The organism is Primorskyibacter sp. S187A, assembly GCF_049800955.1.
Taxonomy (GTDB): domain Bacteria; phylum Pseudomonadota; class Alphaproteobacteria; order Rhodobacterales; family Rhodobacteraceae; genus JAKVBH01.
Genome location: NZ_JBNAGA010000001.1, coordinates 331,920 through 445,319, shown reverse-complemented (window position 1 = coordinate 445,319; position 113,400 = coordinate 331,920). Strand labels below are relative to the sequence as shown.

The 113,400-nt window shown below is 60.7% G+C and carries 104 protein-coding genes and 2 tRNA genes (2 of these 106 running past the window's edge); 61 read left to right on the top strand and 45 right to left on the bottom strand.

Annotated elements, in window-relative coordinates; translation table 11 throughout:
- The 4 genes from ACP15S_RS02295 to gcvA form a co-directional block, all read left to right on the top strand.
- A protein-coding gene (locus ACP15S_RS02295; protein ID WP_425037958.1) for an EAL domain-containing protein crosses the window boundary here: on the top strand, positions 1-670 show its 3' portion. It extends 146 nt beyond the left edge of the window; 670 of the gene's 816 nt are visible here — the last part of the coding sequence; its start codon lies beyond the left edge, outside the window; the stop codon is at positions 668-670.
- A gap of 219 nt (positions 671-889) precedes the next feature.
- The gene (locus ACP15S_RS02290) at positions 890-2,065 is read left to right on the top strand and encodes an acetyl-CoA C-acetyltransferase (protein WP_425037957.1); all 1,176 of its coding nucleotides are present in this window, start codon (positions 890-892) and stop codon (positions 2,063-2,065) included.
- 67 nt (positions 2,066-2,132) lie between these two features.
- Complete coding sequence (gene phbB / locus ACP15S_RS02285; protein ID WP_425037956.1) at positions 2,133-2,855, top strand: acetoacetyl-CoA reductase; 723 nt, start codon at positions 2,133-2,135, stop codon at positions 2,853-2,855.
- Between the two features lie 321 nt (positions 2,856-3,176).
- On the top strand, positions 3,177-4,109 hold the full coding sequence (gcvA, locus tag ACP15S_RS02280) for a transcriptional regulator GcvA (RefSeq protein ID WP_425037955.1): 933 nt from the start codon (positions 3,177-3,179) through the stop codon (positions 4,107-4,109).
- 3 nt (positions 4,110-4,112) lie between these two features.
- Here gcvA and ACP15S_RS02275 read toward each other — a convergent pair whose 3' ends face one another.
- The 3 genes from ACP15S_RS02275 to ACP15S_RS02265 all read right to left on the bottom strand — a co-directional run bounded on the left by ACP15S_RS02275 (position 4,113) and on the right by ACP15S_RS02265 (position 5,330).
- Positions 4,113-4,277 carry a YdcH family protein gene (locus ACP15S_RS02275; protein ID WP_425037954.1) on the bottom strand — a complete coding sequence of 55 codons (165 nt, stop codon included), beginning with the start codon at positions 4,275-4,277 and terminating at the stop codon, positions 4,113-4,115.
- Positions 4,278-4,372: 95 nt separating this feature from the next.
- Positions 4,373-5,122 (bottom strand): tRNA1(Val) (adenine(37)-N6)-methyltransferase, encoded by a 750-nt coding sequence (locus tag ACP15S_RS02270; protein ID WP_425037953.1) that lies wholly within the window; start codon positions 5,120-5,122, stop codon positions 4,373-4,375.
- Positions 5,115-5,330, bottom strand: a complete 216-nt coding sequence (locus ACP15S_RS02265) for a DUF2007 domain-containing protein (RefSeq protein WP_425037952.1) — start codon at positions 5,328-5,330, stop codon at positions 5,115-5,117. Before ACP15S_RS02265 ends, ACP15S_RS02270 begins: the two co-directional genes overlap by 8 nt.
- 52 nt (positions 5,331-5,382) lie before the next feature.
- On the opposite strand from ACP15S_RS02265, the gene ACP15S_RS02260 reads away from it, so the two are divergent.
- Entirely contained in the window at positions 5,383-6,381 is a 999-nt protein-coding gene (locus tag ACP15S_RS02260; protein ID WP_425037951.1) for a polyprenyl synthetase family protein, read from the top strand.
- Positions 6,382-6,392: 11 nt separating this feature from the next.
- On the opposite strand, the gene ACP15S_RS02255 is transcribed toward ACP15S_RS02260, so the two are convergent.
- The 3 genes from ACP15S_RS02255 to ACP15S_RS02245 form a co-directional block, all read right to left on the bottom strand.
- Positions 6,393-7,199, bottom strand: coding sequence for a 4-(cytidine 5'-diphospho)-2-C-methyl-D-erythritol kinase (locus tag ACP15S_RS02255; protein WP_425039637.1), 807 nt, complete (start codon positions 7,197-7,199; stop codon positions 6,393-6,395).
- Positions 7,199-8,911, bottom strand: a complete 1,713-nt coding sequence (locus tag ACP15S_RS02250) for a tetratricopeptide repeat protein (protein WP_425039636.1) — start codon at positions 8,909-8,911, stop codon at positions 7,199-7,201. Before ACP15S_RS02250 ends, ACP15S_RS02255 begins: the two co-directional genes overlap by 1 nt.
- A gap of 160 nt (positions 8,912-9,071) precedes the next feature.
- Positions 9,072-10,721: an electron transfer flavoprotein-ubiquinone oxidoreductase gene (locus ACP15S_RS02245; protein ID WP_425037950.1), complete on the bottom strand. Its 1,650-nt coding sequence runs from the start codon at positions 10,719-10,721 to the stop codon at positions 9,072-9,074.
- A 297-nt stretch (positions 10,722-11,018) separates the two neighbouring features.
- Here ACP15S_RS02245 and ACP15S_RS02240 point away from each other — a divergent pair, with 297 nt between their 5' ends.
- Positions 11,019-11,879, top strand: a complete 861-nt coding sequence (locus ACP15S_RS02240; protein WP_425037949.1) for a glycosyltransferase — start codon at positions 11,019-11,021, stop codon at positions 11,877-11,879.
- A 6-nt stretch (positions 11,880-11,885) separates the two neighbouring features.
- On the opposite strand, the gene ACP15S_RS02235 is transcribed toward ACP15S_RS02240, so the two are convergent.
- The 4 genes from ACP15S_RS02235 to ACP15S_RS02220 all read right to left on the bottom strand — a co-directional run bounded on the left by ACP15S_RS02235 (position 11,886) and on the right by ACP15S_RS02220 (position 16,073).
- Positions 11,886-12,656: an SDR family NAD(P)-dependent oxidoreductase gene (locus tag ACP15S_RS02235; RefSeq protein WP_425037948.1), complete on the bottom strand. Its 771-nt coding sequence runs from the start codon at positions 12,654-12,656 to the stop codon at positions 11,886-11,888.
- Position 12,657: 1 nt separating this feature from the next.
- Positions 12,658-13,689 carry a zinc-dependent alcohol dehydrogenase gene (locus ACP15S_RS02230; protein WP_425037947.1) on the bottom strand — a complete coding sequence of 344 codons (1,032 nt, stop codon included), beginning with the start codon at positions 13,687-13,689 and terminating at the stop codon, positions 12,658-12,660.
- 11 nt (positions 13,690-13,700) lie between these two features.
- Positions 13,701-14,789, bottom strand: coding sequence for a mandelate racemase/muconate lactonizing enzyme family protein (locus ACP15S_RS02225; protein WP_425037946.1), 1,089 nt, complete (start codon positions 14,787-14,789; stop codon positions 13,701-13,703).
- Between the two features lie 69 nt (positions 14,790-14,858).
- Positions 14,859-16,073 (bottom strand): MFS transporter, encoded by a 1,215-nt coding sequence (locus ACP15S_RS02220; protein ID WP_425037945.1) that lies wholly within the window; start codon positions 16,071-16,073, stop codon positions 14,859-14,861.
- 124 nt (positions 16,074-16,197) lie between these two features.
- Here ACP15S_RS02220 and ACP15S_RS02215 point away from each other — a divergent pair, with 124 nt between their 5' ends.
- Positions 16,198-16,611: a thiol-disulfide oxidoreductase DCC family protein gene (locus ACP15S_RS02215; protein ID WP_425037944.1), complete on the top strand. Its 414-nt coding sequence runs from the start codon at positions 16,198-16,200 to the stop codon at positions 16,609-16,611.
- A 78-nt stretch (positions 16,612-16,689) separates the two neighbouring features.
- Here the strand turns inward: ACP15S_RS02215 and ACP15S_RS02210 are convergent.
- Positions 16,690-16,779: transfer RNA gene (locus ACP15S_RS02210), tRNA-Ser, on the bottom strand.
- A 237-nt stretch (positions 16,780-17,016) separates the two neighbouring features.
- The gene (gene ychF, locus ACP15S_RS02205) at positions 17,017-18,114 is read right to left on the bottom strand and encodes a redox-regulated ATPase YchF (RefSeq protein ID WP_425037943.1); all 1,098 of its coding nucleotides are present in this window, start codon (positions 18,112-18,114) and stop codon (positions 17,017-17,019) included.
- A gap of 158 nt (positions 18,115-18,272) precedes the next feature.
- Between ychF and trpA the strand changes: the two genes are divergently transcribed.
- Entirely contained in the window at positions 18,273-19,064 is a 792-nt protein-coding gene (gene trpA, locus ACP15S_RS02200) for a tryptophan synthase subunit alpha (RefSeq protein WP_425037942.1), read from the top strand.
- On the opposite strand, the gene ACP15S_RS02195 is transcribed toward trpA, so the two are convergent.
- Both ACP15S_RS02195 and ACP15S_RS02190 read right to left on the bottom strand, forming a co-directional pair.
- Positions 19,052-20,389 carry an ATP-binding protein gene (locus ACP15S_RS02195; protein ID WP_425037941.1) on the bottom strand — a complete coding sequence of 446 codons (1,338 nt, stop codon included), beginning with the start codon at positions 20,387-20,389 and terminating at the stop codon, positions 19,052-19,054. The genes trpA and ACP15S_RS02195 overlap by 13 nt on opposite strands.
- Before the next feature lie 18 nt (positions 20,390-20,407).
- Positions 20,408-20,947 carry a heme NO-binding domain-containing protein gene (locus ACP15S_RS02190; RefSeq protein ID WP_425037940.1) on the bottom strand — a complete coding sequence of 180 codons (540 nt, stop codon included), beginning with the start codon at positions 20,945-20,947 and terminating at the stop codon, positions 20,408-20,410.
- Positions 20,948-21,106: 159 nt separating this feature from the next.
- On the opposite strand from ACP15S_RS02190, the gene ACP15S_RS02185 reads away from it, so the two are divergent.
- Positions 21,107-22,276, top strand: a complete 1,170-nt coding sequence (locus ACP15S_RS02185) for an alpha-hydroxy acid oxidase (protein ID WP_425037939.1) — start codon at positions 21,107-21,109, stop codon at positions 22,274-22,276.
- Between the two features lie 8 nt (positions 22,277-22,284).
- Here the strand turns inward: ACP15S_RS02185 and ACP15S_RS02180 are convergent, their stop codons facing one another.
- Together ACP15S_RS02180 and ACP15S_RS02175 are read right to left on the bottom strand one after the other, a co-directional pair.
- Complete coding sequence (locus ACP15S_RS02180; protein ID WP_425037938.1) at positions 22,285-22,881, bottom strand: GNAT family N-acetyltransferase; 597 nt, start codon at positions 22,879-22,881, stop codon at positions 22,285-22,287.
- Positions 22,874-24,031 carry an MFS transporter gene (locus tag ACP15S_RS02175; protein ID WP_425037937.1) on the bottom strand — a complete coding sequence of 386 codons (1,158 nt, stop codon included), beginning with the start codon at positions 24,029-24,031 and terminating at the stop codon, positions 22,874-22,876. Before ACP15S_RS02175 ends, ACP15S_RS02180 begins: the two co-directional genes overlap by 8 nt.
- 182 nt (positions 24,032-24,213) lie before the next feature.
- Here ACP15S_RS02175 and ACP15S_RS02170 point away from each other — a divergent pair, with 182 nt between their 5' ends.
- The 5 genes from ACP15S_RS02170 to ACP15S_RS02150 all read left to right on the top strand — a co-directional run bounded on the left by ACP15S_RS02170 (position 24,214) and on the right by ACP15S_RS02150 (position 28,371).
- The gene (locus ACP15S_RS02170; protein ID WP_425037936.1) at positions 24,214-24,861 is read left to right on the top strand and encodes a 50S ribosomal protein L25/general stress protein Ctc; all 648 of its coding nucleotides are present in this window, start codon (positions 24,214-24,216) and stop codon (positions 24,859-24,861) included.
- Between the two features lie 145 nt (positions 24,862-25,006).
- Positions 25,007-25,714, top strand: a complete 708-nt coding sequence (gene pth / locus ACP15S_RS02165; RefSeq protein WP_425037935.1) for an aminoacyl-tRNA hydrolase — start codon at positions 25,007-25,009, stop codon at positions 25,712-25,714.
- Complete coding sequence (locus ACP15S_RS02160) at positions 25,711-26,748, top strand: DUF2332 domain-containing protein (protein ID WP_425037934.1); 1,038 nt, start codon at positions 25,711-25,713, stop codon at positions 26,746-26,748. The genes pth and ACP15S_RS02160 overlap by 4 nt, the downstream gene beginning before the upstream one ends.
- Before the next feature lie 68 nt (positions 26,749-26,816).
- The gene (locus ACP15S_RS02155) at positions 26,817-27,992 is read left to right on the top strand and encodes a serine hydrolase domain-containing protein (RefSeq protein WP_425037933.1); all 1,176 of its coding nucleotides are present in this window, start codon (positions 26,817-26,819) and stop codon (positions 27,990-27,992) included.
- A 10-nt stretch (positions 27,993-28,002) separates the two neighbouring features.
- Entirely contained in the window at positions 28,003-28,371 is a 369-nt protein-coding gene (locus tag ACP15S_RS02150; RefSeq protein WP_425037932.1) for a DUF2237 family protein, read from the top strand.
- Between the two features lie 3 nt (positions 28,372-28,374).
- On the opposite strand, the gene ACP15S_RS02145 is transcribed toward ACP15S_RS02150, so the two are convergent.
- From ACP15S_RS02145 to ACP15S_RS02125, 5 genes are all read right to left on the bottom strand, one after another.
- Positions 28,375-29,220, bottom strand: a complete 846-nt coding sequence (locus tag ACP15S_RS02145; RefSeq protein ID WP_425037931.1) for a LysR family transcriptional regulator — start codon at positions 29,218-29,220, stop codon at positions 28,375-28,377.
- A 526-nt stretch (positions 29,221-29,746) separates the two neighbouring features.
- A complete protein-coding gene (locus tag ACP15S_RS02140; RefSeq protein WP_425037930.1) occupies positions 29,747-31,639 on the bottom strand; it encodes an acyl-CoA synthetase in 1,893 nt (630 codons plus the stop codon).
- A 173-nt stretch (positions 31,640-31,812) separates the two neighbouring features.
- The gene (gene lysM, locus ACP15S_RS02135) at positions 31,813-32,238 is read right to left on the bottom strand and encodes a peptidoglycan-binding protein LysM (protein WP_425037929.1); all 426 of its coding nucleotides are present in this window, start codon (positions 32,236-32,238) and stop codon (positions 31,813-31,815) included.
- A 65-nt stretch (positions 32,239-32,303) separates the two neighbouring features.
- Entirely contained in the window at positions 32,304-34,118 is a 1,815-nt protein-coding gene (locus ACP15S_RS02130; RefSeq protein WP_425037928.1) for an ABC transporter transmembrane domain-containing protein, read from the bottom strand.
- 223 nt (positions 34,119-34,341) lie between these two features.
- Positions 34,342-34,415 (bottom strand) — tRNA-Gly (locus tag ACP15S_RS02125).
- A 198-nt stretch (positions 34,416-34,613) separates the two neighbouring features.
- Here ACP15S_RS02125 and ACP15S_RS02120 point away from each other — a divergent pair.
- From ACP15S_RS02120 to ACP15S_RS02090, 7 genes are all read left to right on the top strand, one after another.
- Positions 34,614-35,189 carry a hypothetical protein gene (locus ACP15S_RS02120; RefSeq protein WP_425037927.1) on the top strand — a complete coding sequence of 192 codons (576 nt, stop codon included), beginning with the start codon at positions 34,614-34,616 and terminating at the stop codon, positions 35,187-35,189.
- Complete coding sequence (locus ACP15S_RS02115; protein WP_425037926.1) at positions 35,189-35,857, top strand: ABC transporter ATP-binding protein; 669 nt, start codon at positions 35,189-35,191, stop codon at positions 35,855-35,857. Before ACP15S_RS02120 ends, ACP15S_RS02115 begins: the two co-directional genes overlap by 1 nt.
- The gene (locus ACP15S_RS02110; RefSeq protein ID WP_425037925.1) at positions 35,854-37,023 is read left to right on the top strand and encodes an ABC transporter permease; all 1,170 of its coding nucleotides are present in this window, start codon (positions 35,854-35,856) and stop codon (positions 37,021-37,023) included. Before ACP15S_RS02115 ends, ACP15S_RS02110 begins: the two co-directional genes overlap by 4 nt.
- Positions 37,024-37,042: 19 nt before the next feature.
- Positions 37,043-37,813 (top strand): DUF4198 domain-containing protein, encoded by a 771-nt coding sequence (locus ACP15S_RS02105; protein WP_425037924.1) that lies wholly within the window; start codon positions 37,043-37,045, stop codon positions 37,811-37,813.
- Between the two features lie 14 nt (positions 37,814-37,827).
- On the top strand, positions 37,828-38,145 hold the full coding sequence (locus tag ACP15S_RS02100; RefSeq protein WP_425037923.1) for a hypothetical protein: 318 nt from the start codon (positions 37,828-37,830) through the stop codon (positions 38,143-38,145).
- A 2-nt stretch (positions 38,146-38,147) separates the two neighbouring features.
- Positions 38,148-39,050, top strand: a complete 903-nt coding sequence (locus tag ACP15S_RS02095) for a metal ABC transporter substrate-binding protein (protein WP_425037922.1) — start codon at positions 38,148-38,150, stop codon at positions 39,048-39,050.
- Between the two features lie 245 nt (positions 39,051-39,295).
- Entirely contained in the window at positions 39,296-40,309 is a 1,014-nt protein-coding gene (locus tag ACP15S_RS02090) for an extracellular solute-binding protein (protein ID WP_425037921.1), read from the top strand.
- 35 nt (positions 40,310-40,344) lie between these two features.
- Here ACP15S_RS02090 and ACP15S_RS02085 read toward each other — a convergent pair whose 3' ends face one another.
- Positions 40,345-41,991 carry an ABC transporter permease gene (locus ACP15S_RS02085; RefSeq protein ID WP_425037920.1) on the bottom strand — a complete coding sequence of 549 codons (1,647 nt, stop codon included), beginning with the start codon at positions 41,989-41,991 and terminating at the stop codon, positions 40,345-40,347.
- A gap of 185 nt (positions 41,992-42,176) precedes the next feature.
- On the opposite strand from ACP15S_RS02085, the gene ACP15S_RS02080 reads away from it, so the two are divergent.
- Positions 42,177-42,329: a hypothetical protein gene (locus ACP15S_RS02080; RefSeq protein ID WP_425037919.1), complete on the top strand. Its 153-nt coding sequence runs from the start codon at positions 42,177-42,179 to the stop codon at positions 42,327-42,329.
- Positions 42,326-42,499: a hemin uptake protein HemP gene (hemP, locus tag ACP15S_RS02075; RefSeq protein ID WP_425037918.1), complete on the top strand. Its 174-nt coding sequence runs from the start codon at positions 42,326-42,328 to the stop codon at positions 42,497-42,499. Before ACP15S_RS02080 ends, hemP begins: the two co-directional genes overlap by 4 nt.
- Positions 42,500-42,676: 177 nt before the next feature.
- Here the strand turns inward: hemP and ACP15S_RS02070 are convergent, their stop codons facing one another.
- The 3 genes from ACP15S_RS02070 to ACP15S_RS02060 form a co-directional block, all read right to left on the bottom strand.
- Entirely contained in the window at positions 42,677-43,147 is a 471-nt protein-coding gene (locus ACP15S_RS02070) for a Dps family protein (RefSeq protein ID WP_425037917.1), read from the bottom strand.
- A 111-nt stretch (positions 43,148-43,258) separates the two neighbouring features.
- Positions 43,259-43,678 (bottom strand): hypothetical protein, encoded by a 420-nt coding sequence (locus tag ACP15S_RS02065; protein ID WP_425037916.1) that lies wholly within the window; start codon positions 43,676-43,678, stop codon positions 43,259-43,261.
- A gap of 382 nt (positions 43,679-44,060) precedes the next feature.
- Positions 44,061-46,019 (bottom strand): bifunctional 2',3'-cyclic-nucleotide 2'-phosphodiesterase/3'-nucleotidase, encoded by a 1,959-nt coding sequence (locus tag ACP15S_RS02060; RefSeq protein ID WP_425037915.1) that lies wholly within the window; start codon positions 46,017-46,019, stop codon positions 44,061-44,063.
- Positions 46,020-46,364: 345 nt separating this feature from the next.
- On the opposite strand from ACP15S_RS02060, the gene ACP15S_RS02055 reads away from it, so the two are divergent.
- Positions 46,365-47,150, top strand: a complete 786-nt coding sequence (locus ACP15S_RS02055; protein WP_425037914.1) for an HAD-IIA family hydrolase — start codon at positions 46,365-46,367, stop codon at positions 47,148-47,150.
- A 46-nt stretch (positions 47,151-47,196) separates the two neighbouring features.
- On the opposite strand, the gene ACP15S_RS02050 is transcribed toward ACP15S_RS02055, so the two are convergent.
- The 3 genes from ACP15S_RS02050 to ACP15S_RS02040 form a co-directional block, all read right to left on the bottom strand.
- A complete protein-coding gene (locus ACP15S_RS02050) occupies positions 47,197-49,905 on the bottom strand; it encodes a Hint domain-containing protein (RefSeq protein ID WP_425037913.1) in 2,709 nt (902 codons plus the stop codon).
- Between the two features lie 227 nt (positions 49,906-50,132).
- The gene (locus tag ACP15S_RS02045; RefSeq protein ID WP_425037912.1) at positions 50,133-50,795 is read right to left on the bottom strand and encodes an SOS response-associated peptidase; all 663 of its coding nucleotides are present in this window, start codon (positions 50,793-50,795) and stop codon (positions 50,133-50,135) included.
- On the bottom strand, positions 50,795-51,931 hold the full coding sequence (locus ACP15S_RS02040) for an MFS transporter (protein ID WP_425037911.1): 1,137 nt from the start codon (positions 51,929-51,931) through the stop codon (positions 50,795-50,797). Before ACP15S_RS02040 ends, ACP15S_RS02045 begins: the two co-directional genes overlap by 1 nt.
- 45 nt (positions 51,932-51,976) lie before the next feature.
- Between ACP15S_RS02040 and ACP15S_RS02035 the strand changes: the two genes are divergently transcribed.
- A complete protein-coding gene (locus ACP15S_RS02035; protein WP_425037910.1) occupies positions 51,977-52,315 on the top strand; it encodes a DUF952 domain-containing protein in 339 nt (112 codons plus the stop codon).
- The gene (locus ACP15S_RS02030) at positions 52,312-53,370 is read left to right on the top strand and encodes a quinone-dependent dihydroorotate dehydrogenase (protein ID WP_425037909.1); all 1,059 of its coding nucleotides are present in this window, start codon (positions 52,312-52,314) and stop codon (positions 53,368-53,370) included. The genes ACP15S_RS02035 and ACP15S_RS02030 overlap by 4 nt, the downstream gene beginning before the upstream one ends.
- A 101-nt stretch (positions 53,371-53,471) precedes the next feature.
- On the opposite strand, the gene ACP15S_RS02025 is transcribed toward ACP15S_RS02030, so the two are convergent.
- Positions 53,472-55,001 carry a D-alanyl-D-alanine carboxypeptidase family protein gene (locus ACP15S_RS02025; RefSeq protein ID WP_425037908.1) on the bottom strand — a complete coding sequence of 510 codons (1,530 nt, stop codon included), beginning with the start codon at positions 54,999-55,001 and terminating at the stop codon, positions 53,472-53,474.
- Positions 55,002-55,201: 200 nt separating this feature from the next.
- Positions 55,202-55,897, bottom strand: a complete 696-nt coding sequence (locus ACP15S_RS02020; protein ID WP_425037907.1) for an HAD family hydrolase — start codon at positions 55,895-55,897, stop codon at positions 55,202-55,204.
- A gap of 140 nt (positions 55,898-56,037) precedes the next feature.
- Between ACP15S_RS02020 and clpS the strand changes: the two genes are divergently transcribed.
- The 12 genes from clpS (at position 56,038) to tmpB (ending at position 69,060) form a co-directional block, all read left to right on the top strand.
- Positions 56,038-56,352: an ATP-dependent Clp protease adapter ClpS gene (gene clpS / locus ACP15S_RS02015; RefSeq protein ID WP_425039635.1), complete on the top strand. Its 315-nt coding sequence runs from the start codon at positions 56,038-56,040 to the stop codon at positions 56,350-56,352.
- An 11-nt stretch (positions 56,353-56,363) separates the two neighbouring features.
- Entirely contained in the window at positions 56,364-57,311 is a 948-nt protein-coding gene (locus ACP15S_RS02010) for a class I SAM-dependent methyltransferase (protein ID WP_425037906.1), read from the top strand.
- Positions 57,312-57,362: 51 nt separating this feature from the next.
- Entirely contained in the window at positions 57,363-58,163 is an 801-nt protein-coding gene (locus ACP15S_RS02005) for an SDR family NAD(P)-dependent oxidoreductase (RefSeq protein ID WP_425037905.1), read from the top strand.
- Positions 58,164-58,224: 61 nt separating this feature from the next.
- Complete coding sequence (gene hemF, locus ACP15S_RS02000; protein WP_425037904.1) at positions 58,225-59,118, top strand: oxygen-dependent coproporphyrinogen oxidase; 894 nt, start codon at positions 58,225-58,227, stop codon at positions 59,116-59,118.
- A gap of 379 nt (positions 59,119-59,497) precedes the next feature.
- Positions 59,498-60,652 (top strand): LacI family DNA-binding transcriptional regulator, encoded by a 1,155-nt coding sequence (locus ACP15S_RS01995; RefSeq protein WP_425037903.1) that lies wholly within the window; start codon positions 59,498-59,500, stop codon positions 60,650-60,652.
- A complete protein-coding gene (locus ACP15S_RS01990; protein ID WP_425037902.1) occupies positions 60,649-62,001 on the top strand; it encodes an ABC transporter substrate-binding protein in 1,353 nt (450 codons plus the stop codon). Before ACP15S_RS01995 ends, ACP15S_RS01990 begins: the two co-directional genes overlap by 4 nt.
- Positions 62,002-62,064: 63 nt before the next feature.
- Positions 62,065-63,306, top strand: a complete 1,242-nt coding sequence (locus tag ACP15S_RS01985; protein ID WP_425037901.1) for a carbohydrate ABC transporter permease — start codon at positions 62,065-62,067, stop codon at positions 63,304-63,306.
- Positions 63,303-64,511, top strand: coding sequence for a carbohydrate ABC transporter permease (locus tag ACP15S_RS01980; RefSeq protein ID WP_425037900.1), 1,209 nt, complete (start codon positions 63,303-63,305; stop codon positions 64,509-64,511). The genes ACP15S_RS01985 and ACP15S_RS01980 overlap by 4 nt, the downstream gene beginning before the upstream one ends.
- Before the next feature lie 5 nt (positions 64,512-64,516).
- Positions 64,517-65,770 carry an MGH1-like glycoside hydrolase domain-containing protein gene (locus ACP15S_RS01975; RefSeq protein WP_425037899.1) on the top strand — a complete coding sequence of 418 codons (1,254 nt, stop codon included), beginning with the start codon at positions 64,517-64,519 and terminating at the stop codon, positions 65,768-65,770.
- Positions 65,770-66,819 carry an ABC transporter ATP-binding protein gene (locus tag ACP15S_RS01970; protein WP_425037898.1) on the top strand — a complete coding sequence of 350 codons (1,050 nt, stop codon included), beginning with the start codon at positions 65,770-65,772 and terminating at the stop codon, positions 66,817-66,819. Before ACP15S_RS01975 ends, ACP15S_RS01970 begins: the two co-directional genes overlap by 1 nt.
- A 490-nt stretch (positions 66,820-67,309) precedes the next feature.
- Positions 67,310-68,455 (top strand): 2-trimethylaminoethylphosphonate dioxygenase, encoded by a 1,146-nt coding sequence (tmpA, locus tag ACP15S_RS01965; RefSeq protein WP_425037897.1) that lies wholly within the window; start codon positions 67,310-67,312, stop codon positions 68,453-68,455.
- Entirely contained in the window at positions 68,452-69,060 is a 609-nt protein-coding gene (gene tmpB / locus ACP15S_RS01960) for a (R)-1-hydroxy-2-trimethylaminoethylphosphonate oxygenase (RefSeq protein WP_425037896.1), read from the top strand. The genes tmpA and tmpB overlap by 4 nt, the downstream gene beginning before the upstream one ends.
- 3 nt (positions 69,061-69,063) lie before the next feature.
- Here the strand turns inward: tmpB and ACP15S_RS01955 are convergent, their stop codons facing one another.
- Both ACP15S_RS01955 and ACP15S_RS01950 read right to left on the bottom strand, forming a co-directional pair.
- Positions 69,064-69,606, bottom strand: coding sequence for a pseudouridine synthase (locus ACP15S_RS01955; protein WP_425037895.1), 543 nt, complete (start codon positions 69,604-69,606; stop codon positions 69,064-69,066).
- Complete coding sequence (locus ACP15S_RS01950) at positions 69,603-70,055, bottom strand: nucleoside deaminase (protein ID WP_425037894.1); 453 nt, start codon at positions 70,053-70,055, stop codon at positions 69,603-69,605. The genes ACP15S_RS01955 and ACP15S_RS01950 overlap by 4 nt, the downstream gene beginning before the upstream one ends.
- Before the next feature lie 106 nt (positions 70,056-70,161).
- Here ACP15S_RS01950 and ACP15S_RS01945 point away from each other — a divergent pair, with 106 nt between their 5' ends.
- The 11 genes from ACP15S_RS01945 to ACP15S_RS01895 all read left to right on the top strand — a co-directional run bounded on the left by ACP15S_RS01945 (position 70,162) and on the right by ACP15S_RS01895 (position 80,109).
- Positions 70,162-70,935, top strand: coding sequence for a pseudouridine synthase (locus tag ACP15S_RS01945; RefSeq protein WP_425037893.1), 774 nt, complete (start codon positions 70,162-70,164; stop codon positions 70,933-70,935).
- 145 nt (positions 70,936-71,080) lie between these two features.
- Positions 71,081-71,278, top strand: a complete 198-nt coding sequence (locus tag ACP15S_RS01940) for a hypothetical protein (protein ID WP_425037892.1) — start codon at positions 71,081-71,083, stop codon at positions 71,276-71,278.
- Positions 71,278-72,171: a 5-bromo-4-chloroindolyl phosphate hydrolysis family protein gene (locus ACP15S_RS01935; protein WP_425037891.1), complete on the top strand. Its 894-nt coding sequence runs from the start codon at positions 71,278-71,280 to the stop codon at positions 72,169-72,171. Before ACP15S_RS01940 ends, ACP15S_RS01935 begins: the two co-directional genes overlap by 1 nt.
- A gap of 21 nt (positions 72,172-72,192) precedes the next feature.
- Positions 72,193-73,386, top strand: coding sequence for a toxic anion resistance protein (locus tag ACP15S_RS01930; protein ID WP_425037890.1), 1,194 nt, complete (start codon positions 72,193-72,195; stop codon positions 73,384-73,386).
- Positions 73,387-74,364: a DUF2927 domain-containing protein gene (locus ACP15S_RS01925; RefSeq protein ID WP_425037889.1), complete on the top strand. Its 978-nt coding sequence runs from the start codon at positions 73,387-73,389 to the stop codon at positions 74,362-74,364.
- A gap of 68 nt (positions 74,365-74,432) precedes the next feature.
- On the top strand, positions 74,433-75,539 hold the full coding sequence (locus ACP15S_RS01920; protein ID WP_425037888.1) for an SPFH domain-containing protein: 1,107 nt from the start codon (positions 74,433-74,435) through the stop codon (positions 75,537-75,539).
- A gap of 133 nt (positions 75,540-75,672) precedes the next feature.
- Positions 75,673-76,779 (top strand): primosomal protein N' (replication factor Y) - superfamily II helicase, encoded by a 1,107-nt coding sequence (locus tag ACP15S_RS01915; RefSeq protein ID WP_425037887.1) that lies wholly within the window; start codon positions 75,673-75,675, stop codon positions 76,777-76,779.
- A 271-nt stretch (positions 76,780-77,050) separates the two neighbouring features.
- A complete protein-coding gene (locus ACP15S_RS01910) occupies positions 77,051-77,953 on the top strand; it encodes a carbohydrate kinase family protein (protein WP_425039634.1) in 903 nt (300 codons plus the stop codon).
- Complete coding sequence (gene dtd / locus ACP15S_RS01905; RefSeq protein ID WP_425037886.1) at positions 77,953-78,399, top strand: D-aminoacyl-tRNA deacylase; 447 nt, start codon at positions 77,953-77,955, stop codon at positions 78,397-78,399. Before ACP15S_RS01910 ends, dtd begins: the two co-directional genes overlap by 1 nt.
- Positions 78,400-78,512: 113 nt before the next feature.
- Entirely contained in the window at positions 78,513-79,079 is a 567-nt protein-coding gene (locus ACP15S_RS01900) for a hemerythrin domain-containing protein (RefSeq protein WP_425037885.1), read from the top strand.
- A gap of 10 nt (positions 79,080-79,089) precedes the next feature.
- Positions 79,090-80,109, top strand: a complete 1,020-nt coding sequence (locus ACP15S_RS01895) for a glutathione S-transferase C-terminal domain-containing protein (RefSeq protein WP_425037884.1) — start codon at positions 79,090-79,092, stop codon at positions 80,107-80,109.
- A gap of 3 nt (positions 80,110-80,112) precedes the next feature.
- Here the strand turns inward: ACP15S_RS01895 and ACP15S_RS01890 are convergent, their stop codons facing one another.
- From ACP15S_RS01890 to ACP15S_RS01875, 4 genes are all read right to left on the bottom strand, one after another.
- Complete coding sequence (locus tag ACP15S_RS01890) at positions 80,113-81,300, bottom strand: HlyD family type I secretion periplasmic adaptor subunit (protein ID WP_425037883.1); 1,188 nt, start codon at positions 81,298-81,300, stop codon at positions 80,113-80,115.
- On the bottom strand, positions 81,297-83,471 hold the full coding sequence (locus tag ACP15S_RS01885; protein WP_425039633.1) for an ATP-binding cassette domain-containing protein: 2,175 nt from the start codon (positions 83,469-83,471) through the stop codon (positions 81,297-81,299). Before ACP15S_RS01885 ends, ACP15S_RS01890 begins: the two co-directional genes overlap by 4 nt.
- A 47-nt stretch (positions 83,472-83,518) precedes the next feature.
- Positions 83,519-84,880 (bottom strand): TolC family protein, encoded by a 1,362-nt coding sequence (locus tag ACP15S_RS01880; RefSeq protein ID WP_425037882.1) that lies wholly within the window; start codon positions 84,878-84,880, stop codon positions 83,519-83,521.
- An 81-nt stretch (positions 84,881-84,961) separates the two neighbouring features.
- Positions 84,962-88,147, bottom strand: a complete 3,186-nt coding sequence (locus ACP15S_RS01875; protein ID WP_425037881.1) for an Ig-like domain-containing protein — start codon at positions 88,145-88,147, stop codon at positions 84,962-84,964.
- Positions 88,148-88,451: 304 nt separating this feature from the next.
- Between ACP15S_RS01875 and ACP15S_RS01870 the strand changes: the two genes are divergently transcribed.
- The 4 genes from ACP15S_RS01870 to ACP15S_RS01855 are packed head-to-tail and all read left to right on the top strand — an operon-like array spanning position 88,452 to position 94,910.
- Entirely contained in the window at positions 88,452-89,903 is a 1,452-nt protein-coding gene (locus ACP15S_RS01870) for a hypothetical protein (protein ID WP_425037880.1), read from the top strand.
- 4 nt (positions 89,904-89,907) lie between these two features.
- Positions 89,908-91,743 carry a CHAT domain-containing protein gene (locus tag ACP15S_RS01865; protein WP_425037879.1) on the top strand — a complete coding sequence of 612 codons (1,836 nt, stop codon included), beginning with the start codon at positions 89,908-89,910 and terminating at the stop codon, positions 91,741-91,743.
- Positions 91,740-92,105: a hypothetical protein gene (locus ACP15S_RS01860; RefSeq protein WP_425037878.1), complete on the top strand. Its 366-nt coding sequence runs from the start codon at positions 91,740-91,742 to the stop codon at positions 92,103-92,105. The genes ACP15S_RS01865 and ACP15S_RS01860 overlap by 4 nt, the downstream gene beginning before the upstream one ends.
- A gap of 45 nt (positions 92,106-92,150) precedes the next feature.
- Positions 92,151-94,910 (top strand): AMP-binding protein, encoded by a 2,760-nt coding sequence (locus tag ACP15S_RS01855; RefSeq protein WP_425037877.1) that lies wholly within the window; start codon positions 92,151-92,153, stop codon positions 94,908-94,910.
- On the opposite strand, the gene ACP15S_RS01850 is transcribed toward ACP15S_RS01855, so the two are convergent.
- Both ACP15S_RS01850 and ACP15S_RS01845 read right to left on the bottom strand, forming a co-directional pair.
- The gene (locus tag ACP15S_RS01850; RefSeq protein ID WP_425037876.1) at positions 94,907-96,145 is read right to left on the bottom strand and encodes a cytochrome P450; all 1,239 of its coding nucleotides are present in this window, start codon (positions 96,143-96,145) and stop codon (positions 94,907-94,909) included. The genes ACP15S_RS01855 and ACP15S_RS01850 overlap by 4 nt on opposite strands.
- The gene (locus ACP15S_RS01845; RefSeq protein WP_425037875.1) at positions 96,102-97,217 is read right to left on the bottom strand and encodes a hypothetical protein; all 1,116 of its coding nucleotides are present in this window, start codon (positions 97,215-97,217) and stop codon (positions 96,102-96,104) included. Before ACP15S_RS01845 ends, ACP15S_RS01850 begins: the two co-directional genes overlap by 44 nt.
- Positions 97,218-97,425: 208 nt before the next feature.
- Here ACP15S_RS01845 and ACP15S_RS01840 point away from each other — a divergent pair, with 208 nt between their 5' ends.
- A complete protein-coding gene (locus ACP15S_RS01840; RefSeq protein WP_425037874.1) occupies positions 97,426-99,000 on the top strand; it encodes an ABC transporter substrate-binding protein in 1,575 nt (524 codons plus the stop codon).
- Positions 99,001-99,078: 78 nt separating this feature from the next.
- On the opposite strand, the gene ACP15S_RS01835 is transcribed toward ACP15S_RS01840, so the two are convergent.
- The 3 genes from ACP15S_RS01835 to ACP15S_RS01825 all read right to left on the bottom strand — a co-directional run bounded on the left by ACP15S_RS01835 (position 99,079) and on the right by ACP15S_RS01825 (position 102,347).
- The gene (locus ACP15S_RS01835) at positions 99,079-100,593 is read right to left on the bottom strand and encodes a tripartite tricarboxylate transporter permease (protein ID WP_425037873.1); all 1,515 of its coding nucleotides are present in this window, start codon (positions 100,591-100,593) and stop codon (positions 99,079-99,081) included.
- A 1-nt stretch (position 100,594) separates the two neighbouring features.
- Positions 100,595-101,083, bottom strand: coding sequence for a tripartite tricarboxylate transporter TctB family protein (locus ACP15S_RS01830; protein ID WP_425037872.1), 489 nt, complete (start codon positions 101,081-101,083; stop codon positions 100,595-100,597).
- Positions 101,084-101,363: 280 nt separating this feature from the next.
- A complete protein-coding gene (locus tag ACP15S_RS01825; protein WP_425037871.1) occupies positions 101,364-102,347 on the bottom strand; it encodes a tripartite tricarboxylate transporter substrate binding protein in 984 nt (327 codons plus the stop codon).
- A 107-nt stretch (positions 102,348-102,454) separates the two neighbouring features.
- On the opposite strand from ACP15S_RS01825, the gene ACP15S_RS01820 reads away from it, so the two are divergent.
- From ACP15S_RS01820 to ACP15S_RS01810, 3 genes are read left to right on the top strand one after another with little or no spacing between them, the layout of a single operon-like run.
- Positions 102,455-103,120: a response regulator transcription factor gene (locus tag ACP15S_RS01820; protein WP_425037870.1), complete on the top strand. Its 666-nt coding sequence runs from the start codon at positions 102,455-102,457 to the stop codon at positions 103,118-103,120.
- Positions 103,110-104,495: a sensor histidine kinase gene (locus ACP15S_RS01815; RefSeq protein ID WP_425039632.1), complete on the top strand. Its 1,386-nt coding sequence runs from the start codon at positions 103,110-103,112 to the stop codon at positions 104,493-104,495. Before ACP15S_RS01820 ends, ACP15S_RS01815 begins: the two co-directional genes overlap by 11 nt.
- Complete coding sequence (locus ACP15S_RS01810; protein WP_425037869.1) at positions 104,474-105,517, top strand: ABC transporter substrate-binding protein; 1,044 nt, start codon at positions 104,474-104,476, stop codon at positions 105,515-105,517. The genes ACP15S_RS01815 and ACP15S_RS01810 overlap by 22 nt, the downstream gene beginning before the upstream one ends.
- A gap of 6 nt (positions 105,518-105,523) precedes the next feature.
- Here ACP15S_RS01810 and ACP15S_RS01805 read toward each other — a convergent pair whose 3' ends face one another.
- The 4 genes from ACP15S_RS01805 to ACP15S_RS01790 form a co-directional block, all read right to left on the bottom strand.
- Positions 105,524-107,302: an SLC13 family permease gene (locus ACP15S_RS01805; protein ID WP_425039631.1), complete on the bottom strand. Its 1,779-nt coding sequence runs from the start codon at positions 107,300-107,302 to the stop codon at positions 105,524-105,526.
- Entirely contained in the window at positions 107,295-108,245 is a 951-nt protein-coding gene (locus ACP15S_RS01800) for a DMT family transporter (RefSeq protein ID WP_425037868.1), read from the bottom strand. The genes ACP15S_RS01805 and ACP15S_RS01800 overlap by 8 nt, the downstream gene beginning before the upstream one ends.
- Positions 108,242-109,060 (bottom strand): TIGR00282 family metallophosphoesterase, encoded by an 819-nt coding sequence (locus tag ACP15S_RS01795; protein WP_425037867.1) that lies wholly within the window; start codon positions 109,058-109,060, stop codon positions 108,242-108,244. The genes ACP15S_RS01800 and ACP15S_RS01795 overlap by 4 nt, the downstream gene beginning before the upstream one ends.
- Before the next feature lie 266 nt (positions 109,061-109,326).
- Positions 109,327-110,208, bottom strand: coding sequence for a LysR family transcriptional regulator (locus ACP15S_RS01790; RefSeq protein ID WP_425037866.1), 882 nt, complete (start codon positions 110,206-110,208; stop codon positions 109,327-109,329).
- Positions 110,209-110,310: 102 nt separating this feature from the next.
- On the opposite strand from ACP15S_RS01790, the gene ACP15S_RS01785 reads away from it, so the two are divergent.
- The 4 genes from ACP15S_RS01785 to ACP15S_RS01770 all read left to right on the top strand — a co-directional run.
- On the top strand, positions 110,311-111,291 hold the full coding sequence (locus ACP15S_RS01785) for an NAD(P)-dependent alcohol dehydrogenase (RefSeq protein ID WP_425037865.1): 981 nt from the start codon (positions 110,311-110,313) through the stop codon (positions 111,289-111,291).
- Between the two features lie 12 nt (positions 111,292-111,303).
- Complete coding sequence (locus ACP15S_RS01780; RefSeq protein WP_425037864.1) at positions 111,304-111,966, top strand: DUF4386 domain-containing protein; 663 nt, start codon at positions 111,304-111,306, stop codon at positions 111,964-111,966.
- Between the two features lie 41 nt (positions 111,967-112,007).
- The gene (locus ACP15S_RS01775; RefSeq protein ID WP_425037863.1) at positions 112,008-112,397 is read left to right on the top strand and encodes a YybH family protein; all 390 of its coding nucleotides are present in this window, start codon (positions 112,008-112,010) and stop codon (positions 112,395-112,397) included.
- A gap of 97 nt (positions 112,398-112,494) precedes the next feature.
- A protein-coding gene (locus ACP15S_RS01770; RefSeq protein ID WP_425037862.1) for an AraC family transcriptional regulator crosses the window boundary here: on the top strand, positions 112,495-113,400 show its 5' portion. 120 nt of this gene lie beyond the right edge of the window; the window shows 906 of its 1,026 coding nt (coding positions 1-906); it begins with the start codon at positions 112,495-112,497; the stop codon falls past the right edge of the window.

Here is a 113,400-nt window from a genome sequence, read left to right as displayed (position 1 = left end):
AGACCGTATGGCATTTTATGAGGGTTTGATCCGTGTCCTCGATGAAACCGGGCGGATTATTCCCGCAAAGGACTTCATTGATCTCGTGGAAGAGCGCGAAACGGGCCGTCTGATTGATTGCCTTGCTCTGGAGCGGGGCTTGCGCACCTTGTCCAAGGTGCCGACGCTGCGTTTGTCGATCAACATGTCGGCGAGATCTATTGGATATCGCAAGTGGATGCGCATCCTCGACCGTGGTCTTGCAGCCGATCCCACCGTGGCCGAGCGGCTGATCCTCGAGATCACGGAGAGCTCTGCTATGCTGGTTCCCGAACTGGTGGTCGATTTCATGGATGATTTGCAAGAACGCGGCATCGCCTTCGCGCTCGATGACTTTGGCGCCGGCTATACTGCCATCAGGTATTTCAAACAGTTCCAATTCGACATCTTGAAGATTGACGGCCAGTTCATTCGCAACATCCATGCCGATCCTGACAATCAGGTCCTCACCCGCGCGCTTTTGTCGATCGCTTCCCAATTCGACATGTTCACAGTGGCGGAATCCGTTGAGCAACAACAGGACGCTGACTTTCTCACACAGCTCGGCGTCGATTGTCTGCAAGGATACTACTTCGGGGCGCCTACCGTGAAGCCGCCCTGGGTCGAACAGCCAGCCCGCAAAACCGCCTGACGCGCGCAGCGACGCACCACAAGCGGGCGCGTTGCCTCGCTTTCCCATGCGCCAGGCGCATGACGGCTTTGACGCGAATCTCCCCAAGTGAGACACCGTGTCCGTTGAGCCCAGACCTTACTCTACGTTATGCCGCCTCCAGATTGGCGGGAGCAAGCCAGGGCGCGCGAGGCGCCTCTTTGGCGGTACCTTGCCGGACATGACAGTGAGGAACAGATCATGACGAACGTAGTTATTGCCTCCGCGGCCCGCACGCCTGTGGGCAGTTTTCTAGGCTCTTTTGCCAACACGCCTGCCCACGATCTCGGCGCTGCCGTGATCAACGCGCTGGTCGAGCGCGCAGGCGTCGACAAAAGCGATGTGTCTGAAACGATCCTCGGTCAGGTGTTGACTGCAGGTCAGGGCCAAAACCCTGCACGCCAGGCCCATATCAATGCCGGCCTGCCGCAAGAAGGCGCCGCATGGGGCATCAACCAGGTCTGTGGGTCCGGTCTTCGCGCCGTGGCTCTGGGCGCACAGCACATCATGCTGGGCGATGCTGACGTGGTCGTTGCAGGCGGTCAGGAAAACATGTCCCTTTCGCCCCATGTCGCGCATCTGCGCGCCGGTCAGAAAATGGGCGACATGAAATACATCGACTCCATGATCCGCGATGGCCTTTGGGACGCATTCAACGGCTACCACATGGGTCAAACCGCGGAAAACGTGGCCAACCAATGGCAAATTTCCCGCGATATGCAGGATGAATTTGCTGTTGGCTCGCAAAACAAGGCCGAAGCCGCTCAAAAAGCCGGTAAGTTCGACGACGAGATCGCGGCCTTCACAGTGAAAACCCGCAAAGGTGACATCGTCGTCGACAAGGACGAGTACATCCGCCATGGCGCGACCATGGAAGCGATGCAAAAGCTGCGCCCCGCTTTCACAAAGGAAGGCTCTGTCACAGCGGCAAACGCCTCCGGCCTCAATGATGGCGCGGCGGCTGTTCTCCTGATGAGCTCTGACAATGCCGAGAAGCGCGGCATCCAGCCGATGGCCCGCATCGCCTCCTACGCCACGGCCGGTCTCGACCCATCGATCATGGGCGTTGGCCCGATCTACGCCTCGCGCAAGGCTCTGGACAAAGCGGGCTGGTCCGTTGGCGATCTCGATCTCGTGGAAGCCAACGAAGCCTTCGCCGCACAGGCCTGTGCCGTGAACAAGGACATGGGCTGGGATCCGGAAATCGTGAACGTGAACGGCGGCGCAATTGCCATTGGTCACCCGATCGGTGCCTCCGGCGCACGCGTTCTCAACACGTTGCTGTTTGAAATGGTCCGCCGTGACGCGAAAAAAGGCCTCGCCACACTCTGCATCGGCGGCGGCATGGGCGTCGCGCTCTGCGTCGAACGCTATTGATTGATCTGCGGCGGGCCACAACAGGCCCGCCGCCACCAAAAATTCTGACAAAATGGAGGAGACAGACATGTCCCGCATCGCACTTGTAACCGGTGGCTCCCGTGGTATCGGCGCCGCCATTTCCAAGCAACTTCAGGCCGATGGCTGCACGGTTGCGGCCACATACGCTGGCAACGACGAAGCTGCCGCGAAATTCACTGAAGAGACCGGCATCAAAACCTACAAATGGAATGTCGCGGATTACGACAGCTCCAAAGCTGGCATCGCCCAGGTCGAAGCTGATCTCGGCCCGATCGACATCGTTGTGGCCAACGCCGGCATCACCCGTGATGCCCCATTCCACAAGATGACACCTGAGCAATGGCATCAAGTCATCGACACAAACCTGACCGGTGTGTTCAACACAGTGCACCCCGTCTGGCCCGGCATGCGTGAGCGCAAATTTGGCCGCGTGATTGTCATCTCCTCGATCAACGGCCAGAAGGGCCAGTTCGCGCAAGTGAACTACGCCGCCACAAAAGCCGGTGACCTGGGCATCGTAAAATCGCTGGCACAAGAAGGCGCGCGCGCAGGCATCACGGCCAACGCGATCTGCCCGGGCTATATCGCGACGGAAATGGTCATGGCGATCCCTGAAAAGGTGCGCGACAGCATCATCGCTGGCATTCCGGCGGGCCGCCTTGGCGAACCCGAGGAAATCGCCCGCTGTGTGAGCTTCCTTGCCGGTGAAGATTCCGGGTTCATCAACGGCTCGACGATTTCTGCCAACGGGGCACAGTTCTTCGTCTGAGTTGCGATATCCAAGCAAGACAAAAGGGCCAGCGACGTGCTGGCCCTTTTTTATTCCGCAAGCCCCGTGCGCATCGGGCCCTCGGAAACTGGCTTAGCGGCGCGCGCCGCCAAAGATGTAACGCAGACCCTGCAGCAGGGCTTGACCACGAAAATCATGGGCATTGCGGATGGCGTCACGGGTACGGGCGTCTGTATGAGCTTCGAACATCTTGGGGCTCCTTTCAATTGAGCATCTTTGAACTGACCTCAATATGTCCGCCGCAAACAATTCTTACAAACGAGACTTCACAGAACTTCAGTCAAGCTGTACTTAAGTGAAATGTCTGACGCCCTACCGCCGCTCACCGCCCTGCGTGCTTTCGAAGCCGCCGCACGTCACCTCTCTTTCGCCCAGGCCGCAGACGAGTTGAACGTCACGCCCGCCGCGCTGTCCTTTCAGATCAAGTCCCTGGAAGAGCATCTGGGTCAGCCCTTGTTCCACAGGCTCAATCGCGCCGTGGCGCTCACCGAATTGGGCCATAGCCTGTCTCCCGGGCTGAGCGACGGGTTTGATGCAATCCGGCAAGCCTGGCGGAGCGCACGCCGCCAACTTGACGACAAGAGCCTGACAGTCACGGCAGGCCCCGCCTTCACGGCCAAATGGCTGGCCCCGCGTCTGTTTACCTTTGCGCAGCGTTATCCCGACATCGAGCTGCGGTTCATCGCCAGCCTGCGGATCATGGATTTTGGGCGTGATGAAATTGACCTGGCCATTCGCTTTGGCGAAGGACAGGACGAAGGGCTGCACAATGAGCCGCTGTGCAGCGAATATATCACGCCAATGATGACGCCTGCCTTGGCGCAGGATTATGGGACGCTGGACGCTTTGCGCGCAGCCCCCCTGCTGCATGATGATTCCATCAGTTTTCTCAAACCGCGCAGCGATTGGCCGCGCTGGTTTGACCTCACCGGGATTGATCGTGAGGGCAGAAGCGGCGCACGCTTTTCGCAAGCCGATCACGCGATTGACGCCGCTTTGGCGGGCGGCGGCGTGGTTCTCGGACGCAGCACGCTGGCGGCAAGTGCGTTGAAAGAGGGCTGGCTCGTGGCGCCGTTTCGGGAGGCGCTCAAACCTGCGGCGTCATTTCGGATCGTGCATCAAAAAGGGGCGGAAAACCGCCCCCATATGTCCGCTTTTCTGCATTGGATCCGCAGCGAAGCGGCAGAGATGGCGACGATCACGGAACGTTTCCGTGACGCCGCCCTCAGCTAGTGCCTAACTCGACAATCGGTGAATTTCTTCCTTGAGTTTGAGCTTCTGTTTCTTGAGGTCCGCAATAAGAAGATCGTCTGTGCCGGGGGCGCGTTGCGCCTCTTCAACGGCGTCGGACAGATGTGCATGTTTCTTCTTAAGTTCCGTAAGGTGCGAACTCAGGCTCATGGCATTCCTCCTATGTTGAGACCTGAATGGAAGCACAACCGGGCGCAAAAGTCACGCTGCGCCTGCAACATGTATGCGGAGTTTTTTACTAACGCTTAAGTTGCATTCAGTGCTGCCCCTTCGCGCAAGACGGCAGAGACCTGTTCTGTATAGCTTTCTTCATCCGCCACGTGTTGCGAGCCGCGATGTAGAACAATCGGGGCCGACATGAAAAAATGCGCCCGCCCGCCTTTACGCGCCCGCAAAATGACCAGTTTTGGGGGGCGATTTTCGCGCGAGGTCAAGGGAATCACTTGGACGCTGCCGAGCCGGTCCTGACAGGCCTGCAAAAGGTTCGGCAGGCGCTCGATCCGCTGGATGAACGCGGCTTGCCCGCCCGGCTTCAGGCGTTTGGCCGCAACCTCGACCCATGCCGCGAGAGGAAGGGCTTCGCCCCGCCCTGTCTCGCGGTTCAAGATTTTTGCACCTGTGCTCTTGTCGCGCTCGAAAAAGGGCGGATTGGCGAGAACCAAATCAAAGCTCCGATTGCGCAGTTCCGCCGGAAGTGCGGCGATATCGGCGCATTCAATGCGCGCCGTCAGGCCATTTCGTGTGGCATTTTCGCGGGCGAGCTCCGCCAATCCAGGCTGCAGCTCCACGCCCGTCAGTTCCAGATCCGGCACGCGTCGCGCGAGACAATAGAGCGCCGTTCCGACCCCGCAGCCAAGGTCCAGCACGGACGCCCCGGGCTTCGGAGCACAAGCCGCCGCGAGCAACACGGGATCGAGCCCTGCGCGATAGCCGCGCGCGGGCTGCAAAAGCTGCAGCGCGCCGCCCAAAAAGGCATTGTCTGTGGTCTCACCCATCAAGCGCGATATCATGCTCCGTCATGATCGCCCGAGCCCGGAAAAGATCCCGGCGCGTCACCATCAGACGGCGCGGCAAAATACCTATGGATCCTTCCAGGACGCTCATGTTTACGTCGAACTCAAAGCACTCTATATCCTCATCGGCGAGGAGCGCGCGCGCGTAGGCGATGACGGTGATATCATTGGTGCGTAAAAGCTCTTCCATAAGGCTGACTTAAGTATCAAAGACGGGCCTGTCGAGGGCATAGAGGAAGAGAATGGGATTGGACCACGCGCAGACCAAACCACATGACCGTTTGGCGACCGAACTGTCGGAGGATTTGAACGCCGTCGGGACGCTCATCGGTGCGCGCATGGCCTCTGAGCACGCGCCCAGAATTCCCGAGGTGACGAAGCATCTGGTAGATGCGGGCGGCAAGCGCTTGCGTCCCATGCTCACGCTGGCTTGCGCGCGCATGTGTGGCTATGCGGGTGATGACCATATCAAGCTCGCCGCGACCGTGGAGTTCATCCATACAGCGACCCTACTGCATGACGACGTTGTGGACGAAAGCGCACAGCGCCGCGGGCGCCCGACGGCCAATCTGCTGTGGGACAACAAGAGCTCCGTCCTTGTGGGCGACTATCTCTTTGCCCGCGCGTTCCAGTTGATGGTCGAGACAGGCAATCTGCGCGTGCTGGACATCCTGTCCAATGCAGCGGCCACGATTGCCGAGGGTGAGGTCCTGCAACTCACGGCGGCCCAGAACCTCGCCACGACAGAAGACATCTACCGGCAGGTGGTTCGCGGAAAAACCGCGGCGCTGTTCTCCGCTGCGACCGAAGTTGGCGGCGTTATTGCCGGGCGCCCCGATGCGGAGGTGCAAGCGCTCTTTGACTACGGCGACGCCTTGGGCATTGCCTTCCAGATTGTCGACGACCTGCTCGATTACTGGGGCTCTGACGCCACCGGCAAGAACATCGGTGATGATTTCCGCGAACGCAAACTCACGCTGCCCGTGATCAAAGCCGTCGCTCTGGCCGACGCGGACGAACGCGCCTTCTGGCAGCGCACGATAGAGAAAGGCGATCAGCGCGATGGCGATCTTGAGGAGGCCCTGCGCCTGCTCAATGCCCATGGCACGCTGGAAGCCACACGCCTTGAAGCGCTCAGCTGGATCGACACGGCCCGCACAGCCTTGGCCACCCTGCCCGATCATCCGATCCGCACCATGCTAGACGATCTCGCGGATTACGTTGTGGCCCGCGTGAACTGACCGCTCAGGCCTTACCGCAACACGCTCGCCGTCACCCACCAGTTTGGATGGCGCGTCCGGAGGCGCTCTGCTGCGGCGGATGCCGCGGGGCCATCGGAATACAGGCCAAAGCAGGTTGCGCCTGAGCCTGACATGCGCGCGAGCTCTGCATCCTTGAGCGCGTCAAGACATGTCGCGATGACCGGAGCGCAGGCCATGGCCGGCGCTTGCAAATCGTTGCGCTGCGCCTTGAGCCACGCCAAATCAACACCATCGTCCGGCAGATCAGCCAGCGGCGCATTCTGCCGCGACGCAAGCGCGCGGAAGACATTGGGCGTCGGCACATCAACGCCAGGATTGACCAAAACCGCATGAAACTCAGCGCTCTTCACAGGCGCCACGATCTCACCAATGCCGGACATACGCGCAGAGCGCGACAGCAGGCAGACCGGCACGTCCGCGCCCAGTAGCGCAGCATCGCCTGTAAACCGACGCTCAAACAGCGCCTCCATCGCTCGCAAGACCGCCGCCGCATCGGCGGAGCCCCCGCCAATCCCGGCGGCATGGGGCAAGGCTTTCGTCAATCGGATCGAGACGGGCGCGCCAAACGCCTCAGCCGCGCGCCAACACAGATTGCGCGCATCCGTGGGCACGCCATCTGCAAAGGGGCCGTCAACGATCAGCTCCATGTCCTGAGCGGGACAAACTTCGAGCGTATCGTGAGCGTCCCGGGCAAAAACCACGTGAGAATCGAGCAGATGATAGCCATCTGCGCGCTTGCCCGTCACATGCAGCGCCAGATTGATCTTGGCTGGCGCCACAACCCGGATGGTCGGGATCACTCGGAATTGGCCACTTGCAATGGTGGCAGGCCATCTTCCGCCAGAACCTGATCAAGCCCAACCTCAAGTTTGCGGCGAATACGCTCGGGATCAGCCTCACCATGATCGTCACGGTCAATGAAACTCAAAGCGCGGTTCCACTGGAAACGGGCCTCAAGCTTGCGGCCCACGGCCCAGTAGACATCGCCCAGATGATCGTTGACGACCGGGTCAATCGGCATGAGTTCTGTGGCGCGCTCCATATGTGGCACGGCCTCTTCATAGCGGCCCAACCGGAACAGCACCCAGCCGAGACTGTCCACGATATACCCACTGTCGGGCCGCGCGGCGACCGCGCGTTCAATCATGTCCAGCGCTTCATCCAGCTTGATCTTTTTCTCGACGAGTGAATAGCCAAGGTAATTCAGCACCTGCGGCTGGTCGGGGTTCAGCTCCAGTGCCTTGCGGAAATCCGCTTCAGCCAGCGGCCAGTTGTCCAGCCGCTCATGGCTGATGGCCCGGGCAAAATAGACGAACCATTGTCCACGGCTCGCGGGCGTTCCATAGATCTCGATGGACCGGTCATACGCCTCGACGGCCTCCTCGAAACGCTTCTCCTGCCGCAGGATATCGCCCAGCGTTGTGTGCACCGTCGGCAAACCCTCGTGGGAGGCGGCCAGCGTACGCAAGGCCAGAATGGCGCCCTCGACATCGCCCCCCTCGCGCATCGCGGCCGCGCGCCCCATGGCCGCGGCGTGGTAGGCGGGATGATCGAGCGGGACGTGTTCATAGGCTTCCGTGGCCAGCTCGAACTCGTCGAGTTGTTCCAGCAGCCTTGCGGACAGCAGGATGGCATCGACATGATCCTCGCGTAGGAACTCCGCGACGCGCGTATAAAGCAGCGTGTAGTCATTCGCCGCTTCACCCTCGAGCGCGATGGCAATGGTATAGAACACCTCGGCCATGCCATCTCGTGGGCTTGTGATCGTCGTGAACGGAACGGTCTCCCCTGCCTCGAGCGCATCCCGCAGAGCGGCCAATCCGGGGTCGAGGCGCGTGGTGAACATATCATTGAGGAGCGCAACCGCATCGTCATTGCGATCCAGCTGGCTAAGTATCATGGCATGGGCCATCACGGCGCGGCGCGTGGCTTGCGCGGCTCCGAACTCACCTTCCAGCAGGGCAACCGCGCTTTCGAAATCACCCACGGAGGCCAGGGCCAGAGCCTTGTGGTAATCGGCGAACCCGCGCAACCCGCGCTGTTCGCCAACCGCGTCGAAGGCCGCCAACGAGGCCGTCATGTCGCCCCGGCCCAATTCGGCCCAGCCAAGCGCCAATCCATCGACCAACGGACCGACATCTTCACCCGCTTCCAAACGCTCGATCAGCAGGTCAAATTCTTCGTCCCTCGCGGCCACGGCCATGCGCGCCATGTGGGCGACCTGGCTTTCAAAACCTTTCTTGATCAGCTCATCGGCAAACAGGCCCGCGCGCTCAAAACCGCCCAGCGACATGTGCGATGCGGTCACGGCTTCCATCAAAGGCGCGCTGCTGCGGTCCTCCGCGAAGGCCAGCTCGTAATAGCGCACAGCGGAGCGAAAATCCGTGTTGAAACTGGCGTGGCGCGCAGCGAGATAAGGTCCGGACACGCCCGCGCTTGCGGGCGGTGTGGTCAGGCTGAGGATCAGGCCCAGGATCGGGGCAAAAGCGGCGACAGGGCGAAAAATCATGCGGGGCAACAAGGGTCTCCGTTGTGGTTTCCTGCACGCTAGCGACTTGGGCCTGCACGGGCAACATTTTGCTGATCACATGTTCACCAAGTCGTGACCCTTGACGTGCCCCCAACCCGCGCGCGGTCAAGAAAAAAGGGCGCCGGAGCGCCCTTTTTCCTCACATATTCGGGTAGTTCGGCCCATCGCCGCCCTGCGGTGTGACCCAGGTGATGTTCTGGCTGGGATCCTTGATATCGCAGGTTTTGCAATGCACGCAATTCTGGAAGTTGATGACGAAGCGCGCATCGCTGCCCTCGTCTTCCACCACCTCATAGACGCCTGCAGGGCAATAGCGCTGCGCGGGTTCCGCGTATTTCGGCAGGTTGATCGAAATCGGAACGGAAGCATCCTTGAGCTGCAAATGCGCAGGCTGGCTTTCCTCGTGATTTGTGGCTGAGAAGCTGACGTTGGTCAGCCGATCAAAGGACAGGGTACCGTCAGGTTTGGGATAATCAATCGGCTCAAACCTGGACGCCTCGCCCGTAGCCTCCGCGTCGCTTTTGCCATGGCCGATTGTGCCAAAGAGCGAAAAGCCGAAGGAATTGGTCCACATATCGAGGCCACCAGCCATGAGAGACGCCACAAGACCATATTTGGACCAGAGCGGCTTCACATTCCGCACCTTCTTGAGGTCCTTGCCGATCGCGCCTTCGCGCACTTCCGCCTCATAGTCTGTGAGCTCATCGCCAGCGCGATCCGCCTTGATCGCGTCAAACGCGGCTTCTGCAGCGGCCTTGCCCGAGAGCATCGCGTTGTGGTTGCCCTTGATGCGCGGGACATTGACCATGCCCACCGAGCATCCCAGAAGCGCCACACCGGGCGCGACCATCTTGGGCATAGATTGATAGCCGCCCTCAGAGATCGCCCGCGCGCCATACGCCACGCGTTTGCCGCCCTTGAGAAGCTCGGCCACCATCGGATGATGCTTGAAGCGCTGGAACTCCATATAGGGATAAAGATGCGGGTTCTCGTAGTTTAGGTGCACCACAAAGCCCACGTAGACCTGATTGTTATCAAGGTGATAGATGAACGACCCGCCGCCCGCATTGGAGCCCAGCGGCCAACCCATCGTGTGGGTTACGGAGCCTTCGCGGTGCTTCTCGGGGTCAATCTCCCAGATCTCCTTCATGCCGAGCCCGAATTTCTGCGGCTCTTTCCCGGCTTGCAGGTCGTACTTTGCAATCACTTCCTTGGCGAGCGAGCCGCGCACGCCCTCGGAGAGGAACACATACTTGCCATGCAGCTCCATGCCCGGCTCGGTATCTGGCCCGTAAGAGCCATCCGCTTCCAGCCCGAACACACCTGCCACAACGCCTTTGACCTCGCCGTTCTCGCCGTAGACGAGCTCAGAGCAGGCCATGCCGGGGAAGATCTCGACGCCAAGCTCTTCCGCCTGCTCCGCCATCCAACGGCAGACGTTCCCCATGGAGACAATGTAGTTGCCATGGTTGCTCATCAGTTTGGGCATGGGAAAATTGGGGATGCGCATGGCACCCGCCTCGCCCAGCATGAAGAAATTGTCATCCTTCACAGGAACCGTCAGCGGCGCGCCTTTTTCCTTCCAATCGGGGATCAGCGCGTCGAGCCCGCAAGGATCAAGCACCGCGCCTGAAAGGATATGCGCGCCTACTTCCGAGCCTTTTTCGAGCACGACCACATTCAGGTCGGCATCCAGTTGTTTGAGACGGATCGCAGCCGACAGGCCCGCAGGCCCCGCCCCCACGATCACAACATCATATTCCATCGCCTCGCGTTCGATCTCGCTCATCGCTGGTCCTTCCCGAATTGGCGCAACAAGGTTCGCGTCTGATTGCCGAAAGTTAGCGCGCAGGTCAATCAAGCCGCCGCGTCAAAACAGCACAAAGCGTCGCCTGAACCGGTCTGTGCTGCCTTCCCGGGCAGGCGATAGCGGTAACGCCGTTCCCCTGCGCGCGCTGATGCCAAGTGAGTCCTGCATGTCACCCTTTGCAACTAACGCGGCAGGATTGGGCGAAATCCGTTGGTGTGCTTTTTCCAGATCGATACGTTTTTGCAAAAAATGAAGTGGAGGCACCCCGACATGCACATGATCTATATGATGCGGCACTCGTTTTTTGGTCAATCCGGCTGGCGCTCCAGGGCCAGCCTGGATCCCGATCTGCTCTTTGATCCCGAGCGCCTCGATACGCGGGCCGCGTTCATGGAAACCATGTCACTGGCGTCGTTGCGCGATCAGGCGGACCGGGATTTCGATTTGGTCGTCCTGTCCTCCACGCTGATGCCCGAGCGGTACCAGACGCGACTGAAGGAATTGTGCGGAGATATGCTGGGCCAGCGCGCGCATGTGATCTTTCGCGGGCCGGACAAGGCAGGCAATTGGTTTCAGCTCTACCGGCGCAATACGTTTCGCCGCCATGACACGTCGTGCCAGATTGTTCTGGATGATGACGATGCGGTGGCGGTGAATTTCACGGGCACGTTGCGGATGGAGGCCGAAGCGTCTGTGGGGCTGCTGCGCCCGGGCTTGCCTGATTATGTGTTCCTCTCTCACCCCCGCGGTGTCTCCGCGGAATTTGATCAAGGGCATGTGCGTCTGACACATCGGCTTGTTCCGGCCACAAACCTTGGATTGGCCATGGTCACGCCCACGCGCTCACGCCGCAATCCCTACTACGTCGCCCACAAGAAAATTCTTGAACGCCGCCCGGTTCGGGTCATCTATTCGCACGAGCCCCAATATATCCGCGCAGTTCACGCCTCAAACGACAGTCGCGCGATTGTCGGGACAGATCGTGTAGATGTTGAAGACAGGGCCATGATGCTGGAGGCCTTTCCCCTCTTGCGAGACTTGCCCGTGGAATGGACACCGGGGCAAGCCGCCCCTGCGCCGCTTCCCAATACCGAGGATGTGCAGGACGCAGCCGTGCGGGAAAGGCGCGTGGCCTAGTTCGCATCAGCGCCCCATCCAGCCGCCATCAACAAGCATCACGTGACCATGCATATAGCTGGCCGCGTCTGACGCGAGGAACACGGCTGGGCCCGCGAAATCGACCGGGCGGCCCCAGCGGCCCGCCGGAATACGCTCCAATATCGCCTTGGAGCGCACAGGATCGTTGCGCAACGCTTCGGTATTATCGGTATCGATATAGCCCGGTGCAATCGCGTTCACATTCACGCCCTTGCCCGCCCACTCATTGGCAAAGGCCATTGTGAGCTGGCCGATCCCGCCTTTGGAGGCGGCATAGCCTGGCACGGTGATGCCGCCCTGAAAGGTCAAAAGCGAGGCCGTGAAGATCACCTTCCCCGATCCACGCGCCACCATCGTGGCCCCGATATCGCGCGTCAGGACAAACTGGGCGTTGAGATTGACCTCAATGACCTTGTCCCACATCTCATCAGGATGCTCGGCCGCGGGGGTGCGCAGGATCGTGCCCGCGTTGTTGATCAGAATGTCGATCTGGGGGTGCCTGGCCCGGACCTCTTCAGAGAAAGCGCGGACGGCAGCCCGGTCAGAAAAATCGCAGGCATAGCCCGTAAACTCCCGTCCCAAAGCGCGGACCTCTTGGCCCACTTCGGACCCCTCGGTCTCCAGCGTTGCGCTGACACCGATGATATCGGCCCCAGCCTCCGCCAGCGCGACAGCCATGCCGCGACCGATCCCGCGCTTGGCGCCCGTAACCAGCGCCGTTTTGCCATCAAGGCGGAATGTGTCCAGAACTGCCATATCAAACGCCCTCGCCTACACGGATCATGGATTTCATTGCATTGGGGTTTTGGGTGAGGCTCTCGAAGGCGGCCTGAATGTCGTCCAGCCCCTGAATATCTGTGATGAAGGCCTCACAATCGACGACACCTTTGGCAAGAAGCGCCATTGCACCGACGTAATCCTCCGGGCGATAGACGCGCGCGCCAATGAGCTCCAACTCGCGCCAGAAGAACTGGAACATGTCGATCTGAGGCTTGCTGGCATGGATCGCAACCATAACAATGCGCCCCCGCGTGGCCGCCGCCGCCGTCATAAGATCGACGCCGGGCTGGCTGCCGGAGACTTCAAAGACCACATCGGCCCCTTTGCCGCCTGTGCGTTCATGCATGGCCTTGGCGACATCACTGACCTTGGGGTTCATCGTCTCAAAGCCGATCTTTTGCGCGAAGGCCAAACGGTTCTCATTGATCTCGGAGATCACCACGTTGGCCCCGGCCTCCCGCGCGACCATGGCCACGAGCATCCCGATGGGCCCGCCGCCGATCACGAGGACATCCTCGCCCGGTTTGACCTGCGCCCGGTCAACGTCATGGACGGCCACGGCGAGAGGTTCGATCAAGGCCGCGTGGCTGAGATCCAGCTCCTCGGGCAGCACGTGAATGGTGTGGGCAGGAACGTTCCATTTCTGCTGAAACGCGCCATCGCTGTCGATCCCGATGAACTTCAGGTTATGGCAAATATGCTCATGGCCCGCGTTGCACGCCGGGCAATCGCCGCAATGATCCAAAGGGCGCACAACGATAGGCTGACCGGCGGCCAAGCCCGTGACCCCCTCCCCGACAGCCGCGATCCGGCCAGACATTTCATGGCCAATCGTGCGTTCAAACCCCACACGCGCATCCATATGGCCCAGATAGATATGCAGATCGGTCCCGCAAATCCCGCAATAGGCCACGTCGATCTGGACCTGGCCGGGCCCCGGCGCGTCGCAGGTTGCCGTTCCAACGGAGAATGTCTTGTCGCCGCGGTAGACGGCTGCTTGATGCGTCATTGAGATGTCCTTTACTTGGTCAGCAGATTGGCCGCTTCCAGCTTGCCCCAATCAAATGTCACGCCGATGCCGGGCACGTCGGGCGCCACGGCCAATTGATCTTCGACCACGAGCGGGCGCGTGGTGTATGTATCGATGGGAAAGGAATGCACCTCGATCCATCCCGGATTGGGCCGCGCGGACACGAGTGAGACATGCAGCTCCTGCATCCCATGCGAACAGATCGGGATGCCATGGCTCGCGGAGCGTTCGGCCACTTGCAAAAAGCCTGTGACGCCGCCGCAATTGGAGGCATCAGGCTGGATATAGGATAGCTTGGCCTGAGCGAACGCATATTCGAACTCGTGGATCGTATGGAGGTTCTCGCCCATGGCAAGCGGCATCCCCGTAGCTTCGGCAATGCGGCCAAATCCTGCGTAGTCGTCAGGGATCGTGGGCTCTTCGAACCACAGCAGGTCATAGGGCGCAAACGCGCGCGCGGCCTCGATGGCCTGTTCCACACTCAGCGAATAATTCGCATCCACCATGAAAGCCACGTCCGGCCCGATCAGATCACGCACAGCCGCCACACGCGCCACATCATCCGCGCGACCGACCTTGATCTTCACGCCGTTGAACCCACGCTCCAGATAACCCTCGACGCTGGCGAGCAGCTTGGGCAACTCAAAGCCCAGATCAATGCCGCCGCAGTAGGCCTTGCACCTGTCGGCATGGCCGCCCGCCATTTTCCACAAAGGCTGGCCCGTGCGCTTGCCGCGCAGATCCCAAAGGGCAATATCAATGGACGAGATCGCGAAAGAGGCCACGCCGCCGCGCGCCACGTAATGCACATGCCATTGCATCGCCTCGTAAAGCGCCTCGACGTCCTGCGCGTCCTGACCCAGCAGGAACGGCACCAGATCATGCTCGATCATCGCCTTGATCGCATGCCCGCCCTTGCCGCCGGTATAGCTGTACCCCGTGCCAACCGAGCCATCGTCCAGATGCACGCTTGCGGTGATCAGCTCGAAGAAATGGTGGTCTCCATGTTTGGCATCCACCAGCACCTCCGCCAGCGGGATGTGAAACAGGCGCGTGTCAACGGATGTTATCTTTGGCATGTGTCCCCCCGTGGCGGCACTTAACCGCGCGTGCACGCAGAATGCCACATGAAATTTCGGCGGCGACCCTTACTGCGCCGGGCCTGTCGCTGCTGGCTTGAGGCGAAAGATCAAGGGTAGGATCACGACGATCAGCAAGGCGCCCAGCAGGTAGGGCGCGCCGGGAACGTAGGCCCCGCCCTCATCCACAAAACTCTGAAACACCCATGTCAGACACAAAGGCGCAGCCACGGCCGCCACCGAGGAGAGCGATGCAATAACGCCATGGACCAGCCCCTGCGCGTCATCGCCGACGCGATTGGCGGCAAAGGCCGTCATCAAGGGCGGCGCCATATCCGACAATGCAGCAATCGGCAGAAGAATGGCCACCGCCAGAACAGATGTCGCAAGGCCAAAGCCCACCATGCCAATCAACGCCGCGATCGTTGCAATGATGAGCGTGCGGTAATCGCCCAGCCGCTTGGTCATTTGAGGCAAGATCCCGGCCTGCACCAGCGCAATCAGCACGCCGTAAGCCGACAATGTCAGACCAATGGTCACGCCCGTCCAGCCAAACACCTCCCGCCCCCAAAACGCCCAGAGCGTCGGATAAACCATGTTGGCAAACTCGAACACGAAGATACAGATCAGCGGGATGGCGAGGCCCGGCATGGCAAAGGCGCGCCAGATCGTTGCAAAGGGATTGAGATCGCGCCGCCCAAAGGGGCGTCTGTTCTCCTCTTTGAGTGATTCCGGCAGAACGAAAAGGCCAAACGCCACGTTGAGCGCTGCGAGCCCGGCGGCGATCCAGAAGGGCGCTGTGATATGCAGGCCGGAGGCCAATCCGCCCAAAGCCGGGCCCAGAACGAAGCCGATCCCGAAAGCTGCGCCGATCATACCGAAACTCGCCGCGCGCTCCTCCGGTTTCGCAATGTCGGAGATATAGGCGCTCGCGGTGATATAGGTGGCCCCTGCAAGCCCCGCGAGAATCCGCCCCACCAGCAAGACCCAATAGGTCTGCGCGAGAGCCATGATGACATAATCAATCGTCAGCGTCACAAGCGCTGCGATCAACACGGGCTTGCGCCCGTATGCGTCCGAAAGGCTGCCCACAACAGGCCCGACCAGGAACATCGCCGCTGCATAGGCCGACATCATGAGCCCGCCCCAGAACGCCCCTTCCGCCGTTGATCCTGCGCCCACGCGCACCATCAGGTCAGGCATGATCGGAAAGACGATCCCGACGCCAATGGCATCAATCATCAATGTGGCGAGGATAAAGAGGAAGGGGCCGGTGAGTTTCATGGCGCCACACCACACGCGAATGCAGCGCGCCGCAAGCGCTAACTTTCTATCGCGCAGCGGCGCACTCAGGCGTTGAAAATCAGCGGAGGACGGCCACATCTCTCGAGGAGGCGCGGAGGCCCCTGTGACCACAGTGATTTTTGATACCGATTGTGTGTTGTGCTCCTCATGGGTGCATTTCCTGCTGCGCCACGAGCGTGATCAGTCCATGCGGTTCGTCTCCGCGTGGTCCGATGAGGGCCAAAGCCTCGCCGCGCAGTGGGGCCTGTCCGCTGACGATCTGGACGATACATTTCTGGTCGTGGCCAACGGCCGGGCTCTCACGCGGTCAGATGCCGGTCTGGCGCTTCTCGCGCAACTGCGCGCGCCATGGCATTGGGCGCGGGCTTTGCGGATCATCCCCCGCCCCTTGCGCGACTGGATCTATGATCGCCTGGCCCGCAACCGCTACCAATGGTTCGGCCGTAAACCAGAGTGCTTTGTGCCTCCTCCCGAGGCTGCCCACCGTTTCGTCTCCGCCCCCGCGCGGCCACGCTAACGCTTTGAAGCCTGCATCTGACCGCCTGACAGATCCGTCGACATCGCTGGCGCGCGACACAGATTATTATAGAATAGGTGGCGGAGACGAAGGGATTCGAACCCTCGAGACGGTTTCCCGCCTACTCCCTTAGCAGGGGAGCGCCTTCGACCACTCGGCCACGTCTCCGCCGACGGGTCTAACAGCACAAGCCCGCAAAGAACAAGGCCAAATCATGCAGAAAATGCTTAGCTTCGATTGCGTTTGGGTTTCGCAGCCACAACGTTGAAAAAGAGCGGACAATTCGTCATTTGGCCGGACACTGGACTGACGACGTACGTCTGGCAACACGCTGCTCATGCAGGGCTGCGTGCCGGATCTGACGATAGCGTGCGCACGCAACACGCACCCTGCGGCAAGCGCCGATTACGCGTTGAAGAGGAAATGGATAACGTCGCCGTCCTTGACTTCATAGGCCTTCCCCTCCGCCCGCAACTTGCCGGCATCGCGCGCGGGCTGTTCGCCGCCCAATTCGACGTAATCGTCGTAGGCCACCGTTTCGGCACGAATGAAGCCTTTCTCGAAATCACCATGAATGACCCCGGCGGCTTGTGGCGCCAGCATGCCATTGCGAATGGTCCAGGCCCGGGCTTCTTTTGGGCCGACGGTAAAGTAGGTCATCAGCCCGAGGAGTTCGTACCCTGCACGGATCAGGCGATCCAGGCCGGGTTCAGACAAGCCCATTTCCTCCAGAAACATCTCTGCTTCATCGGGCTCCAGCTGGCTGATTTCCTCCTCAATCTGGGCGGAAATGACAACGTGGGCTGCGCCCTGCGCCTCTGCCATCTCTGCAACTTTTTGAGAGAAGGCGTTTCCTTCGCTCGCACTGCCTTCATCGACGTTGCAGACGTAGAGAATGGGCTTGGAGGTCAAAAGTTGGAGCATCTTCCAAGGCTTGGAATCTTCATCGCTGACCTCAACCAAACGCGCGGGCTTGCCATCTTCCAGCATCGCCTGTGCGGCGGCAAGCAAACGGTCTTGTGCCATGGCTTCTTTGTCATTGCCTTTGAGCTTGCGCACGAGCCCAGCGCGGCGCTTTTCGATGCTCTCGAGATCGGCGAGCATCAACTCGGTTTCGATGGTTTCAGCATCTGCGACGGGATCGACGCGCCCTTCAACATGGGTGACATCGCCATCTTCAAAGCATCGCAAAACATGGGCAATGGCATCAACTTCCCGAATATTCGCGAGGAACTGATTGCCGAGCCCCTCTCCTTTGGATGCCCCTTTCACGAGGCCCGCGATGTCCACGAATGTCATCCGGGTGGGGATGATCTGTTTCGAAGCCGCAATGTCCGCCAGAGTGTTGAGCCGCGCGTCAGGGACGGCCACATCGCCAACGTTGGGCTCGATCGTGCAAAAGGGGAAATTGGCTGCTTGCGCAGCGGCCGTTTTTGTCAGCGCATTGAACAGAGTCGATTTGCCCACGTTCGGCAAGCCGACAATACCCATCTTAAAGCCCATAGTTCGCCTCCGCAAAAAACTGCGAGTTCCCTAGTGCCGCACCGGGCCAAGTGCAAGCATCGCTTTCGGATAGCGGGCATGTCGCGGGGTGCGGGAAGGCATTGCCAATGCCGATCAAATTGGGCACATCACCCCGAGCTGAGATGGAGGAACCACTGATGAGCCGTATTGACGCAAAATTTGCGGAGTTGGCCGCGCAAAACCGCAAGGCCTTCGTGTCCTACATCATGGCGGGCGATCCTGATTTCGAGACCTCCCTGGAGCTCGTCCGCGGGCTGCCTGAGGCGGGCGTTGATGTCATCGAATTGGGTCTGCCGTTCACGGATCCCATGGCGGATGGGCCTACAATCCAGCTCGCAGGTCAGCGCGCTTTGGAAGCCGGGATGACACTGAAGCGCACCCTCGATCTGGCGCGCGCGTTTCGGGAGGAAGACGACACGACGCCGATTGTCCTGATGGGCTATTACAACCCGATCTATTCCCACGGCGTTGATCGTTTTCTGACGGACGCAAAGGCCGCTGGCATTGATGGATTGATCGTTGTCGATCTGCCTCCCGAAGAAGACGATGAATTGTGCCTGCCCGCGCAAGCCGCCGGGCTGAACTTTATACGGTTGGCAACGCCCACAACCGACGACAAGCGCCTGCCCCGGGTTTTGCAGAACACATCGGGCTTTGTGTACTACGTCTCCATCACCGGGATCACGGGCGCTGCGGCGGCGCAATCGGCCGATGTTGCACCGGAAGTTGCACGGATCAAAAGCGCGACGGATCTCCCTGTGATCGTGGGGTTTGGCATTCGCACACCTGAAAACGCACGTGACATCGCGAGCATTGCAGACGGCTGCGTCGTTGGCTCAGCTATCGTTGCGGAATTGGCCAAGGGCCAGTCCGTTGCAGAGGTTTTGGCATTTGTTGCTGGCCTGGCGGGCGGCGCTCACGAAGCGTGATCTGAAAGCAGACGCACCATTTCGGACACAAGAGCCTCCCGTTTCACCGGTTTTGGCACATGGCCCTGCACACCGGCACGGGCGTATTGCTCGACCTGATGCGCCATGACATTGGCCGTGAGAGCGATGACGGGCACGGGGGGATTGCCCTGAAGCGACAAGCCTTCGCGTATGCGATCTGCTGCTTCGAGCCCATCCATCACCGGCATGTTGATGTCCATCAGGACAATGTCTGCGGGATTTTCAAAAAACGCGTCAACAGCGGCCTGGCCGTTGTCGACCATCCTCAAGTCAACATCATACCGCTTGAGCAGCAGCGCCAGAACTTTCTGGTTTGTGCGATTATCCTCGGCGGCCAGAATGCGCCAGCGTTTTGAGGCGAAGAATTCTTCGCCCGTCTGACCAAGGTTTTTTGGCTCTGCCGATATGTCCGCAACCGGGGAGACGCGAAAGGTTGCCGTGAACTGCGCGCCACCGCTGCGGGACGGCGAAAATGTGAGGTCGCCCCCCATCCGGCGACAAATATGGTGCGAAATGGCAAGGCCCAGTCCGGTTCCGCCTTCCAGCTGTTGCGGCGTGTCGCCCAATTGTTGATAGGGTTGAAACAAATGCGCTTGTTTGTGCTCTGGTATGCCGGATCCCGTATCACTGACCTCCACGTTTAGAAGGTCAGCCTTCATTGCGACACTGATGCAAATCTCACCTTCATTCGTGAACTTCAACGCATTGGACAAGAGGTTGGACAGCACCTGCCGGATACGAGACGAATCCGCGCGGATGACTTGAGGCAGGTCCGGCGCGTAGCTTTCTGTCAGAACCAGATCACGTTTCGTGGTTTGTGCGCGAAACAACTTCACCACGTCCTCGACAAGATCTCGAATGTCAAAATCGACGGCTTCAATGCTGAGCTCTGCGACTTCGATTTTTGTGATATCGAGAACATCACTCACAATCCGCGTCAAAACGTGGCCGGCAGAAACAATCGTATCGACCATGTCACGCTGCGGATCTTCAAGCTTCGTTTCGGTCAGCGCCGATGCCATGCCCAGCACGGCATTCATCGGCGTGCGAATCTCGTGGCTGACCTTGGCCAGAAAGGCGGACTTTGCGGCATTGGCCGTCTCCGCCTTTGTTTTTTCACGCCTCAAGGCGCGCGCGGTTTGCGAGAGGGAGGCCGCCTTTTCCTGCAACGCGATGTTTGCCTCATAGAGTTCGAGACTTTTTGCTTCCAGCAATTGCTCAGCCTGCAGACGCGCTGCACGCTCACGCTCATACCGGCGCCGGGACACCTGAGCACTCGTGGTATCTGATTGTTGGAAAGTCATGCCACTATGAGAAGTCCCTCAAATCGCAATCGTGAAATGCGCCACCGTTTCCGCATCAGTTGATGCATCTGCAACCGAGACCTCGGATTTTTCATCAAAATATTCGAGACATCCGCAAATGAGACCATGGCAGAAGTGCTTGAGAGGGCGCGCCGACCGATAGGTCATTTTCAACACGGAGGGCTGCAGACGCTCCGTTTCAAACGTGGGCAACTCAACATCATCGTAGAGTTTACGCACCTCTTTGTGCACCTCGCCTTCAATCGATTCCAGCATGTCGAAAGCAGTATGTTTGCCCGCATACATGGCCGGATACGCATCTACAAAATGCGCGTGCATCCATTTGCCAAACGCAAATTGCAGGTCAGGAACAGACGTGCCTGTCTTCTTTGAAATCGCGCCGACGATGCCCATGAGCTCGGAGCAGGGATACCAACCGACCGATGTGTAAACGCCGCCATGGGGCAGATCCATCTCATCGAGAATGTCGTCCACCGCGTCTTCACCTATGACATTTTCAGCCATACGCAGAAGTTCCGTAAACACGATACCTTTCAAAACCCGCCTCCTGAACAGCGCACTCAGGAGCGCAAACTGTCATCCGCGTGTGAAAATCCCTTTAACGCACACATGCGGCGCTTCGTCCGCTATCAGGCATTGCCCCCAGCACCTCATATTGGTAAAAGAACTTAACCAATATGGCCGCGAGGAAAGAAAATGACGGTTATCACTTGCATTGACGATCTGAAACGTCTGCACAAACGGCGCGCGCCGAAAATGTTCTTCGATTACTGCGAGAGTGGCAGCTGGACAGAACAGACTTTTCGCGAAAACACATCGGATTTTGACAAGCTCCGGCTGCGCCAGCGGGTTGCCGTTGACATGACCAACCGCTCTACCACCTCACAGCTCATCGGAGAGGATGTCTCGATGCCCGTGGCCCTGGCACCCGTGGGTATCACAGGGATGCAGCATTATGATGGTGAAATTCTGGCGGCAAAAGCGGCGGAAAAGTTTGGCGTCCCCTTTACCCTGTCGACCATGTCTATCTGCTCGATTGAAGACGTTGCGGCCCATACCAAATCGCCCTTCTGGTTTCAGCTCTACACAATGAAAGACGAGGATTATCTGCGTCGGCTGATCGAGCGCGCGAAAGCGGCCAAGTGCTCTGCGCTTGTTATCACGCTTGATCTGCAAATCCTCGGTCAACGTCACAAGGATCTCAAGAACGGTCTCTCGGCACCCCCCAAGCTGACACTGGCCTCGATGATCGACCTTGCATTTCGCTGGCGTTGGGGCATGGGGATGCTGTCAACCAAACGCCGTACCTTCGGCAATATCATTGGCCATGTGGACAATATCAAAGACCCGTCTTCGCTTAGCGCCTGGACCGCGGAGCAGTTTGATCCGGCCCTCGATTGGAAAAAGGTCGAGCGGATCAAGGAGATGTGGGGCGGCAAGGTCATCCTGAAGGGCATTCTCGATGCTGAGGATGCCAAAATGGCCGCGAAAGTGGGGGCCGATGCGATCATCGTGTCCAACCATGGTGGCCGTCAGCTGGATGGCGCAATCTCATCGATCCGCGCTTTGCCCTCCATTGTGGAGGCAGTGGGCGATCAGGTGGAAATCCATCTCGATAGCGGGATCCGCTCCGGTCAGGACGTGCTCAAAGCCGTCGCAATGGGCGCGAAAGGCACGATGATCGGGCGCGCTTATATCTACGGTCTTGGTGCGATGGGCCAGCAAGGGGTCACGAAGGCGCTGGAAGTCATTCGCAACGAGCTTGATGTCTCCATGGCGCTTTGTGGCAAACGGGATATCAAGGATGTCGGGCGTGACATTCTTCTGGTGCCAGAGGATTTCGAAGGGCGCTGGCAGGCCAGCTGACGCATAGCTCAGGATGTGATCGGGATATGAGGCGCCATCTCTCGCGGCAGCAGCCCATGCAGCCGCGGGTCTGGCATGATCTCGACCTCTTGCCGGACCGGGGCAAATCCTGACCGGCGATAAAACCCGAGCGCTTGTGGGCTATCGAGCGTGCAGGTGTGCAGATGGAAGCGTGAGATATCGCGCGCAAAGGCGCGGTTGATGCCAAATGATATCAAGGCGCGCCCGGCTCCGCGCCCAATGGCTGAAGGCGCCAAACCAAAGAGCGCCAATTCACAGGCGCCCGCTTGACGAAAGTCCAACTCCAGCACGCCGACATCGCGCCCGTCGCGGCGCAAAACCCATGGCTCCACCTCAGGGTGGGTCAGCAAAGCACTGAGCTTTTCATCCGCCATCCAGAGGCGCGAATTCCAGAGCCATTGCGCCCCAATTTCCCGGAAGAGCGCACGGTACTGGGCCAAATCAGGCGCATCCATCAAAACAATTTCCAGACCTGAGGGCACCCTGACCTCCGGTGCGGGCACAGGCTGCGACGTCATCTCCAGATGCGTCACCACGGTCGCGATATGGCCCGCCGGCACGTCGAGAAAGGTCGAGTCACGCATGAGCTTGCCTCCTGTCATACCGATAGAGCGCGGGCACAAAGACCAGCAGAACGCCCGCCAGACACAATCCGATCACGCTGAAGGAGGCCGCCAGACCAAACGCTTCCGCCAAAAGGCCCATCATCGGGGGGCCAATGAAAAAGCCTGCATATCCAATGACGGAAATCCGGGCGATGGCATGGGTGCGCGCGCGCTCGGAGACCCGTGTTCCCACGTAAGCGTAGGCCATGGGCGCGATCACCGAGATCCCGCCGCCCAGCAGGGCGAAGCCCAGATAGGCCATGTTCAGGCTGCTGGCAGACGCGGCAATAAAAGCGCCGAGGGCAGACATTGCCGCAGTGACAGCAATGACACTCAAAGGGGCGAGCCTCTGGACAACGGCCTGACCGGTCATGCGGCCTATGCCCATGGTCAAACCGAGGATTGCAGGGCCAAAGGCCCCTTCCGCCGCGCCTGCCCCCAGATTGCGTTCCAGATGCAACGCCGACCAACCTTCGGTCGCCTGCTCGGACATGAATGCCACAAGGATGACAACGCCTCCCAGCCACAAAAGTGCGGATGGCGCACGCGCAGCGCCTTCATCCTCCCCATGGCTGTCGCGCATCCGATCCTGCGCCACGATGTAGCACAGCAGGCAGGACAAAACGCCCAGAAACCCGAAGATCAGAACGGGAGGCCAGCCAGCTTCCCGCGCAAACCCGGCAACCAGAGCCGCGAACGCATAGGCAAAGCTGAACATCGCATGAGCAAAGTTCATCAAGGGGCGCTTGCGCTCGGCCTCGATGGAGGACAGGCGCGCGTTCATGATCACGTCCAGCGAGCCGGAGGTCGCCGAACACAGCATCATGGCCAGCGCAAACACCCAGACGGACAAAACAATCCCCGGCAACAGAAAAGACCCCGCCAGCAAGAGCGCCAGAACCAACATGGCACGCGCGCCAAAACGGGCGTCGAACCGTGGCGCAAGCCACATGGCGGCGACAGCGCCGATAGCGGCCACGAACATGGCAAGACCAAAATCCGCATCCCCCGCCCCGATCCGGGCCTTGATCAAAGGCACTTGCCCCGCAAAGCCGCCCCAGGCAAATCCATTGACCATGAAGGCGGCCAAGGTGGCGCGAGCCGCGCGTATGTCATCGCGAGAAATCATCTCGCAGCGGTGCCAGTTTTTGCCCTGCCCCACAATAGGGGCAGACGCGCTTGCGATGAGAAAATCGAGCCGTTTGCACACACACACCTTGCAAAGGTGCGCAGGCTGGCGTATGCGCGCGGCTCGTAGCGGGGATACAGCCTTGGAGGATCCCTGCGCATCTAAACATATGGAGTTTCAAAATGGCTGGTGAGATCCCTGATCTTCACGCCCAGGAACGTACGGGGACAGGCAAGGGCGCCGCTCGTCAAGCGCGCCGCGATGGCCTCGTTCCTGGTATTGTTTTTGGTGGCGAAGCAGACCCGCTTCCGATCAACCTTCCCTTCAACGAGCTGTTCAAGCGCCTGAAAAGCGGTCGCTTCAAGTCGACGCTCTTCAACCTGAAGGTCGAAGGCCACGAGGACGTGCGCGTTATCTGCCGCGACGTGCAGCGCGATGTTGTCAAAGACTTGCCCACACACGTGGACCTCATGCGCCTGCGTCGGACATCGAAGGTCAATCTCTTCATCCCCGTCGAATTCCTCAACGAGGACATCGCACCGGGCATCAAGAAAGGCGGCGTTCTGACGGTTGTCCGCCCCGAGGTTGAGCTTGTTGTGACCGCCGGTGACATCCCCGAGAAGATCACAGTTGATCTCGACGGCCTCAATGTCGGCGACACAATCACGATCTCCAGCGTTGAGCTGCCCGCCGGCGCGACGCCGACGATTGATCGTGACTTCGTGATTGCCAATATCTCCGCGCCTTCCGGCCTGAAATCGGCTGAGAACGAAGAAGGCGACGGCGACGAGGCTGCGGCGGATGACGCGGCAGAAGCCACAGAAGAATAAGATCGCAGTTGCGATCTTGAGATAGAAGCGCCCCGGTTCTCGAGCAGGACCGGGGCGCTTTTCTTTTGAGGCGTCGCCCGCTGCGTGCCTGCCTCTTGCACCTGCCCGCACAATCCCGCATCCCTTGCACAGCAAGGAGGGCACCATGATCATCTTCGTAGGCCTCGGCAATCCCGGCGGCAAATACGCGCGCAACCGGCACAATATCGGCTTTATGGCCCTGGACCGGATCGCCCAAGATCACGGCTTTGCCCCATGGCGCGCGAAATTTCAGGGTCAGGTCAGCGAAGGGCGTTTGGGACGCCAAAAGGTCCTCTTGCTCAAACCCGAAACCTTCATGAACCGCTCCGGCCAGGCTGTGGGCGAGATGATGCGGTTCTACAAACTCAGCTCCGATGATGTGACCGTCTTTCATGACGAGCTTGATCTGGCACCGGGGAAATGCCGGGTGAAGTCTGGCGGTGGTCACGCCGGGCACAATGGGCTGCGCTCAATCCATGGCCATATCGGCGAGAGCTACCGACGCGTGCGCCTCGGCATCGGCCACCCCGGACGCAAAGAGGCCGTGCCCGGCTACGTGCTGCACGACTTTCCCCGCGCCGATGACGACTGGCTTTTGCCGCTTCTGGATGGAATTTCAGATGGGGCCGCGCATTTGGCAGAGGGCGATAACGGCAAATTCCAGAATGCCGTCGCCCTGCGCGTCGCCCCTCCGCGCAGTTCGAATACCACAGCCAAGGCAGAGGCCAAGAAACAGGCCGATGCTGCGTCCTCAACGCGCGTTGAGGACAAGACAAGTGAGGAGGCGCCCGCCCGCTCGCCCCTGCAAAAGCTGATGGACAAGTTCAAGTGAACGGGCTGCGGGAAGCCTTTGCTGAACAGGCTGGCCATTGTACCGGGCTGGAATCGCCGTTCATGGGCCGCCTGATGTCGCTCTGCGCCAAACACTGGCCGGATGCAGGCACTGTTGCTGACCGCGCCAACAATTGGCAGGGAGATATTGGCCCGAAGTCCATCTCCCTGCCCTTGCGTATTGCCGGCGGGCTGCACGCTCTGGTGCTGACCGAACAGGCCCCGGCTCTTGCCGCATGTTATCCGCCAGAGGAGGTCGCGGACGAGGCGCTTTGGCGCGCAGTCACATCGGCGCTGCAGGCGCACGCGGATTTCCTGCTCGACTGGATCGAAAGCCCTCCGCAGACTAACGAGGTCCGGCGCGCGACAGCGCTTATCCCGGTCGCTCATATGCTGGCCGCTCGGTTTGACATGCCGCTGCGCCTGTCCGAGGTTGGTGCAAGCGGCGGTTTGAACCTGAATTTCGATCAGTTTCAACTGCGCACCGGTCTGGAGTGTTTTGGGCCCGAGAGCGATGTGCGCCTCACGCCGGAATGGTCGGGACCATGCCCCAAACCCGCAAATGTGCAGGTGGCGGAGCGGCGCGGCGTTGATCTCAACCCGCTGAACCCTGCAGAACCGGACGACGCGCTGCGCCTGCTTGCCTATCTCTGGCCGGATCAGGCGGATCGTATGGCGCGCACCCGCGCAGCGATTGCCTTGCCCCCGGCTCCAGTGGACCGAGCGGATGCCATTGACTGGCTGCCCGATCGCCTCACACCGACACCCGGCCAGCTGCGCTTCGTGTATTCAACAATTGCGTGGCAGTACCTCCCGGAGGCTCGGCGCGCGGAAGGTCAGGCACTGATTGAGCGCGCGGGGCAAAGCGCCAGCGATCACAGCCCTCTCGCATGGGTTCGAATGGAGGCAGACGCCTCACAAGATGGCGCGGCGTTGACCCTGAAGCTCTGGCCGGGCGATCATGATCTGGCTCTGGCGCGTGTCGATTTTCACGGCAGATGGATCAAGTGGATCGGCCCGGTCACGCTGCCTTGATACGCTGGCCTGCAGCACGATCAAGATCGGTCCGAGCCAACAGCTACGGCACGAGAAAGGACAACATCATGCGCGGCGTTCTCAAAGGGCTCTTGCGGGTCAGCCTGCTGCTGGCGCTGGCCATGGCTGCGGTTGCGCTGTGGAAAAAGGACGACATCACCCGCCTGATGGCGGTCAATTCGCTCTTCGATGCGGATCGGATTGTGGAGAATTTCTCCCATATGGACCGGGCCTTTTTGACCAAACCGGTCCCACTGGAAGATGCGCCAATTTTTGAGCTACCCGAGGGGCCGCAAATGCCCCTGCCCGAGGGCGTGCAGGAATGGATCACGGAGCGAAGCGTGACATCGCTCGTCGTGTTGCAGGGGGGCCAGCTTGTCCATGAAAGCTATCACCTCGGCACCGGGCCTGATGACAGGCGCATTTCGTGGTCTGTGGCGAAAAGCTGGCTCTCGCTTTTGCTGGGGCAATTGCTGGCTGAAGGTGTGATCCCCTCCATCGATGTCGCTGTGAGCGACTATATCCCCGGCCACCAAAGCTCCGCCTACGACGGTGTCACGCTGCGACAGACCTTGCAGATGATGTCTGGCGTGGCGTTTGATGAAGATTACCTCGACCGCAACAGCGACATCAACCGCATGGGGCGGGCGATTGCCCTTGGGGGCACACTTGACGGCTTTGCCCAAGGGCTGACGGAGCGGCGCGCCGCACCCGGCGAAAGCTGGCAATATACCTCCATCGACACCCATGTTGTGGGCCAGGTCATTCGCTCCGCGACGGGCCGCACGATCCCGGAGCTGCTTTCGGAACGCCTCTTTCAGCCCATGGGGCTGGAGGCTGAGCCCTACTATCTCACCGATGGTGAAGGGGTGGCATTTGTCCTTGGTGGGTTGAACATGACAACGCGGGACTATGCGCGCATGGGGTTGCTGATCGCGCAAGAGGGCAAGTGGCGCGGCGAACCGTTGGTCCCGGCCGATTGGATCGCCCAGTCCATCGAAGCCTCTGCACCCACGCCGCCGGGCCAGAAGGGCTTTGGATACCACTGGTGGATCCCGCTCGGTGCCCGCCCCGGCGAGGTCGCCGCGCGCGGCATCTACGGCCAGTATGTCTGGATTGATCAAACCCGCGGTATCGTCATTGCTTCAAATGCCGCGGACAGGGCGTTTCGGGACGCAGGTATCGACGCCGCGAACATTGAGATGTTCCGCAAGATCGCTACATCACTTGAGACCAAAGACTGAAGGATGCGTCATGCAAAAGGACCCCGAGATTAATGTCATGGGAGATGCCCTCTCACCTTGTTCGACGGATCCCGTCACAGGCTTCTTTCGAGACGGTCACTGCAACACCTGCGATGCCGATCAAGGCAGCCATACCGTTTGCGCGATTATGACAGCGGAATTTCTGGCGTTTTCGAAATATGTCGGCAACGACCTGTCGACACCGCGCCCCGAGTTTCGTTTTGCCGGGCTCAAGCCGGGCGATCACTGGTGCCTTTGCGCGGGCCGGTTCTTGCAAGCCCATGAAGAGGGATGCGCGCCAAAGGTAAATCTGGCCGCGACGCACCAGCGCGCGTTGGAGATTGTGCCGCTTGATGTTCTGGAGCAACACAAGGCTTGAGCCTCAAAGCAGTTGCGCTTCCTGTCGCAGGACACCGACCAGCGGTTTCAGCTTCTGCTCATGCTTCTTCAAGGTAACCGCAAAATATCCTCGATCGCTTTGTGCCACATCGCGCCACAGAACCTTCAATCTGTTGATGCCGATGGCATCCATTGCGAGAATAAAGGGCGCCAGGGCGACGCCTTGCCCGGCCTCTGCCGCGTTCAACGCAAGGGAGGATTGCCCCAGCTCCAAGCGCGGCTGGTTGTCTCCGAAAATGCGTGACCAGCGGTTGTGATTGTCCTCCAGCAGCATCGTCCCGGATAGCTCTTGCAGATCATTGACGGGTTTCACATCCATCAATGACGGAGACGCGACCGCCACGAGGTTTTCATCGCAAAGCTTTGTGACAGACAATCTGGTGTCGTTTGGCGCTATGCCATGGTGGATCACCATGTCGGTTTCACTATCAAACAGACTGGTGTCTGCATCGGCAACATCCAGAGCGATGGTCTGGCCTTCAATGGCATTTCTCAACAATCCCAGGCGCATGAGGATCCAGCGGGAGGCCAGCGTTGAAGGCAAGGTTATGCGCAGGCCAACCGATCGCGGTGAGAAGGCTCGCGTTGCGACGTCGAGATCCCGAAACACCCGGTTGACGACCACATGGTAGCGCTGGCCAGCCTCCGTGAGCCTCAATCCGCGCGGCTCTCGTTTGAACAGCACCACGCCCAATTCGGCTTCCAGCTTACGCACCTGTTGGGCCACGGCGCCTTGCGTGACATGCAATTCGCTCGCTGCTGCGCTGAAGGAGCCGTGTCGTCCAGCCGACTCAAATGCCTTGACCGCGTTGAGATTTGGAAGCCGCATTGTTGAACCAGTAGTTTTTCTACACCCTCACTGAGAAAGCATCGTTTGGCAAGTAGTGGAGTCTGCGGCATACCGCATTTGTGCAGAAACTGGTTGCGCAGCACACTGTGTAAGCTACGGCTGGTGGGAGTAGAGGGCCACTTTAATTGTGCTTCTTTACTGAGCGAGGTCGCCGAAGCCTTTTTCTGCATGTGGCAAGAGTATCGTTCCGGTTCGCGTGTCTTGGCGGGTTTGGAGTGACAAGATTTGTGAGGAACGCTGCTCTTGCCCTATCTTTCTCCTCATGGGCCTATGAACGCTGCGGGGAAACATAATTTGATCCGGGGCTTGCCGAACACGGCAGCAAGGAGGCCCGGGTCTGAGCTTTCGGAGTGATCCCCCCGCCAGCCCTTCCCCAGAAGGCGCAAGGCAGGACCGGATCAAAGGTACGGGAGCTCTGCGACACCGATCACATCGGGGGACAGTCGCACGTCGGGCGCGGAAGGACGGGAGGCCTTCTGCGCCCGCACTGTTTTAGAGGGGCCGTTTAATTCTGATCCGCCCATTCCCAGGGACGGGTATAAGCACCCAGTGTGTGGGCAACATCCTCATCGCGCACAACGCCGTTCTTGGCGATCTGGGCCACAAGTCCGCGCTTCTTGTCATCGAGCACCGATACAACCTGCGCATTAACCCCCCGTTCTGTCAGGGCTGCATTGTAGACGCGTGTGATCGCATTCTTGCGCAGATCAGGTTTGAAGACCTTGCCGACAGCCGTCTTTGGCAACTCATCGAGGATCGTCATGTGTTTGGGCTGCGCGGCGCGTTCATGCACATGAATGCGGCAATGCTCCAAGAGCTCCTCTTCCGTGACACTCCCGCCATCCACAAGCTCCACAAAGGCACACGGCAACTCGCCCGAATGCGCATCTGGCTGGCCAATGGCGCCGGCGAAGGCCACGGCCGGATGCGTCAGCAGGGCCTCTTCGATTTCAGCAGGATCAATATTGTGGCCGCCCCTGATAATCAGGTCCTTCGCGCGGCCTGTAATCCAGAGGTATCCATCAGCATCAATGCGGCCCAGATCACCTGTCCTGAGGTATTCACCTGCATGGAAGAGATCCTTGTTCTTATCGGTCTCCGTATAGGTCTCGCCCGAGAGTACGCCAGGGTTCGAAATACAGATCTCACCGACTTCGTCGACCTCACAGCCCACCAAACCATGGGGGCTGTTCTTCAGGATCTGAACCTTTGTATGGGGAAAAGGAATCCCCACCGATCCCACTTTCTTCTCACCCTCCGGCGGGTTGCACGACACCAGACAGGTGGCCTCCGTCAACCCATATCCTTCGGTGATCTCAACGCCACAGGCCTCCTTGAAGCGCTTGAACAGCTCCATCGGCATCGGCGCAGAGCCGGAAAACGTGGCTTGTACGCTGGAGATATCGGCGTCCCCGACGGGGCGTTGCATGAGCGCCGAGACAGCAGTTGGCACGGTGATGATGAACGTCACCTTGTAGCGCTCGACAAGCTTCCAGAAATTATCGAACACGCCCTCCCCGCGATAGCCCTGCGGCGTCGGGAAGACGACATGGGCGCCCGAACTGAGCGCGGCCATCAAGATCACATGTACTGCAAACACGTGAAACAAGGGCAACGGGCACATGATGACTGATTTTTCGTCAAACAGGAGCCGCTCGCCGAGCCAGCCGTTGTAGACCATGCCGGAATATTTGTGCTGAGCGACCTTGGGCATGCCGGTTGTGCCGCCGGTGTGAAAATAGGCGGCCACGCGGTCGCCCTCGCTGTCATCGAAGCTCAGGGTCGTCGGATGACGGCTCATCTCGGCGACGAAATCCTTGACGTTCGCATGATGCCCGGTCGGATTTTTCGGCCGGATCAGCGGCACAATCCACTTTTTGGGCGGCGTGAGATAGCGCAGAAGGTCAATCTCGAGCACGGTATGAACGCCGGGCGCATGGCGCACCGCTTCGGCCACCTTTTGCGCCACATCCGTTTTTGGAAAAGCCTTGAGCGTGACGACAACCTTGGCCTTCGTCTCTCGCAAGATGGCCGCGATCTGCTCAGGCTCGAGCAGCGGATTGATCGGATTGACGATGCCCGCAATTGCCCCGCCCATCAAAGTGAACAAGGTCTCATTAGCGTTGGGCAGGATATACGCCACGACGTCCGTTTCCTGCACACCCATCGCGCGGAACATGTTCGCCGCCTGACATGTTTTGCCGTGCAACTCACGCCAGCTTAACGTCTCGGCCTTCTCTTTGGGGCCAGAAAACATCTGATACGTGACGGCCGGACGGTCCGGAAACTTTTCCGCCGTCCCGGCAAGCAAGGCATGCAGCGTTTGGGGCAAAACCCGCTCGCCCCATGGCATTTCGTTCTCGATGGCATCCCGATCGGCCATGGACGCAAAGGTCATGGGTCTATCTCCTCCCCTGTCGTGCACGATTATTCGCGCTTGATTGCGAGAGAAGATGAGGCTTCAAGGGCCATTGCGCAAGGTTTACGCAAGGAAACAGCGCGTCACGCGACGCTGCGTCGTTTGGGAACGAAGCGCAGAAAGGCCTGCGCTTCGCTCTGGATCGCGTCGGATCAGTCCTGCGGAATGCGCAGCACCTGACCGGGATAGATCTTGTCGGGATGGCTCAGCATGGGCCGATTTGCCTCGAAAATATCCTGATACCGCGTGCCTTTACCCAGTGTTTTCTCGGCAATCGCCCACAGCGTATCGCCCTTGGCAACTGTGTGAAACACAGGCTCGGTGCCGCCGCCGCTTGTCTGATCCTCGACCGCGGCCACCCCCTCGACATTGCCGACAGCGAGGATGATCTTTTCTTTGAGCTCATCATCGCCTGCAGCGCCCTCGAGCTTCACCGTGTCTCCTTCGACGATGATATCCACGCCGCTGGCATCCAGACCAAGATCCGCCAATTCCTTCTCAAGCGCTTCCTTTTCGGGCGCATCATCGCCGCCAAAAAGCTTCTTGCCGCTGTTCTTTACAAAACTCCACAGTCCCATGTTCGGACCCCCTTTGTTAACATCCCGCAGGATGAACAGAGATCGCCGCACAACAAAAGGGGGAATTATTCAGCGGCCATGCCTTCGGTGAACTGCAGGCGCGCCAATCTTGCGTAGAGACCGCCTTCTTCGACCAACGCGTCATGGCTGCCCTGGGCAACAATACGGCCCTGATCCATGACGATGATGCGGTCCGCCTTTTTGACGGTCGCGAGCCTGTGGGCCACGATCAGCATCGTCCGCCCTTCCCCGAGGTGATCGACCGCAGCCTGCACAGCGCGCTCGCTCTCCGCATCCAGCGCAGACGTCGCCTCATCCAGCAACAGAACAGGGGCATCCCGCAAAATGGCGCGGGCAATAGCGATACGCTGTTTCTGGCCACCAGAGAGCATCACACCGCGTTCGCCCAGATACGTGTCGTACCCTTCCGGCAGCGCTTCGATAAAGGCATGCGCAGCAGCGGCCTCCGCTGCCGCGACGATGTCCGCGTCACTGGCATCAGGGCGCCCAAAACGGATGTTCTCGCGCGCCGAGGCCGCGAAAATGACCGGATCCTGCGGCACGAGCGCCAGCGCGGTGCGAAAATCCATTCGCGCCATCTTCGCGATGTCGACCCCGTCTAGCAGGATGCGCCCCTTGGAGGGATCATAAAAACGCTGGATCATCTGAATGATCGTCGTCTTGCCCGCACCGGACGGACCCACGAAAGCAACCGTTTCGCCGGGCTGGATATCAAATGTGACACCGTCCAGCGCCGCAGTTTCCGGCCGGGCGGGATAGGCAAAGTGCACATCTTCAAAGCGAATGGCGCCATGTACCGGGCTCGGCAGAGCTTTGGGACGGGCCGGATCCGCGACCGTATCTTCGGCCTCAAGCAGCTCGACCAGCCGCTCGGTCGCGCCGGCAGCGCGCTGAAGCTCACCCCAGATTTCGGAGAGCGCCGCAACGGAGCCTGCGACCATGACCGCATAGATAACAAACTGGATCAGGACACCCGCCGTCATACCGCCTGCGCGGACATCGCGCGCGCCGATCCACAAGACACCGACAATCCCGGTAAACACTAGGAAAATGACAATCGCGGTCATCAGCCCACGCAAGTTGATCCGCCGTTGGGCCACACGAAGCGCGCGATGCGTTACATCGGCAAACGCTCCTTTTGACAGGGTTTCGTGAGTAAAACTCTGCACCGTCTGTACGGCGCCCAGGCTCTCAGAAGCATTGGCTGAAGAGGCTGCGATCCAGTCCTGATTTTCCCGGCTCATGACCCGCAACTTGCGGCCCAGCACCAAAATGGGCACCACCACTGCGGGAACAATCAGCAATACCAGACCCGTCAGCTTGGGCGAAGTGGCCATCATCAAGGCCATACCGCCGACAAACAGCAGAAGATTGCGCAGCGCAATAGAGATCGAGGAGCCGATGACAGAGAGCAGAAGCGTCGTGTCAGTGGTGATACGTGAAAGCACTTCACCCGTCATGATCTTCTCGTAAAAGGCAGGGCTGAGGCTGAGCACCCGATCAAAGACCGCCTTGCGGATATCAGCCACCACCTTCTCGCCCAGATGGGTCACGAGCATGTAGCGAAACGCCGTACCGACCGCCAGGGCCGCCGCGATGCCAAGGGCGGCGAGGAAATAGAGATCAAGGATGGCTCCATCCTCGACACGGAAATTATCAACCACGCGGCGGACCGCCAAAGGCAGGGTCAAGGACACGCAAGCCGTCACCACCAACGCCAGAAGAGCCGCAAAGAGCAAGGCTCTGTATGGCAGAACGAAGGGCCAAAGCGCGGAGAGCGCGCGCATGTTCTTGGATTTTTCCCGTTCGGATTTCGCGTTGGGAGGTGCCAGCGTATTGTCTTGGTGCGTGGTCGCCATGGTCACTCAATCATATGTGTCAGATGTTTGTTCCCTACTGCGGGCAGCGGGTCAAGCGGCGCTACGCCGCACCCGGGGTGGAACGGACCCCGTCCAACGCCCCCGACAGAATGGCGCAAGGCAACGACAGTTTGCAGATCGCGTCACGAGGCTGTGCCGAATGATCTCAATAATTCAAAGCCCTACGCGTCCCGCAGCTCAGTTGGTCAAAGAAATTGGAAGTTGGAGCGGGTAGCGGGAATCGAACCCGCACCTTAAGCTTGGAAGGCTCTTATGATACCATTTCACCATACCCGCTCGAGATGAGGTCGTCCTAAAACATCGCCCCACAAGGGTCAACCGTTCTCGGGGCGCAGCAGGAAAGCGCCTGCGTCCAAGTGGCGCCCAACACCGAAACAAACGTCTTTTTTGTGATCGGAGTGCGCTTGCAACTCGGGCGCAAGTCGAACAAGTTACCGGCCAATTGATCTCGTAGCTTTGAGTATGTGACAGCCGATGCGCGCCCCTTTGATTGCAGTTGTTGGTCTTGTCGCCGCTCTTGGCGCGAGCGCGGCCTTTTTGCTGCCGGATCGCGCGTCTGTTTCAGAGACGGAGGCCTTTGCTGCGCCGGGGCTGGATCCTCTGACGATCGAGGCTGCGCGAGAAGACTTCTGGCGGCTCACACCGGCGCTGCTGCTCGTGGTCTATGAGGCCTTCGGGCAGACCCAAGAAGACGCTATCTATGACACTCTGGCCAGTGTGACCCATGGCGAGGCTTTGGAATATCTGTATCTCGAACGCGTCGGGGCCATGGCGGGTGGCGGGCTAGAAGAGGCCGATCAAACCATCCACGAGATCAAATTGCTTAACACACAGGTCGCGCGCGACTCAGGATCCTTGCTGATCGACGCGTCCTGGCAGGTGATTGGAACGGTGGGGCATGCGGAGCATCTGCATGTGCGGGGCAATACCTATAGCGCTGATCTCACGGTTGCGCCGGTCGACGGGGCCTGGCGGATCACGGATTTCCAGCTTCTCGATGTCAACCGCGACATGGCGGGCGAGACTTTTCTCGCGCCGCAAACGAATTAATGGTCCGCGTCGAAAATCTCACCTTTGGCTATGGTGCGAAAGGGTTTCGGCTTCGCGTACCTGATCTGTTGCTGGAAAAGGGCGAACGGGTCGCCATCGTCGGGCCCAGCGGCAGCGGCAAAACCACGTTACTCAATCTGATCGCCGGGATTTTAACGCCAGAGGCCGGGCGCGTGAGCGTTGCGGGCACTGAGGTCTCGCAACTCTCAGACACCCAACGCCGGCGCTTTCGCGCGAGCCAGATCGGCTTTGTCTTTCAGGACTTCGCCCTGCTCGACTACCTGCCTGCGCGCCAGAACATCCTCTATCCCTACCGGATCACGCCAGCGCTCACTCTCGACGCCGCAGCGCGGGCCCGCGCAGACAAGCTGGCCGCAGCGTGCGGCATTGGCGACAAACTGGACCGACACCCCGGCGCGCTCAGCCAAGGGGAGCAACAGCGGGTCGCCATTTGCCGGGCGCTGGTCACGCAGCCCAACTTGATCCTGTCAGATGAGGCAACGGGCAATCTCGATCCCGACAGCAAGGCGCGTATTCTGGATTTGCTCTTTGAACAGGCCGAAGAGGCTGGCGCGACGGTGTTGGCGGTCACACACGACCATGAGCTCCTGCCCCGGTTCGAGCGCGTGCTCGATTTCGCGCAATTTCGCGAGGGAGCACCGTTATGAACGCGCTGACACTCGCCTTTGCCTATCTGAAGTATCACTGGGGCCGCAGCCTCGTGCTTGTCTTGGTCGCGGCGCTCATCATGTTTGTGCCGGTGGCCACGCAAACGCTCCTGTCCACAAGCGAACGCGCCCTTGTCGCGCGCGGCGAAGCGACCCCGCTCTTACTGGGCAGCCGTGGCTCACAACTCGATCTGACCATGGCCGCGCTCTATTTCTCGGAAGAGCGCCCCGATCCCATACCGATGCGCGAGGTCGAGCAGATCTGGGACAGTGGCCTTGGCATTCCCATCCCGGTGCATACGGCCTTTTCCTCAAGCGGATTCCGCATTGTCGGTACGACACTGGATTACTTCGAATTTCGCGGCTTGCGCCCCTCTGAGGGGCGCGGCCTGTCTGTGCTGGGCGATGCCATCATTGGCGCTGAGGTTGCCGCCAAACTCGGCAAAGGCGTTGGCGACAGCCTGGTCTCCTCCCCGGAAAACCTGTTTGATCTGGATGGGGTCTATCCTCTCGAGATGCCGATTGTAGGCGTATTGCCCGCCACCAATACGGCCGATGACGCCGCCATTTTCGTGGATATCAAAACCGCCTGGGTCATTCAGGGCATCGGGCATGGCCATGAAGACGTGGTAACTGCTGCTGATGTCGCCGCAGGCACTACCGCGCTCGCCAATGCGGCCGTTGTCCAATACCAGCGCATCACGCCAGAGAATATCGACAGCTTCCACTTTCACGGCAGTCAGGATGACTTCCCGGCTTCCGGTGTGATCGTTGTCCCCAACGATACCCGCTCAGCCACGATCCTAAAGGGGCGTTATCTCGACAGTGACGGGACCGCACAGCTCATCGAGCCCGCGGCGGTCATTCAGGGGTTGGTTGATCGCATCTTTCGCATCAAATCGCTGCTTGATGTCGTCACGGCGATCATTGCCATCGCCGCCTTGGCCGCCATTGGGCTGGCCATCTTCCTGAGCTACCGTCTGCGCGCACGGGAGATCGCAACTGCCGTAAAACTGGGCGCACGGCGTGGAATGGTGTTGCGGCTCTTGTCAGCAGAAACAATAACTTTACTCTCGTTGTCCGGGGGGTTGGCGGCAATTGGTGCGGCTATCGTCTCCCGAAATGCGGACGCTTGGGTCAGTTGGTTGCTGGCTCTGGGCACATGACGACGTCACAGGAGGTTACATGACACGACATTTTCTCACTGCATCTCTGGCAACTTTGATCGCGGCCACACCCGCCCTCGCCCATTACGGCATGATCATCCCGAATGATCCCATGATCAGCCAGGAAGACGGGCGCAGTGTGTCACTCACGATGTCGTTCTCGCATCCTTTCGAGATGGACGGGATGACGCTGGACAAACCCGCAGCCTTCTCCGTCACCCATGAAGGCGCGACGACAGACCTGCTGGGCGGCTTGCAGGATGCCACGATCATGGACGATCAGGGCTATACGCTTGACTACCCGCTCGACCGTCCCGGCACCTATATCTTCGCCATGGAGCCCCAGCCCTATTGGGAGCCCGCCGAAGACGCTTTCATCATCCATTACACCAAGACCTATGTGACCGCGTACGGCGATGACGAAGGCTGGGATACCGAGCTTGGCCTCAAGACCGAGATCGTTCCCTTGTCCAAGCCATTCGGTCTTTGGGAGCATAATGTCTTCCAGGGCATCGTGAAGATGGACGGTGAGGCCGTGCCATACGCGGAAGTTGAGGTCGAGTTCTTCAACGATGGGGCCGGTGCGACGGTGCCCGATGAGCTGATGATCACACAAACCGTCAAGGCGGATGCAAATGGCGTCTTTACCTATGCGCCGCCGTCCGATGGCTGGTGGGGGTTTGCTGCGCTCAACACGGCTGACTACACACTGCCTCAGGACGGTGAAGACAAGGCCGTGGAGTTGGGAGCGGTGATCTGGGTCCATTTCGAAGACTGGACCGGACAGTGATCCGAGCGATTGCCATGACCGCACTTTTGACCGCTGCTCCTCTCGGAGCGGCGGCACATCAGCTTGTGGTCTTTGCATCGGTGGATTGCGAGGCTGTTACGGTGGAGGCCAAGTTCTCCAACGGCAAGATCGCACAGCGGGGTGATGTGCGCATTCTCGACGGTGAGAACGCGCTCCTCTCCACGCTTCCGCTGCAAGAGGACGGCACGGCGAACGTTCCGTTGGACAGCGTTGATCATTCCGGCGGGCTCGTCATCGAAGTGGATACGGGCAGCCATGACAATTACTGGATTCTGACGCCTCAGGACATTGCGCGAAACTGCGGGAGCTGAAAATGGGTCGATCCCTGAGACAGATTGTTGCGACCTTTTTGGTCCTTTGCGTCGCCAGCGCGTCCACAGCACAGGAAACCCCGCGCGTTGTGACCGTCAACCAGGCGCTTTCCTTGCTGTCTGAGCGTCTTCTGGACGCCGATGGCGAGGTTGTGTTTCCCGTGCCCGAAGGAGTGGATCCATCATTTTGGCGTCCCTCCATCGCCGACATCAGCATGATCCAGTCCTCCGATTTGATCGTGCTCAATGGGGCGGGCTTTGCCAGCTGGATTGACCGTGTCTCCCTGCCCCGCTCGCGGCTCGTGAACAGTTCGGCGGGCTTGAAAGATGAATACATCACCACCGAAAGCATCACCCACAGCCATGGCGAGGGCGGCGAGCATTCGCACGAAGGTGTGGCGTCCTATCTCTGGCTCGACCCATCGCTTGCAATCGGACAGGCAGAGGCCGTTGCGCGCGCTTTGGGTGAACGCGGTTTTGTCCCCCCGGACGCGCTCGAGGCACGACTGGACGCTTTGCGCGCGGATTTGATGACCTTGGATGAGGAGACCAAGCGCGCATTGGAGCGGGCCCAAGACGTCCCCATGATCGCGACGCATCCTCGCTACCAATATTTCGCGCGCCGCTTTGGCTTATCGATTGCCTCGCTCGAATGGGACGCGGGCGCCATGCCCACGCAGGACGAGTTGGCAGTTCTTGACGCCACCGTGCGCGAGAACGGCGCGCGTATTTTGATCTGGGAAGCCCAGCCTCCACAGGCCGCAATCGCGGCGGCCGATGCCCTCGGCCTCAAGAGTGTGGTTTTTGATCCCATGGCCAATAAAAGCGATGTGCAATCCTTCGTGCAGAGCTATCGCGACGCTGTATCTGATCTGTCTGAAGCGGTCGTTGGCAGCCTGAACTAGGACGCACCAGTCCTTTCGCGTCTCCCAAACACGCGCCGCGTCGAGCCCCCGCTCACGCGGCGCGATTGCTTTTCGGGCGCCGTCCGCGTTCTTGCGACATGCCGCCACAGCCTTAGCGTGAATTGCAGGCCAAAGATGAAACGGCGCGCCTTCATTCTTGATTATTTTTATCGGAAAAGCTTGCAGCACGCTTAAAATTCTGTAACTGAGTAAAACAGTAAGAAACCAAATCGTAGGGCATTACCATGAAACTCCAGACTTCCCTCCTCGCAGTTTTGGCCGCGACAGTCGCTTTGCCAGCCTTTGCCGAAGGTGAGCTCAACCTCTATTCGTCGCGTCACTACGATACCGATGAGCGCCTGTATTCCGACTTCACCGAAGCCACAGGCATCACGATCAACCGTATCGAGGGCAAGGCGGATGAGCTCATCGCCCGTATGGAAGCGGAAGGGGATAACTCGCCCGTCGACGTCTTCCTGACCGTTGACACAGTCCGCATCACCCGTGCCAAGGAACTGGGCTTGCTGCAAAGCGTCGACAGCCCGGTCCTCGAAGCGGCCGTTCCGGCGTATCTGCAGGATGAGGACAACCAATGGTTTGCCTTTTCACAGCGCGCCCGCATCCTCTTTTATGACAAAAACGATGTCGAAAACCCGCCGATGACCTATCAGGATCTCGCAAAACCGGAATATGCGGGCAAAGTGTGCATTCGCTCCTCGTCCAATGTCTACACTCAAAACATCGTGGCCGCGCTGACCGCGCATCTGGGTGAAGAGGCGATTGGCGATTGGGCCAAAGGCGTCGTGTCCAATTTTGCACGCGATCCCCAAGGCGGCGACACAGACCAGCTGCGCGGTATCGTGTCGGGTGAGTGCGACATTGCGATGTCCAACACGTATTATTTCGCCCGCGCCATTCGCAAAGACGTCTCCGGCCTGTCCGACAGTCTGGATCAGATCGGTTGGGTCTTCCCGAACCAGAACGATATCGGCGCGCATATGAACATCTCCGGCGGCGGCGTTGCCAAGAATGCGCCGAACAAGGAGAACGCCGTCAAGTTCCTTGAGTATCTCGCCTCCGAGCAGGCACAGCAGTACTTCTCGGCGGGCAATGATGAATATCCGGCCGTGCCCGGCATTGGGCTTGCGCCTTCTGTGGCAGCACTGGGTATCTTCCGCCCCGACGCGATCGCCCTGTCAGACATCGCTGATAACATTGGGACGGCCCAGAACATCCTGAACGCGGCTGGCTGGAAGTAAGACCCAACCTCAACAGTGAGAAAAGGCGCGCTTGCTCAGTGCGCCTTTTTTTGTTGCATCTGCTGCGCGCGCCAATCGCCGATCTGGACGCAAAGCAAGATCACCGGCAGCAAACCTATGGCCGCAATCATCAAACTGGGCACCGCCGCACCTTCAAGCCGTTCATCAGAAGCGAGTCTGAACGCCTGCACCGCAAGCGTATCGTAGTTGAACGGACGCAGGATCAACGTCGCGGGAAGTTCTTTAATCGTGTCGACAAAGACAATGAGCAGCGCCGTCAGAATACTGCTGCGCAAAATCGGCATGTGGATAGAACGCACCGTTCCCCAGGACGTGCGCCCCAGGACGCGAGACGCCGCGTCGATATTTGGGGTCACGGCGGCAAGGCCGCTGTCGTAAGAACCAATGGCGGCTGCCAGAAAACGGATCATGTAGGCGGCGATCAAGAGCCAGATCGAGCCGGAAATCAGCAGGCCCGTCGAGATGTCGAACCATTGCTCCATCCGGTCATCAAGCCAATTGTCAAACCGCGCAAAAGGCACCAGAAGGCCAACCGCGATCACTCCGCCCGGGACAGCGTAGCCCAAACGACCAATGAACAGCGTGGCCAAGGCGGTTCGGCTGGGCAGGATGCGGTGGAATGTTCCAAGCAGGATAGCGGCGCCCACAGTGATGACAGAGGCGATACCCGCGAGGATCAGAGAATTCTCGATAAAGCGGATATAGCGCGGGCTGAAGATGTCCTGCTCTGAGCGCAGCCCCATGAGAAACAACGTTACTGTCGGCACAATCACCCCGAGGAAAACCGGGAGGAAGCAGGCCAGCTGTGCACTGAGGGCACGCTTGCCGGAGAGTTCGAAACGGACGAACGTTTCCTGTCGCCCGCGCGCAGCGAATGCCGCCTTGCCGCGGTTCATGTATTCCAGAGCCGCCACAAGAAGCGCGAAAGCCAGAAGCCCTACGGCGAGCTGCGCGGCGGCGCCTCTGTCGGCCAAGCCAAACCAGCTGGTGTAGATGCCCGTTGCAAAGGTCTGAACGCTGAAATGGGCGACGGTCCCGAAATCAGCGATGGTTTCCATGACAACCAGCAACGCCCCCGCCGCAATAGCCGGGCGCGCCATGGGCAGCGAGACCGTGAGAAACGCACGCGTGGGCGAGGCACCCAAGGAGCGCGCAGCGTAAAATGGCGTTGCGGCCTGCATGCGAAAAGCCGTCCGCGCCATCAGGTAGACATAAGGATACAGGACCAGCGTCAACATGAGTGCGGCGCCGCCCAGCGACCTGATTTCGGGGAACCAATAGTCGCGCGGCCCCCATCCCATGATCTGGCGCAGCGTGCTCTGTACTATCCCCGGATGATCCAGAACATCGGTATAGGCATAAGCGAGGACATAAGCCGGAAAGGCCAGCGGCACGACCAGAGCAATCTCGAAGAAGCGCCGCCCGCGAAACTCCGTCGCGACAACAAGCCACGCGGTCAGGCTCCCTATGATGATTGCACCGCTAGCAACGAGAATGACGAGGACGAGCGTGGTCCAAGTGTAGCGCCACAGAACCGTTTCGGCCAATTGCGCCAATGTATCGAGCGAGCCAAACGCCGCAGCGGCAAGCACGCCGACAATCGGCAGCAAACACACAGTCGCGACACTCAACGCAATTGCCGAGATGACCTTTTGATCCATCACAAACGCCGTCCTGAATTCACATCTTTGCCCGGTGTAACGTGTAAGCCCAAACAGTTACAGGCCTGATTGTTTTAGTCGGGATTGACATTTCCGACTATTTCTATCAACATATACATGTGAGTCTCAGCCATCCCTCTTTTCCAAAAGGGCAGCCCGGACGCCTTGCAATCAAGGAGAAAGTGATGGGCCAAGATATTGGACATAGCAATTGGGCAGATGATCATCCGAACATACGTGCGTGTTGGCAGGACGTCCTGAGGGACGCGGCGGCAGGTGTCTTTCTGGCCAACCGCTCCTTTGAACAGATGTTGGACCATCTGGAGCGGACACCATGAACGCCATGACACAAGTGCCCGATCCGACCTTTGACAAGCCGACCCCGCAGCTGGACACCTACGATGCCCGGGATATCGTGAAAGATGGTGTTCAGGCCTGCATCGTGCTCGACGGGCAAACCTATTATTTGCGCATCACGCGCGCCGGCAAATTGATCCTGACCAAATAGATCTGCAAGTTTCGGGATGCGAGGCAAACGTCCTCGATCCCTCACGTGCTGACACGGGGCGCGTGCCGACCGCAAAAAAGCGGGCCCTAACTCTGGGACCCGCTTTTATTGTCACGACATGCCCGGTGCATCCTGGGCGCGTTGGTCGGTTCGTTCGATTTAGATCGGATGCGTGTATCAGCTCAGATGGGAGCGGAGGAACCACGCGAATTTCTCATGGGTCTGGCCACGCGCGATGCACAGATCTTCTGTCAGCGTATCGCCATGATCCGCCGCCAGCGCGCCGGTTCCCGCCAATGTGGCGGCCAGTGTTTCCTGAGCGATTTGCATCGCCTTGATCATCTCTTTGTCGGACGCGTGGCCGTCGTGCTCTTTGACTTTCGAGCGCGCGATCATGCCTGCCAGCGTCCCCTCTGCGTGGGCGTCCAACGCCTTGATGCGTTCAGCCAGATCATCTTGCGCCACGAAATGGTCCTCGTAGATCTTCTGGAACAGATCGTGCAGCGGGCCAAAGGCCATACCCGTTACGTTCCAGTGAAAATTCTGAGCCAACATGGTCGCGACGGCGGTCTCGGCCACCGATTGGTTCAGGGCTTCAGCAATGGCGGCGCGCGCGTCTGTGGACAACGCTTCAGCTGTCTGGGTCATTTCATCTCCTACGAATAAAGATTGCTTTATCGCTGGCTTGCAAACGTGCTGGCTGGCGTTGGCTTATATTTAGTCAACGCTACACGAGAGGCAAGGCTTTTTAGAATCTTTCTAATCTAGACTAAAATTCTTGGTAATCTGGCCCATCAGGAACCCTATAAGCCGCCTGTGCTCTCGCGCCACGCGCGAGTTCAACAGAAAAGTCTGACTGGCCTCATCTCCGCGCGCGAAAGCTTCGCTGAGTTGCACGAGCCAAGCCTCATCGAAAGACAGTTCAGCAGACCCCGGCGCCATGAGCCGCGCGGGCTTGCCAAGCGCCTCATTGAGACACCGCATCAAAGCATCCGCATGCGCACTCAACGAGGCGGATTTATCCGCCTGCAGCAAGGCGCAGGCTTTGAACAAGGTCGTGTAGCGCTTGACGCGGCATCCCATTGCGACAAACCTGAGATGGTTCAACACAGCCCAAGCCCGAGCGCTGACGGCATTTTGCGGCGCTTCGGACAGCCCTGTCTGTAACTGCAACGGCATCATCTCGCTCTATCCCCTCGTGCGAATCGCAGACCCTGCGTACCGATACCATAATCCTGAGTTTATTTATAAACTATGCGGCATATCAAATCGGCATGTCGTGGAGCGTTTATGGACGCGTCACTGCCAAAAGCGCGATCGTCGCGGTTCCCATCGCAAAAAGCCACGTTATGGGCTGCATGACCATCAGCCAGCCGGAAGACAGCGCATCGTCATGCAGCGCAGGGAGAGGCCGCGACAAATGGAAAGCTCACGTTTTGCATCGCGGGGCATCCCGTCCATGCCGGGCCTTTGCCCCAACGACCTTGCCCCGCAACCACGCGCACACAGTCCATCAGCATCGCCGCCACGTGGCGCACAGGCCTACCCGAGACACGAAGGCCTAGAGATTTATACGATAGCGCGCAAAGCCGTCGTCGCCGCTCCCCGCAGGCGCGATTTCCACGCCTTTCACATCATCAACAACATCCACGCCCTTGGGTCCTGTATCAAACAAGACGCTGGTCCCGGGCATCGGGGCGAAGGCCCAATTGTCATCAGCTGTGGGATTGATCGTCCCTTGCTCGACGATATAGCGCACGATGACATCCCTGTTGGTGTCAGGCGCTTCAAAAATCGTCGTGGAGCCGTCCGCGCCGGGGAAGCTACCACCGCCGCCTGCGCGGTAGTTGTTGGTGGCAATCACGAATTCCGCATTCATATCCAGAGGGGCGCCATTATACGTCAGATCGACGATGCGGCTGGCATCGGGGTTGATGAGTTCGCCACGTGGACCAAACATGGACGGCTGGCTCAGATCGATCTTGTACTGAACGCCGTCAATCACATCGAAGTTGTAGGAGGGGAATTCGGGGTTCAGAAGGATCTGATCCGCTTTGCCAGGCTCCACCTGATTGAACATGCCGGCCGAACGTTCCAGCCAATCCTTGACCTGTTGTCCCGTCACTTTTACAGCGCGCACTGTGTTGGGATAGAGATACAAATCAGCCACGTTCTTGATCGCAACATCCCCTACGGGCACATCGGTGTAATACTCCGGCCCGCCGCGGCCTCCCGCCTTGAACGGCGCTGCGGCGGACAGAAGGGGCAAACCTTCATATTCTGTGCCCTTCAACATCTCAGCCACGTACCAGCTCTGCGCCTTGGATACGATTTGAACCGAAGGATCGTCTGCCACAAGCGCGAAATAGCTGTGCAGCGGAGCGGATGTCTTGCCAACGGCGCGCCGCACATAGGCCAACGTGGCGTCATGCAGCTCGGCAACGCTATCCAGAACCGCCTGATCGCTTTCCACCAGCGCCGTGATGGAACGATCCTCGTTGCGCCTGGATATGGGCCGCGCCTCCGAGGTGTGGCCCACCACACGCCATTCGCCGCCGGAGACCTCCAGCATGAGATCAATGACACCCAGGTGCGAGCCCCAAAAGCCTCCCATGACCGCCGGTTTGCCATGGATTGTCCCGGACGCCACATCAACCGCAGGCAAGCCCTCGTAGGTCGAAGACGGGAACACATTGTGGTGGTGCCCTGACAGGACGGCGTCAATGCCATCAATCGCGGCAAGCGGGACGGCGGCATTGCCCATGAACTCGGTATGATCCGCCTCCGCAATGCCCGAGTGGCTCAGAGCAATGATGATATCTGCGCCCTGCTCTTTCATCATCGGCACATAGGCCTTGGCGCTTTCGATGATATCGCGCGCGTGGACATTACCCTCCAGATGGCGACGGTCCCAATTCATGATTTGTGGCGGCACAAAGCCGATCAGACCAATCTTGATTTTGTGAGCGACGCCTGCACCGTCCGTGATCTCCTTATCCATGATGACAAAGGGCGGAACGAGAGTCGTATCTTTCGTGGGGTCGGCCCCAAGCTCTTTCGATACATTGGCGGAGATCACGGGGAAATTCGCGCCTGCCAGAGATTTCATCAGAAAGTCGAGACCGTAATTGAACTCATGATTGCCCAAAGTCGCCGCATCAAAACCCAGCGTATTGAGCGCTGTGATGATCGGATGCATGTCGCCTTCCTTCATCCCGCGCTCATAGGCCATGTAATCGCCCATGGGATTGCCCTGCAGAAAGTCTCCATTGTCATAGAGCACCGAATTTGTGGCCTCGGCTCTGATGTCGCGCACAATGGACGCCGTTCGTGCAAGGCCCATCGTATCGCGCTCCCGATCCGAATAATAATCATACGGCCAGACGTGCACGTGCAGATCGGTCGTCTCCATAATCCTCAGATGCGCCTGATTGGTGGCTGCATTGACGGAGAAAGGGTGCATTGCGATCAGGCTTGCAGAGCCCGTGATGAAGCCACGGCGATTGAGACGGAATGACATGGTAAAACCCCCTGATGTGTTGTGTAGCGAGCGATTGGGTTCCGCGGCACACGGAAGACGACTCGCCTTAAAGTAAGGTTGCCATCTTTTTACCCGTCTGTCTTGTGCCCGCTCCGGCCCGGCAGCAACGTGCCGATCTTCTCATCTCCGGGCGCGCGTTCTGATTTGCTTCTGCCGCTCTCATGGTTAGGGTCCCGCTCGATGCGGCCACAAGGCCTGCTTTGGGCTAGAAAGGGCTACGGAAATTTGGACAAGGTCGAGTCAATTTTTGAGCGGTATGAAGCTGTGCGGAGCAGGCTTCCCCAGGCCTTGACGCGCGGGACATCGCACCAAGTGCGCTCGCTGATGGATCTGCGGGAGCATGCAGACGCCTTTGTGTTCGATGCCTTTGGCGTTTTGAACGTTGGAGACACGCCGATCCCCGGCGCGGCCGCGCGATTGGACCAGCTGCGCGCAGCCGGTCATGCCATCCGCATCCTGTCGAACGCGGCCAGCTACAACCGCGAAAAGGCGGTCGAGAAATTCCACAAGCTCGGCGTCACCGTGACGCCGGATGAGATCGTAACAAGCCGCGACGCGACCTTGCTCGCGCTGGATGCCCGGCTCTGGGGGTGCATTGCCGCCCCAACGGATGATTTGAGCGACATTCCCTTCGACACCCTGCGTTTGGAAGCAGCTCGAAACGCCTACGATGCGGCTGAGGGCATCCTGTTTTTGTCCACCGCTGCTTGGAATGAGGCGCGTCAGGAAATGCTTGTTGCCAGTCTCCGAAACAGGCCGCGTCCGGTGCTGATTGCAAATGCCGATTTGGCAGCGCCCAGGGATCATGGTTTTTCTTTGGAGCCCGGGTATTTCGGCCACTTGCTCGCTGACGCCTCAATTGAGCAGATCAGGTTTTTTGGCAAACCCTTTCCGGAGGTTTTTCAATTGGTGGAGGCCTCTCTGCCCGAAACCGCGCGACGCCGCATCGCAATGTGCGGCGACACACTACATACCGATATCCTCGGCGCGGCAGCGCGCGATTGGCAAACGGTTTTGGTGGAACAAGATGGCATGTTCGCAGGGGCTGATGCCGGACAATATGCGCGCCAAGCTGACATCATGCCGACTTGGCGGTTAGCGCGCATCTGAGGTGCGCCAACGGTGCCGCACACCCGTAGATCCTCCTGTCAAATGCTTAGATCACTGGGCGCAAGGCCTCAAGTTTGTCCGGTAGCGTAGGCCATTTGGAAAACTCTCGGGACGTTGGACCATATGCGTCGCTGGGATGCCCCCGGAAGAGAACCGGCGCAATCGCGTATAGTTCTTCCTGCGCCGCAACGCTCATGCCTTTCAGTGCCATCGGGCCGGGATAAAGGCTCTCTGCGGGGGCACCATTTGCAAAGATGATCTGATGCTGCTCAAAAAGGATGTGGTAATATTCAATCTCGCGACATCCGTTGGCCACGCGCGCAAGACCACCTCGCATTCTAGCGAGATGCACTGCACGCACCAAACGCTCCTCTCCGTTCACAGACAACAGCAAGCCGTGCTGTGGCGATACCACCAACGGCGCGTCCCCCCCCAACAGTGAAGGCGCGACAACGACGGGCTTGAGCCAGGGGCACAACGCCAGCTTGCGCTTGCCCAAGCGCTTTTTGCCAATCCACTCGATGCGTTGGACGCCATTGTCCCGCGTAACAATTGGGTCTCCTGGCTTCAGGCATTCAATGGGCCTTTCGCCATGCGGCGTCAGAATTTTTGTTCCCGGCGTAAAACAGATTACGCCGGTGTTCTCGCTGGTGAACGACGCACTATCCGGCGATGCACCTTTGAATGCGATACTGCCTGATCCAAACTGCGCGTTGTCGGAATAGTCAGCCCCATCCACACCATCGTTGGATTGGTTCAGGATCCCATCGTCGGCCTGGTCGGCATGCAATTCCCAGATGTCGTCATAGAATTTGCTGAGATCGATGAAGTCGTTGTTGCCACTGTCGCCATCACTCAGCGTACCAGACATTCCGAAATTGAAATCCGCAATGGTGTCGGCCCCGTCACCGGCCTCATAGGCAAAAGTATCGTCACCTTTGCCGCCGCTCAGGACATCGTCCCCGGCACCGCCACGCAGGAAATCGTCGCCTTCATCACCTTGCAGGGTGTCAGCGCCCGCACCCCCATCCAGGCTGTCGTTGTCGTCTCCGCCGATGAGCGTGTCGGACCCCTCACCCCCTTCAAGCGTATCGTCACCACCGGTCGCGACAATACTGTCGTTGCCTTGTCCGCCCACAAGACTGTCATCGCCATCGGAGTTGCGCAGCGTATCGTCGCCATCGCCACCCAGCAGCGTGTCGTTGCCGAGACCCGTGGTCAGGAGGTCGTTCCCGTCGCCCCCTTCGATATAGTCGTCGCCGTCGCCACCAGCGATCGTGTCATCGCCAACACCGCCCAGCAACGTGTCATTGCCCGCGCCACCGTCGAGGAAGTCATTGCCCTCTTCGCCCTCAAGACTGTCAAAACCATCGCCGCCGAAGAGCTCATCATTGTCAACACCGCCAAAAAGCGTGTCGTTGCCCGTGCCACCGATGAGCGTATCGTGCCCTTCGGTCGCAATGATCAGATCGTCGCCCGCGCCGCCTATCATGCTGTCATCGCCAGCAGAGTTGCTCAGAGTGTCATCGCCCTCACCACCATCAAGCGTGTCTTGTCCCAGACCTGTGCGCAGGACATCGTTTCCTTCACCGCCCTCAATGAGGTCGTCTCCGTCACCGCCTGAAAGGGTATCGTCCCCGGCGCCGCCAATCAGCGTGTCAGAGCCAAGACCACCTTCCAGCACGTCGTGGCCTTCACCTCCGTCAAGACTGTCGTTGTCTTCACCGCCATCAAGACTGTCATCGCCACCCTGACCATGGATGACGTCGTTGCCTTCGCCCCCCATGATCGTATCAGACCCTTTGTCGATGGGGGTGAAATTGGCATCCGTGATCATATCCCCCGACATGGTGAAGCCTGAATTGGTGGTCCGGGCTTCCAATTTGAACTCAAGGAAAGTCCGATCCTCGAACTGGCCCGAGAACCATGCGTCTTCATCATTCGGGGAGTTATGCTCAGTCCCGGCGGCCCGAACGGAGCCGCCTTGGTCAGAGACTTCCAGAGACGTATCTTGCGACGTCGCAAAACCCGTAAAGCTCTCCTTGTCCAAGGACACCGCTTCCATGTCATTGGCGCTGTTGCGATCCAGGTCATTGAATGTCGCGATCGAATTCACGGAGACCGGTTCACCCGTATCAGGATCAAAAAACTCAAGCTTGAAAGAGGCTTCGTCACCTTGACCCGAGCCTCTCATCAGAATCTCGAACCCGCGCCCACCGGCGAGATCGACAGTCATGTTTGGATCTGATTTTTCAACCAAAGTTAGCTTGGCCCAAACCGGCTCGCCGTCTTCAGTCTTTGTGATATCGCGATAGATGGCGTAATCGCCTTCCTGCGCGTTGTTGCCGGAATAGCTCGTGCTTTCCAGATTATTGATGTTCATGTTCAGCGCGTCGCAATCCACGCCTTTTGAGGCCATGTCCTGCCCTTCATCGCCGTAGAGCACATCATTCCCGGCGCCGCCGGAAATCATGTCGTTGCCTTCTTCGCCTGAAACGGTGTCGTCTGAGCCGTCACCGGCCAGGATATCGTCCTTCTCGGTCCCCTTCAGCTCTTTGGCTATGTTTTTGAGCGCATCCGCTGCGTCTTTGATTTCTTCCTTGAGCGCATCATAGTCGCCCGCCGCAAGAGAATCCTTGGCGTCTTCGACGGCTTGCTTCAGGTCGTCGATATCATCTTTGAGCTCAAGATATTCCTCTTTCGAAAGCTTCGACAGCTTCTCAAGTTTCGCTTTGATGGAACTCAACATCTCCATAGCCACACCCTTTTCATCACCAGCGGACCATCGCGCGATACGATGGGAGGGCACTTACCGACGGCCCAGACATTCAATCCGGGACCGTACAAAGGGGATACCTAACCAAAGGTTATCAAATAAAATCCGACCTATTTAATGAGCTGGGATCATCTCTGGACACGTCCAGCAAGGCCTTGTCAGCACAGAAAAAACGCGCCTCTCCAGCCCCTGCGAGAACCCGATGATCAGGCCAGCCGCTCTATCAACTCAGGGCCAGCGGCGCGATTGGAATTCACTGCGCGATCCACCCGGTGAAACCGCAGCGTCTCATCCGCCGCCGGGACCATCAGACGGGCGGCGCCGTGCCCGGCCTCCCCAAGCCAAAGCGGCCAATCAGCAGCTTCCAGAACAACGGGCATCCTGTGATGAACCTTTGACATGGGAGCATTGGCGCTGCATGTCACGATGGCGCAAGTGCGATGCGACAGGCCATCGCGCTCCCAGTCTTGCCACACGCCCGCAAAAACCAACGGTGCGCCGTCGCTTCGATAAATATACCAAGGGTCTCGCGCGCCATTGGCATCCTTGGTCCATTCATAAAACCCGGTTGCGGGAATGAGACAGCGCCGCGCGCGCGCCGCGGATTTGAAGGCCGGTTTTTCCGCAATGGTTTCAGCCCGCGCATTAATCAGCAGCGGGCCGCCATTTTCCGCCTTGTACCAATGGGGCAAGAACCCCCAGCGCATGGGTTGCACCCGCCGATTGCCCTCTTCCGACGTAGCGACAGCCACCGCATTGGTCGGGCAGACATTATAATTGGCCCCTTGCGGCAAATCATTGGCGGGTGTCGCTTCAAAGAGTTGCGCCATGGCGTCTTGCGGCAGCGTCATCGCAAAGCGGCCACACATCAGCGCGCGAGCCTCAAGGACACCAAGGCGAGCGCAGTGACACCTGCCCCCGCAATGCCCAATGATGACGGCGTAAAGACTGCCAAAACGCTTCCTCCGATGCCTGACCCAACCGCAGCCCCAATATATATCGCCGCGGCGTTGAGTGCGAGAGTGACAGGGGCCTGCGATGGCGCGCGGCCCACCAGACGGGCCTGCTGCGCGGCCATAAACGACCAACCAAATACCGCCCAAATAAAGCACAGCGCGTAAACAAGGACGGGCGTGGCAGGCAATGTCGCGTAAAGGGGCATGACTACGATCTGCAAAACCGCGAGCCCGACCAAGGCACGTTCCGAGCCGACCCGATCGGTCAACCAACCGCCGAGGAAGTTCCCGACAACCGCTCCCATGCCGAAGACAAACAGGGCCAGCGAAATCTGCGCGCCATCAAAGCCCTGCACCTCGCCCAACAACACGGCAAAATAGGTGTAGACGACGTATATTCCGCCCAGAAACAGCGATGTATAGGCGATGGCCAGCATCATCCGGCGGTCCTGCATGACGCGGCCAAGATCTGCGAGGCTGACGGGCTGAAAGGAGAGCCCTTTGGGCACTTGCGTCCAGATCAGGACCAAACAGGGGAGCGCACACAGGGCAACAACCCAAAAGGCCCATTGCCAACCGAATGTGTAGCCGATCCAGGCCCCAACGGGCACACCGATCACCTGCGCCAAGGTCAGCCCAAAGAACACGCGTGCCAGTGTCTTGCCCCGTATCGCCTCAGGGCTCAGCGCTGCGACAACGGCCGCACCGACGGGCGTTGCAACCCCTGCCCCCATGGCGGCCAGAACGCGCGAGGCCACCAGCCAGCCGATCCCATCAGCAAGCGCCGCCATCACTGCGGACAAAGCAAAAGCCGCCATGGCCCAAAAGAAAACCCTCCTGCGCCCCAGCCGCCCTGTCACGGCGACCAGAAGGGGCGACAGGCAGGCATATGATACGGCGTAGACCGTCAGAAGCTGGCCAACGACGACGGTGGAAATACCCAGTGACGCAGCCATGGGTTCAACGAGGCCCACGACCACAAATGCCCCCATACCAATGACGAAATTGGCGGCCGAAAGGGTCACCACAAGAGCGCGCATTTGATCCATGCGTCAGCCTTGACGGGCGCAGGCGCGAGGTGCAAGAGGCACGGCATGATGATTTACAAGATATTTCGCGACGCCGAATGGCGCGAACTGCGTGCCAAAGGCGAGACGCTGGGCGCGCCCGTCGATATCGCTGATGGATACGTTCATTTCTCGACAGCAACCCAAGCGGCCGAAACCGCAGCCAAACACTTCGCAGATGAAGACAATCTATGGCTCCTGGGGCTGGAGGCGGACGCTCTGGGCGATGCGCTCAAATGGGAGCCTTCGCGTGGTGGGCAGGACTTTCCGCATCTTTACAGGCCCCTGCGTTTGGAGGATGTCCAATGGGCACAGCCTCTGCCTTTGGAAGATGGCGTGCACCAATTTCCCGCCGGGCTGACATGAACCTGATCGAGACCATCGGGCTGCGCGCCCTGCGTGGCCTGGATCCCGAACGAGCGCATGGTCTGGCGATCAAGGCATTGAAAGCAGGTCTGGCGCCTGCCCCGGGCCCTGTCACCTCACAGCGCCTCGCCACAAGCGTGGCGGGCCTGCCCTTGCCCAACCCAGTTGGTCTCGCTGCGGGCTTTGATAAGAACGCTGAGGCGTTGGTCGGATTGTCCAAATCCGGCTTCGGCTTCATCGAAGTTGGCGCCGCCACTCCGAGGCCACAGCCCGGCAATCCCAAGCCCCGCCTCTTTCGCTTGAGCGAGGATGCCGCCGCAATCAACCGGTTCGGCTTTAACAACGATGGCATGGACGCAATCGGCGCGCGTCTCGCAGACCGCCCCCAGAACATGATTTTGGGCCTTAATCTGGGCGCCAATAAAGACAGCGATGACCGCGCCGCCGATTTCGCAGACGTGCTGGCCCATTGCGGCGCACATATTGATTTTGCGACGGTGAATGTCTCTTCTCCCAACACGGAGAAACTGCGCGATCTGCAAGGGCCTGCGGCCTTGTCGGCCTTGCTGTCGGGTGTGATGTCCGCGCGCAGCGGTCTTGCGCGTCCGATCCCGGTTTTCCTGAAAATTGCACCCGATCTAAGCGATGCCGAGATTGTGGAGATTGCCGAAGTTGCGATGCAAAGCGGCGTTGCCGGTGTCATCACCACCAACACGACCTTGTCGCGAGACGGGCTGACATCGCGCCATGCCGGGGAAGCGGGCGGCTTGTCCGGCCAGCCCTTGTTTGAGCGCTCGACCCGCGTGTTGGCGAAGCTTTTTTCCGCAACCGAAGGCAGGCTGCCTCTGATAGGCGTGGGCGGTGTGAGCGACGCGGAGCAGGCCTACGCCAAACTAAAGGCAGGTGCGAGCGCCGTACAGCTTTACACGGCGCTGGTCTACAAAGGCCTGAGCCTTGCCAGCGACATTGCGGAAGGTCTCGACGCGCTGCTGGAGAGGGACGGATTTGGCTCTGCGAGCGATGTGGTGGGCACAGACACGTCGCGCTGGCTCTAAGACCGGCTGGGGATAAAACTCGCGGCAGAACGCATGCAGAACGGGAAATACCCCCTGTAAAATACTGCTTTCAAACGGCTATTTGAGTTATTCACAAGATCCTATGACGGTCCGACCATGAAGCATGTTACATTGCGCGCTTGCAGCCTCTGGCAGGCCAGTTCGGCGGATTCGCGGGTCATACCGAGGAAATTGGCATCAAACCCGCGTGGGGATTTCACGACCTTACGCAATGCACCATCCAGTGTGGACATCTCTGCCAGAGCTGTCTTGAGCAGCACTTTTTCCGCTTTGTAGTGAGACGTATAGCGCCCGACATTGACGCCCCAATGCCGCCCGCCCGATGTGGATACGCGCGTGATAACTTCCTGAACGCGCTCCCGGATGACGGGGTTCGCAGGCGCAATCGTTGGAGCTGCGGCCAGGACCAGTTCCTTGGGACGCATGGCAGGCTTTGTCATGGGAGCCGTCGCATTCGCAGCCAAAGCCAGTGTATCTGCGGCGGGCGCCGGCTCCGCAGCGGGCTCCTCTGTTGCCTTGGCCTCCAGCAGGGCTTGCTGGATTTCGGTTTTCATGGCGAGAAGTTGTTTGGGATCAAGCTCTGTCGTTGTCGGACCTGAGACGAGACCCGCGCGCGCTTTGGGGCGCGGGCTTTTGGCGACCGCAAGTTTAACCGCAATCGTCTTGCCTGCTGCCGGCTTGGACCCAGAGGTGGATTTCGGCGCTTCAGCCACGCGGGTCTTGCCCGCAGAGATGCCCCGGTTGCCCTGATAGCGTGGCTTTGATGGGCGGTGCAGCGCCATGCGCGTCGGTGCGCGTTTGAAGCCCAGATCAAGCAGCTCCGCTACGCGGGCATTCCGTGTGGTGGTCGAGCGGCCGCCAAACACGGTTGCGATCACGCGCTCGCGACCACGCTCTGCTGACGCCACAAGGTTGAACCCGGCCGCGCGTGTGTAGCCCGTCTTGATCCCATCAGCGCCGCGATAGGAATTCAACAAACGGCGGTTTGTGTGAGAGACGGAGCGCACGCCGGCATCTGCGGTGCGGCGGGAGAACAGGTTATAATACTCGGGATAATCATAGATCATGTGACGACCAAGAAGCGTCATATCCCGCGCCGTGGACAAATGGCCAGACTGCGTCAGACCATGAGCATTCTTGAACGTCGTGCGTGTCATCCCCATGGCCTTGGCAGTCCGGTTCATGCGGCGTGCAAAGGCGGCTTCCGACCCGGAGATCGCCTCCGCAATCGCGGTGGACGCGTCATTTGCGGATTTCACAGCGGCCGCCCGGATCAAATACCGCAGCTTGATGCGCTGGCCTGCGCGCAGACCAAGCTTTGACGGCGGCTCAGCGGCAGCCTTCTTGGAGACGCGCACGCGCGTGTCCAGCGTGATCTCGCCGTGCTCCACCGCTTCGAATGCAATGTAGAGCGTCATCATCTTGGTCAGCGATGCCGGGTGGAGCCGCGTGTTCGCGTTTTCCGAATGCAGGACTTTGCCCGAGCGCGCATCCATCACCATGGCCGCATAGGGCGCTGCCGCCGCGGAAAGCGGAACAACGATAAGAAACCAGAGCGCCGCGAGGAGAAATACTCCCCACCGGGCCGCGTCAATAGCACGATGCGTCACGTTAATCTGCCTTTGCCTCAAACCGCCAATTTTTTGGTCGGCATTTATTTTGATAAGAAGCTATCACGAAAGACGGTTCAAGAAAACCCGGGAAACCGTTGAAATATTGGGCTTTTCGTTAACGCAACTGGAGCACATCTTGGGGTAGAGGCGATGTGACCCCCAAGTGGTTGGAATGTGGCAGGATTGTGGCAAATTGGTTAATCGAGCCGGGTCAACAAATCAGGCAAATCACTGAGCGTGCGCAGGCGGTGAAATCTCGGGGATTTTGGCACCTCGGCGGCTTCAAGCGCCCAGTCGAATCCCGACGGCACATGAGCGGCAAATCCGCCCGCCTCGATCATGGGCACAACATCGGAGGCCATGGAATTGCCAACCATCAGGCCGCGCGGCGCACCGCGCCCATGCTGGGCAAAGATATTGGCGTAAACGCCTGCTGTCTTGTGCGAGACGATTTCGACCGCATCAAAGAGGTCCCCCAGGCCGGATTGAGCCAGCTTTCGCTCCTGATCCAGCAAATCGCCTTTGGTAATCAGGACAACATCATGGCTGCGGCTCAGCTCCGTCACCGCCTCACGCGCCCCGGGGAGAAGCTCAATCGGGTGCGCCAGCATCTCTTGGCCTGCCTTGATCAGTTGCGAAATCACGCGGGCCGGCACGCGTTCTTGCGTGACTTCGATCGCCGTCTCGATCATCGACAGGGTAAAGCCTTTGACGCCAAAGCCATAATGCCCAAGGTTGCGCCGCTCCGCCTCCAGCAGCCGCGCTTCGAGGGTTTGAGCATCCGTGTAATCCGCCAGCAACGATGCAAACTGGGCTTGTGTGGAGTGGTAAAACCGCTCGTGATGCCAAAGCGTATCGTCGGCATCAAAACCGATTGTCGTGATCGTGGACATAGACCTTCCCGATGCTTATTGGGCAACGCCTCTTTTCGAATGGGTGTTGCACGTTATATAAACACGCAGACCAAACCCAACGCCACCCAATGAAGGATCCGCGCTCCATGGTTCAGCGCCCCCTCCAGCCTCCGCTGCGCATGTCCGAAAAAGACGATGATGGCGAAAGTGGCATCGCGTTGCAAACGCGCCCCAAGACGAAGCGGCCACCGCTGTATAAGGTCATGTTGCTGAATGATGACTACACGCCGATGGAATTTGTCGTCCATGTGCTCGAGCGCTTCTTTGGCATGACCCACGCCCAGGCTTTTGAAATCATGCTCACCGTGCATAAAAAGGGCGTGGCCGTGGTGGGTGTCTTCTCCCACGAGATTGCCGAAACGAAGGTTGGGCAGGTGATGGATTTCGCGCGGCGGCATCAACACCCCTTGCAATGCACCATGGAAAAGGAATAACCGGCGCTCCCATGCCGTTTTCCACCCGATTGACCATGGCGCGCGACGCCGGACTTGTGCTGCCTGACGGCCCTGTGGCCGTATGGGGTGTGACACCGTCGAGCGATATCTCGGCGCTGGATCACGCCCAGATCATCAGCCGCGATGCCCGGGTCCATGACAGGTTTCCGGATGCTTTGGAGACACCTGCGGGGCCCTATGGGGCCTGCGTTGTCTTGCTCCCGCGCGAGAAAAAGCGGGCGCAGGCGTTCCTCGCAGAAGCGGCGCGAAGCACCGGGCCGCTCATCGTGGATGGCCAGAAGACCGACGGGATTGAGCCTGTTTTCAAAGCCTTGAAGAAAATGGGCGAGACATCAGGGCCGGTCTCGAAAAGCCACGGCAAGCTCTTTTGGATGGAGGCCGCGCCAGATCTCTCAATATGGCGGGCAACGCCCGGTGAGGTGGAAGGTCTGCGCACATGGCCGGGCGTTTTCTCTGACAGCAAGGTAGACGTCGGATCGCGCCTGTTGGCTCAAGCGCTGCCTGCCAAGTTGGGAACAAGTCTGTGCGATTTGGGCGCGGGCTGGGGATGGCTGTCTGCACAGGTTCAGGCAGAAGGGCGCGACATTCACATGGTCGAGGCCGATGGCGAGGCCCTTGATTGCGCGCACCACAACGTCCCGGATGCAACCGCGCATTGGGCAGATGTCACCCGCTGGCAGCACCCACGCCTCTTCGACACCGTTATCATGAACCCGCCCTTCCACGAGGGCCGCAAGGGCAAACCCGATCTCGGGCAAAGCTTCATCATGAAGGCTGCGGAGATCCTGAAGCCCACCGGGCAACTCTTCATGGTTGCCAACCGTCATTTGCCCTACGAGGACACGCTGGCCGCACAGTTTGCGCATGTCGAAGAGATGCCCGGAGACGGGCGCTTCAAGATCTTTCGGGCCACGCGCCCCTCTCGCCGCCGCCGCTGAGCGAGGGTACCCTCCCAATACGTCACCGCGCGAATCACAAGGTTTCACCTCATGAGCTTTTCCATCGAAGGCAAAACGGCCATTGTCACAGGCGCGGCAAATGGCATCGGGCTGGCCATCGGTCGTCATTTCATCGAACAAGGTGCCAATGTCATGTTCGCCGATATGGATGAGGACCGGCTCAACGATGAATTCAGCGGTGGCGAAGAGCAGGAGACCGCACGCTTTTTCGCTGGCGATTTGCGCGAGCGACTGACGATCAACAACCTCGTCTCTGCCACCATCGACGCCTTCGACAGGATCGACATCCTCGTAAACGCGGCGCGGCAGATCCTGCCATCCGATCCGCTGGACCCCGATGACGACAGCGTGGCCACGATGCTGGAGCAGAACCTGACATCGTCTTTCCAATTGTCGCAGCGCGTGGCTCGGCGCATGATCAAGCAAGGCGTGGATCAGGAAGAGGGGCAACTGGGCGCAATCATCAACATTTCTTCGATCGCCGCGCGCCGCACACAGCCGGAATTGCTGGGCTATTCGATTTCTGCCGCAGCGCTCGATCAAATGACCCGCGCCCTAGCCGTAGCCCTTGCGCCGCATCGCATCAGGGTCAATGCCGTGGCCTTCGGATCTGTCATGTCCGCCTCCCTGAAGACAGCGCTCAAAGACAACAGCACGTTCCGCGAAGAAATCGAGACGCATACGCCGCTGCAGCGCATTGCCTCGCCCACGGAATTGGCCGAGGCCGTGCAATATCTCGCCTCGGATGGCGCAGGATTTGTGACCGGTGAGATCATGACGGTCGACGGCGGGCGCACCCTGATCGACCCTGTCTGCGCCCCCGCGCATTGACACATCTGGCGCGCCAGACAAAAGCGCGCTAGAAATGTGTCAACCAAACAGGACAGATGCCATGACTGAACAGTTCGACACACAAAAAACCCGCGCCGCCGCATGGTTTCGGCAGTTGCGCGATGACATTGTCGCTGCATTTGAAGATCTGGAAGACAGCCACAGCAATGGGCCCTTGTCCGAGGCGTCTGCGGGCCGTTTTGAAGTCACCGAGACGAAACGCACCTCTGATGACGGCAGCGATGCGGGCGGTGGGCTCATGTCTGTGATGCGCGGCGGCCGCGTTTTCGAAAAAGTCGGCGTGAATGTGTCCACTGTCTACGGAACGCTGGGCGAACGGGCCCAGATGGCCATGGCCGCGCGCAAGGGCATTCCGGGCATGAAGGATGACCCACGGTTCTGGGCCTCGGGCATCAGCCTAGTGGCGCATATGCAAAACCCCCACTGCCCTGCCGTGCATATGAACACGCGCATGTTCTGGACACCTCATGCCTGGTGGTTCGGCGGCGGGTCTGACCTCAACCCCTGTCTTGAATATGACGAAGACACCGCTCATTTCCATGCGCAGCAACAGGCTCATCTCGATCCTCACGGCGCTGATTACTATCCCAAGCTCAAGGAATGGGCGGATGAGTATTTCTTCATCCCCCACCGGGGCCGCGCGCGCGGCGTCGGCGGCATCTTCATGGATGACCACAACACAGGGGATTGGGAGGCGGATTTCGCTCTCACGCAAGACATCGGCCGCGCCTTTCTGCCTGCTTTCACGCCGCTGATCGAAAAGCGCCGGGTGCAGGATTGGACCGATGCCGACAAAGACGCGCAGCTGGTCCATCGCGGGCTCTACGCGGAGTATAACCTTGTCTACGACCGCGGGACCAAGTTCGGTCTCGAGACCGGGCATGACGCCAACGCCGTTCTGATGTCTCTCCCGCCTTTGGCGAAGTGGGTCTGATCCGCGCATCAAGCCCGGCAGTCTCGCCAAGTTCCTGACAGGCCGAGCGATTCGCATCACGCAAGGCATCTCGGAAATTCAGCGTCAGCGAACACTGAGTTTAACTCGACGGGAACACCTCCCGCCGTGCGCCTGAGGCATCTGAAAGTCAGCCGCCCAAGCTATCCTACCCTCCAATAGTCTCGCGTTCTCATCGATGCGCAAGCGCCTTTTCTACAAGGTGTTTGCCGGTGCGGAAGGCGCGTCTGCACACTGCCCAAAAAGGCCGAACCTTTGACAAGGATGAGAGTCTGCGCCGCTAGAAGCCTCTGCGCAAGGCGCGCCCAATTTGCAAAAAACCCTTGCCGAAACCGGTTTCGTGAATTTCCTTCTACAGCCAATGGGAGGACATACCGTGCAAAGCGCAAAAGCGGCCACGGGTTTGGACAGGGTGCATCCTGCGCGCGCAAGGGTCACGATTGCCGATGTGGCACGTGAGCTGGGCGTCACGAAAAGCACTGTGAGCCGGGCTCTGAATGGCTACCCTGATATTGCCGAGGCCACGCGCCTCAGGATCGCCCGGGCGGCCGAACGGCTGGGGTATCGCCCGCTGAGCCACGCACAAGCCATTCGCACAGGCCAGATGCGCTCGCTCGGGCTCGTGCTTCAGGTTGATGACGAAGACAGCGCGCGTCCTTTTCTGGCCAACTTCATTGCCGGTGTCACACAGGCCGCCAGCGCCGAGAACTGGACCGTCACAATCGCCACGGCCCCCACGGAAAAAGAAGTACGCAGCACGCTGTCCCGTCTTGTGGACGAACGCAAAGCGGATGGGTTTATCCTGCCAAGGACATTGCTCAAGGACGGGCGCGTTGAAACGCTCCGCGCGCAGGGTGTGCCTTTCATCATGTTTGGTCGCACGGCGGATCCCCGGGGCTGCGCCTGGTATGACATCAAGGGCGAGGATGCGATGCGCGCGGCGGTGACGCGGCTGGCCGCGCTGGGGCACAGGCGTATTGCCCATATCCCGGGCGGTCAGCAGTACACGTATTCCAAGCTGCGCATTGAGGGGTACCTTGAAGGCTTGGAGGCGTCGGGTCTCGCGTTCGATCCCGCGCTTATTGGTCCCGTCGCCATGAACACGCGCGAAGGCGCCGCGGCGACACACGCCCTTTTGGAGATGGAGCAGCCCCCAACCGCCCTCGTCTTTGCCGTCGATCGCGCCGCTCTTGGCGCCTATGCTGCGGCGCGCGCCTTGGGGCTGAGGATCGGTCAGGAAGTGTCAGTCATGGCCTATGACGGTGTGCCCGAGGGTGCTTATGCAGACCCGGGGCTGACCACTTTTTCCGTCAATTCACGGCAAGCCGGGGAACGGCTGGCGCATTTGCTCATTGCGCGCATCCGCGGTGCAGCGCCCGAGGATCTCCGCGAACTGGCCCCGGCCACCTTGATCGAACGTGGATCAGACCGGCCCCCGAGCCTGACCTCGGACGCGTTGGCGGCACGGCTCAAAGCAAAACTGAATTCTGATGTCCAATGGGAGGAACCAAAATGACATATCAGACACGCGCGAAACTGATCGCGTCCACCGCGCTTGCGCTTGCCCTTATCGCGGGCAGCGTCAGCGCCGACACGATCCGCTTCTGGACAACTGAAGAGCAGCCCGAACGCCTGGCCAAACAGCAAGATATGGCCGCCCAGTTCGAAGCCGCAACCGGCACATCTGTCGAGGTCATCCCGGTCACGGAATCTGATCTGGGCACACGGGCAACCGCCGCCTTCGCCGCAGGCGATCTGCCCGATGTGATCTACCATCCGCTGCAATACGCGTTGCCATGGGCCGAAGCGGGCATCCTCGATACCGAAGCGGCAACGGAAGTTGTCGAAGGGCTGGGCGAAGGCACCTTCGCCCCCGGACCGCTTGCCATGGCGGCCGTTGATGGCGGTGTGGCCTCCGTGCCTGTGGATGGCTGGACGCAGATGCTCGTTTACCGCGCCGATAAGTTTGCAGAGGCAGGTCTCGAAGCGCCAACCTCTTACGCCAATGTTCTGGCAGCGCTGGAAAAGTTGCATAACCCGCCAGAAATGTATGGCTTTGTGGCCGCAACCAAGGTTGACGAGAATTTCATGAGCCAGGTGCTGGAGCATGTGTTCCTCGCCAATGGCGTCTCGCCCGTGAATGCAGAGGGCGCGGCGGAGCTTGATCTCGCCGCCACCACCGAAGTGCTGGAATTCTACAAGGCCATCGCTGAGGCCTCCCCTCCCGGTGAGTTGTTCTGGCAGCAATCGCGCGAGCTCTACTTCGCGGGTCAGGCCGCGATGATCATCTGGTCGCCCTTCATCCTCGATGAACTGGCCGGTCTGCGCGACAGCGCGCCGCCCACGATCAACGATGACCCCACCTCTTCCGAGCTGGCCTCCAAGACCGGTATCGTGACCAATTTCTCCGGCCCTTCCAACCCCGATGGCGCAGCCTGGGGTGATGTGCGCTACTTCGGGATCACCAATGATGCCGACACCGATGCAGCCATGGATTTCGTGAAATTCTCCATGGATGAGGGCTATACCCAGACGCTCTCCATCGCGCCTGAGGGCAAGTTCCCAGTGCGTCGGGGCACAGCTGAGGAACCCGCGAAATTCTCGGAAGCCTGGGCCAAACTGCCTGTCGGCGTGGACCGCAAAGCGCCTCTGGGTGAGCTTTATGAGCAAGCCATGATCGACGAGATCGTTGGCGGCCTCGACGTGGCCCAGCGCTGGGGTGTGGCCGAGGGTCAGCTGGGCCTCGCCTCCAAGATGATCAACAGCCAGGTCATCAACCGCGTTGTGCGTCAGTTCATCGACGGTGAGATCGACGCCGCAGCCGCTGTGGCCGCGATGAACGAGCAACTGGGCGCAATCGAGTAAGTCAAAAACCGTCCGCCCCGGCAGATGTCCGGGGCGGATCAGCCCTTTTCGAGAGCGATTGATATGCAAACAGCCTCCCCACCCAAAGGCACGGGCCCGCTGCAAAAACGCGAAGCGCGTTTGGCGTGGTCGTTGCTGTTGCCCACAATCTCGATCGTCTCGCTGGTCGTGATCCTGCCGTTGCTCGCGATTTTCTGGATCAGTTTCAAACCCATAGGCTTGGCGGACCTGCGTCCACCTGCCCCCATTCTGCGCGAGAGCCTGCGCGGCTCGGGCGACGAAATGCGCATCGAATATCGTCTTCGCAACTCCAGCCAGGATGTGGAACTTACAGGTGTCACAATCCGCGACGAGATCCCGCCGGAGGTCGTTGTGACGGGCGCGCTTCCCGAAATGTGCAGCTTGTCCGGCGCGGCGTTGAACTGTGATCTGGGCACCTTGCCCGCGCGCTACAACGAGCGTTTGCGCATTCCGGTGATGCTCGCCGATGGCATGAGCGAAGACGCGGCCGAAGAGGCCGTCGAGGGGTCAGAGCCAGCGCTGACGGGCAGCGGCTCCTCGATTCTCACCAACGCAGAATTCACCCTCGAGAACTTTGCCCGGATCTTTAACGGCGAAGAGTTCTGGACCGTGATCTGGGTCACCATTTTCTACACGGTGTTTGGCACATTGGGCGCCATCATCATGGGCCTCTTTGCGGCCATGTTGCTCAACAAGAGCTTTCGCGGACAGGGCATCCTGCGCGGGCTTTACCTGTTTCCCTACGTCGCCCCGGTCATCGCTGTGGCCTTTACATGGGTGAACCTCTTTGACCCCTTCTCGGGCTCGGCCAATGCGCTTTTGTTGCAGATGGGAGTGACGTCTGAGGCAATCAACTTCTTTGGTCAGCGCCCGCTGGCCCTCATTATGGTCACGGTCTTCGAGATCTGGCGGTATTTCCCGCTGTCGTTCCTGTTCATCCTTGCGCGGATGCAAAGCATCGACAGCGATATGTATGAGGCGGCGGATATGGACGGGGCGTCGCCGTTCCAGAAGTTCTGGTATCTCAGCCTGCCGATGCTTTTGGGGATCTTGTCTGTCCTGTTCCTGCTGCGCTTCATTTGGACGTTCAACAAGTTCGACGACATCTTCCTTTTGACAGGCGGCAATGCCGGGACGCGCACGTTGACGGTGAATGTCTACGAGCAGGCCTTTGCCGTCTCCAATATCGGTGCGGGCGCAGCGGTGGCTGTGGTCATCTTTGCCTGTCTCATCGGGTTCAGCTTTTTCTTCTTCAGGTTCATCAGCCGAGAGGAAGGTCTATGAGACATCTACGCTACGGCTATGTCACCGGCCCTTTGATTGGCGCTTTGTGGCTTTTCATTCTGGCCACGACGACAGCCATCACAATGTCCTTTGCGACGGGGGATGCGTTCCGGCCTGTTTTGACAATCTCGCTTGTGATCGGCGCGGCGCTTGGATTGATCGCGGTTTTGGAGATAGGCGAGAAGGCCCGGCTTGGCGCGATTTCGATCCTGACCTTTGTCACCACCTATGCAGGCATCGGCCCGATGGCCATGCAGAGCAGCCTGACCACTGAGATCTTCGCCGCGGTGTCGCTGGCGCTGATCATGGCCTGGTCGAGCCTGGCGATCATGCGCGGTGCGCCCTTTGGCGCTATGAGCCGACACGAAATGGAGGAGGCCTGGATCCGCTTCCTGACGGGTTTTGGCTATATCTTCTTTACGGCCATTGTCCTGATCCCCTTCTACGTCATGGTGATGACATCGCTGAAATCCCAATCGGCCTTGCTGCAAAACCCGCTCGATTTCTCGCTCGACTGGGGCAAGGGCTGGGGCTTGTTTCGCAGCTATGAGGAGCTCTTCCGCGACTTCAACTTTGGCACCTACATGTGGACGAGTTTCTACGTCTCCGTGCTCACGGTTTTCATTACCTTGGCCTTCTCCATCCCCGGCGCCTATGCGGTGGCGCGGTTACAGTTTTCGGGCCGCAAAGCGTTTTCCCGCTCAATCCTGCTGATCTACATGGTGCCCATGATCGTTCTGGCGCTGCCGATCTATATCGCGTTTTCGGTCACGGGGTTGCGCAACACTGTTCTGGGGATCGTGCTGATCTACCCGGTCACGACCATCCCTGTCGCGCTCTACATGTTGCAGGGCTACTTTCGCGGTTTGCCGGCAGAGGTCGAAGAAGCGGGGCTGATGGACGGCCTCAACCGCTTGCAAGTCATATGGAAAATCACCCTGCCTCTCGCCTTGCCGGCGCTGGCTTCGGTCTCGCTTTATGTCTTCATGATCGCCTGGAATGAGTTCCTGCTCGCGTTCATGTTGCTGGACGATCCCTCAAAGTTCACGCTGACCCGCGGGGTTGCGATGCTGAACTCTTCCGAAATCCCCCGCGAACATCTCATGGCCGGTGCTGTCATCGCGACAGTGCCTGTCATGGTGCTGTTTTTGGGGCTTGAGAAATTCATGACAAAGGGCCTGACAGCCGGGAGTGTCAAAGGATGAACACGATGAACGCCACACCTATGGATGAGCAAGCCCGGGCCATTCTGCGCGGCAACGATCGCGGCGGCTACACGGTGCCCACGGCCGGGCTCTACCCCTATCAATGGAATTGGGACAGCGCCTTCGCGGCCTATGGATTTGCCCATTTCGACATTCAGCGCGCCTGGACAGAGATAGAGACACTCTTTGACGGACAATGGGAGAACGGCATGGTGCCGCATATCCTCTTCCACAAGCCTGATCCGGGATATTTCCCGGGTCCGGATGTCTGGGGCGGCATTGGACCTGTTGCCTCCTCAGGGATCTCTCAGCCGCCCGTCGCGGCAAGTTTTGCAAAGCGGATGTTTGAGATGGACCCCGATGCGGGGCGCGCCGCGATCGCACGGCTCTTTCCCAAGATGAAACGGTGGCATCAATGGTTCATGCGCTGGCGGCTGGACCGGGGTGCTGTGTGCATCACGCATCCCTGGGAGGCGGGCCGGGACAATACGCCCGACTGGGACGGCGCCATGGCCGGGATCAACCCCGAAGGCGTCGGCGAGTACACGCGCCGCGACACAAGTCACGTAGATCCCGCGATGCGGCCCACGAAATACGATTACGATAGGTATATCTGGCTCGTGCAATTGGGGCGCCGCCTGCAATGGGACGAAGCGCAATTGCTCGACCAAAACCCGTTCCGTGTGGCTGATCCCACCATGACGTTCATCCTCCTGCGCGCGCACCGGGATCTTGCGGATATTGGCGCGCGCCTTGGTGAAGATATCTCTGACATCGAGCGAGACATCGCCATATTGGAAGCCGGGGCCGAAACGCTCTGGAACCCTGAGCTAGCCTGTTATGATGCGCGGGACGTGCGCTCGGGCAAATGGGCGGGCTGCGTGTCCAATGCGTCTTTCCTGTGTTGGTACGGCGGGATTGATCGGCCAGAGATGATTACACAATATGATCGCATTGCCGGGCTGTGCGACTACCCTGTGCCAAGCCATGATCCCTCATCCGACAGGTTTGACGCGAAACGATACTGGCGCGGCCCCACCTGGGGCATCATGAATGCCCTGATTGGCTTCGGCCTCACCGAGATGGGCCATGAGACGCGCGGCGCAGCGCTGCGCCAGTCCACGGCAAATCTCATCACGCGGCATGGCTTTGCGGAATATTTTGACCCGATCACAGGCGATGCTGCGGGAGGTGGGACCTTTACCTGGACCGCCGCTGTCTGGCTGGGCTGGGCCTCGCCGTCAAAAGGAGGCCTCTGATGGGCGCGATCCAGTTGAAGGCCGTCGAAAAATGGTTCGGCGATGTCCAGGTGATCAAGGGTGTCGATCTGGAGATTCATGATGGCGAGTTTGTCATTTTCGTGGGCCCGTCGGGCTGCGGAAAATCAACGCTGCTGCGCATGATCGGCGGTCTTGAGGAAACCTCACGCGGTGAAATCCTCATCGATGGCCGCGACGTGACGCCTGAGCCGCCTGCCAAGCGCGGCCTGACGATGGTGTTTCAAAGCTACGCGCTTTACCCGCATATGTCAGTGCGTGAAAACATGGGCTTTTCGCTCAAAACTGCGGGCGCACCCAAGGCGGAAATCGAGGAAAAGGTGAACCGCGCAGCAGCGGTGCTCAAACTCGAGGACTACCTCGAGCGCCGCCCCAAGGATCTCTCCGGTGGCCAGCGTCAGCGTGTGGCCATCGGGCGCTCTATCGTGCGCGATCCAACGGCGTTTTTGTTTGATGAACCCTTGTCCAATCTGGATGCTTCGCTGCGCGTCGAGATGCGATACGAGATTGCGAAGCTGCACCAGAACCTCGCCTCGACAATGATCTACGTCACCCATGATCAGGTCGAAGCCATGACATTGGCCGACAAGATCGTCGTACTGGAATTCGGCACGATTGCGCAGGTCGGGACGCCCCGAGAGCTGTATGAGCGCCCGGCCAACCTCTTTGTCGCGCAGTTCATTGGCTCACCAAAGATGAATGTGATGCCCTGCGCGACGCAGGCGGGTGAGGTCTCGCTCGCTGGTGGGCGCGGCATGGCTTATTCCGGCGCGCGCGCGGCGACCCATCTGGGCATCAGGCCGGAACATATCGAGGTTGGCCCGGCGGGCGATGGCGCGATTGATGGCACGATTGACGTGGTCGAATACCTTGGCGCGGATTGTTTCATCATTCTCGATTGCGGTGCCTTGGGTCAGGTGACGGTCCGGGTTTCGGGAGAAACGCAATTGGCACCGGGCGAGAGAGTGGGGCTTGGGTTCCCGGCAGAGCGGGTACACTTCTTTGATGCGGATGGTCTGGCCATCCGGTGACCCCGCGCGGCAAGTGTGACGACACGTCAGAGTGTTCTTCTCAACCTGTTTTCGACAGGCCCTGATTGAGATGGGATGGCGATTTTTGCGACAATGAAAATACGGGACGCCGCGTCATGGGATAGGCCGTGTTGGTCGGGAGACCCGGATGCGATGCTCAACGCCGCGCGATAGCGCACCGGCCTTTCGGCGGCACATCTGTCTTTCTTAGTCAAACAAATCAAATGGCGCCAAGACGCAGTCGGCGCATGACCATCGACACCGGTGGCACTTTTACTATCTCCGTTCCGAGACGCCCCGACAGCAGCGCGATCAGAAGCGCAAGTTCTGACAAGACAGACCCATGCGCTCTCACGCAGAGCAAACGCTAAAGACTGCGAAGAACGTCACACGGGCCGATGGGTGCCGCGTGAGGCAAGTCACAGCGTTTGCCACAGAAGCCCGGGCATGGCAGGCTCCCGCTCAAAACATTTGGGAAGAGGGACACAAGATGGCTGAGGTAAGCCTGACACCGGCGGGTGACGTGCTCACGATCACAAACGGCGCACGGCAGACGCGATTTCATGCGATTTGGCTGCGCGACAATGCGACAGACCCCGACACGCGCGCAGTCAGCAACGGGCAAAGGCTGATTACCTTGCGGGACGTGCCAGCCAATACCCATATCAGTGCAGCCGTTCCCTGCGGCGATGACATTGACCTTACGTTTGCGCCGGAAAACAAGACCATTCGCTTCGATGTCGCATGGTTGGAGCGCCATGCCTATGACAATGCGCAGCGCGCGCAGCGAGGCGCGCTGCCCGAGGGTGTGACCACTTGGGACAATACGCTGCAACATGACGTGCCCGTGGAAGAGTACAGCGCGCTCACACAGCGTGGAGCTGCCCTGCGCGATTGGCTGGGTGAGATCACGCGGCTGGGCTTTGCCAAGCTCAGCGGTGGCCCGCGGCGCGAAGGCGCGCTCTTCGATGTCGTGGATTTGTTTGGCTATGTGCGCGAGACAAATTACGGACGCCTTTTTGAGGTAAGAACCGAGGTGAACCCGACCAATCTGGCCTACACGGGATTGGGCCTGCAGGCCCATACCGACAACCCCTACCGCGATCCTGTCCCAACGGTTCAAGTGCTCTATTGCCTCGAAAGCTCTGCGGCGGGCGGGGAGAACATGGTCGTGGATGGTTTTGCCGCCGCCTTGCGCTTGCGAGAGGAAAACCCCGCCTATTTCGACGTTCTGGCCGACCATGCCGCGCGCTTTGAATTTGCGGGCGAAAAAGGGGTGTGCCTGAAGGCCCGCAAGCCGATGATCGAGCTGGACCCGGATGGCACTTTGCGCGCCGTGCGGTTCAACAATCGCTCCATGGCCGCGCCGACAGATATTCCCTTCGAGAAAATGGCCCTCTTCTATGAGGCCTACCGGCGGCTTGGCGAAATCATCGATGATCCGCAGATGGAAGTGACCTTCCGGCTGGAGCCCGGCGAGGCCTTCATCGTGGACAACACGCGGGTGCTGCATGCCCGGAAGGGCTATTCCGGCACGGGGACGCGCTGGCTTCAGGGCTGTTATGCGGACATGGACGGGCTGCGCTCGACCTATGAGGCCATGATACACGCCGCCGCTGCGGAGGGAGCCGCATGAAGCAAGCTGACGTCACGCTGACACGGGAGACAATCGTTGCGTTCCTGGGATCCATCTTTGATCGCCGTGGCGCGGAGGAATATCTCGGGGAGCCCGTCAATATGGGCCAGCACATGCTGCAAGGGGCCACCATGGCCGAGCAGAGCGGACAATCCGAGGAGATCATCGTCAGCGCCTTGCTGCACGACATCGGGCATTTCACGAGCGAATTCGGCACATTCAGCATGAATGACACCGAAGACCGGCATCACGAGGACGCGGGCGCTCAAGTTCTGGAACAGTTTCTGCCCAGCGTCGTGACCGATTGCGTGCGCTACCATGTGGCCGCCAAACGCTATCTTTGTGCGACGCGGCCCGAGTATGCCGCGCGGCTCTCGGAGGCCTCCGTGCATTCGCTCAATCTGCAAGGCGGCCCCATGACGGCCGAGGAAGTCGCCGTCTTTGAGCAGAACCCCAATCTCGAGAAGATCATCGCCGTGCGCTATCTTGATGATGCAGGCAAACGGCCGGACATGGAAACGCCGGACTTTTGGCACTTTGCCCCGATGATCCAGCGTCTGGTAGATGCCCATGCGCAGGATCTCAGCGTCAAAACGCAAGGCTGAGGCTCAGGCCTCACGCCACTCCCCCGGGCGCAAACCACCCAGATGCCAATCGCCCACTTGTGCACGGATGAGACGCAGGGTCGGGTGGCCCACGTGGGCCGTCATACGACGCACCTGTCGGTTCTTGCCTTCCGTGATTGTCAGCTCCAGCCAGCAATCGGGCACGGACTTGCGAAACCGTACGGGCGGGTCGCGCGGAAACAAGGGGCTTGGCGCCTCCATGCGGCGCACTTTGGCGGGACGCGTCTTGCCGTCCTTGAGGACAACACCGCGCCGCAGCGCCTCCAAAGCCGCGTCATCGGGAATGCGCTCGACCTGGACCCAATAGACCTTGGACTTTTTGAATTTCGGACTGGCGATGCGCGCTTGCAGCTTGCCATCATCGGTCAGAACCAAAAGCCCCTCACTGTCGCGATCCAGCCGCCCCGCCGCATAGACTTTAGGGACATCAATATAATCCGCCAGCGTCGGATACCCCGAACCCTCGTCGGTGAATTGCGACAGGACTCCGAAAGGCTTGTGAAACAGGATCACACGGGGCTTCATGAGCGCCGCTCCGCGAAAAACTGCTTCAAGAGAGACGCAGAGGCCTCCGCGCCAATCCCGTCATAGATCTCCGGCACATGATGGGCCTGCGGATGCGAGAAGACCCGCGCACCATGGGCCACCCCCCCGGATTTGGGGTCGCTCGCGCCGTAATAGAGCCGCGCAATTCGCGCCGCAGCAATCGCGCCTGCGCAAATCGTGCAAGGCTCAAGCGTGACATAAAGATCAAAGCCGGGCAGTCGTTCTGAACCAATTGCTGCACAGGCCGCGCGCAGAACCAGAACTTCGGCATGCGCCGTGGGATCAGACAATTCCCGGGTCCGATTGCCCGCTTGCGCAACGATGCGCCCGTCCGGCGACACCAGCACAGCCCCCACAGGAACTTCGCCACGTGCTTGCGCCGCGCGCGCCTCGGCAAGCGCCAGGTCCATATGTGAGCGAAAGGTCATGTCTTCTCCTGCATGCTTGTGCCCTGACGCGCAAGCGGGTAGCGAATGGGCAACGCTCTTGCCAGAGAGCGCGGCGCATGCCCAAGCTGAAAAATGGATTGCAACGATGTCCCAACAGACGCCTCCCGGAGACCGCATTGCCAAGGTGCTTGCCCGGCTGGGTGTGGCCTCGCGCCGCGAAGCCGAGCGTATGATCCTTGCAGGGCGGGTTTCCGTGAATGGCAAGGTGATCGAACGCGCGGCACTCAACGTCACGGACAGGGATCGGATCGCGGTTGATGGCAAGGAATTGGGCGAGAAAGAACGTGAGCGGTTGTGGCTTTATCACAAGCCCTCGGGTCTGGTAACGACGACGAGAGATGAGCAAGGCCGCCCCACGATCTATGACGATCTGCCCGAAGACCTGCCGCGCGTGATGAGTGTCGGGCGGCTGGATTTGAACTCTGAAGGCTTGCTCCTTCTGACCAATGACGGCGGAATCAAACGCCGCCTTGAGCTGCCGTCCACCGGTTGGCTCCGCAAATACCGCGTGCGTGTCAATGGCCGGCCGACCGATGCCCGCCTGGAGCCCCTGCGCACTGGCATCACCGTGGACGGGACCAACTTTCAGCCCATGGTCGTCACTCTCGATCGCCAGCAAGGGGCCAATGCCTGGCTGACCGTTGGCCTGCGTGAAGGCAAAAATCGCGAGATCCGGCGCGCCATGCAGGACATTGGCCTCAATGTGAACCGCTTGATCCGTGTCTCCTACGGGCCGTTTCAACTGGGTCAACTCAAACCCGGCGACGTGCAGGAAGTGCGCGGCCGCGTGCTGCGCGATCAGCTGGGATTGGAAGGGGCCAAGCCCGACCGCCCCAAGCCCGTGCGCCGTCGAAAATGAGTCTTTGCGCAGCGCTTTCCCCCTAAAACCCAGCCGCGCGGTTCTTATGTAGGCATTGATGGGCAAGAGACTGCCGATCCGGGCTGGCAAGCTTTCGTGCCATAGGCTAGCCTGATCAAAGGGACTACGCGGGGGCGGACACGACATGTCGAGACTATTGCTACTGTTGTTGGTGGCGGGTGCCGCACTGGCGGTGGTCAGCATGGTCGTTGCGCTGTCGAGCAAAAGCGCCGCTGGCGCGGAGCGCGCCCATCCGCGCCTCAATGCAATTCAGAAAGTAGCCTACGCCGTTCTCATCGCGGCGATGTTTGGCGTCGCCTCCGGCGCGTTGGGAGAAGGGTGATGGCGCAACGCTACGGCGGCAAATATTCACCCGACGGCGACAGGTCGTCTTCGGCATCCGCGACTGGACCTGCACGCCCACGGAGCCGGGCCCGCGTCAGTCCGGTGGGCGCACGTTCTAATATTTTGTTCATTCCCGCGATTGTGCTGATTGCGACAACCTTCTGGGATGGCGCCAACAGCCTCGCCATTGGTCTTTTGGGCGCAGGCGTCTGGACCATTGCCGCATGGCTGACGCGCGAAGGCCTCAAGGCGGAAGACGCCTATCACGCCCGCAAAGTGGCCAAGCGGCCCGCCATCCCGCGCAAGATTTTCGGCGCGGGCCTCGTGGGCGTGGGGACATTTCTGGCCGCCAGCGCGCACGATGTGTCACTGAGCGCTGCGGCGCTCTACGGCATCATCACCACAGCGCTGCACATCACGGCTTTCGGGCTGGACCCGCTGCGCGACAAGGGCGCGGAAGGGGTCGACCAGTTCCAACAGGACCGCGTCGCAAAAGTTGTCGATGAAGCAGAAGCCTACCTGCGGGAGATGGCCGACGCCGTGCGCCGCGCGCAGGACCGCCAGGTGGAAGCCCGCGTCGAGCGTTTTGCGGGCAGCGTGCGGGAGATGCTGCGCACCGTCGAAGAGGATCCGCGCGATCTGACGGCGGCGCGGCGCTATCTCGGCGTCTACCTCATGGGGGCGCGAGATGCGTCCGTCAAATTCGCCGACATCTTCGCGCGCTCGGGTGATGCCAAGGCGCGCAGCGATTACATGATGCTGCTCACGGATATGGAAGAAAACTACATCGCCAAGACGGCCAAATTGCTCTCCGACAGCAATGCTGATCTGGCGATTGAAATTGACGTATTGCGCGACCGTTTGAGCCGCGAAGGCGTGCGTCTGGATTGATAACGCGTAAGGGGAAAACCAATGGGTGAGAATGTTCGTCAAAAAGCGGCCGAAGCGCTGGCCATGGTCGAAGAAGTGAGTGCAGTGGTTCTGCCGGAGCCATCGACTGAGATCGTACCGCTGGCCGCAGCGCCCGCCCCCGTGGGCAGCGAAATCAAGAAGCGCATGGATGAGATTGACATGGCCGACACGCAATCGATCGTGTCGTTTGGCTCTGCTGCTCAAGCCGAGCTTCAGGAAATCTCGCAGGCCATGCTGCAGGACGTGCGCAACAAGGACGTTGGCCCGGCAGGCGACAGTCTGCGCGGTATCGTCACCACGATCCGTGGCTTTTCCGTCTCCGAGCTGGATGTGCGCCGAGAACGCTCCTGGTGGGAAAAGCTCATCGGGCGCGCAGCCCCTTTTGCCAAGTTCACTGCGAAGTTCGAAAAGGTGCAGGGCCAGATCGACAATATCACGGAAGACCTCCTGCGCCACGAGCACGTCCTTTTGAAGGACATCAAATCGCTCGACATGCTCTACGAGAAAACCCTCGCCTTCTATGACGAGCTGGCGCTCTACATCTCGGCCGGCGAAGAAAAGCTACGCGTGCTGGATGAAGACACCATCCCCGCCAAGGACGCCCAAGTGCAGGCCGCGGCCGAGAACGATCAGGTCATGGTGGCGCAAGAGCTGCGCGATCTGCGCGCCGCGCGCGATGATCTGGAACGCCGGGTCCATGACCTCAAGCTGACGCGGCAGGTCACAATGCAATCGCTGCCCTCGATCCGTCTGGTGCAGGAAAACGACAAGAGCCTCGTAACCAAGATCAACTCGACGCTGGTCAACACAGTTCCCCTTTGGGAGACGCAGCTGGCGCAAGCCGTCACGATCCAACGCTCCGCCGAGGCCGCTGCCGCCGTGCGCGACGCCAATGACCTGACCAACGAGCTGCTGACGTCCAACGCCAAGAACCTGCGCGACAGCAACAAGATGATCCGCGAGGAAATGGAGCGGGGCGTCTTTGATATCGAGGCCGTCAAACAGGCCAATGCCGATCTGATCGGGACCATCAACGAGAGCTTGCAGATTGCCGACGAAGGCAAGGCGCGCCGTGCGGCCGCCGAGGAAGAGCTCAAGAAGATGGAAGCCGAGCTGCGCGATACGCTGGCGTCGGCCAAAGCGCGCCGCGACGGCGTGGGTGACACGGCCGCCACTTCCGTTCCGCGTGCCTGATTGACCCGCAGGACTTGGCATAGGCATCTGGGCGCGCTGGCGGCAACGCTGGCGCTCTCGGGCTGCCAGATATTTCAGAACGTTGATCCCGTTCCGGTGCCGCCCGAGCGCCCGGCGGCGCTTGTGCCGCCGCCACCGCCCCCTGCCCCCACAGTGGTTCGGCCCTCGGCCCAGTCTCAGGCCCTGGCGAGCTATTTTACCCGGCTGGAAGCCCGCCTCGTCGCGCAAGGCCTGTTGCGCACTGATGGCGGCGGGGTCGATACATCCTACGATGCCCGCATTCTCATGGAGAATTTCGAGCGCATTGCCTTCTACGATGAATACCAGCGGGGCGCAGGGCTTACGGCGGCGCGTGGGGAGATCGGGCGGCTCAAGAAATGGAGCGTCCCCATTCGGTTTGGCGTCGAGTTCGGCGCGCGCGTGCCGGAAGAAACCCGCGCCGCAGATCGCGCGGAGGTCGCGCGGTACGTGGCCCGGCTCGCCCGTCTGACGGGCCACCCCATGAGCCTTGATGATACCGCGCCCAATTTCCATGTGTTGTATATGTCAGAGGACGATGCCCCCGCCCTACCCGGTCGCATCCGCGCAATTGTACCCAATATCAACGAAACGGCGCTCAACATCTTTCGTAACCTGCCGCGCGATATTCATTGCCTCGTGATTGCCTTTTCCGGCGCATCGGGCAGTTATGATTACGCGCGCGCCATCGCGCTCATTCGGACAGAGCACCCCAATCTGCTGCGCCGCTCCTGCGTTCACGAAGAGATCGCCCAAGGGTTGGGGCTGGCCAATGACAGCCCGCTGGCGCGCCCCTCCATCTTCAATGACGATGATGAGTTTGCTCTGCTGACATCCCACGACGAGAAATTGCTGCGCATTCTCTACACCCCCGCATTGCGCCCGGGCATGAGCCTGCAAGAGGCCCGCCCGATCATCCGGCGCGTCGCTGCTGAGCTGATGGGCGAGACAGACAGCTGACACACACCGCGCCGCAACCCCGGCGCACCAGACATGCAAGGCCCAAAAACGAGGGCAAGGAGACCACCATGGGTATTTTCGATTTTCTGTCCGGTGAATTCATCGACGTGATCCACTGGGTCGATGACTCGCGCGATACAATGGTCTGGCGGTTTGAACGCGAAGGCCACGAGATCAAATACGGCGCCAAGCTGACGGTTCGCGAGGGTCAGGCCGCGGTCTTCGTGCATGAAGGCCAGCTGGCCGACGTCTTCACCCCGGGTCTCTATATGCTCGAGACCAATAACATGCCCATCATGACGACGCTTAATCATTGGGACCACGGATTTCGCTCGCCCTTCAAATCCGAGATCTACTTCGTCAACACCACCCGCTTTCAAAATCTCAAATGGGGCACGAAAAACCCTGTCATCTGCCGCGATCCCGAGTTTGGTCCCGTGCGCCTGCGCGCTTTCGGAACCTATAGTGTCCGCGTCACCGATCCCGCGCGCTTCCTCGTGGAGATCGTGGGCACCGACGGCGAGTTCACAATGGACGAGATCTCCTACCAGATCCGCAACATCATCGTGCAGGAATTCTCCCGCACCATCGCCCGGGCCGGGATCCCCGTGATGGACATGGCCGCCAACACCCGCGAATTGGGCCAGCTTGTGGCGCGCGAAATCGAGCCGCAGCTGGCACAATATGGCCTCTCGCTCCCGGAGCTTTATGTCGAAAACATCTCCCTGCCGCCTGCGGTGGAAGAGGTGATGGACAAACGCTCTTCCATGGGTGTGATCGGCAATCTGGGCGAATACATGCAGTTCCAAACCGCCGAAGCGCTTGGGCGCGATGGTGCAGGTGCTGGCGCGATCCAGGCAGGCATGGGTGCGGCCATGGGAATGCAAATCGCCAATCAAGCCAGTGGCCCCTGGAGCGCGGTCAACGCCGCGCCACAACCCGCGGCGATCGCCCCGCCCCCGCCCCCGGTGGAGCATGTCTGGCACATCGCTGAAAACGGACAGACCACGGGCCCCTTTTCCAAGGCCAAGCTCGGGCGCATGGCTGCCGAGGGAGAACTCACGCGCGAGACCTATGTCTGGACAGCCGGACAGGACGGCTGGATGCGCGCCGGAGACGTCATGGAACTGGCGCAGCTTTTCACCATCCTGCCGCCCCCGCCCCCCGGTGCCTGACCACACGGGCAAAAAGCGCAGGAACCCACTCTTCTTTTGTCCTCAAATACCTTGGGGGAGACGCCCGCCACGCGGGCGTCGGGGGCAAAGCCCCCAGCTGACATGACATAAACCGCACAATGCCAGATCACACATGACCCTGCCTGCCGAGAGCCCGATCACCGAACATCGCTTCCCCTGCGATCAATGCGGCGCGGATTATCGGTTCGATCCTGAAACCAACGGCCTCATATGCGATCATTGCGGCAACGCAGCTTCGATCGAAGCGGGGCCCTGGGCGGGACGCGCGATCAAAGAGCTCGACCTCGCGGAAGCGCTCAATGCCGATCTTCCGGACTTCGAAATGGAGGAAACGCGGGTCTCCTCCTGCCCCAATTGTGCGGCACAGGTCGAGTTTGATCCGCATCTGCACGCGAGGGAATGCCCCTTCTGCGCTACACCAGTTGTCGTTGATACCGGCACCCATCGTCACATCAAGCCGCGCGGGCTCTTGCCCTTTGCCCTCGATGAGCGCGCCGCGAAATCGGCCATGTCGGAGTGGCTGGGCTCGCTCTGGTTCGCGCCCAATGGCCTGCAGGACTACGCGCGCAAGGGGCGCAAGATGCAGGGCATATACGTGCCCTACTGGACCTTCGACGCTGAGACGAAATCACGCTACGCAGGCGAGCGCGGCACGGTCTACTACGAGACGCGCACGGTGACCCGAAATGGCAAGCGCGAGCGTGTGCAGGTGGCCAAGGTGCGCTGGCGCCGTGTCTCGGGACGTGTGGCGCGGTTTTTCGACGATGTGGTCGTGCTGGCCTCCCGCTCACTGCCCAAACGCTTCACCGATGGGCTGCAGCCATGGGATCTGACGGCCATGGAGCCCTATCGCCCGGAATTTCTGGCGGGCTTTCGCGCCGAAGGTTATCAGGTGCCCCTCGATGAGGGATTTACCGAGGCCCGCGCCATCATGGACGCCACCATCGCGCGCGATGTGCGCTTTGACATCGGCGGAGATCGCCAGCGTATCCACGACATCGACACGCGCCTGAGCGATGTCACGTTCAAGCACGTCTTGTTGCCGGTCTGGCTCGCCGCCTACAAATATCGCGGCACGACCTATCGCTTTGTCGTCAACGGGCGGACAGGCCGGGTTCAGGGTGAGCGGCCCTGGTCCACGCTAAAGATTACACTGGCCACCCTGGCCGGACTGCTCATTGCAGCCATCATCGGCTACACAATCGCGCTTCAAAGTTGAATCCTGCAAAACTGACTGTCGCGGAAATAACTATGGAAACTGGCGCCCCGCCCCCTCGACGCGGCGCCAGAGCCCTCCCGTTGGCCATTGAGCGCTCAATTTCACGGTTCGACAACAAAACAAACACGCCGTGCTCCCTTTGTCTGTTGTCATGCCTATTCTAGCCAATGCCACAGTCCCTGTCTTTGACATGCCGCAACTTCGAATGCGCCTTGCCAATTCGCTCAACGCACATCATGTTTGCGCAAACATTTTTGAGGGGTTTATTGCGATGATCCTGTGCTGCGGTGAAGCGCTTATCGACATGTTGCCGCGCGAAAGCGCTGAAGGGGATCTGTTTCTGCCAGCGGCAGGCGGTGCTGTGTTCAATACAGCCATTGCCTTGGGCCGGCTTGGTGCGCCTTCCGGCTATTTTGGTGGCTTGTCAACAGATCTCTTCGGCCAGCAGCTTTGTGCGGCTCTTGACGCATCCAATGTGGATCACGCGCTTTGCCCGCGCAGCGCAGCTCCCACGACGCTGGCTTTCGTGACCCTCAAGGACGGTCACGCGACATATGCGTTTTATGATGAGAACACCGCAGGTCGCAGCCTCACGGAAGCAGATCTCCCGATTTTGCCCACATCCACAGGCGCGCTTTTCTTTGGTGGGATCTCGCTCGTGTCCGAACCCGCCGCAGATACCTACGCCGCTCTGTGCAGCCGCGCCGGATCGCGGCTTGTCATGATCGACCCCAATATCCGCCCTGCCTTCATCACGGATGAGGCGCGCTACCGCGCACGATTGACCGAGATGCTGGCCCATGCCGATGTCGTGAAAGTGTCCGATGAAGATCTGGATTGGATCACTGGAACAGACGATCCGCGGGGTCTCCTGGCCTCCGAACAGGGCCCTGCCGTGATCCTGATGACCAAAGGCTCCGAAGGGGCCACGGCCTATTTTGCGGACGAGACCCTCAGCCTGCCTGCACAGACAGCGCAGGTCGTCGACACCGTTGGTGCAGGAGACACATTCAACGCGGGCTTTCTTGCGGGCCTTGCGCAGGCGAGCGCTCTGAGCCGCTCCGCCCTGACAGCGCAGACGGTCCGACCGGCCATGGAGCTGGCCATCAAGGCCGCCGCGGTGACTGTATCTCGCGCCGCGGCCAACCCGCCCTGGGCCCATGAGCTGGCCTGATGCGGGCCCTGTTGCAGAGGGTCACAGAGGCGGCTGTCCGGGTCGATGGCGACGTCATTGGTGAAACAGGTCCGGGCCTATTGATCCTTGTCTGCGCCATGCAGGGCGACACCGATGCGACGGCTGAAAAGCTGGCCGCCAAGATCGCGAAACTCCGCATCTTCACCGATGAGGCAGGCAAGATGAACCGCTCCGTTTTGGATCAGGGCGGCAGCGCGCTCGTTGTCAGCCAGTTCACATTGGCGGCGGACACCTCGCGCGGCAACCGCCCCGGGTTCTCGGCGGCCGCACCACCGGCGGAGGGGGAACGCCTCTACGGCCTTTTCGCCCAACACTTGGGAGCGCTTGGCATCCCCGTTCAAACCGGCCAGTTTGGCGCGGATATGAAAGTGTCACTCATCAATGACGGCCCTGTCACGATCTGGATGGACACAGACGCCCTCTGAAATCCCATCGGAGCGCCTCACGCTCGCGTGAGCTGACGCAGGGTGCCTGTGCGCTTCTGCGGAGTCACAATCCCCCATCGCGCACCCATTTCCTTGGGGAAAGGAGTGAACCGATGCTCGACACATACGCAATCCGCCAAGATGATATGCCGCAAGAGATGCGGTTTCTCTTGGATCGCTATCCACGCGATACATGGGAGGCTCATCCCGGCTTTCGCGAAAAAACCAAACACTGGCTTGGTGCGCATCAGATGTTTCGCCGTCTGGCGGAACGCGTTCGGCTGGATAGCGAAGGCGTGCTCAACAAGGACATCGGCCTTGATGAGTATGCCGATCGCTTGTCTCGCTTTGGCGGCGCTTTGGTGGGGAACCTGCATGGTCATCACGGCTGGGAAGATCACAGCTATTTCCCCGAACTCTCTGCGGCGGACCCTCGGTTTGACGCAGGCCTGGAAATTCTGGAGGCCGACCATGCCGAGCTTGACCGTGTGCTGGACGATTTCACACGCGCAGCCAACCGCATGATCAAGCTGACCTCTCTGGATGAGGCGCAGGCCCACGAGGAAGCAGCCGTCGTCCATGCCACGAGCGAGGTTATCGAGGCCTTTCTTAAAAGGCACTTGAGCGATGAAGAAGACCTGGCGGTGCCGATCATCTTGCATCACAGGCTCAGAGGGTGAGACTGACGTCATGACCAAAGATGTCTCAACCCAAGAAGATCAGGCCCAAGCGCCTGCGCGCCGCGCACGAGGCGAATTCGTGCGCGGCGTCAGCGGCTTTCGCCATGCCCTTGGAGACGCAGACTTTCCTGCGGTCCCGGGGCGCTATCATCTCTTTGTCGCGCTCAATTGCCCGTGGTGCCATCGGGTGACGCTCGCGCGCAATGTTCTGGGTCTGCAGGACAGCATCACCCTGGACGTGGCCTTCCCGAACCGGACCGGCGAGGACGATCCGCGCGGGCCCAATCTTTGGGAATTCTCGCCGGAACGCGTCGCCACCTTGACTGGGGCCCCCTTGCCCGAATGCACCCGCGAGACCGGCACCGGGCGCGGTCTGCGTCTGGCAAAGGACATTTACGCGGCAGAAGGATCCGAGGAGCAATCCGTCCCGATCCTCTATGACAAGATCGCCAAGCGCATCGTCAGCAACGAGAGCGCGGACATCATCCGGATGCTGGATCTCCACGCGAGAGCTTTGGGCAGCACCCTGCCCCAGAGACCGCGCCTGCGCCCGAATGATCCCACCCTCATCGCTCAGATCGATGCGTTGAACGCGCAAATCTACACGACCATCAACAACGGCGCCTACAAGGCGGGGTTTTCGTCAGATCAGGCGGTCTACCAGAGCGCGTTCGAGGCCTATTTCGCGACATTGGCCGCGTTGGAAGACAGACTCTCGGATGGCCGCCCCTTCCTGACGGGTGATCGGTTTACCGAGGCTGATCTCAGGCTTTTCCCAACCCTCTACCGGCATGATCCCGTGTATTATCTGCGCATGAAACTCAACGGCGCACATATTCTGGATTACCCGCATCTGTGGCGCTGGCTCTGTCGGGTCTATGGGATGGACAATGTAGCGGAAGCGGGCTCGCTTATCCACTGCCGACAAGGATACTTCGGGCGCAGCTGGAACGGGGTGGTCCCTCTGGGACCGACGCATCCGACGCCCTATCCAGAGGCTTACGCGCATCCTGAATTGGCGCGCGGCTGAGGCCTATGGCTCGCGCAGCGCCTCGCGGGATTTGTAGAGCGGTTTGAGCAGGTATTGCATCACCGTGCGTTCGCCTGTGTGCAGCTCGACCTGGGCCTGCATGCCGGGCCGGATCTCGACCTGCGCCTGACGATCCGAGAGCGAGGACATATCCACACGCAGCGTCACCTTGTAGTGCGGATTGCCATCGGGCGCCGAGGAGCGTTCATCGCGGAAGGTATCTGCGGAGATGAAATCCACCCGCCCCTTGAGCGCGCCAAAGATCGTATAATCATAGGCCGAGAGTTTGACCGTCGCCTCTTGCCCGGGGCGAATATTGGCGATGTCGGATGGCGCAACGCGCGCTTCGACAAAGAGCTCTTCATCCAGCGGCACGATCTGCAGGATTTCCTCGCCCGGGCGCACCACACCGCCGATGGTCGTGACCGAGAGCTTGTTGACCACACCGTGGAGCGGCGAGCGCAGCACAGTGCGATTGAGCTGGTCCTGAGACGACTTGAGGTTCTGGCGCAGTGTCGCAATTTCTTTCAACGTGTCGGAGAATTCCTGCGCGCGCTTGAGCTCCGCCTGTGTGACCACTTCGTCATACCGGATCTTGGCATCCGCATGGGCCTTGCGCGCGCGGGTCACCTCGATGAGGGCCACGACCTCTTTATCGAGCATGTTCTCCATCAGACGCAGCTCGCTGCTGGCCTGCGTAAGCACGCGCTCTGCCCCTTCGCGGCGCGAGATAAAGTCAGATTGGCGCGCTTGCAAAAGTGCGCGCTCAGAGGCCACGATATTGGGCATCCGTGCCGCAAGCGCGGGCGGGACGATGAAATCAAACTGCCCGGCGAGTTCTGCTTCCAGACGCAGCCCGCGGATCTCCAGCGCAGCGATCTGATCGCGCAGATCATCCACTGAGGATTGAAACTGCGTCGCATGCAGCCGCGCGAGAATGTCCCCGCGCATCACCTCATCGCCTTCCTTGACGAGCAATTGCGAGAGGATTCCGCCCTCGAGGTTCTGGATGATCTGGGGCCGGGAGGACGAGATAATTGCCCCCTCTGCCCGCACGATCTCATCAATCCACGCATTGGCCGCCCAGAGAATGAAAACCCACACGGTCCCGGCGCAGAGCCAGATCATCATGGAGGGCCCCGACAGGCGGGCGTTCAGCTGGGAGACGAAATTCGTGGAGGCTGTGCTCATGCGGCGGACACCTTGGCTTGAGTGAGATGTTGCAGCACTTGTTCACGCGGACCATCAACAGCCAGACGGCCATTTTGCAGAACGAGGGTCCGGGTGGCGATTTGAACGATGGGCATGCGATGGGTCGCGATGACGGCGGTGCGCCCCTCAAGCCATGTGTCGAGCCGGGAGATCAGCGTTTTCTCAAGCGTGGTATCGAGCGCTGCCGTTGGCTCATCGAGCAGACACACGACAGGGTCTTGCAGCCACAGCCGCGCCCAGCCGATGGATTGGCGCTGGCCATTGGACAGGCCCACACCGCCATCTGCAATCTCCAGATCAAGGCCCTGCGGATGATTGCGCACGAAGGGGCCAAGGCCAGCAAAATCAAGCGCCTGCATGAGCCGTGTGTCATCCTGCTCCAGCATCGTCAGGTTGAGATTGTCCCGCAATGTCCCTGCAAACAGGCGCACGTCCTGACCCAGATAGCCCACCAAACGGCGGATATCCTTGGGCGCGATCTGGCCCATATCCGTCCCGTCGAGCAGGATGCGACCGGTCCTGGGAGCGCAGAGCCCCGCCAGAACTTTCAGGAAGGTCGACTTGCCGGTGCCATTGGGCCCCAACACGGCCAGGCGCTGGCCGGGGCGAATGGCAAGGCCCGGAATGTCCAACACAGGGCGGCCTTCATCGTCATAGCCGAAGGTGATCTCATGAAGCTCAAACGCACCGTCAATCGTTTCGCGGCGCAGGTAGCTGCGGCCATCGACCTCGTCCTGTGGCGCATCGGCCACGCCGTCCAGCGCATCCAGCGCGGCCTTGACGTTGGACCAGCGCGCGAGCGTATTGGCCAGCTGTGTGAGCGGCGCGAGTGTGCGCCCCGTCAGAATGCCAATCGCGATGATCGAGCCCACGGTGAGCTGGCCTGCGAAGACCAGGAACGTCCCCGCGATCACGGCGCCCACATAGGTCGCTTGCTGCACGCCCTGGCTCCAGAAGGTGAGCGCGGAGGCCAGCTTGCGCTGATCCGAGCTCTTGAGAGTTTGCAACGCTGTAAGGTCCGACCACATGCGGCGAATGCGATCCTCGCCGCGTTGCGTTTTGATTGTCTCCAGCTCGCTGACGCTCTCCTGAAGCAGACGCGAGACTTTTGTTGATGCGCCCTGCATCTCTTGGGTTAGCCGGATCATGCGGCGCTGCAACAGGAAGGATGGCAACACCATGAGCAACCCGCCTGCAATCAGCACCCAGACCACAGGCCCCCCGATGGAGGCCACGATCAACAGGAAGATAAAGAGGAACGGAATATCCGCCATGGCGCCAACGGCAGAGGCTGTGAAGAACTCGCGCACCGAGCCAAACTCGCGCATGGCCGTGAACAACTGCGAAGGCGAGCGCCCTGCGGTATCGACACGCATCCCGATCAGGCGGTCCATCAACAGGCCCTGAACCTTCATCTCGATCTGCCGCCCGGCCCCGTCGATCAGACGCGCGCGGGCGATGCGCAGCCCCGCTTCCAACAACAGCGCCAGCCCCGCGCCAATGGCCAGAACCCAAAGCGTCGCCGTCGATTGATGCGGGATCACCCGGTCATAAACCTGCAGCGAAAAGAGCGCGACGGCCACAGCCAGCAAATTGGCCACCATCGAGCCCAGCACGATCTCCACGAAAAACCGGTAATGGGTTGTGAATGCGCCCCAGAACCAGTGTTTGCGCGCCGGTGCCGCGCCATGGGCCGCGTTCAGATCTTCAAGCTTTGGCTCGATCTGGATGAATTGGCCCGTGAAAAAAGGCTGGAATTCCAGCAAGGACACGGTGGCGCGTTTGTCCTTCTCAGAGGCGTCATAGATCGTCAGCGTATCTGCGTCTTGCGACAAAACGAGGACCCATTGGCCCGATGACATCTCCGCCAGGGCAGGCCAAGCCCCCGCGTCGAGACGCTGATCGCTCTGGACATGCGCCACAAGACCCGCCGCCGTGATGGCACGCCCGTAAGCGTTGGCTGAGGGCGATTGCCCTTCGGGCACGTCAGGGACCAGAGCCTGCATGACATCCGTGACAGAGGCATCACTACCGATGAGCCGCGCATAGACGCGCACGAGGTCGGCCCGGCGGCGCATCCGGGCTTGATGTGGGGTTTCCTTGGCCCGGGGTTGCACTTTGCGGGCGGTGTCCGTCACCGCATGCAGCATGGCCCGGCCAGAGGCCAGAAATCGTCGGGGGGTGTCGGCCACATGTGTCAAATCAAACCTCCATCCGCGAGAATTCCGAGCGCGCGGGCCTTGTCGATCCGCAAACGCTCCAGCTCAAATGTCTTCGTCACAACGCTCTCGGATTGGCGCGCCCATGTCTCGTAGACGCCGACCACATCCATGACCTGCCGCGCGCCGCCTTTGTATTGCGACTGGAAGAGATCGAGATTGGCCTTGGCCTGCGTGGCCAAAGTGCGGGCTTGCATAAGCTGTGCGCCAAGTCCGGCCATCTGCTGATCCAGCGCGGCGATCTTGCGATTGGCGTCTTCGCGGGCCTGCGCCACGCGGCGGGTGGCGGCGTCACGCTCGGCATCAATCGCCTTGAGGCTCGCACCTGTGCCGATGCCGAAGAACGTATCACCCCCTGCGGTAATCGCGCCCGAGCTGTTGTTTGCCGTGAGCGTTCCCCGGGCCGACAGCCCCGGCAGATGCTGGGCGCGCGCGACGGTGGCTTGCGCCACAGCCAGATCGCGCTCGGTCTCGGCCAGAAGCACCGAGAGCGGCACGCGGCCGCCGCCCGTCACCCGAAAATCCGGAACGCCGGATATGCCACTGACCGGTGCGCCCGCCATGGCAGCAAGCTCCGCCTCTGCTGTGCGAATAGCGGCCTGCGCGCTGCTTTGTTGCGCCCGGATCTCAGCCAGTTTCTGGCGGATCACATTGAGGTCGGACATGTCCGAAATGCCACCCTTCACGCGCTCGTTCATGATCCATTCAAAATGGCCCATATCACTGAGCGAGCGTTCGGAAATCGCGCTGCGCGCGCGCCCTTCCTCAGCGGCCAGAAAGAGGCTCAGCGCATCGTGCACGCGGTCATTGCTGTCCTGGCTCAGCGTAACGGCGGCCTTCTCAACATCAAATCGCGCGTAGTCACGCTCGGCCCGCTTGCGACCATTGTCGAAAAGCACCTGCTCCACGACAAGCGACGTCACGAAATCACCCAGCGAAGACAATGAGATCGACGGGCCCAGCTGCGGCAACCAATTGTATTTGGCCGCTTGCGCCCGCAGATGCGCGCCGCGCAATTCCGCTTCCGCAATCCGCGACGAGGATGTCAGAACAGCCCGCGCCACCTTGTCGTAAGACGAGCCCTTTGGCAGGATCGAGCGCCGCTCCGCCAAATCTTCGATGATCGGTGAGGCCGTCCCATCGGGGCGCTGGGTGGCGCGTTCGGTCTCGCTGAGCGCGGCCTGCGCAGCGGCGTCGTTTGAGAGCACCTGTCCGGGGTTTTGCAGGAAGCGCGAGACCGATGCGCCTGCGCCCTCGGACCCATCGCCTGTCGGCAAGCACCCAGCCAGCGCCACACATGACACCGCAAGCCCTGCCTTTGAAATCGTACGCCACCTCATTCTGCGCCTGCCCTTCCGCGCAATGAATTCCTTGCAGGGAAGCGCCATAGCCCGGCGCTCCCTTAGACTTTTTGGCCGTGATCAGGTCACGACATTTGTAATGTCATCATCAACGAGGATCGTTGCCTCGCCGAGCGTGTATTCCACGAAAGTATCTGCGCCATCGTTGACGGTTGCGCCCTGGGTTGCGCCCGCGATCGTGACCTGATCATCCGAGCCGCCCGTGACCTTGACCGTATTGGTCTCCGACGAGAGCGCCAGAACATCCGCCTCCGTCAGCGTCAGCGCGCTGTCTTCGGCGAACTCAAGCTGGATCGTGTCGATATTCATCGCTCCAAGACCCGGATTGGCCACGTCCACCGCGCCACCCGCGGCCCCGTCTTCGAGCACGAGGAATGTCCCGCGCGTGTTGCCTGCGGGATCGGCAGAGGTCACAACCAGATGGGATCCATCGGGCACATTGGCTTCAAAGCTATACGCCGTCTGCGGACCAAGCTCCGCCGGCGCGCCATGATCCACTGCCGTGATGCTCGCATCTGCCGCCACTTCGTAAACAGCCTGCGCCTCGTCCTGCGCGCCGACAAAGATGCCCGCGACGCCAGTGGGCGCTTCCAGAACAAACTGAACCTGCGGGCCGTCCGGCGCGACGGTATCAATGGCGATGACCTGATCGCTGTCGCGCGGATTGCCTGCGGCATCCGTGGCCATGAGCGAGATCTGCGCATCATATTCGCCGCGCGGAACATCAGCGCCAGGGATCGTCAGGGTCCAGGCGCCATTGGCCGCGACATTGGCCGTATAGCTCTGACCATTGAACATGACCTCGAGCGAGGAGCCGGATTCCACGGACCCCGACAGCGCCAGCCCGTTTGCATTGAGCTCCGCGGCCGAGACAACGCCATCTGCCGTCGCGGAGGCGGCCGACATGGACAGATCGTTGACCCATGTATCCACGGCAATGGAGGTTGTGATGCTGTCGACGTTACCCGCTGCATCGGTGCTCTGCACGCTGACATCGACGGTATATTCATCATTGGCCCGGAAGGCCGCTTCCGGCATCGTGACGCTCCAGGTGCCTGCACCGGCATTGACGCTCGCGGGCACGGTGATGCCGCCAATCGTGACAAGCACGGATGTCGCGCCGATCTCGGTTGTGCCATTGATCGTGACGCCCGCTTGCGCTTCGGCCGCGTTCACAACGGCATCATTGCCGAATTGCATCGCGTCAAAGCCCTGATTTTCCACGACCGTATCAATCGCGACGCCATCGGCGGCGTTGCGCGAATTTCCGGCCGGATCGGTGATCGATGCGGTGATCTCAGCCATATCGGTATCTGCGGGGATCTGGCCCGGCGCATATGTCACCGACCAATCCCCGTTGGCATCGCTCAGCGTCGTGCTCTGCACGCCACCCAGAGTGACCGTGACCAGCATGTTTGGCGTGGCCGTGCCATTGATCGTGACACCGTCGGACGCTTCGACCTTGTTGACGACATCGTCGCCCTCGATGGGAGCGGGATCGATGGTCAGGTAGCCGCTGTCTGTGTCCAGCGCGAAGGTGCCTGTCTCTGTGCGGGTATTGCCCGCCACATCGGTGGCATTCAGCGTAACGGTCACATCCTGAAGATCACCCGAAGGCAGATCGCTCTCCGCAAGAGCAACAGTCCACGTCCCATCCGCTGCAACGACGGCCGTGTGGCTTGTCGTCCCGACAACAACCGTGAGCGAAGAGCCCGCTTCGACCGACCCCGTCAGGGTAAAGCCCGCAGCCGCCTCAGCGGCATTGACCACCGCATCATCGCCGCCCGGCACGCTGCTCATGGCCAGCGGCTGGACATAGGTGTCGATGTCGAGCGTATCGGTATCTGTGGAGGTGTTGCCCGCAGGGTCCGTCGCAATGACAGAAACATCCACGCTGGTCTCTCCCTCCGGCAGAACACCGCCCGGAATATCGACGGACCACCTGCCCTCGCCGGTGGCGATCACCTCGGGATAGGTCACACCATCCACTGTCAGAACCACTGTCGAGCCCGCTTCTGCGGTGCCGGTCATCGTGATGCCCGCCGCCTGCTCTGCCCCATTGACGACCCCGTCGCCGCCAATGCTGACAACGTCGAAAGCCACGGAGCCCACAGTATCAACCTCGACAGTCTGGGTCAGCGAGGAGCTGTTGCCGTAGCTGTCCTGCGATGTCACGGTGACGCCAGTCGTGTATTCGCCGGCCTCAATTTCGAAGGCCTGGAAGATCACGCTCCAGCTGCCATCATCGGCGACATCTGCGCTATGGGTCGTGCCTGCAATGGTGACGTTGACACTCGTGCCGACCTCGCCAGTACCGCTGATGGTCAGGCCATCCTGATGGCCCTCGGCGTTGAGCAGATCGCCGACTTCAACCGTGCCTTCCGTAATCGTCAGCGCCGGGCCGGTCAGATCGATGGTGATCGCCGGACCGTCCAGCGCCACGTCTCCGTCCTGCGTCGCGACAACCACCGCGGCATCATAAACGCCATCGACCGGGAAGTCAGACCCTTCAAAAACCGCGGACCATTGCCCGTCGACCCCGATGGTGGTCTCGACAACATCATGCCCGACTGTGACCCGGACCGTATCGCCAGCGCGGCCTGTACCCGTCACGGCAAAGCGCTCTTCCGCGCCGTCGCCACCAATCACGATGGCTGTGTCGTTGACTGTAGGATCGATAATGTTGGTACCGGTGGAGCTGTCATCACTCCCACCGCCGCCACCATCTCCGCCGCCGCCCGTCAGCGCCGCCAGACCAACGGCACCCGCGCCCGCAGCCGCTGCGGGACCGAGAAGACCCATGCCGCCCAGCAGACCCGCTGCCAACATGCCCACATCATTGCCGTCATCCGGCCCGATCACATCTGCGCGCTCGTAATGGATCAGCGCCTCATCCGGGCTCCACTTCCCCCATTCGGCTGCGGTGCTGTATTCCGCGTAAAGCGCGCCCTCCTGCCCTTCGGCAAAAAAGACTTCCTGCAATACGCCATCTGAGCTCAAAAAGAGACGCGGTGCTTCCGCGCCACTAACGAAATAGTCCTGAAGGATGATCGTGCGCCCGTCCGCAAGGGTTATGTGCAGATCGCCATCAACGCGCTCATAGCCCTGAATATCGGCCTGAGACAGGTTCAGCGACGTCTCATCCCCGGGCGCCATCTGAACCATTGTCGCGCTGGACGCGCCTTGAATAACATCGCGCTGAACACTGCCCGCATCACTGCGGACGACAAAATCTATCGCCTTCATAACAACACCGCTCAATTATGGGCGACCTCACATCGTTGGGCCGCTTCGTTTAGTTAACGCAAGATGTAGCGTACTTTTCTACAGCAAGGAAGATAAAAACGAATCGGCCCCGCCAATTCCTCTTGGATAGCAAGTGCAGGCTGTACAATTTCTAGCAACTACGCGGCCTTTTGCCGTCTGTCCGAACCTTGCGCGAGTTTCCGCCAGCGCTCCAAGGCAGGAATACCGGGCTTTGTGGCAGCGCGCCGCCATGCTACCTTGGATTGATTAAATCTTATTGACATTTCCTAAAGGCGATTTTTGCATGTGGGACTTCCTCAAGAAAGCCGCAGGCGCCGTGGTTCAGGCGGGCGCATCCTATCTCATCCAGAACGCCGCCGTAGAGCGCATTCTCCAGGCCCCTGATGTCGAGACCGGCAAAGCATGGCTGCGCGCCCATGTCCTTGAGATCGAGGATGAGGATGACATCACGACATTGCTCACCGTGATCGAAACGCGCCACCAGCAAGCCCTCGAAGCAGCACAGAATGCAGGCTACGACGGCAGTTGGGGCAACACCCATGAAGACAAAATGGCCTATATGGCCGCCCACATCAAAACCGGCACGCCGATGCGCAACGCGGAAGCGGAACGTCTGGTCGAGATCTACGCGGCGATGGATCATTTTACGCGCCTCTATTGGCAAGAAGCGCAAGCCAATCGTCAGAATGCGGCATCTCCGGGTCACACCCTGGCAGCGTCACCGGAGCCCGCATCACAGGTGGCGGAACCAGCCGAGCACCGTCCCTCGCCCACTGTGCGCGCAAATGCTGTGAAGCGCCATCTTGACGAGATCAGCGCGACCTTTGCCAGCGCAGAGCCGATCCCGCAGGCTCCCAAGACCAATGAACCGCTCGATGACATCGCGGCACTGTATCTGCGCCTCGAGGCGGACAAGGCTGTCACAGACGGCATGTTTCGCTCACAACCCGGACAGGCCAGCGAAGAAGTCATCGACGTGCTCAACGGCGCCTATGAGAAATACAACGACATCCTCGAACGCGGCCCTGCGAGCTCTGACCTGATCGCCCATGACGATATCCGTTTCGCCATGGGACAGGCCCGGGAATTTGCCGGAAATGCTTGTGAGTCCTTGGGCGCGGTAGACCAGACCTATGAAAACCAGCAACGCGCCGTGGGCTATTTCCATGAAGCCCAGACGCTGTTTGAAAGCCTTGGCAAGGCCGAGGAGGTCAAACGGGTCGCCCGCAAGATCAAGGCCGCGCAGGAGATGATGGACGGCGATACGGGCGAGATCCCCGCGCATCTGCACATCCCGCTGGATGACCCCCTGCAAGAGGCCGATCGCCTTCTCGACCTGGCCTCCTATCACGGCGATGACCCCGTCGCGGCCATCGAGATGATCCACCGGGCCGAGGCGCTCTTGATCAGCAATGGCATGGCGCTGCCCGATCCTGAGGCCATGGCCCATGATCTGATGCGCTCCATTGAAGGTCTGCAAAGCGGCGCGATGGACGCCACAACCGCGCCGCTCCAGCGCACGATGAAAATCCGCTCCTTGCATTCAGCCATCTTTCAGATGCTGCACAAATTCTACAAAAAGACCGACCCCGAAGATCCGAACTACCCCCGCGATCAAGCCATCGCCAAAAGCTACATGGCCAAATTCGAAGCGCTGGATGCCCAGCAAAGCAATCAGGATTTCCGCGATATCATGATGGGCATGATGGGGTCCGGACAGGCCGACCGGGACTGACGGTTTGAGCTATTCCGCGCTCATTCAATTGACCGGCGCTCTCGAAGATGTCTCTCGCGAGGTCGAAGCGCTGCAAACGGGAGATGACCCGGGCCCCTGCTTTGAGGCCCTCGAGAGCCTGTCCGATGATCTGCAGAGATTTGGGCGCCCCGAGCTTTATTGCGTCTGGCATCTGCGGCGCTCCCGGTTGCTCCTGTTGGCCCAGCAGGCTGAGGCGGCGCTGGAGGACGCACGTGCCGGACGCGCGGTTTTGGGCGGTATGCGCAAGGGCGATTTGGAGGTCGATGCCCTGGTGGCTGAAGCCCGAGCGCTGGATGCAATGGGCGCCTACACAACGCTGAACAACGTTTGCGAACAGGGCATCCAGATCGTCGAAGGATTTCGCTACAAAGCGACCGGCCCGTACCTCAAGGCAGGCTACATGCGCAATCGCATCGCGCTTTATGCGCTTGGTGTGCTGGCGGCCTTCAAGGCGGGCGATCTGGACCGGGTGATCGCGCGCGCCGAGCTCTCCAAATGTCGTCTCGACCAACATCGCGAGACCTCCGAGAGCGCCGCGCAGCGCCAAGAGCTGCGTTCCGTCTCAGCGCGCATCTCGGAATTGGAAGCCGCCGGGCGGACCACGGCCAATTTGCGCACAAAGCGGCGCATGCTTTGGGATCGCTACGCCGAGTCCAGCCAAAACGACCCGCTGCCGCCAGTCACGTCAGTGGCGCAGGCGCAGGCTGCGTTGGGGTCCGATGAGGCTGTTCTCTATCACTACTGGATCGACAAGAGCCGATTGCTGCGTCTTTGCCTGAGCCGCACGCGGGCCGAGGCGGATCTTGTCGAGGTCACTGCCGCGCAGCGCAAAGCCATGCAGGATTACATCGCGCGGCTGAGTGATGAGACCCATCGAGGCCCGCGCCGTGCCGAAGACATCGCGGACTTTGCCCAGATCATCTGGCCCCCCGCCGGGCCGCAGACTTCTCCGAGGTCTGGAAAACTCGCCGACACGCTGGCTGCTGCTTCCCGGTTGATCCTGAGCCCGCACCGTCTGTTGCACCGAATGCCCTTCGCCGCCCTGCCTCATGGGGATGGCTATGTCCTGCACAATTGGTCCCTGCGCTACAGCCCCAGCCTTGCCGCACTGACGCTGCCGCCCCAAACGCGCGGCCAAAGGCGCGCGCTGTGCCTCGGGGTCGAGACCTACGGGGGCGTGCATGCCAAGTATCGGCGCCTCAAAGGGGCCTCGCGCGAAGCGGAGGACATCGCGGCGCTCTATGCAGAGGCCGGTTGGCACAGCGAAACGCTGTCTGAGGAGACCAGTGAGGCGGACTTGTTGAGCGCGATCGAGCGCCACGACCCTGACGTCCTGCATATCGCATGCCACGCCGATAACGTGGCCGCTGATACGCCACTGGAATCCAAACTCATTCTGGCGCGTGAAACGGTGGACGGGTTGGACATCGCGCTGTCGAGCCTCGCAGCCCACACTGTGATGCTGTCAGCCTGCTCCACCGGCCAGCGCGCCATCGCCGGGCGCCGCATGGGCGAGCTTCCGGGCGATGATCTGCACGGTCTTCAAACCGCCTTCTTTGCCTCGGGCGCGCGCAACGTCGTGGCCAATCTGTTTCCCGTCAAAAACCATGCCGCACAGCAAATCGCCCCTGCGTTTCACCGCGGTCTCCTCAGCGGTCACCCCCCCGATGTGGCCCTTACGCAGGCCATCCGGGATTATATCGCGAACACTTTCGGTGATTTCGCCAAGCCCGATTACTGGGCGCCCTTCTTCGTCGTGGCCCTCGGCCCCGCGCCCGCCGCATCACAACAGGACCACACTCAGGGAGTTAAACCATGACCATCGCCAATCTGAAAATCGAGCTGTCCCCCGGCGCGGATGCCGATACAGCCGCACATTTCATCGAAAGCCGGTTCACCGCGGCACCCGAGATTGAGAAATCCATCGTCGCGGAGGACACGGACCGGTTTGGCGTGGCCGAAACCGTGGCCGTCATCGCGGCCTCTGTTGTGCTGGTCAAAGAAGGCACGGAGCTTTTGGAGGCCTTGCGAAAATTCGTCAAAACCGCGCAAGCGCTCGTCACGGAAGGCAAAGCGCTCAAAGGCGCGCTCATCGAAGTCGAGGGCGAGACGCTGGACGCCGCCACGGCAAGCGACGACGACGTGAAAGCTCTTGTGGCCCGGATCGCGTCGGAAAGCTGAACGCGCGCACTGGTCAAGGCGGGTTGCAATGCGTATCCGGTCGGTATGACTGGTGTATTGGCAACGTTTACGAGTTCTCCCCCGGATGCCCCCGCGCTGACAGGGGAATTTGACGCCACCTATGGACAGCTCGCGCAGATCGAAACCGCGCTCATTGCGCAAGCACAATGCCTTGGCATCACCCCGGCGCATCGGCTGGCGGTTCTGACAGAAGATCGCGGTGAGACCCTGCCGCTGCTCGTCAGCCTGATGGGCTGTGCGTCGGTCTTGCCGCTCAACCCGGCCCTTCCGATGCCGGAGCTCGCAGATCAGATGCGCGCCGCGCAGGTCGACGCGCTGGTCGGGTTTATGAGCAGCGTAGAGGCTCCTTTGCTGGCACAATGCGCCGCCGTGCCACTCGTGACGCTGAAATGCACGGACAAAGCGCTTACGCTGAGCGGCGCAGCACTCCCGGCTGCCACAGAGCGCAATCGGCCGCGCGGCCTCGTTCTGTTGACATCCGGATCGACCGGCACGCCGAAGCGGGTGCCGCTGTCGCCCGAGGCCTGCCTGCATTCCGCCCGGACAATTGCTGAAAGCCTCGCGCTTTCGAAAAAGGACATCGCGCTGCACGCCTTGCCGATGTTTCATGTGGGCGCGCTGGTCGATCTCTTTCTGGCCCCGCTCAGCGCGGGGGGGGCCGTGCATGTCGCCCAGGGAAAGGACCCTGAGGCCTTGCAGCAGGCCGTCCGCGATGGCGCCACGTGGATGCAGCTGGTCCCCACCATGCTGGCCCGCTGTCTGGCGGATATCCCGACCCAGGACGCCGCGCGCATGGGACAACGCTTGCGCTTTATCCGTTCTGTCTCGGCCGATCTTGCGCCTGAGCGCCATGCCGCGGCGGAAGCGCATTTCGCAGATACTCCGCTGATCCAGATGTATGGCATGACAGAAACCGCCGGTCAGATCACGGCCAACCCCTTACCACCTGCCGCGCGCAAACCGGGCTCTGTCGGACAGCCGCGCGGGGCGGAGATCCGCATTCTGGACCCCAGCGGCGCGCCGGTGCCTCAAGGCTCAACAGGCGAGGTCTGCGTGCGCGGTCCGGCGGTCATGGCGGGGTATGAACGCGCCGATCCGGCGGAGCATTTCTTTGGCGATTGGCTGCGCACGGGCGATCTGGGCTATCTCGATGCCGAGGGCTATCTCTTTCTGACGGGTCGTCTCAAGGAGATCATCAACCGTGGCGGCGAGAAGATCTCGCCCGTGGAGATCGAGCGCGCAGCCCTCAGCCTGGCCGGCGTGGTGGAGGCAGCGGCCTTCGCCGAGCCGCACCCGACCTTGGGCGAACAGGTCGGCCTCGCGATTGTTCTGCTGCCAGAGTGCAATGCGGACGAAGCCGCACTTCTGGATGAACTTGCCACCAAACTCGCCGCATTTCAGTGCCCAAGGCGTCTGCGCATCCTGCCCGCCCTGCCGCGCCTGGGCAGTGGTAAAATCGACAAGCGCGCGCTCATGGCTGCGGATACCCCGGCCGGCGCCACGCGGGCACGCACAGGCATTGACGCACGGATTGCGCAAGCCTGGCAGGAGGCCCTGAACGCCCCCGAACCGCCCGGGGATGACGAGGATTTCTTCGATGCGGGTGGCGACAGCCTGATTGCCACGGCTTTCATCACCAAGGTCCAGAACCTGATCGGGGCACCCGTGCCGCCCAATGCGCTTTTTGATGCCCCGCGATTTGCCGCTTTTGTTGCGGCCATCGCCAAGGCGTCCACCGCCGCGCGCCCGTCACAGGAGCCAGCCCATATCGCCTACCTGCGCGCGCAGACCGCAGGCTGGTCGGGCCGCGACATCGGGGCGGACATTCCGATCCTCGCCCGCAACACGATCGTCGAGGCAACGCCCTTGTTCCTGTGCTCGCAGGGCGAAGGTGCTGATTTCATCCAGACGCTGGGCGGCGCACGCCCGCTCTATCGCATGCGCTCCCTGCACCGCTTTCCCGGACGCACGGACACACATAATGACGATATCGCCCACCGCTACACCGCCGTGATGGAGGCGCTGCAGCCAGTTGGGCCGTTCTATCTGGTCGGCTTTTGCGAAGGTGCCCGCATTATGGATCTCGTGGCCCGGAAGCTCATCGCGCGCGGACGCGATGTTGCGTGCCTGGTCAGCGTGGATCACTGGTTCGAGACACCCACCGCCTATCCGGTGCTGCATGTCTGGAGCGAGAGCCGCCGCCACTCCGCAACACGCCAGTTTGCGCGCCCTGATCTGGCCTTCCCCGTGCTGCATCCGGCGGGCGCGGAAGGGCTCCGCGTCCGGGGCAAGCATGGTGAGGCGCTTTCCAAGGAGACCTGGGAGCCGGTGCTGGCGCGTCTGTCACAAATCATGGACGGTCAGAAACTGGCCGCACCTGTCGCGCATCCCGCGCATATGCCTCCCGATGAGAGGCCCAATGCGTGTCAGGCAGATATCGCGCTGACCGCCGCACGCCGCGCGCCGGGCGGGAGCACCTTGGCGGTGTCCGTGATGCTGCGCAATTGCTCTGACGTGATCTGGGAACCCAGCGAAACAAGCGGGTTGAGCGTCACTTTGGGTTGGCGCAATCTCGATCTGTCCAAACGGCTGACACGCTCCGCGCCGCTGCTGTGGTCTGATCCGGTTGCGCCCGGCGAGACGATCCTCCTGTCAGGCGAAATCAACGTTCCCAAAGCCACCCGGCCATTTCTGCTGGAGGCGCTTTTCGAGGATCAGGGCTTTGCTAGCTACGCCGCGCGCAACGGCTGGCGCGGCTGGCGCTGGGTTCTCGTACAGCGCTAAACCCCGGGCAGCACAATCGGCAAAGCCTTGGGCCAGCGGTGACCAAAGCGCGGGGCATAGTCGAGCGTCGCCCCCGGTTCGGCCCGCCGCGCGCCGCGCGCGTGCAATGCCTGCATCAGGGCTGTGATCTGCGCCACACCCAGCGCCTCACCGATACAGCGATGGCGACCCATGCCAAAGGTAAACACTTCTTCCGACCTGTCGGCGTTGAACAAATCGGGCGCATCAAAGACCGTGCCATCCCGATTGGCGCTGGCCAGCGCGAGGAAAACGGGCGTGCCTGCCGTGATCTCGGTGCCCTCCCAATCGAAGCTCTCGCGTGCCACGCGCGGCACGATCTGCCCCGGTGTCTGCAAACGCAGCGCCTCGCGGATACATGCCTCCTCAGACGTGGCACCCTGCGCCTCCAAAAGCGCAAAGACCGACGCCGCTCCCGCTTCGATATTCTCGATCCCATCAGCAAAGACGAGGATCGCGCAATCCACGATCTGCGCATCGCTCAAGGCGTCATGCTCGGCTTGAAAGGCCAATAGATTGCTCAGCAAATCCGCCCCCGGCCTTGCACGACGCGCCTCAAGTGCTGCGTGAAAGAGCGCGCGGGCGTCATCAAGACCAGCGTTGGTCTCCGCAAAAGCAGCAGGGTCCGTGATCGGGGCGAAAAGATGGAAGAAGCCCGCCGTGATCCGCTTGAGGGTCGCGGGCTCGGCTTCCAACCCCACGAAACGCTGCATCGAGGCCAATGCGAACGGCGACGCAACCCCTGAGATCAGCTCAACCTCGCCCGACAGCCCCGCGACACGTGTCTGCGCCTCCTGCTCCAAGGCCACCTCAAAGCCCTCAAAGCTTCGCGTAAAGGCGCGCATGAGCGCCTGCCGGGGCAGCTTGTGCTCCGGCAGATCGAGAAAGGGCGGAATGTGGGCGGCGAGATCGGCAGCCGTGTATTTCGCACGATTGCGCGGCGCGAGCACAGAAAAGCGCGAGGGCGCATTGCCCAGGGAGGGATGGGTCACCGCGCGGCGGATGTCAGCGTAGCGCGTGAGCAGGAAGCCGCCCGATGCCACCTCTGCCAAACCTGCATGTTCGCGGGCAGCGGCATAGGTGGGATACGGATCGGCCACGAAATCGGGTGCCGTCAAATCAACTGGCCCGCGCAGCGCAGGCTGGGCTGTGGGCACAGGCGCAGGGTTGGCCTCAGCCTTTGACCCAGCGCCGAACCACCTTGCCAACTTCTTCATCGTTTTGCTCCAGATGCGTCGCGATATTGGCCCGGTCATCTTCGCTTAGCGCGACACCGGCGGCGAACTTGGCAAGGATCTCCGGCTGAAAGAACCGCACCGCACCCGAGAGCACAAAGACCTCATCCATCAGATCTGCCGTTGTCGAGGGCGAGCACATATCAGCCACGTTGTCCGAGCCAAGCCGGATCGGCACGCCCGCCACCGCAAGCTCCAGAATGCGCGGGATCGCGTTGTAATTGGGCGTCATGACGGGCCGGATCGCGCGCATGCCAATGGCCGCAGACGGGCAGGAAATCACGCCCACGTTGCACTCAAGCATTCCCTCCACAAAAGCCTGCCAGCGCGCATCATCATAGGTCGAGGGCGAGATCATATGCACGGCCCAGATGAGCGGCTCGCCCTCAGGCTTACTGGGGCAGCCCTCCTCACGCAGGACCTTGATCAAACGCTCGGTCCCGTCTTCCTGCGGGATGTTGCGTTGATCGGTATGCACATGGACCATCTTGCCCGTCGCCTTGCAGAGCGCAATCATCCGGCGGCAATGCTCCTCAAAGCCGATGTTGCCGGGATAATCGCCGACATCATCTGCCTCGGGCAGCGATCCAATGAAATCCGCCATCGCCACGCCACGCTCGAACACGTCCCAACGCGCGGGTTCATCATCGCGAAAACCCAGCGGCGTATAGGCGGCGGTGCGGATGGCGATCTTGCCTGCGACCGTCTCTTTATACGCGTTGATCCATTCCAGCGCGGTCGTGCCAACCCGGTCATTGGTCACATCGACCATCGTGTCGCCCACACGCGTGCCCGCCGCAATCATGACCTGCGTGGCCTCATCCACCCGCGCGATCAGATTGTCGCGATCATAGGCTGGCCCGTCATGTACGGTTGCGATCAAGGCATGCTTTTTCTGCAACGAAATGGCCGAGCTTTCGAGCACGGACAGGCGCCCGTGATCAACGAAACCGTCATCCAGCGTATTGGCTCTGTCGAGATGGAGATGCGCGTTGTGAAACCCGCCAAGGGCGTCTACCGCTTCGCGTACGCGGCGGTAAAAAAGCGTCGTCATGTACCAGGTCTTCCTCATTATGCGCTGCAACACTTAGAACGGGCATGGCCTTCCATCAAGCGCCTGCAGAGCGCACCGCTAACGGTTTCGTGAATGGCCACCCGGGCCAAAGGCGCGTGTCTTGTCAAAAGGGGTATTTGCCGCGCCCTGTTTTTGCGCCACCTTGCTCAGAAGAGATCAACAAAACGAAAAACGGGGAGACATTCACATGACCACCACATTCTCGAAAGGGCTGGCCTCTGTGCTGGCGCTTTGCGCCGCCACGAGCGCGGGCGCAGAGACGTTCCGCTGGGCCGGCACGACCGATCCGCAAACCATGGACCCCCATGCCGTGAGCTCGGCGCCCGTCCTGGGCTTTCTCAACAACGTCTACGAAGGCCTCGTGCGGCGCGGCAAGGATATGGCCATCGAGCCTGCGCTTGCCACCTCTTGGGAGCCCATCGGCGCGGGCGAAGGCTGGCGCTTTACCCTGCGGCAAGGCGTGACCTTCCACGATGGCGCGGCGTTCACGGCCGAAGACGTGCTCTTCTCCTATGAGCGCGCCTCCTCGGAAGCCTCCGATGTGCGCAGCTGGTTTGCCCCCGTCTCCGAGGTGCGCGTGGTTGATGATTTCACCGTCGAGATCATGACAACCGCCCCCAACCCGATCTTCCCTGACAGCATCGCCAACTGGATGATCATGGACAAAGGCTGGGCCGAGGCCAACAACACCGCGCAGCCCGACAAGGAGAACGGCAATTACGCGACGCTCAATGCCAATGGCACCGGCGCCTTTGTCCTGTCGGACCGCCAGCCGGGTCTGTCCACCAGCCTGACGCCGTTCGCCGGATGGTGGGACGAGGCCGAGCATAATATCACGCAAGCCACCTTCACCCCCATCGACAACCCCGCCACCGCCGTGGCCGCGCTGCTCTCCGGCGATGTGGACATGATCAACCCGGTGCCCATTCAGGACGCCGCCCGCGTCGATGAGCGTGAGGGCACGAAGGTTATCCGCGGGATCGAGGCGCGGGTCATTATGCTGGGCTTCGGCCATGACCATGAGGCGCTGAAATACACGTCGCAGGCGGGCAATCCCAATCCGTTCCAGGATGTGCGCGTGCGCGAAGCGGTGGCCAAAGCCATCAACGTGGATGCGATCCGCCAGACGATCATGCGCGGCTCTGCGGAAGCGGCCAGCCAATTGGTCAGCCCCGCGATGCGCGGCTTCTCCGAGGCCAATGCCGAGCGGCCCGCCTATGATCCCGACGGCGCTCGCGCGCTGCTGGCCGACGCCGGGTTTGCCGATGGCTTCTCGTTTGGCCTGAAATGCCCCAACAACCGCTATCTCAATGATGAGGCCGTCTGTCAGGCCGTGACAGGCATGCTGGCCCAAGTGGGGATCACAGCAGAGCTTGATGCAATGCCCGTGCAGAATTACTGGCCCGAACTGCGCGCGGATAATTTCGACATGTACCTGCTGGGCTGGTCCCCGGGCACCTTTGATCACGAGCATCCCGTGCGCTTCCTCGTGACGACCCCCAATCCAGAGAAGAAGCTGGGCTCGTGGAATTTCGGTGGGTTCTCCGATGCGCGCGTCGACGAACTTCTGCCGATGATCCAGTCGGAGATCGATGATGGCAAACGCCAGATGATGATCGATGAGATCACCTCGATCTATCAGGACAACCACGCCTATGTGCCGATGTATGTCCAGCCGCTGGTCTGGGGCACGCGTGACAATATCGAGCTGACCCAGCGGCCCGATAACTTCTTCATCCTGCGTTGGGTAAGCGTCAACTAACCGTCCGAGACGCGCAGTAAATGAAACGGCGGGCCGCGTTGAGCGACCCGCCGTTTTCTTTTGCAGGTAAACTGCGGATCAATCCCCGTCAGCCACGCCCTCCGCCCGCGCCCGGGCCCGGCGCGCCCGGTAGCTGGGCAGAATGATCAGGATCGCCGCGATGACCAGCAGCCCCAGCGTCATAGGCCGCTCCCAGACGAAGGACATCCCGTCGTATAGCTGCATCGAGCGGGAGAAGTTGTTCTCCAGCATACCGCCCAGAATGAAGCCAATGAGCAGCGGCGCCAGCGGATAATCCGCAAACCGCAGGATCGTCGCCGCAATGCCAAAGCCCACGAGCATCAAAAGCTCGGTCGCGTTGTTCTGCCCGATATAGGCCCCCATCAGCGTGAAAAAGAGGATAAACGGGATCAGGAAATTGCGCGGCACCGCGAGGATCTTGGCGATATAGGGAATGAGCGGCAGGTTCAGCACCAAGAGCACCAGATTGCCAATATACATCGAGATGATCACCGCCCAGAAGATCTGCGGATCATCCACCATGAGCCGCGGCCCCGGTGTCACATTGAGCGCAATGAGCGCGCCCAGCAGGATCGCCGTGGTGCCCGAGCCGGGAATGCCCAGCGTCAGCAGCGGGACGAAGGAACCGGTGCAGGCAGCGTTATTGGCCGTCTCCGGCGCAGCAAGCCCCTTGATGGAGCCCTTGCCGAATTCGTCCTGCTCTTCCTTCTTGGCGATATTGCGCTCCACGGCATAGCCTAGGAACGAGGCAATCGTGGCCCCCGCACCGGGCAGAACACCGATGAAAAAGCCCTGCAACGATTGCCGCCCGATCACGGGCGCAATGGATTTCGCCTCTGCTCTGGTGATGCGCAGATCCTTGATATCGCCGCCCGCCCCTTGCGCCGCACGCGCCGGATTGAGCACGAGGAACAAGGCCTCCGGCAGCGCGAACATCGCCATCGCCAGCGTAATGAAGCCAATGCCCGATTGCAGATCCATGAGCCCCATCGTGAAGCGCGGCGCATTGAACAGCGCCGTCTCGCCGACCGTGGCCATGATCAACCCGACCACCGTCATGAGCAGCGCCTTGGCGACCTGCCCCGTCCCCGCAAAGGCCGCAATGGCCGAGAGGCCCACCACCATCAGCGCGAAATATTCCGCCGAATGGAACAAGAGCGCCACAGAGGAGAGCGCAGGCGCAAAGATCATCAGTAGGATCGCCCCGATCGTACCTCCGCAGAACGAGGCAATCGCGGCAATGGTCAGCGCCTTGCCCGCCTTGCCCTGCCGCGCCATGGGGAAGCCATCAAAGCTTGAGGCCACCGTGCCTGCGACCCCCGGCGCGTTGAGCAGGATGGACGAGGTCGAACCGCCAAAAATCGCGCCGTAATAGACCCCGGCCAAGAGGATCAGGGCCGCCGCCGGATCGCCCATGGAAATCGCGACCGGGATCATGATCGCAATGATCGACATCGGTCCCAGCCCCGGCAACATGCCGATGAACGTGCCGATCAGACAGCCACCGATAACCATGATGATGTTTTGAAACGACAGGGCTGTCTGTAGCCCGAGGAGGATACCTTCCAGCATCTCACACCCCCAAAAATGCGGGCAAAGGCCGCAGGAAAATTCCGAGCACCACCTGCACCAGATACCAAACGAGCCCTGTCGCAAGCGCGGACACCACGATCATTGTAATCCACCGCCGCTCACCAAGGATCACAGAGCCCAGCACCAGAAACCCCATCGTCGAGGCCAGAAACCCCGCGGGCCGCAGCAGCAAGGCGTAGGCCACCATCAACCCCAACAACAGCGCGGCCTGACCGATGTTGTACTCGCCCAGCCGCGACAGGTTGATATCCGCCGCCCCCTTTTTCTCAGGCGCTTTCTCGAGCCCCAGCAAAATGATGAGCGACAGGACAACCCCTGCCACCGACAACACCTTCGGAAAACTCGACGGCCACACCGGAGAGCGCTGCATAATCGGCGGCAGTAACCCGTCCATGGTGAACCAGGCGGCATAACCATAGGCCAGACACACCAACATAATCACAAATGCGATCCAGCGATCCAAAGCCATAAGTCCCCTCCCTTGGATGTCGTTTCAAATGGGGGCTCTGCCCCCGCCCGCCTGCAGCGGTCTCCCCCGGAGTTTTTTTGCAAGATGAAGGACAATTTTATTAAAATGCCGGATATCTCTGCAAATTGCACAGGCCCCGTTAAGCGCATTGATCTCTTTGGCATTTTGGCGCCAAGGGTCGGGTATAGCCTCCCCTTCATCTTGCCCTGAAAACTCCAGGGAGCGCGAGGGAGGATCCCTCGCACTCAATAGTAGAGCGGGCGCGTCAGCGCCCACCTTTTCAAAGGAAGCCCAGCTGCTTCATCAGATCCCCGATAACCTTTTCCTGGTTTTCCAGGAAGGCACGGAAATCGTCGCCGTTGTTGTGGATGTTGACCCAGCCGTTGCGGGCGCGCACGGCTTCCCATTCCTCGGTCTCATACATCTTGGTTAGCGCGTCCTGATACATGGCCAGCTTGTCATCGGGCAGGCCCGGCGCTGCGAAGAAGCCGCGCCAGTTCACGAAGGATGTGTCGATGCCTTGCTCTTTCATCGTCGGCGCATCTGGATAGGCGTCCACGCGTGCATCTGAGGTCACACCGATGATTCGCACTTCGCCCGCTTTGGCCAGCTCCACCGCCTCAGAAAAGCCGGTGGAGACCGCTTGCACTTCGCCCGACAGCAGGCCCGCCATCGTCGCGCCACCGCCATCATAGGGGACGTATTTCATGGCAACTGGGTCTGCACCTGCCGCCTGGAAGACCATGGCCGCCACGAGGTGGTCCATGCCGCCGGGCACGGAGCCGCCGCCGATGGCTGTACCGCTGGGATCGGCGTTGAACGCCTCGATCAGGCCGTTCACGTCCTGGATCGGGCCGTTGGCATCCACCACCAGCGCGGCATAGTCGCCGATTGTGCCCGCAACCAGTGTCAGGTCACGGAAGTTCTGCGGGAAAACGCCTGTGAGCGAGCGGATCACGATGGGGGTCGAGTTGACCATCAGCGTGCCGTGGTTGCTTTCGGCATTCTCGATCAGGTAGCCGATGGCCTTGCCGCCGCCGCCGCCGGACATGTTCTCGTAGCTTGCGGTGCCCACGAGGCCCGCGCCCGTCAGCGCCTCACCGGTGCCGCGCGCGGTCCCGTCCCAGCCGCCGCCGGCGCCGCCGGGGATCAGAAAGTGGATGCTGTCTAGCACCTGGTGGCCGCCCGCCACAGCGGGGGTGCTCAGACCCAGTGCAAGTGCGGCGCCCAGCAGAGCTCTGCGGCTCATTTCAAAGCGTTTCATGGATTTCCTCCCATTTGACTTCATGTCGCAAAGCGACTGATGTTGGAGGACAGAGCACACCAACCTGACACTAACCTGTCAAGCATTCATCCCAAGGGCCTCTTGCCATGAAATTCCTGTTGATCGAGGACAATGTCGATCTGGCCGCCGCGCTGTGCAACCGGATGCGCATGGATGGGCATGTCGTTGATCACGCGAGCACAATTGAGGATGGGCATGCCTATCTCGCCACGACGGATTACGATCTTTTGCTGCTCGACATCATGCTGCCCGACGGCGACGGGCGCGACTTTCTCAAAAGCCACCGCGCGGCGCAAAACCAGATCCCAGTGATCGTGCTGACGGCGCGCTCGGAAGTCTCGGACAGAATCAGCCTGCTCGATCTGGGCGCGGATGATTATCTCACCAAGCCCTTTGATCATGCGGAATTGCAGGCCCGCTGCCGGGCCGTTTTGCGCAGGCGCTCCGGTGCGGCGCAAACCATCCTGCAGCACGGCGATGTGGCGCTTGATCCCTTGGCCTCGCGCCTGACCATCGGCGCGCGCGACATCAGTTTGCGCAACCGCGAGCTGCGCCTGCTGGAGCTGTTCATGAACGCGCCGGGGCAGGTCTTTTCCAAGGGCAAACTGGTCGACCGGCTCTTTTCCTACGACGACGATGTGACCGAAAACGCCATCGAGGTCTATGTCGCGCGCCTGCGCAAACATCTGGAGGATTCCTCGCTTTCGATCACGACATTGCGCGGGCTGGGATACAGGCTTGATGGTGCCTAGTGCCGAACAGGCCCCCGGCGCGAAGCCCGCGCTGTCGCTGCGCTGGCGGCTGACGCTCACGCTCATCGGCGGCGCGGCCATTCTCGCCGCCCTGCTCTATGTGGCCTTGCGCGCCTATGCCGTTCAAATTGCACAGCAAAGTCAGGACAGAATTCTCGAAGCTTCCGCCAGTTCCGTGCTGGACAGCGCGGCTCTGCGGGGCGAGGCGATCGTGCTTGATCTGCCATATGCGGCCTTTGCCATGCTGGATACAGCCGCCGATGATCGGGTGTTTTATGCGGTGCATCAGGATGGCCGGTTTCTCACGGGGTATGAGGATCTCACACCCCGCACGAATGCCCCTCTCAACACCCCGCGATTTGACACGCTCAGCTATCGGGGCACGGATATTCGCCGCATCGAGATGACCCGGGTCTTTCCCGCAAGCCCTGCGCCCATTGTGCTCAGCGTCACCATCGCCCAGACGCGCGACAGCCTCGCGGGCACCTTGCTGCAAATTTCGCTGAATGCCGCTCTGTTTGGCGCGGCCTTCTTCGTTCTGGCGGCAGGTCTCTCGCTTTGGACAGGCTCCAGCACCGTGACACCGTTGCGCCGGCTTGCGGCCTCCGTCGGGCGGCGGGGCCCGCGTGATCTGCGCCCGATGACGGGGCAGGTTCCGGCGGAGCTCACCCCGTTGGTGGGCGCGCTCAACACGCTCATGACCCGGCTGGATCAATCGCTCTCGCAATCGGAGGATTTCATCGCGGAAGCCGCGCACCGCGTCCGAACGCCTCTGGCCACCGTGCGCAGCCATGCCGAGACCACCTTGCAAAAGGTGGACCGCGATGAAAACCGCCAGGCGCTGCGCGCGATGATCCGGGCCATCGATGAAAGCTCACGCGCCGCAGGCCAGCTTCTCGATCACGCCATGGTCACCTTTCGCGGCGAGCATCTGGAGCAGCAAGCCATTGATCTGGCTGCGACTTGCGATGACATCGCAGGCCGCCTTGCACCGGTTGCCGAGATGAAAGACATCGATCTTGTCCTGAAGACACAGACGCCCGCACATATGCAGGGCGATCCGATCCTGATCGAGAATGCCCTGCGCAATCTCATCGACAACGCCCTGAAATACTCGCCCTCCGAGCGCGCCGTGGAGATCACCGTCTCCGCAGAACCGCGCGCAACGGTTTCCGTCAAAGATCGCGGGCCGGGATTCCCGCCCGGGCAAATGGGCACATTGAGCGACAGGTTTCAGCGCGGCGAGAATGCGCTCGGAACTGTCGGCAGCGGCCTCGGGCTCACGATCGTGCGCGATGTGGTCGAGGCCCATGGCGGCTCCCTTGTTTTGCGCAACAGACGGGAGGGCGGCGCATGCGTAACTCTGTCCTTCTGATCGTGGGCTTATGCACTTTCATGTGCGGAGCCTTGGCGCTCGGCCCTCCGCTCTCCACCGCAGAGCTTGAGGATCAGACCCGGTTTGGACCTGATCCCGGAGACGCCGCACTGCGCATCCTGTCGAGCACAGACACGGAGGTCTTTGCTCCGATCATCGAGGCCTATCTGGCCGATCAGCCGGATCTGTCCATTGTCTATGATGTGGCGGGCTCAGCAGATATCGTGGAGCTGCTTGCGGCCTGCGAGGGCTGCTACGATATCGTGATTTCCAGCGCCATGGACCTGCAGATGAAGCTGGCCAATGACGGCGCGGCGCGGCCTCTGCCGGATCTGGATCCTGCGCCCTGGGCCGTCTGGCGCGAGAGCCTCTTCGGCTTCACGCTGGAGCCCGCCACGATCCTGCTCAACGCCGCCCATTTCAAGGATCGCCCCATTCCGCAGACGCGGCAGGAGCTGATCGCGACCTTGCGCGCAGAGCCTGAGACCTTCGCAGGCCGCGTGGGCACCTATGATGTGCGGCTCTCGGGGTTGGGTTATCTCTTCGCCACGCAGGATGCCCGCACATCAGAGACCTATTGGCGGCTCATGGAGGTCTTTGGTTCGCTGGAGGCAAAGCTCTATTGCTGTTCGGGCGAGATGATTGACGCTCTGGCCGCGGGGGAGCTGCTCGTGGCCTACAACGTGCTGGGCAGCTACGCCAACGCCCGTCTGGATGCCCGCGGGCTGATTGAGATTGTCGCGCCGCAGGATTTCGCGACAACCATGATGCGCACGGCCCTTGTGCTGGACAGCGCCGCAGCCCCAGAGCGCGCAGAGGCCTTCGTGGCCCATCTGGTGTCCAATGCCTGGGCCCGAGAGACCGGGGGCACAGAGGTAGACGCGGCCCCCCTGCCGCCCCTCTCGCGCGCGTCCCCGCCGCAACAGGGCTTGATCCGGCTTGAGCCGGGGCTACTCGTCTATCTCGATACGCTCAAGCGGAAGATCTTTCTGGAGGAGTGGCGCAACGCGCTCCGCAGGTAAGAGGCGTCACAGGGGCCAGATCAACGGGATCACCAGCGAGGCCAGAATGCCAATCGAGAGATTGAGCGGAATGCCCACGCGCATGAAATCCGTGAAGCGATAGCCGCCCGGCCCATAGACCAGCATGTTTGTCTGATAGCCGATGGGCGTGGCGAAACTGGCAGAGGCCGCGACCATAACCGCAACCACGAGGGGCCGCGCATCAAGGCCCAGCGCATCCGCCAGCCCAATGGCAATGGGCGTGACAACAACCGCCACCGCATTGTTGGAGACAAGCTCGGTCAGAACGGAGGTCAGCAGATAGATCGCCCAGATGATCAGCGCCCCCGGCAACAGGCCCAGATAGGGCGCCACAGCCTCCACAATCAGCCGCACCGCGCCAGAGGCCTCAAGGGCCGCACCAATCCCCAGCATCGCAAAAATGAGCGCCAGCAGACGCCCGTCAATGAAGGAAAAGGCCTCCTCGGCATCAATGCACCGCGTCAGCAACACCACCGCAACCGCCAGAATGGACAGCAAAAAGATCGGCGCCACGCCAAAGGCCGCAAGCCCGACGATCCCGGCCAGTGCCACGAGCGCAATCGGCGCATGGGTGCGCCGGAAGGCCCGCGCCGAGGGTTGCGAGACATCGCCCAGTTCCATGTCCACCGCGAGACGCTGGATGTCTTCGGCCGCCCCCTCCAGCAGCAGCGTATCGCCCACGCGGATCACCAGATCATCGATCTGGCCGATGTTCTGGTTGCGTCGATGAACAGCCAGTGGATAGACGCCGTAGCGCCGCCGCAGGCGCAGCTGACCCATCGTCCGGTTGACCATCCGGCAGCCCGGCGTGATCAGCACCTCGACCGTCGTCGTCTCCACCGCGCCGACCTGATCAAGCCGCTTGAGCGATTTGTTGCGCTGGAGCGAGAGCAGCTCTGTCATCTGGGTGCGCAGCACGACCCGGTCGCCCACTTGGAGCACCACGTCCTTGAGATTGCGGCGCAGCGAAAGATCACCCCGGATCACATCGATCAGCCGCACGCCCGGGCGCTTGAAGAGCTGCACCCCGTTGACTTCCCGTCCAATCAGGTTGCTCTCGGGCGGGATTACGGCCTCGGTGAAGAACTTCATCTGACTGCGATCAGACAGCAGCGTCGCCATACTGTCCCGGTCCGGCAGCAGCAACGGGCTCACGTAGCGCAAATACAGCATGCCCCAGATCACGAGGATGATGCCCAGCGGCGTGACTTCGAAGATCGTAAAAGGCTCCAGCCCCTGCGCGCGCGCGACGCCATCCACCAGCAGGTTGGTCGAGGTTCCGATCAGCGTCAGCGTGCCGCCGAGGATCGCACCATAAGACAGCGGGATCAGCAGCTTGGACGCCGAAAGCCCCATGGTCCGCGCCAGCTGTATGAAGACCGGGATCATCACGACGACCACCGGCGTGTTGGACACAACCGCCGAGGCCACGACGACAAAGGCCATCAAGAGCGCGATGGCCGCAGCAGGGTTCGTCTTGGCGCGCCGGTCGGCCAGCTTGGTGAAGGCATCAAGCGCGCCCGTGCGCACCAAGGCCCCCATGACGATAAACATCGCCGCGATTGTCCAGGGCGCGGGGTTTGACAGAACAGCCAGCGCGGAGGCATAGGGCAAGACACCCGTCGCCAGCAAGACAGCCACGCCGCCGATCGCCACCACCTCTGTGGGAAACACCTCACGCACAAACAGCGCAAACATGGCAAACACCACGCAAAGCGCCAGCACCGCTTGCGCCATCTCGGACAGGGCGAAGAAATCAGCCATCACGGACCGGAGTGTCGCCGGGTGCGCGGCCGTTGCCAAGCGTCTTTTGCCCGCGCGGCTGAACAAGGGCCATGCCCGCCAGCATCACCGCCATGGCCGCCCAAATGATCAGCGGATAGCGTTCGCCAAGCAGCAGCATCGCCCAGAGGACGGCAAATCCTGTCACGAGGTAACTGACCTGCGCCGTGAAGGTCGCGCCTGCGCGCCCGGCCATCCAGACATAGGTTGTGTAGACCACGATATGCAAAGCCGTGGCGCCCAGAAACGCCCATTCGGGCGCGCCAAAACCGGCAAGCGGGTCAATGAACTGCCCAGTGCCAACGGCCAGCACGAGAGAGATCCCTGCCCCCAGAAGCGATGCGCCCGCGATCACTTCCATGGGCCCCAATCCCGCGGTGCCCCACCGGGCCACGAAATTGCCCTCAAAGGCGTAAAACGCAGGCGCAATCATCGCCACGAGCACCCAGGCCGCCATATGCGGCTCCGGCAGAGAGGCCTCAGGCAACACGATGAGCAAGACGCCCAGAAAGCCCAGGCACAGCCCGCCAAAACGTCGCCACGAAAACCGATCCGTGCCCAGCGCGAGAGCAATGGGGAAGGCGATCATCGGAATGATTGTGAGCGCAAGCGAGGCAATGCCGGAGGGCAGATGCACCAGCGCTGAATAGCTCGCCGATTGCGGCAGGATCGTCCCGATCAAGGCAATGAGGATATAGATCCGGCAGGCCGCCCCGTCCCAGCGCAGCCTGAGCCCCCGCACACGCAACAGGGCGAGCAGCACCAGTGCTGAAATCGTCAATTGCCAGAAGATCAGGCCGAAATGCTGGTGCCCCGTCGAGACGGCAATCTTGGACAAGGGCTGCGACAGACCCCAGCCCGCGCCCATCAGGATCAAAACGAGCCAGAGCCAACCCTGTCGCGGTACAGAAACAGGTGCGCTCACGCAGGCGGGCCTGCCTGTTGCAGCCGCCCACCCTGCCGGACCATGTGGATCGCCGTGGCCCTGCCCGTCCGGTCATCAGTCTCAACGACAACACCGCTCAGCGTGGCCTCGCTCGTGGCGGGCTGGAAGCGGCCCTTGGGCATGCCTGTGATGAAACGGCGCAGCGGCTCGGCCTTGTCCATGCCGATGACCGAATTGTAATCGCCACACATACCCGCATCGCTCAGAAGCCCCGTCCCACCGGGCAGCACCTGCGCATCTGCCGTCGGCACATGGGTATGTGTGCCCACAACAAGGCTCGCGCGCCCGTCGCAGAAATGCCCCATGGCCATCTTCTCGGAGGTGGCCTCGCAATGCATGTCAACAACCGCCGCCTGCACGCCGCCGCCGAGGCGATGTTTGTTGAGCGTGGCATCAATGGCGGAGAATGGATCGTCAAAGGGGCGTTTCATGAACACCTGCCCCAGCGCCTGCACAACGAGCACTTTGCGCCCGCGCCCCCCCTCGAAAATCGCTGCCCCGCGCCCCGGGGCATCTTTGGCGTAATTCAGAGGTCGCAGGATGCGCGGCTCGCGCTCGATGAATTGCAGCATGTCGCGCTGATCAAAGGCGTGATCGCCCAGCGTGATCACATCGGCGCCCGCCTCCAGCAGAAGCTTTGCGTGATCACCGGTGAGCCCTGCGCCATTGGACGCATTCTCGCCGTTTATAATGACCAGATCGAGCTTCCACGCCGCGCGCAAATCCGCCAGCCGATCCTGAACGGCTTTGCGGCCCGCCCGGCCCATCACATCTCCGAGAAACATAATTCGCATAGACAAGGCCTACGCATGCGCATCGCTCCCGGCAAGGGGCAGTGTCGAGAATTGTTGGAAAGGGTGGGGCGTCAGACCAAGAGAGCGTGCGCGCCTGCACGACCGCGGACACTGACGAAACAACACGCGCGCCATGCCCCCCACAGTGCCTCAAGCGCTGCGACGGAAACCTGATGCATCGAGCATCATGAAAATCGCGACACAGCAATTGCTTGTCCGTGTTTTCGTGATCCATGTTTTTCGCGAAGCTCTATGGGATGCACCGGTTAGGAACCGATGAACGCAGCGCGGCGCTCCAGCAGGGCGCCGCTCAGGTAATCCACCAGCAGGCGCGCGCGGCGGACGCGGCGCAGCCCGCCATGCAGCAGGATCCAGGTTGAGCGCCGCTGATCCAACGCAGTGCCCGGCACGCGTTGCAACTCGGGAAACACGCTCGACGCCCAGTTTGCAAGGAACGTCATGCCTGCGCCCGCGCGGGCCAGATGCAAATGCATTTGAGGATCCCGGATAATGTGGCGCTGCCTGGCCGCGGAAAACGGCGAGGTCTCGATCATGTCCTGCAACTCGGGCACATCGCCATAGCCAATCCATGTCAGCCCCCGTCCCCGCGGGCCCGCTTTCGGCAGCTCCGCGTCGATATAGAGGCGCGCTGCAAAGACACCCAGAGACAGCGGGAACAGCTTTCGCCCGACCGCATCGCCCTCCACCGACAGGACATGGCGGATGGATACATCTGTTTCGTCCTGCGCAATCGAGTCCAGCTCATAGGACAATTTCAACTCGATCTCGATGTCCGGATAGAGTGCCGCAAACTCTGCGAGCGCCGGGGCCAGCAGGTAATGCGCGGTCATGGGATCGGCGGACAATCGGATACGGCCCGATGCCTCGCGATCCAGACCTTTCACGGCCCCGAAGCCTTTCAGCAATGCGGCCTCCGCATCCAGCGCTTGCGGCAACAGCCGTCGGCCCGCAGCCGTGAGGCTCAGCCCCCCGGCGCTTCGGCGAAAGAGCATCGTGCCCAATTGCGCCTCCAGCGCCTCGATCTGGCGCCGAACGGTCGCGTGAGTGCCGCCCAGTTGCTCGGCCCCCGCACGCAGGGACCCCGAGCGGGCGACGGCCAGAAAGGCAGGCAGCGATTTCCAATCCATGTGATGACTGTATCGTTTTTGAACCGTTGCGGATCACATTAGCCAATTACCGGACGAAAATCCATCCGATATCTCTGCACCCAGTCAGACAAGGAGGGTCCCATGGACGCTACATTTACTGCCTGGGATGTCACCCGCTATGGGGGCCCCGACGTGTTAAGCCCGGTATCGCGCCCATTGCCGCACCCTGCGCCGCGCGAGGTCTTGATCCGCATTCGCGCCTCTGCCGTCACGCGGGCCGATGGGTTGATGCGCGCCGGTCACCCAAAATTTGCGCGGGTCTTTCTGGGATTAACACGCCCGCGCGCCGGGCTGTCGGGCACCTGTTTTGCAGGTGACGTCATCGCTCTGGGCGAAGGCGTCACGCGGTTTGCGGTGGGCGATGCTGTCTTTGGCGAAGCCGGGCTGCTCTTTGGTGCGAACGCCTCTCATATCTGCTTCGATCAGGACGGCAGCCTTGTGAAAAAGCCCCAAAGCGTGAGCTATGACGAAGCCGCCACGCTCTGCGATGGCGCGCTCACGTCGTGGCATTTCCTGACCCGTATCGCCAGGCTGCAACCCGGTGAGCGCGTGCTGATCCTGGGCGGCTCCGGCAGTTTGGGCACGGCCGCAATTCAGTTTGCCAAGGCTCTGGGGGCCCGTGTCACGGCGAGTGCGAGTGCGCGCAACGCGGAGTTGCTGACGTCACTGGGGGCAGATCAGGTCGTGGATTATGCCTGTGAAGATCCCCTGAAGCGCACCGAGACCTATGATGTCATCTTTGACACGCTGGGCGTGTCGTCCTTCGGCGCGGCCAGATCGGCATTGACGCGTCACGGGCGTTTTATCTGTCCCGTGCTGGGGTTCAGGCTCCTGCGCGATATGGTGCTGACGGGTTGGACCCGTGGCAAGACAGCCCGCTTTGCGGCCGCTGGCCTGGCAACGCCAGCGGTACATCGCGAAGAGCTGTCCGATATCCTTGCGCTGATGGCCAACGATCACTTCGCCCCGGTCATGGATCGGACCTATCCGCTTGCGGATCTGGTGGAGGCGCATCGCTATGTCGAGACCGGGCGCAAGCGCGGCAATGTCGTCGTGGTTTAGGGAGAAAAAGTGATGCATATCCATCCTGACCCGCTGCGCCATGCGCGCCTTGCAGGGGCGCTCTACCTGACCATCATCATCTGCGGCGTCGGATCGGAGCTCGCTTTGCGCGGGCCGTTGATCGACGCGGCCTCCGCCGAACACACGATGCAGGCCCTTCATGCCCAATCCCTGCGCTTCCGTCTGTCGATCCTGGCGGACGTCGTCATGGCGCTGGCTGATGCCGCCTTGGCGCTGCTGCTGTTTCGCATGTTCCGATCTGTCTCTGCGGATCTGGCTCTGGCTGCATTGGTCTTTCGTTTGCTGCAATCAGGGCTGATCGCGGCGGGGCTTTTGAACCTGCAGGCCGCACTCATCGTGGGCAGCGCTGATCTCTCGCTGCACTATCTGGCCCTGCATGCCTATGGCTACGATCTGGGCCTGATCTTCTTTGCGGTGAACTGCTTTTTGACAGCGCAGCTGATCACCAGGTCAGGCTTTGTGCCACGTATACTGGGGCTGGGGATTGGCCTGTCGGGGCTGGTCTATCTCGCGGGGAGCGGACTGCGCATTGTCGCGCCGGAGCTGCACGGGCTCATGGCGCCTGCCTATGTCGTGCCTTTGGTCGCGGAAACGGCCTTCTGTCTGTGGCTGCTGGTCAAGCCGGGGGGCGCGCGGCGGAGGGCCGCGGCCTGATGCACTGTAACAAGAACCGACATCCCGGAGAGGAGAAAGACATGTCTGAGCACACCGTTCTGAAGCTGATCAAACAAGCCGACCAGGCCATCACAAACGAAGACTTCGACAGGCTCATGTCGTTTTATGCCGAGGATGCCGTTCTGGTGGTTCAACCCGGCCAGATCGCGCGGGGCAAAGCCCAGATCCGACGCGCGTTCAACGCCATTGCCCGGCATTTCCAGCACAGGCTGACAGTCCACCAAGGCCGCGCGCATGTGTTTGAAGGCGCAGGTACGGCCCTGGTCATTATGGAAACACAGCTCTTCATCGGCGACGCCAAGACGCCTGTCACCCGGCGCGCGACCTATGTCTTTCGCGAGGACCCGGCGGACGGCTGGCTCTGCACGATTGACAATTCCTACGGCACAGATCTGTTGGACGCGGCCTGACTGCGCCCAGCGCGCCCGGGTGCGAGGCCAACCGGTTGATAAGCCTCCGCACAACAGCATAGCCTGTCCGGGCTATCATCGGAACGAGGGAACCATCGTGACTGAGCCGACCATGGCCGCGGGTTTTGCAGCTTCATTTACCACATTCGCCTGCGAGAAAGGCGCCGACCGGGATACCCTGCTGGCGCAAAGCGCGCTGACGGAGGATGACCTGTCCGATCAGGACAACCGCATTCCAGTGGCGGCTTATCAGGCCTTGATCGGCGCAGCCATCGCGCAGACCGGCGATACCGCGCTCTTGCTGCGGCACACGCTGGAGACCGAACTGGAGTCCATGTCGGTGGTTGGCCAGATCGTGCATACCTCGGCCTCCCTTCGCCACTCGATCGAGCAACTCAACCGGTATTTGCACCTTATGGGCGATGTCGAGCTGCCCCCGGGGGTGGATCGCTTTGAATTGCAACGCCACGAAGGCGGGCTTTGGATCGTGGATCATCTGGTGTTGCCAGCCGATTTCTCCTTTTGGTCCGAGATTTCCTTCGCGCGGTTCATCAGTGAGTTTCGCAGGTCCTTCCCGGGCGCAACCTTTGAGATCGCGATGGAGGTGACCTACCCGCCGCCGCCCCATGTGGATCAATATCCGGAGTTGTTCGGCATCCCCGTGCAGTTCAACGCGCGCCGCAATGCGTTGCAGATTGATCCGGTCTGGGACAGCCCCGACACCCAGTTTGCCCCGGGAAACGCCTATGCCTTCGGGGTCTTCACACGCCACGCGGATGACATGCTGGCAAAACTGCATGCCGATACGTCGGTGCGCGCGCAGATCGAAGCGCAGATTCTGCCCAAGCTGCATGAGGGGTCGATCTCGATGGACAAGGTGGCCAAGGACATCGCGATGAGCCGCCAGACCTTGTATCGCCGTCTGAAAGAGGAAGGGATGACCTTTGCCGAGATACACGATGACCTGCGCCAGCGGATGGCAAAGGAGTACCTTGAGGGCCAA

Bases quoted from the DNA above. Each gene is read 5' to 3' on its own strand.
- ACP15S_RS02290 (WP_425037957.1), top strand. From the start codon at position 890: ATGACGAACGTAGTTATTGCCTCCGCGGCCCGCACGCCTGTGGGCAGT.
- phbB (WP_425037956.1), top strand. From the start codon at position 2,133: ATGTCCCGCATCGCACTTGTAACCGGTGGCTCCCGTGGTATCGGCGCC.
- gcvA (WP_425037955.1), top strand. From the start codon at position 3,177: ATGTCTGACGCCCTACCGCCGCTCACCGCCCTGCGTGCTTTCGAAGCC.
- ACP15S_RS02275 (WP_425037954.1), bottom strand. From the start codon at position 4,277: ATGAGCCTGAGTTCGCACCTTACGGAACTTAAGAAGAAACATGCACAT.
- ACP15S_RS02270 (WP_425037953.1), bottom strand. From the start codon at position 5,122: ATGGGTGAGACCACAGACAATGCCTTTTTGGGCGGCGCGCTGCAGCTT.
- ACP15S_RS02265 (WP_425037952.1), bottom strand. From the start codon at position 5,330: ATGGAAGAGCTTTTACGCACCAATGATATCACCGTCATCGCCTACGCG.
- ACP15S_RS02260 (WP_425037951.1), top strand. From the start codon at position 5,383: ATGGGATTGGACCACGCGCAGACCAAACCACATGACCGTTTGGCGACC.
- ACP15S_RS02250 (WP_425039636.1), bottom strand. From the start codon at position 8,911: ATGATTTTTCGCCCTGTCGCCGCTTTTGCCCCGATCCTGGGCCTGATC.
- ACP15S_RS02245 (WP_425037950.1), bottom strand. From the start codon at position 10,721: ATGAGCGAGATCGAACGCGAGGCGATGGAATATGATGTTGTGATCGTG.
- ACP15S_RS02240 (WP_425037949.1), top strand. From the start codon at position 11,019: ATGATCTATATGATGCGGCACTCGTTTTTTGGTCAATCCGGCTGGCGC.
- ACP15S_RS02235 (WP_425037948.1), bottom strand. From the start codon at position 12,656: ATGGCAGTTCTGGACACATTCCGCCTTGATGGCAAAACGGCGCTGGTT.
- ACP15S_RS02230 (WP_425037947.1), bottom strand. From the start codon at position 13,689: ATGACGCATCAAGCAGCCGTCTACCGCGGCGACAAGACATTCTCCGTT.
- ACP15S_RS02225 (WP_425037946.1), bottom strand. From the start codon at position 14,789: ATGCCAAAGATAACATCCGTTGACACGCGCCTGTTTCACATCCCGCTG.
- ACP15S_RS02220 (WP_425037945.1), bottom strand. From the start codon at position 16,073: ATGAAACTCACCGGCCCCTTCCTCTTTATCCTCGCCACATTGATGATT.
- ychF (WP_425037943.1), bottom strand. From the start codon at position 18,114: ATGGGCTTTAAGATGGGTATTGTCGGCTTGCCGAACGTGGGCAAATCG.
- trpA (WP_425037942.1), top strand. From the start codon at position 18,273: ATGAGCCGTATTGACGCAAAATTTGCGGAGTTGGCCGCGCAAAACCGC.
- ACP15S_RS02195 (WP_425037941.1), bottom strand. From the start codon at position 20,389: ATGACTTTCCAACAATCAGATACCACGAGTGCTCAGGTGTCCCGGCGC.
- ACP15S_RS02185 (WP_425037939.1), top strand. From the start codon at position 21,107: ATGACGGTTATCACTTGCATTGACGATCTGAAACGTCTGCACAAACGG.
- ACP15S_RS02180 (WP_425037938.1), bottom strand. From the start codon at position 22,881: ATGCGTGACTCGACCTTTCTCGACGTGCCGGCGGGCCATATCGCGACC.
- ACP15S_RS02175 (WP_425037937.1), bottom strand. From the start codon at position 24,031: ATGATTTCTCGCGATGACATACGCGCGGCTCGCGCCACCTTGGCCGCC.
- ACP15S_RS02170 (WP_425037936.1), top strand. From the start codon at position 24,214: ATGGCTGGTGAGATCCCTGATCTTCACGCCCAGGAACGTACGGGGACA.
- pth (WP_425037935.1), top strand. From the start codon at position 25,007: ATGATCATCTTCGTAGGCCTCGGCAATCCCGGCGGCAAATACGCGCGC.
- ACP15S_RS02155 (WP_425037933.1), top strand. From the start codon at position 26,817: ATGCGCGGCGTTCTCAAAGGGCTCTTGCGGGTCAGCCTGCTGCTGGCG.
- ACP15S_RS02150 (WP_425037932.1), top strand. From the start codon at position 28,003: ATGCAAAAGGACCCCGAGATTAATGTCATGGGAGATGCCCTCTCACCT.
- ACP15S_RS02145 (WP_425037931.1), bottom strand. From the start codon at position 29,220: ATGCGGCTTCCAAATCTCAACGCGGTCAAGGCATTTGAGTCGGCTGGA.
- ACP15S_RS02140 (WP_425037930.1), bottom strand. From the start codon at position 31,639: ATGACCTTTGCGTCCATGGCCGATCGGGATGCCATCGAGAACGAAATG.
- lysM (WP_425037929.1), bottom strand. From the start codon at position 32,238: ATGGGACTGTGGAGTTTTGTAAAGAACAGCGGCAAGAAGCTTTTTGGC.
- ACP15S_RS02130 (WP_425037928.1), bottom strand. From the start codon at position 34,118: ATGGCGACCACGCACCAAGACAATACGCTGGCACCTCCCAACGCGAAA.
- ACP15S_RS02120 (WP_425037927.1), top strand. From the start codon at position 34,614: ATGCGCGCCCCTTTGATTGCAGTTGTTGGTCTTGTCGCCGCTCTTGGC.
- ACP15S_RS02115 (WP_425037926.1), top strand. From the start codon at position 35,189: ATGGTCCGCGTCGAAAATCTCACCTTTGGCTATGGTGCGAAAGGGTTT.
- ACP15S_RS02110 (WP_425037925.1), top strand. From the start codon at position 35,854: ATGAACGCGCTGACACTCGCCTTTGCCTATCTGAAGTATCACTGGGGC.
- ACP15S_RS02105 (WP_425037924.1), top strand. From the start codon at position 37,043: ATGACACGACATTTTCTCACTGCATCTCTGGCAACTTTGATCGCGGCC.
- ACP15S_RS02100 (WP_425037923.1), top strand. From the start codon at position 37,828: ATGACCGCACTTTTGACCGCTGCTCCTCTCGGAGCGGCGGCACATCAG.
- ACP15S_RS02095 (WP_425037922.1), top strand. From the start codon at position 38,148: ATGGGTCGATCCCTGAGACAGATTGTTGCGACCTTTTTGGTCCTTTGC.
- ACP15S_RS02090 (WP_425037921.1), top strand. From the start codon at position 39,296: ATGAAACTCCAGACTTCCCTCCTCGCAGTTTTGGCCGCGACAGTCGCT.
- ACP15S_RS02085 (WP_425037920.1), bottom strand. From the start codon at position 41,991: ATGGATCAAAAGGTCATCTCGGCAATTGCGTTGAGTGTCGCGACTGTG.
- ACP15S_RS02080 (WP_425037919.1), top strand. From the start codon at position 42,177: ATGGGCCAAGATATTGGACATAGCAATTGGGCAGATGATCATCCGAAC.
- hemP (WP_425037918.1), top strand. From the start codon at position 42,326: ATGAACGCCATGACACAAGTGCCCGATCCGACCTTTGACAAGCCGACC.
- ACP15S_RS02070 (WP_425037917.1), bottom strand. From the start codon at position 43,147: ATGACCCAGACAGCTGAAGCGTTGTCCACAGACGCGCGCGCCGCCATT.
- ACP15S_RS02065 (WP_425037916.1), bottom strand. From the start codon at position 43,678: ATGCCGTTGCAGTTACAGACAGGGCTGTCCGAAGCGCCGCAAAATGCC.
- ACP15S_RS02060 (WP_425037915.1), bottom strand. From the start codon at position 46,019: ATGTCATTCCGTCTCAATCGCCGTGGCTTCATCACGGGCTCTGCAAGC.
- ACP15S_RS02055 (WP_425037914.1), top strand. From the start codon at position 46,365: ATGGATCTGCGGGAGCATGCAGACGCCTTTGTGTTCGATGCCTTTGGC.
- ACP15S_RS02050 (WP_425037913.1), bottom strand. From the start codon at position 49,905: ATGGAGATGTTGAGTTCCATCAAAGCGAAACTTGAGAAGCTGTCGAAG.
- ACP15S_RS02045 (WP_425037912.1), bottom strand. From the start codon at position 50,795: ATGTGTGGCCGCTTTGCGATGACGCTGCCGCAAGACGCCATGGCGCAA.
- ACP15S_RS02040 (WP_425037911.1), bottom strand. From the start codon at position 51,931: ATGGATCAAATGCGCGCTCTTGTGGTGACCCTTTCGGCCGCCAATTTC.
- ACP15S_RS02035 (WP_425037910.1), top strand. From the start codon at position 51,977: ATGATGATTTACAAGATATTTCGCGACGCCGAATGGCGCGAACTGCGT.
- ACP15S_RS02030 (WP_425037909.1), top strand. From the start codon at position 52,312: ATGAACCTGATCGAGACCATCGGGCTGCGCGCCCTGCGTGGCCTGGAT.
- ACP15S_RS02020 (WP_425037907.1), bottom strand. From the start codon at position 55,897: ATGTCCACGATCACGACAATCGGTTTTGATGCCGACGATACGCTTTGG.
- clpS (WP_425039635.1), top strand. From the start codon at position 56,038: ATGTCCGAAAAAGACGATGATGGCGAAAGTGGCATCGCGTTGCAAACG.
- ACP15S_RS02010 (WP_425037906.1), top strand. From the start codon at position 56,364: ATGCCGTTTTCCACCCGATTGACCATGGCGCGCGACGCCGGACTTGTG.
- ACP15S_RS02005 (WP_425037905.1), top strand. From the start codon at position 57,363: ATGAGCTTTTCCATCGAAGGCAAAACGGCCATTGTCACAGGCGCGGCA.
- hemF (WP_425037904.1), top strand. From the start codon at position 58,225: ATGACTGAACAGTTCGACACACAAAAAACCCGCGCCGCCGCATGGTTT.
- ACP15S_RS01995 (WP_425037903.1), top strand. From the start codon at position 59,498: ATGGGAGGACATACCGTGCAAAGCGCAAAAGCGGCCACGGGTTTGGAC.
- ACP15S_RS01990 (WP_425037902.1), top strand. From the start codon at position 60,649: ATGACATATCAGACACGCGCGAAACTGATCGCGTCCACCGCGCTTGCG.
- ACP15S_RS01985 (WP_425037901.1), top strand. From the start codon at position 62,065: ATGCAAACAGCCTCCCCACCCAAAGGCACGGGCCCGCTGCAAAAACGC.
- ACP15S_RS01980 (WP_425037900.1), top strand. From the start codon at position 63,303: ATGAGACATCTACGCTACGGCTATGTCACCGGCCCTTTGATTGGCGCT.
- ACP15S_RS01975 (WP_425037899.1), top strand. From the start codon at position 64,517: ATGAACGCCACACCTATGGATGAGCAAGCCCGGGCCATTCTGCGCGGC.
- ACP15S_RS01970 (WP_425037898.1), top strand. From the start codon at position 65,770: ATGGGCGCGATCCAGTTGAAGGCCGTCGAAAAATGGTTCGGCGATGTC.
- tmpA (WP_425037897.1), top strand. From the start codon at position 67,310: ATGGCTGAGGTAAGCCTGACACCGGCGGGTGACGTGCTCACGATCACA.
- tmpB (WP_425037896.1), top strand. From the start codon at position 68,452: ATGAAGCAAGCTGACGTCACGCTGACACGGGAGACAATCGTTGCGTTC.
- ACP15S_RS01955 (WP_425037895.1), bottom strand. From the start codon at position 69,606: ATGAAGCCCCGTGTGATCCTGTTTCACAAGCCTTTCGGAGTCCTGTCG.
- ACP15S_RS01950 (WP_425037894.1), bottom strand. From the start codon at position 70,055: ATGACCTTTCGCTCACATATGGACCTGGCGCTTGCCGAGGCGCGCGCG.
- ACP15S_RS01945 (WP_425037893.1), top strand. From the start codon at position 70,162: ATGTCCCAACAGACGCCTCCCGGAGACCGCATTGCCAAGGTGCTTGCC.
- ACP15S_RS01940 (WP_425037892.1), top strand. From the start codon at position 71,081: ATGTCGAGACTATTGCTACTGTTGTTGGTGGCGGGTGCCGCACTGGCG.
- ACP15S_RS01935 (WP_425037891.1), top strand. From the start codon at position 71,278: ATGGCGCAACGCTACGGCGGCAAATATTCACCCGACGGCGACAGGTCG.
- ACP15S_RS01930 (WP_425037890.1), top strand. From the start codon at position 72,193: ATGGGTGAGAATGTTCGTCAAAAAGCGGCCGAAGCGCTGGCCATGGTC.
- ACP15S_RS01920 (WP_425037888.1), top strand. From the start codon at position 74,433: ATGGGTATTTTCGATTTTCTGTCCGGTGAATTCATCGACGTGATCCAC.
- ACP15S_RS01915 (WP_425037887.1), top strand. From the start codon at position 75,673: ATGACCCTGCCTGCCGAGAGCCCGATCACCGAACATCGCTTCCCCTGC.
- ACP15S_RS01910 (WP_425039634.1), top strand. From the start codon at position 77,051: ATGATCCTGTGCTGCGGTGAAGCGCTTATCGACATGTTGCCGCGCGAA.
- dtd (WP_425037886.1), top strand. From the start codon at position 77,953: ATGCGGGCCCTGTTGCAGAGGGTCACAGAGGCGGCTGTCCGGGTCGAT.
- ACP15S_RS01900 (WP_425037885.1), top strand. From the start codon at position 78,513: ATGCTCGACACATACGCAATCCGCCAAGATGATATGCCGCAAGAGATG.
- ACP15S_RS01895 (WP_425037884.1), top strand. From the start codon at position 79,090: ATGACCAAAGATGTCTCAACCCAAGAAGATCAGGCCCAAGCGCCTGCG.
- ACP15S_RS01890 (WP_425037883.1), bottom strand. From the start codon at position 81,300: ATGAGCACAGCCTCCACGAATTTCGTCTCCCAGCTGAACGCCCGCCTG.
- ACP15S_RS01885 (WP_425039633.1), bottom strand. From the start codon at position 83,471: ATGCTGCATGCGGTGACGGACACCGCCCGCAAAGTGCAACCCCGGGCC.
- ACP15S_RS01880 (WP_425037882.1), bottom strand. From the start codon at position 84,880: ATGAGGTGGCGTACGATTTCAAAGGCAGGGCTTGCGGTGTCATGTGTG.
- ACP15S_RS01875 (WP_425037881.1), bottom strand. From the start codon at position 88,147: ATGAAGGCGATAGATTTTGTCGTCCGCAGTGATGCGGGCAGTGTTCAG.
- ACP15S_RS01870 (WP_425037880.1), top strand. From the start codon at position 88,452: ATGTGGGACTTCCTCAAGAAAGCCGCAGGCGCCGTGGTTCAGGCGGGC.
- ACP15S_RS01860 (WP_425037878.1), top strand. From the start codon at position 91,740: ATGACCATCGCCAATCTGAAAATCGAGCTGTCCCCCGGCGCGGATGCC.
- ACP15S_RS01855 (WP_425037877.1), top strand. From the start codon at position 92,151: ATGACTGGTGTATTGGCAACGTTTACGAGTTCTCCCCCGGATGCCCCC.
- ACP15S_RS01850 (WP_425037876.1), bottom strand. From the start codon at position 96,145: ATGAAGAAGTTGGCAAGGTGGTTCGGCGCTGGGTCAAAGGCTGAGGCC.
- ACP15S_RS01845 (WP_425037875.1), bottom strand. From the start codon at position 97,217: ATGACGACGCTTTTTTACCGCCGCGTACGCGAAGCGGTAGACGCCCTT.
- ACP15S_RS01840 (WP_425037874.1), top strand. From the start codon at position 97,426: ATGACCACCACATTCTCGAAAGGGCTGGCCTCTGTGCTGGCGCTTTGC.
- ACP15S_RS01835 (WP_425037873.1), bottom strand. From the start codon at position 100,593: ATGCTGGAAGGTATCCTCCTCGGGCTACAGACAGCCCTGTCGTTTCAA.
- ACP15S_RS01830 (WP_425037872.1), bottom strand. From the start codon at position 101,083: ATGGCTTTGGATCGCTGGATCGCATTTGTGATTATGTTGGTGTGTCTG.
- ACP15S_RS01825 (WP_425037871.1), bottom strand. From the start codon at position 102,347: ATGAAACGCTTTGAAATGAGCCGCAGAGCTCTGCTGGGCGCCGCACTT.
- ACP15S_RS01820 (WP_425037870.1), top strand. From the start codon at position 102,455: ATGAAATTCCTGTTGATCGAGGACAATGTCGATCTGGCCGCCGCGCTG.
- ACP15S_RS01815 (WP_425039632.1), top strand. From the start codon at position 103,110: ATGGTGCCTAGTGCCGAACAGGCCCCCGGCGCGAAGCCCGCGCTGTCG.
- ACP15S_RS01810 (WP_425037869.1), top strand. From the start codon at position 104,474: ATGCGTAACTCTGTCCTTCTGATCGTGGGCTTATGCACTTTCATGTGC.
- ACP15S_RS01805 (WP_425039631.1), bottom strand. From the start codon at position 107,302: ATGGCTGATTTCTTCGCCCTGTCCGAGATGGCGCAAGCGGTGCTGGCG.
- ACP15S_RS01795 (WP_425037867.1), bottom strand. From the start codon at position 109,060: ATGCGAATTATGTTTCTCGGAGATGTGATGGGCCGGGCGGGCCGCAAA.
- ACP15S_RS01790 (WP_425037866.1), bottom strand. From the start codon at position 110,208: ATGGATTGGAAATCGCTGCCTGCCTTTCTGGCCGTCGCCCGCTCGGGG.
- ACP15S_RS01785 (WP_425037865.1), top strand. From the start codon at position 110,311: ATGGACGCTACATTTACTGCCTGGGATGTCACCCGCTATGGGGGCCCC.
- ACP15S_RS01780 (WP_425037864.1), top strand. From the start codon at position 111,304: ATGCATATCCATCCTGACCCGCTGCGCCATGCGCGCCTTGCAGGGGCG.
- ACP15S_RS01775 (WP_425037863.1), top strand. From the start codon at position 112,008: ATGTCTGAGCACACCGTTCTGAAGCTGATCAAACAAGCCGACCAGGCC.